This is a genomic window from Hymenobacter jejuensis (assembly GCF_006337165.1).
Lineage (GTDB): Bacteria > Bacteroidota > Bacteroidia > Cytophagales > Hymenobacteraceae > Hymenobacter > Hymenobacter jejuensis.
The window spans coordinates 2,707,516-2,822,858 of sequence record NZ_CP040896.1; the positions used below are offsets into that span (position 1 = coordinate 2,707,516).

The 115,343-nt window shown below is 55.5% G+C and carries 93 protein-coding genes, 1 tRNA gene and 2 riboswitches (2 of these 96 only partly in view); of the genes, 58 read left to right on the forward strand and 36 right to left on the reverse strand.

Annotated features, from left to right (window positions below):
- Together FHG12_RS11155 and FHG12_RS11160 are read right to left on the reverse strand one after the other, a co-directional pair.
- Positions 1-1,221, reverse strand: the 5' end (the start) of a protein-coding gene (locus tag FHG12_RS11155) for a DUF7948 domain-containing protein (protein WP_230471095.1). The gene continues 2,673 nt to the left of window position 1, outside the view; 1,221 of the gene's 3,894 nt are visible here — the first part of the coding sequence; the start codon lies at positions 1,219-1,221; its stop codon lies beyond the left edge, outside the window.
- A 70-nt stretch (positions 1,222-1,291) separates the two neighbouring features.
- Entirely contained in the window at positions 1,292-4,786 is a 3,495-nt protein-coding gene (locus FHG12_RS11160) for a DUF7948 domain-containing protein (RefSeq protein WP_139515800.1), read from the reverse strand.
- Positions 4,787-4,914: 128 nt separating this feature from the next.
- Here FHG12_RS11160 and FHG12_RS11165 point away from each other — a divergent pair, with 128 nt between their 5' ends.
- The 3 genes from FHG12_RS11165 (at position 4,915) to FHG12_RS11175 (ending at position 8,999) form a co-directional block, all read left to right on the forward strand.
- On the forward strand, positions 4,915-6,042 hold the full coding sequence (locus FHG12_RS11165) for an endonuclease/exonuclease/phosphatase family protein (RefSeq protein ID WP_139515801.1): 1,128 nt from the start codon (positions 4,915-4,917) through the stop codon (positions 6,040-6,042).
- Positions 6,043-6,316: 274 nt separating this feature from the next.
- Entirely contained in the window at positions 6,317-7,819 is a 1,503-nt protein-coding gene (gene cysS, locus FHG12_RS11170; protein ID WP_139515802.1) for a cysteine--tRNA ligase, read from the forward strand.
- A gap of 154 nt (positions 7,820-7,973) precedes the next feature.
- Complete coding sequence (locus tag FHG12_RS11175) at positions 7,974-8,999, forward strand: M28 family peptidase (protein ID WP_139515803.1); 1,026 nt, start codon at positions 7,974-7,976, stop codon at positions 8,997-8,999.
- Positions 9,000-9,082: 83 nt separating this feature from the next.
- On the opposite strand, the gene FHG12_RS11180 is transcribed toward FHG12_RS11175, so the two are convergent.
- The 5 genes from FHG12_RS11180 to FHG12_RS11200 all read right to left on the reverse strand — a co-directional run bounded on the left by FHG12_RS11180 (position 9,083) and on the right by FHG12_RS11200 (position 15,289).
- Entirely contained in the window at positions 9,083-9,976 is an 894-nt protein-coding gene (locus FHG12_RS11180) for a S66 peptidase family protein (protein ID WP_230471096.1), read from the reverse strand.
- A gap of 112 nt (positions 9,977-10,088) precedes the next feature.
- Positions 10,089-11,345: a homoserine dehydrogenase gene (locus FHG12_RS11185; protein ID WP_139515805.1), complete on the reverse strand. Its 1,257-nt coding sequence runs from the start codon at positions 11,343-11,345 to the stop codon at positions 10,089-10,091.
- Positions 11,346-11,408: 63 nt separating this feature from the next.
- Positions 11,409-12,440 (reverse strand): homoserine O-acetyltransferase MetX, encoded by a 1,032-nt coding sequence (gene metX, locus FHG12_RS11190; RefSeq protein ID WP_139515806.1) that lies wholly within the window; start codon positions 12,438-12,440, stop codon positions 11,409-11,411.
- Positions 12,441-12,701: 261 nt separating this feature from the next.
- The gene (locus tag FHG12_RS11195; protein ID WP_139515807.1) at positions 12,702-14,087 is read right to left on the reverse strand and encodes an O-acetylhomoserine aminocarboxypropyltransferase/cysteine synthase family protein; all 1,386 of its coding nucleotides are present in this window, start codon (positions 14,085-14,087) and stop codon (positions 12,702-12,704) included.
- A gap of 383 nt (positions 14,088-14,470) precedes the next feature.
- Positions 14,471-14,584: riboswitch (SAM riboswitch) on the reverse strand.
- 405 nt (positions 14,585-14,989) lie between these two features.
- Positions 14,990-15,289 (reverse strand): LysM peptidoglycan-binding domain-containing protein, encoded by a 300-nt coding sequence (locus FHG12_RS11200; RefSeq protein ID WP_139515808.1) that lies wholly within the window; start codon positions 15,287-15,289, stop codon positions 14,990-14,992.
- Positions 15,290-15,534: 245 nt separating this feature from the next.
- Between FHG12_RS11200 and FHG12_RS11205 the strand changes: the two genes are divergently transcribed.
- A complete protein-coding gene (locus tag FHG12_RS11205) occupies positions 15,535-15,948 on the forward strand; it encodes a copper resistance protein NlpE (RefSeq protein WP_139515809.1) in 414 nt (137 codons plus the stop codon).
- A gap of 127 nt (positions 15,949-16,075) precedes the next feature.
- On the opposite strand, the gene FHG12_RS11210 is transcribed toward FHG12_RS11205, so the two are convergent.
- Entirely contained in the window at positions 16,076-17,140 is a 1,065-nt protein-coding gene (locus FHG12_RS11210) for a lysylphosphatidylglycerol synthase transmembrane domain-containing protein (protein ID WP_139515810.1), read from the reverse strand.
- Positions 17,141-17,360: 220 nt separating this feature from the next.
- Here FHG12_RS11210 and dxs point away from each other — a divergent pair, with 220 nt between their 5' ends.
- The 3 genes from dxs to FHG12_RS11225 all read left to right on the forward strand — a co-directional run bounded on the left by dxs (position 17,361) and on the right by FHG12_RS11225 (position 20,918).
- On the forward strand, positions 17,361-19,301 hold the full coding sequence (dxs, locus tag FHG12_RS11215; protein ID WP_139515811.1) for a 1-deoxy-D-xylulose-5-phosphate synthase: 1,941 nt from the start codon (positions 17,361-17,363) through the stop codon (positions 19,299-19,301).
- 173 nt (positions 19,302-19,474) lie between these two features.
- Positions 19,475-20,230 carry an alpha/beta fold hydrolase gene (locus FHG12_RS11220; protein ID WP_139515812.1) on the forward strand — a complete coding sequence of 252 codons (756 nt, stop codon included), beginning with the start codon at positions 19,475-19,477 and terminating at the stop codon, positions 20,228-20,230.
- 400 nt (positions 20,231-20,630) lie between these two features.
- Entirely contained in the window at positions 20,631-20,918 is a 288-nt protein-coding gene (locus FHG12_RS11225) for a T9SS type A sorting domain-containing protein (RefSeq protein ID WP_165699375.1), read from the forward strand.
- Positions 20,919-21,016: 98 nt separating this feature from the next.
- Here the strand turns inward: FHG12_RS11225 and FHG12_RS11230 are convergent, their stop codons facing one another.
- The gene (locus tag FHG12_RS11230; RefSeq protein ID WP_139515814.1) at positions 21,017-22,033 is read right to left on the reverse strand and encodes an aspartate-semialdehyde dehydrogenase; all 1,017 of its coding nucleotides are present in this window, start codon (positions 22,031-22,033) and stop codon (positions 21,017-21,019) included.
- A 295-nt stretch (positions 22,034-22,328) separates the two neighbouring features.
- Here FHG12_RS11230 and FHG12_RS11235 point away from each other — a divergent pair, with 295 nt between their 5' ends.
- The 3 genes from FHG12_RS11235 (at position 22,329) to FHG12_RS11245 (ending at position 27,718) form a co-directional block, all read left to right on the forward strand.
- Positions 22,329-24,875, forward strand: a complete 2,547-nt coding sequence (locus tag FHG12_RS11235) for a lamin tail domain-containing protein (RefSeq protein ID WP_139515815.1) — start codon at positions 22,329-22,331, stop codon at positions 24,873-24,875.
- A 72-nt stretch (positions 24,876-24,947) separates the two neighbouring features.
- Complete coding sequence (locus FHG12_RS11240) at positions 24,948-26,432, forward strand: DUF1800 domain-containing protein (protein ID WP_139515816.1); 1,485 nt, start codon at positions 24,948-24,950, stop codon at positions 26,430-26,432.
- Between the two features lie 74 nt (positions 26,433-26,506).
- Positions 26,507-27,718 carry a DUF1501 domain-containing protein gene (locus FHG12_RS11245; RefSeq protein WP_139515817.1) on the forward strand — a complete coding sequence of 404 codons (1,212 nt, stop codon included), beginning with the start codon at positions 26,507-26,509 and terminating at the stop codon, positions 27,716-27,718.
- A 27-nt stretch (positions 27,719-27,745) separates the two neighbouring features.
- On the opposite strand, the gene FHG12_RS11250 is transcribed toward FHG12_RS11245, so the two are convergent.
- The 3 genes from FHG12_RS11250 to FHG12_RS11260 all read right to left on the reverse strand — a co-directional run bounded on the left by FHG12_RS11250 (position 27,746) and on the right by FHG12_RS11260 (position 32,607).
- Complete coding sequence (locus FHG12_RS11250; protein ID WP_139515818.1) at positions 27,746-28,609, reverse strand: transporter; 864 nt, start codon at positions 28,607-28,609, stop codon at positions 27,746-27,748.
- A 53-nt stretch (positions 28,610-28,662) separates the two neighbouring features.
- Complete coding sequence (locus FHG12_RS11255) at positions 28,663-31,098, reverse strand: TonB-dependent receptor (protein ID WP_230471097.1); 2,436 nt, start codon at positions 31,096-31,098, stop codon at positions 28,663-28,665.
- Between the two features lie 141 nt (positions 31,099-31,239).
- Entirely contained in the window at positions 31,240-32,607 is a 1,368-nt protein-coding gene (locus tag FHG12_RS11260) for an Nramp family divalent metal transporter (protein ID WP_139515820.1), read from the reverse strand.
- Positions 32,608-32,771: 164 nt separating this feature from the next.
- On the opposite strand from FHG12_RS11260, the gene FHG12_RS11265 reads away from it, so the two are divergent.
- The 4 genes from FHG12_RS11265 to FHG12_RS11280 all read left to right on the forward strand — a co-directional run bounded on the left by FHG12_RS11265 (position 32,772) and on the right by FHG12_RS11280 (position 35,841).
- Positions 32,772-33,773: a cation diffusion facilitator family transporter gene (locus FHG12_RS11265; protein WP_139515821.1), complete on the forward strand. Its 1,002-nt coding sequence runs from the start codon at positions 32,772-32,774 to the stop codon at positions 33,771-33,773.
- Between the two features lie 173 nt (positions 33,774-33,946).
- On the forward strand, positions 33,947-34,957 hold the full coding sequence (gene lgt / locus FHG12_RS11270; RefSeq protein ID WP_230471098.1) for a prolipoprotein diacylglyceryl transferase: 1,011 nt from the start codon (positions 33,947-33,949) through the stop codon (positions 34,955-34,957).
- A 62-nt stretch (positions 34,958-35,019) separates the two neighbouring features.
- Positions 35,020-35,595: an RNA polymerase sigma factor gene (locus tag FHG12_RS11275; RefSeq protein WP_139515822.1), complete on the forward strand. Its 576-nt coding sequence runs from the start codon at positions 35,020-35,022 to the stop codon at positions 35,593-35,595.
- Positions 35,596-35,601: 6 nt separating this feature from the next.
- Complete coding sequence (locus FHG12_RS11280; RefSeq protein WP_139515823.1) at positions 35,602-35,841, forward strand: hypothetical protein; 240 nt, start codon at positions 35,602-35,604, stop codon at positions 35,839-35,841.
- A 187-nt stretch (positions 35,842-36,028) separates the two neighbouring features.
- Here FHG12_RS11280 and FHG12_RS11285 read toward each other — a convergent pair whose 3' ends face one another.
- A complete protein-coding gene (locus FHG12_RS11285) occupies positions 36,029-37,429 on the reverse strand; it encodes a PQQ-dependent sugar dehydrogenase (protein WP_139515824.1) in 1,401 nt (466 codons plus the stop codon).
- 133 nt (positions 37,430-37,562) lie between these two features.
- Between FHG12_RS11285 and FHG12_RS11290 the strand changes: the two genes are divergently transcribed.
- The 4 genes from FHG12_RS11290 (at position 37,563) to FHG12_RS11305 (ending at position 42,961) form a co-directional block, all read left to right on the forward strand.
- Positions 37,563-39,239 carry an amidase gene (locus FHG12_RS11290; protein ID WP_139515825.1) on the forward strand — a complete coding sequence of 559 codons (1,677 nt, stop codon included), beginning with the start codon at positions 37,563-37,565 and terminating at the stop codon, positions 39,237-39,239.
- 2 nt (positions 39,240-39,241) lie between these two features.
- Positions 39,242-39,712, forward strand: coding sequence for a GNAT family N-acetyltransferase (locus tag FHG12_RS11295; protein WP_139515826.1), 471 nt, complete (start codon positions 39,242-39,244; stop codon positions 39,710-39,712).
- A 32-nt stretch (positions 39,713-39,744) separates the two neighbouring features.
- Positions 39,745-40,401, forward strand: coding sequence for an HD domain-containing protein (locus FHG12_RS11300; RefSeq protein ID WP_139515827.1), 657 nt, complete (start codon positions 39,745-39,747; stop codon positions 40,399-40,401).
- Positions 40,402-40,492: 91 nt separating this feature from the next.
- Complete coding sequence (locus FHG12_RS11305; RefSeq protein WP_139515828.1) at positions 40,493-42,961, forward strand: S9 family peptidase; 2,469 nt, start codon at positions 40,493-40,495, stop codon at positions 42,959-42,961.
- A 70-nt stretch (positions 42,962-43,031) separates the two neighbouring features.
- On the opposite strand, the gene FHG12_RS11310 is transcribed toward FHG12_RS11305, so the two are convergent.
- On the reverse strand, positions 43,032-44,306 hold the full coding sequence (locus FHG12_RS11310) for a hypothetical protein (RefSeq protein ID WP_139515829.1): 1,275 nt from the start codon (positions 44,304-44,306) through the stop codon (positions 43,032-43,034).
- A 264-nt stretch (positions 44,307-44,570) separates the two neighbouring features.
- Between FHG12_RS11310 and metK the strand changes: the two genes are divergently transcribed.
- The gene (metK, locus tag FHG12_RS11315) at positions 44,571-45,833 is read left to right on the forward strand and encodes a methionine adenosyltransferase (RefSeq protein ID WP_139515830.1); all 1,263 of its coding nucleotides are present in this window, start codon (positions 44,571-44,573) and stop codon (positions 45,831-45,833) included.
- An 86-nt stretch (positions 45,834-45,919) separates the two neighbouring features.
- Here the strand turns inward: metK and hpf are convergent, their stop codons facing one another.
- The 4 genes from hpf to FHG12_RS11335 form a co-directional block, all read right to left on the reverse strand.
- Complete coding sequence (gene hpf / locus FHG12_RS11320) at positions 45,920-46,219, reverse strand: ribosome hibernation-promoting factor, HPF/YfiA family (RefSeq protein ID WP_139517780.1); 300 nt, start codon at positions 46,217-46,219, stop codon at positions 45,920-45,922.
- A gap of 35 nt (positions 46,220-46,254) precedes the next feature.
- The gene (locus tag FHG12_RS11325; protein ID WP_139515831.1) at positions 46,255-47,142 is read right to left on the reverse strand and encodes a tyrosine-type recombinase/integrase; all 888 of its coding nucleotides are present in this window, start codon (positions 47,140-47,142) and stop codon (positions 46,255-46,257) included.
- A gap of 135 nt (positions 47,143-47,277) precedes the next feature.
- Positions 47,278-47,472, reverse strand: a complete 195-nt coding sequence (gene rpsU, locus FHG12_RS11330) for a 30S ribosomal protein S21 (protein ID WP_139515832.1) — start codon at positions 47,470-47,472, stop codon at positions 47,278-47,280.
- 87 nt (positions 47,473-47,559) lie between these two features.
- Positions 47,560-48,699: an acyl-CoA dehydrogenase family protein gene (locus FHG12_RS11335; protein ID WP_139515833.1), complete on the reverse strand. Its 1,140-nt coding sequence runs from the start codon at positions 48,697-48,699 to the stop codon at positions 47,560-47,562.
- A gap of 233 nt (positions 48,700-48,932) precedes the next feature.
- On the opposite strand from FHG12_RS11335, the gene FHG12_RS11340 reads away from it, so the two are divergent.
- The 10 genes from FHG12_RS11340 to FHG12_RS11385 all read left to right on the forward strand — a co-directional run bounded on the left by FHG12_RS11340 (position 48,933) and on the right by FHG12_RS11385 (position 61,401).
- Entirely contained in the window at positions 48,933-49,823 is an 891-nt protein-coding gene (locus FHG12_RS11340; RefSeq protein WP_139515834.1) for a polysaccharide biosynthesis/export family protein, read from the forward strand.
- A gap of 45 nt (positions 49,824-49,868) precedes the next feature.
- On the forward strand, positions 49,869-52,319 hold the full coding sequence (locus FHG12_RS11345; protein ID WP_139515835.1) for a GumC family protein: 2,451 nt from the start codon (positions 49,869-49,871) through the stop codon (positions 52,317-52,319).
- A gap of 18 nt (positions 52,320-52,337) precedes the next feature.
- Complete coding sequence (locus FHG12_RS11350; protein WP_139515836.1) at positions 52,338-53,105, forward strand: tyrosine-protein phosphatase; 768 nt, start codon at positions 52,338-52,340, stop codon at positions 53,103-53,105.
- A 22-nt stretch (positions 53,106-53,127) separates the two neighbouring features.
- Positions 53,128-54,147 carry an NAD-dependent epimerase/dehydratase family protein gene (locus FHG12_RS11355; RefSeq protein ID WP_139515837.1) on the forward strand — a complete coding sequence of 340 codons (1,020 nt, stop codon included), beginning with the start codon at positions 53,128-53,130 and terminating at the stop codon, positions 54,145-54,147.
- A gap of 88 nt (positions 54,148-54,235) precedes the next feature.
- Positions 54,236-55,633 carry a tetratricopeptide repeat protein gene (locus FHG12_RS11360; protein WP_139515838.1) on the forward strand — a complete coding sequence of 466 codons (1,398 nt, stop codon included), beginning with the start codon at positions 54,236-54,238 and terminating at the stop codon, positions 55,631-55,633.
- 164 nt (positions 55,634-55,797) lie between these two features.
- A complete protein-coding gene (locus FHG12_RS11365; protein WP_139515839.1) occupies positions 55,798-56,628 on the forward strand; it encodes a phosphosulfolactate synthase in 831 nt (276 codons plus the stop codon).
- 188 nt (positions 56,629-56,816) lie between these two features.
- Positions 56,817-57,887 (forward strand): bile acid:sodium symporter family protein, encoded by a 1,071-nt coding sequence (locus FHG12_RS11370; RefSeq protein WP_139515840.1) that lies wholly within the window; start codon positions 56,817-56,819, stop codon positions 57,885-57,887.
- A gap of 244 nt (positions 57,888-58,131) precedes the next feature.
- Positions 58,132-59,784 (forward strand): S8 family serine peptidase, encoded by a 1,653-nt coding sequence (locus FHG12_RS11375; protein WP_139515841.1) that lies wholly within the window; start codon positions 58,132-58,134, stop codon positions 59,782-59,784.
- Positions 59,785-59,889: 105 nt separating this feature from the next.
- A complete protein-coding gene (locus FHG12_RS11380; RefSeq protein WP_139515842.1) occupies positions 59,890-60,564 on the forward strand; it encodes a DedA family protein in 675 nt (224 codons plus the stop codon).
- A gap of 96 nt (positions 60,565-60,660) precedes the next feature.
- Complete coding sequence (locus tag FHG12_RS11385) at positions 60,661-61,401, forward strand: shikimate dehydrogenase family protein (RefSeq protein ID WP_139515843.1); 741 nt, start codon at positions 60,661-60,663, stop codon at positions 61,399-61,401.
- 83 nt (positions 61,402-61,484) lie between these two features.
- On the opposite strand, the gene FHG12_RS11390 is transcribed toward FHG12_RS11385, so the two are convergent.
- Together FHG12_RS11390 and wrbA are read right to left on the reverse strand one after the other, a co-directional pair.
- Positions 61,485-61,871 (reverse strand): hypothetical protein, encoded by a 387-nt coding sequence (locus FHG12_RS11390; protein WP_139515844.1) that lies wholly within the window; start codon positions 61,869-61,871, stop codon positions 61,485-61,487.
- Positions 61,872-62,085: 214 nt separating this feature from the next.
- Positions 62,086-62,697 carry an NAD(P)H:quinone oxidoreductase gene (gene wrbA / locus FHG12_RS11395; protein ID WP_139515845.1) on the reverse strand — a complete coding sequence of 204 codons (612 nt, stop codon included), beginning with the start codon at positions 62,695-62,697 and terminating at the stop codon, positions 62,086-62,088.
- 507 nt (positions 62,698-63,204) lie between these two features.
- Between wrbA and FHG12_RS11400 the strand changes: the two genes are divergently transcribed.
- The 4 genes from FHG12_RS11400 to uvrB all read left to right on the forward strand — a co-directional run bounded on the left by FHG12_RS11400 (position 63,205) and on the right by uvrB (position 67,945).
- Positions 63,205-63,789, forward strand: coding sequence for an RNA polymerase sigma factor (locus FHG12_RS11400; RefSeq protein ID WP_230471099.1), 585 nt, complete (start codon positions 63,205-63,207; stop codon positions 63,787-63,789).
- Entirely contained in the window at positions 63,770-65,386 is a 1,617-nt protein-coding gene (locus tag FHG12_RS11405; protein ID WP_139515847.1) for a hypothetical protein, read from the forward strand. The genes FHG12_RS11400 and FHG12_RS11405 overlap by 20 nt, the downstream gene beginning before the upstream one ends.
- 50 nt (positions 65,387-65,436) lie before the next feature.
- Positions 65,437-65,787 (forward strand): DUF6970 domain-containing protein, encoded by a 351-nt coding sequence (locus FHG12_RS11410; protein WP_230471100.1) that lies wholly within the window; start codon positions 65,437-65,439, stop codon positions 65,785-65,787.
- A gap of 124 nt (positions 65,788-65,911) precedes the next feature.
- Positions 65,912-67,945 (forward strand): excinuclease ABC subunit UvrB, encoded by a 2,034-nt coding sequence (gene uvrB, locus FHG12_RS11415; RefSeq protein ID WP_139515848.1) that lies wholly within the window; start codon positions 65,912-65,914, stop codon positions 67,943-67,945.
- Between the two features lie 688 nt (positions 67,946-68,633).
- On the opposite strand, the gene FHG12_RS11420 is transcribed toward uvrB, so the two are convergent.
- Positions 68,634-69,140: a DUF421 domain-containing protein gene (locus FHG12_RS11420; RefSeq protein WP_139515849.1), complete on the reverse strand. Its 507-nt coding sequence runs from the start codon at positions 69,138-69,140 to the stop codon at positions 68,634-68,636.
- 1,094 nt (positions 69,141-70,234) lie between these two features.
- Here FHG12_RS11420 and FHG12_RS11425 point away from each other — a divergent pair.
- On the forward strand, positions 70,235-70,942 hold the full coding sequence (locus FHG12_RS11425; protein WP_139515850.1) for a GAF domain-containing protein: 708 nt from the start codon (positions 70,235-70,237) through the stop codon (positions 70,940-70,942).
- 56 nt (positions 70,943-70,998) lie between these two features.
- On the opposite strand, the gene FHG12_RS11430 is transcribed toward FHG12_RS11425, so the two are convergent.
- Together FHG12_RS11430 and FHG12_RS11435 are read right to left on the reverse strand one after the other, a co-directional pair.
- Positions 70,999-71,415, reverse strand: a complete 417-nt coding sequence (locus FHG12_RS11430) for a hypothetical protein (RefSeq protein WP_139515851.1) — start codon at positions 71,413-71,415, stop codon at positions 70,999-71,001.
- A gap of 327 nt (positions 71,416-71,742) precedes the next feature.
- The gene (locus tag FHG12_RS11435; RefSeq protein WP_139515852.1) at positions 71,743-72,057 is read right to left on the reverse strand and encodes a DUF5700 domain-containing putative Zn-dependent protease; all 315 of its coding nucleotides are present in this window, start codon (positions 72,055-72,057) and stop codon (positions 71,743-71,745) included.
- A gap of 5 nt (positions 72,058-72,062) precedes the next feature.
- Between FHG12_RS11435 and FHG12_RS11440 the strand changes: the two genes are divergently transcribed.
- The 10 genes from FHG12_RS11440 to FHG12_RS11485 all read left to right on the forward strand — a co-directional run bounded on the left by FHG12_RS11440 (position 72,063) and on the right by FHG12_RS11485 (position 89,570).
- Positions 72,063-72,443 carry a RagB/SusD family nutrient uptake outer membrane protein gene (locus FHG12_RS11440; RefSeq protein ID WP_139515853.1) on the forward strand — a complete coding sequence of 127 codons (381 nt, stop codon included), beginning with the start codon at positions 72,063-72,065 and terminating at the stop codon, positions 72,441-72,443.
- Positions 72,444-72,811: 368 nt separating this feature from the next.
- Positions 72,812-75,709: an exo-beta-1,4-galactosidase gene (locus tag FHG12_RS11445; RefSeq protein WP_139515854.1), complete on the forward strand. Its 2,898-nt coding sequence runs from the start codon at positions 72,812-72,814 to the stop codon at positions 75,707-75,709.
- 202 nt (positions 75,710-75,911) lie between these two features.
- Positions 75,912-77,579: a glycoside hydrolase family 43 protein gene (locus FHG12_RS11450; RefSeq protein WP_139515855.1), complete on the forward strand. Its 1,668-nt coding sequence runs from the start codon at positions 75,912-75,914 to the stop codon at positions 77,577-77,579.
- Between the two features lie 36 nt (positions 77,580-77,615).
- Positions 77,616-79,547 (forward strand): glycoside hydrolase family 97 protein, encoded by a 1,932-nt coding sequence (locus FHG12_RS11455; protein ID WP_139515856.1) that lies wholly within the window; start codon positions 77,616-77,618, stop codon positions 79,545-79,547.
- 55 nt (positions 79,548-79,602) lie between these two features.
- Positions 79,603-80,898: a glycosyl hydrolase family 8 gene (locus tag FHG12_RS11460; protein ID WP_139515857.1), complete on the forward strand. Its 1,296-nt coding sequence runs from the start codon at positions 79,603-79,605 to the stop codon at positions 80,896-80,898.
- Positions 80,899-80,945: 47 nt separating this feature from the next.
- Positions 80,946-82,523 carry a glycoside hydrolase family 43 protein gene (locus tag FHG12_RS11465; protein WP_139515858.1) on the forward strand — a complete coding sequence of 526 codons (1,578 nt, stop codon included), beginning with the start codon at positions 80,946-80,948 and terminating at the stop codon, positions 82,521-82,523.
- 83 nt (positions 82,524-82,606) lie between these two features.
- Positions 82,607-83,953, forward strand: coding sequence for a family 43 glycosylhydrolase (locus FHG12_RS11470; protein WP_139515859.1), 1,347 nt, complete (start codon positions 82,607-82,609; stop codon positions 83,951-83,953).
- Between the two features lie 76 nt (positions 83,954-84,029).
- On the forward strand, positions 84,030-85,958 hold the full coding sequence (locus FHG12_RS11475; protein ID WP_139515860.1) for an alpha/beta hydrolase-fold protein: 1,929 nt from the start codon (positions 84,030-84,032) through the stop codon (positions 85,956-85,958).
- 116 nt (positions 85,959-86,074) lie between these two features.
- Entirely contained in the window at positions 86,075-88,564 is a 2,490-nt protein-coding gene (locus tag FHG12_RS11480; RefSeq protein ID WP_139515861.1) for a glycoside hydrolase family 95 protein, read from the forward strand.
- A gap of 46 nt (positions 88,565-88,610) precedes the next feature.
- Positions 88,611-89,570: a glycoside hydrolase family 43 protein gene (locus FHG12_RS11485; protein WP_139515862.1), complete on the forward strand. Its 960-nt coding sequence runs from the start codon at positions 88,611-88,613 to the stop codon at positions 89,568-89,570.
- 232 nt (positions 89,571-89,802) lie between these two features.
- Here FHG12_RS11485 and FHG12_RS11490 read toward each other — a convergent pair.
- Positions 89,803-89,875 (reverse strand) — tRNA-Gly (locus tag FHG12_RS11490).
- Positions 89,876-90,039: 164 nt separating this feature from the next.
- On the opposite strand from FHG12_RS11490, the gene FHG12_RS11495 reads away from it, so the two are divergent.
- The 3 genes from FHG12_RS11495 to FHG12_RS11505 all read left to right on the forward strand — a co-directional run bounded on the left by FHG12_RS11495 (position 90,040) and on the right by FHG12_RS11505 (position 92,347).
- Positions 90,040-90,267 carry a hypothetical protein gene (locus FHG12_RS11495; protein ID WP_139515863.1) on the forward strand — a complete coding sequence of 76 codons (228 nt, stop codon included), beginning with the start codon at positions 90,040-90,042 and terminating at the stop codon, positions 90,265-90,267.
- A 39-nt stretch (positions 90,268-90,306) separates the two neighbouring features.
- On the forward strand, positions 90,307-90,843 hold the full coding sequence (locus FHG12_RS11500; RefSeq protein ID WP_139515864.1) for a GNAT family N-acetyltransferase: 537 nt from the start codon (positions 90,307-90,309) through the stop codon (positions 90,841-90,843).
- A 184-nt stretch (positions 90,844-91,027) separates the two neighbouring features.
- On the forward strand, positions 91,028-92,347 hold the full coding sequence (locus FHG12_RS11505; protein ID WP_139515865.1) for an alpha/beta hydrolase family protein: 1,320 nt from the start codon (positions 91,028-91,030) through the stop codon (positions 92,345-92,347).
- Between the two features lie 71 nt (positions 92,348-92,418).
- Here FHG12_RS11505 and FHG12_RS11510 read toward each other — a convergent pair whose 3' ends face one another.
- The 4 genes from FHG12_RS11510 to FHG12_RS11525 form a co-directional block, all read right to left on the reverse strand.
- Positions 92,419-94,617 (reverse strand): B12-binding domain-containing radical SAM protein, encoded by a 2,199-nt coding sequence (locus tag FHG12_RS11510; protein WP_139515866.1) that lies wholly within the window; start codon positions 94,615-94,617, stop codon positions 92,419-92,421.
- Positions 94,618-94,723: 106 nt separating this feature from the next.
- Positions 94,724-96,169, reverse strand: coding sequence for a hypothetical protein (locus FHG12_RS11515; RefSeq protein WP_139515867.1), 1,446 nt, complete (start codon positions 96,167-96,169; stop codon positions 94,724-94,726).
- 110 nt (positions 96,170-96,279) lie between these two features.
- Positions 96,280-96,855: a helix-turn-helix domain-containing protein gene (locus FHG12_RS11520; protein WP_139515868.1), complete on the reverse strand. Its 576-nt coding sequence runs from the start codon at positions 96,853-96,855 to the stop codon at positions 96,280-96,282.
- A gap of 5 nt (positions 96,856-96,860) precedes the next feature.
- On the reverse strand, positions 96,861-97,202 hold the full coding sequence (locus FHG12_RS11525; protein ID WP_139515869.1) for a hypothetical protein: 342 nt from the start codon (positions 97,200-97,202) through the stop codon (positions 96,861-96,863).
- 273 nt (positions 97,203-97,475) lie between these two features.
- Between FHG12_RS11525 and FHG12_RS11530 the strand changes: the two genes are divergently transcribed.
- The gene (locus FHG12_RS11530) at positions 97,476-97,751 is read left to right on the forward strand and encodes a hypothetical protein (RefSeq protein WP_139515870.1); all 276 of its coding nucleotides are present in this window, start codon (positions 97,476-97,478) and stop codon (positions 97,749-97,751) included.
- 89 nt (positions 97,752-97,840) lie between these two features.
- On the opposite strand, the gene FHG12_RS11535 is transcribed toward FHG12_RS11530, so the two are convergent.
- The gene (locus FHG12_RS11535) at positions 97,841-98,929 is read right to left on the reverse strand and encodes a DUF5074 domain-containing protein (protein ID WP_139515871.1); all 1,089 of its coding nucleotides are present in this window, start codon (positions 98,927-98,929) and stop codon (positions 97,841-97,843) included.
- 35 nt (positions 98,930-98,964) lie between these two features.
- The gene (locus FHG12_RS11540) at positions 98,965-100,941 is read right to left on the reverse strand and encodes a TonB-dependent receptor plug domain-containing protein (protein WP_139515872.1); all 1,977 of its coding nucleotides are present in this window, start codon (positions 100,939-100,941) and stop codon (positions 98,965-98,967) included.
- Between the two features lie 146 nt (positions 100,942-101,087).
- Positions 101,088-101,310: riboswitch (cobalamin riboswitch) on the reverse strand.
- A gap of 151 nt (positions 101,311-101,461) precedes the next feature.
- Between FHG12_RS11540 and FHG12_RS11545 the strand changes: the two genes are divergently transcribed.
- Positions 101,462-102,061 carry a DNA-3-methyladenine glycosylase gene (locus tag FHG12_RS11545; RefSeq protein ID WP_139515873.1) on the forward strand — a complete coding sequence of 200 codons (600 nt, stop codon included), beginning with the start codon at positions 101,462-101,464 and terminating at the stop codon, positions 102,059-102,061.
- Between the two features lie 107 nt (positions 102,062-102,168).
- Here FHG12_RS11545 and FHG12_RS11550 read toward each other — a convergent pair whose 3' ends face one another.
- Together FHG12_RS11550 and FHG12_RS11555 are read right to left on the reverse strand one after the other, a co-directional pair.
- Positions 102,169-103,356, reverse strand: a complete 1,188-nt coding sequence (locus FHG12_RS11550; RefSeq protein ID WP_139515874.1) for a class I SAM-dependent methyltransferase — start codon at positions 103,354-103,356, stop codon at positions 102,169-102,171.
- A 28-nt stretch (positions 103,357-103,384) separates the two neighbouring features.
- Positions 103,385-103,933 (reverse strand): hypothetical protein, encoded by a 549-nt coding sequence (locus tag FHG12_RS11555; RefSeq protein WP_139515875.1) that lies wholly within the window; start codon positions 103,931-103,933, stop codon positions 103,385-103,387.
- A 310-nt stretch (positions 103,934-104,243) separates the two neighbouring features.
- Between FHG12_RS11555 and ahcY the strand changes: the two genes are divergently transcribed.
- Complete coding sequence (gene ahcY, locus FHG12_RS11560) at positions 104,244-105,554, forward strand: adenosylhomocysteinase (protein WP_139515876.1); 1,311 nt, start codon at positions 104,244-104,246, stop codon at positions 105,552-105,554.
- A gap of 64 nt (positions 105,555-105,618) precedes the next feature.
- Here the strand turns inward: ahcY and FHG12_RS11565 are convergent, their stop codons facing one another.
- The gene (locus FHG12_RS11565; protein WP_139515877.1) at positions 105,619-106,815 is read right to left on the reverse strand and encodes a YdbT family protein; all 1,197 of its coding nucleotides are present in this window, start codon (positions 106,813-106,815) and stop codon (positions 105,619-105,621) included.
- Positions 106,816-106,964: 149 nt separating this feature from the next.
- On the opposite strand from FHG12_RS11565, the gene FHG12_RS11570 reads away from it, so the two are divergent.
- From FHG12_RS11570 to nadD, 7 genes are all read left to right on the forward strand, one after another.
- Entirely contained in the window at positions 106,965-107,729 is a 765-nt protein-coding gene (locus FHG12_RS11570; RefSeq protein WP_139515878.1) for a glycosyltransferase family 2 protein, read from the forward strand.
- Positions 107,726-108,763, forward strand: a complete 1,038-nt coding sequence (locus tag FHG12_RS11575; RefSeq protein ID WP_139515879.1) for a glycosyltransferase family 9 protein — start codon at positions 107,726-107,728, stop codon at positions 108,761-108,763. The genes FHG12_RS11570 and FHG12_RS11575 overlap by 4 nt, the downstream gene beginning before the upstream one ends.
- 84 nt (positions 108,764-108,847) lie before the next feature.
- Positions 108,848-110,077: an O-antigen ligase family protein gene (locus tag FHG12_RS11580; RefSeq protein WP_165699377.1), complete on the forward strand. Its 1,230-nt coding sequence runs from the start codon at positions 108,848-108,850 to the stop codon at positions 110,075-110,077.
- Between the two features lie 77 nt (positions 110,078-110,154).
- On the forward strand, positions 110,155-110,799 hold the full coding sequence (locus FHG12_RS11585; protein WP_139515881.1) for a sigma-70 family RNA polymerase sigma factor: 645 nt from the start codon (positions 110,155-110,157) through the stop codon (positions 110,797-110,799).
- 28 nt (positions 110,800-110,827) lie between these two features.
- Positions 110,828-111,112, forward strand: coding sequence for a hypothetical protein (locus tag FHG12_RS11590; protein WP_139515882.1), 285 nt, complete (start codon positions 110,828-110,830; stop codon positions 111,110-111,112).
- A 9-nt stretch (positions 111,113-111,121) separates the two neighbouring features.
- Positions 111,122-111,706 carry a guanylate kinase gene (gmk, locus tag FHG12_RS11595; protein ID WP_139515883.1) on the forward strand — a complete coding sequence of 195 codons (585 nt, stop codon included), beginning with the start codon at positions 111,122-111,124 and terminating at the stop codon, positions 111,704-111,706.
- 8 nt (positions 111,707-111,714) lie between these two features.
- On the forward strand, positions 111,715-112,290 hold the full coding sequence (gene nadD, locus FHG12_RS11600; RefSeq protein WP_139517782.1) for a nicotinate (nicotinamide) nucleotide adenylyltransferase: 576 nt from the start codon (positions 111,715-111,717) through the stop codon (positions 112,288-112,290).
- A gap of 77 nt (positions 112,291-112,367) precedes the next feature.
- On the opposite strand, the gene frr is transcribed toward nadD, so the two are convergent.
- The 3 genes from frr to FHG12_RS11615 all read right to left on the reverse strand — a co-directional run bounded on the left by frr (position 112,368) and on the right by FHG12_RS11615 (position 114,407).
- Positions 112,368-112,931, reverse strand: coding sequence for a ribosome recycling factor (gene frr, locus FHG12_RS11605; protein ID WP_139515884.1), 564 nt, complete (start codon positions 112,929-112,931; stop codon positions 112,368-112,370).
- A 93-nt stretch (positions 112,932-113,024) separates the two neighbouring features.
- Positions 113,025-113,810, reverse strand: coding sequence for a UMP kinase (gene pyrH / locus FHG12_RS11610; protein ID WP_139515885.1), 786 nt, complete (start codon positions 113,808-113,810; stop codon positions 113,025-113,027).
- Between the two features lie 93 nt (positions 113,811-113,903).
- Positions 113,904-114,407 (reverse strand): biotin/lipoyl-containing protein, encoded by a 504-nt coding sequence (locus FHG12_RS11615; RefSeq protein ID WP_139515886.1) that lies wholly within the window; start codon positions 114,405-114,407, stop codon positions 113,904-113,906.
- Between the two features lie 99 nt (positions 114,408-114,506).
- On the opposite strand from FHG12_RS11615, the gene FHG12_RS11620 reads away from it, so the two are divergent.
- Positions 114,507-115,343 carry the beginning of a M1 family metallopeptidase gene (locus tag FHG12_RS11620; protein ID WP_139515887.1) on the forward strand. It continues 1,746 nt past the right edge of the window, so only the first 837 of its 2,583 coding nucleotides appear in the window; it begins with the start codon at positions 114,507-114,509; the stop codon falls past the right edge of the window.

Below are 115,343 nucleotides of genomic sequence, written 5' to 3' on the forward strand. Positions count from 1 at the left end.
GTCGTTGCCGCTGCCGCCCAAGAAGGTCGAGCCAATCAAGCTGGCACCGTTGGCGCTGAGGCGGGTAATAAACAAATCGGAGCCAGAAGGCAGGGTAGGCGAAGTGCTCGCGCCGTAAGGTTCGACGTAGCTGCCTCCGTTAAAACTCTGGTCGTAAGCGCCGCCCGTAACGGGAAAGTCGCGGGAGGAAGTAGTCCCGAGGACCAACAAATCACCCTGGTTGTTAACAATGAGACTATGAGGAAATTCTGTGCTAGATCCGCCCAGATACGTGGCCCAGACCCGGGCCGCTGATCCTGTGGCCGTCGTGTTGTATTTGATGATGCCAATGTCAACGGCACCGCCAAACGAGGTATCGTAGGCGCCCAAAGAAGTCGGGTATTGCGGACCGAACACGATGCCGCCAGAGTAGAGATTGCCCTGCGCATCGTAGGTTGCCGTGAAGCCCCAGTTATCGGATTTGGAGCCGGTGAAGGACGAAAAAACAATCGTCGGGTCGATGGTCAGGGGGCGCCGCCGGTCGTAGGCCCCGAGGCGAAAATGCACTGCCCGGCCCTCAACGATATAGCGACAGGCTACTGCCTGACGCTGGCCTGTAGCGTCGAGCTGCCACGCGTGTGGTACCAGTTCAGTAATGCTACCTACCGACGTATGAATCTCCAAGGCACCGTCGGGGCGGAGGGTGAGCGCATCGGCTCCTTCGTACTGAAGCTGCACCAAGTCGGGGTTGGCTTTGGCGGCCACGTCAAAATCATACTCAAGCTGCTGATTTTGATTTTCATACAAACGAGCATCGATGCCGGGCCACAACTCTTTGTAATGGAGTTGCCGATAGCTCGGTACGTTGCTTGCCCATTGCGCCGGGTCGTTGCCGCGAGCATAGTTGCGCACTTCAGCAGTTTGATCTAAGGGCGAAAGCGTAGCTTGCTCGGAGGTGCCTGCAAACCGTACCCGCAGCGCGTGCGCCTGCAACTTTTCGGTCGCTTGCCGCGCGGTCTCTTTTTCGGAAAAATGATGCTGTAGCGGATTGCCGGCAAACAGCGCGTAGGTAAAGCCCCCACTTTCGACAAACAGGCGGCCGTTGTTCAGATCAGCCGCGTAGCGAACCCGGTTGTCCCACTGCCCACGATTTTCAACAAACTCCAGCGTGCGCGAATCGTTCGAAGCCAGCGCCGCTTGGGATAATACCATACTACAGCAGCCCACGAGCAGGCAGCTCATACTTCTCCAAAAAGACATCGGGTAGAAATTGCGGAATAGATACAGCGTTACAAATAGCCCCGCAAAGTACTCAACGTTTTACCTCTACCCAACCTTTTACCCAGCGGCCTTCTGTGTCGCGCAGGTGGTAATAGTAGACGCCATCGGCCAAATTATCGCCGCGCCAGTCGTTGCGGTAGTCATCGGTTTCGTACACTTTCGCTCCCCAGCGCGAAAAAACTTTCAACGTGGCCGGCTGGCAGCTGAAAGTAGGCATGAACTGGTCGTTTTTGCCGTCGCCATTGGGCGTGATGATGTTGGGAACGAATACTGCCCCAACTTCGACGGGCGCAAACTGCGTGACCACCACGCAGCCCGCGTACCGCGCAGTAAGCTGGACTTTGTAGGTGCCCGGCTTGGTGAATTCGTGCGTCGGGGCGGCTTCGGTAGCGATCGGCGTGTTGTCGCCAAAATCCCAACTGTAGGTGCCGCCCATCAGGCTGGGCTGAAACTGAATCGTAAGCGGCGCTAACCCCGTGTATTGAGGTGCCGCCGTGCATTCGGGCACGTTGAGGCTAACGCTGGAGCTGGAAACCGGCGCCAGGGTAATCGTCTTGGTAGCCGACATATCGCAGCCGGTTTTGCCGTAGGTGTATTTCAAGCTGATGACAGCACCGCGGCCGTTGGTGTTGGGCGGCGTAAACAAGCCGTCGGCCGACACGCCCGTGCCGCTCCAAGTGCCGCCCGCCGGCGTGGCGCCCCGCAGCCGGAAGGCCTTGATCTGATCGGCGCACAAGGTAGAGTCCGGACCGGCCGCGACAACAGGCGGCGCGCTGACAATAATAGTGCGACTCACAGCGCCGCAGCCGAGCGTATCGGTGAGGGAGTAGGTGATCGTGTGTTGCCCGACGCCGGCTCGTGCCGGATCAAAAACATTTCCGGTAACCCCAGGTCCGCTGAAGGTTCCGCCAGGGCTGGGCGTGGCAGTTAGTGTAAGGGCTGCGCTATTCCGGCACACTTCAGGCGGCAGGGCAAATGTCATAACCGGCTCAGGCATAACTATATAGCGTACCGACCTGGTTGTGAGGCAAGTGCCCGTGGCCGCGGCCGTATAGGTAAGAATGCTCGAACCGACTTTCGCCACAGAGGGCGTAAACAGGTAACCGCCACCCGGCGCTGCCGTCACGCCAGGGCCTTGCCATACGCCACCCGCCGGAGTGCCGCCCAGCGTTACCGGCCCGGCGCTGAGGCAGATGTAGCGGCGCGGGCCGGGATCGGCGATGCGGGCCCCGAAGTCGAACTTGAAGGCGGCGTTGTTGCAGTTGGTGCTGCCGTTTCGGGTGGAGTAGGTATTCACGCCGGGCGGAAACGGAAAAGCCTGCCGGCCTTGGCAGCCGCCGCACACGGCATGATACACATAGCCCCGCTTGTCGAAGCGAGAGGTGCCGCCATCGACGTGCTCGTTTACACCCGAACCGCCCAGGAAAGTGGCGTATTCGAGGGTAGCGGCCCCCGGCGAAAGCTCGGCCAGGTAAAAATCCTCGCCGTCGGTGGTACGCTGCAGGCCGTCGGAGGTCGTTGCCAGCCCGTCGGTGGTGCCGTTGTAATAGGGGCCAATGGTATTAGGCCCGCCGCCCCAGCCGCACACATAAATGCGCTCGCAATCGTCTACCAGAAAGGCAGTTGGCGAAAAGCTGATGGCGCTTTCGCTGTTGGTACTGCGCACGCCAATGGTAGTGCCCAGCAACACGTTTTTTAGGTCGGCATCAAACTTCAGAATGTATTGTCCGCTGGTCCGGACGTTGTAAGTGCCTGCGGTAATGGGCATTACGCCTTTGCTTTGGCCCAGCAAGTACACATCGCCGTCGCCGTCGAGCTGAATAAAATACGCCTGGTCGGATTTGCTGGTGCCCACGTAGCTGGCTCTTATCAAGCCTTGGCCATCGGGGCGGATACGCGCCACGTAGCCGTCTACATCCCCCTGAGCCTTAGGCTGATAGCCATCAGTAGAGAAAGCAAAGTTGGTGCTGGTGGTGCCGCCACATACAAATACTTCCCCGTTGGCCGCCAATTGCAGCGAATACGTGGCATCGTATTGATTACCACCCAGATAGGTGCTCCAAGTCAATTGACTCAGATTCGGGGTGAGCTTGCACACTACGCCATCGGTAAGGCCACCCAACGTGCGCTGGAACCCATTGACTATGGGGAAGTTAGCAGAAGCCGTTGCCGAGGCAATATATACGTTGTTGTTAGCGTCGGTGAGGATGTCGCCGCGAAACTGATCGCCGTAGTTGCGCACCAGTGGGCTAGAGGTAGTGGCCGAAGCCTGCACCAGCCCGTCGTTGTTGCTGCCACCGAGGTAGGTAGAGCTCAGCAACTTTTGCCCATCGGAGCTAAGGCACGTAACTACTAAGTCGGAGCCGTTGGTGTAGGGGATACCGTTCAGAAAACTACCCGATACGGCGATGCCACCGCCAAATGCACTTTGGTACGCCGAGCTGGTAACGGGGTAATCGCGCGAGCTGGTGCTGCCTAGAATCAGGAGTTCGTTGCGTGCGTTCACCACCATGCTGTGGGGTGCATCCGCCTGATTGCCACCCAAATACGTCGCGTAAAGCCGGGAAGCCGCACCGTTTACGCTGGGGTTGTACTTGATGATGGCCATGTCGATGATGCCGTTGAATGACACATCGTAAGCGCCGGTGGTAGCCGGATAGCCAATGCCGAACACGATGCCGCCGGAGTAAAGATTGCCCTGCGCGTCGTAAGTCGCCGTGAAGCCCCAGTTGTCGGCTGTAGAACCAGTAAAAGACGAAAAGACGATCGTCGGGTCGATGACCAGCGGAAGCTTTTGATTGTAAGTGCCTAATTTAAAAGAGATTACATTTTTACTCAATACGAACTCACAAGGCACTGCTATGCGCCGCTCCCCGACCTGCTGCCAAGCCAGCGGCGCCTGTTCGGTAACCGTGCCCACCGAAGTCCGGATAACGAGCCGGCCGTTGTCGAGGCCGAGCTGGTCGGCGCCGGTGTAGCGCAGCCGAATGGCCGAAGGTTTGGCGCCCGCCGCTACCGTAAAGTCGTATTCCAGCTTCTCTTGGTTTTCATACAAGTGCACGCCGACGCCGGGGTACACGTCGCCGTACGTAACCTCGTGAAAACCCTGTGCGCCGTCGGCCCACTGCTTTGCGTCGGAGCCGCGGAAGTAGTTGCGCGTGCCGGGCGTGGCCTCCACACCCGTAAGCTTGGGTTTGGCGTTGGCGCCTTCGAAAGTCACGGAATAGGCATGTGCGCGCAGCTTGTCGGGCAGTGCGCTGCTGGTAGCGTTCGTATGGCTCTGCTCGTAGTGGGCGTGCAGCGCCTGCGGATCGACGAGCGCGAAGGTGAAGCCGGTGTTGGTCAGGAACAGCCGGCCGCTCGGCAATTCGGCCATGTAGCGGGCATGGGCGTCCCATTGGCCACGGTTTTCAACAAACTCCAGCGTGCGCGCTTCGGGCAGCGGCGTAGCTACCTTACCAGACGCGCCGAAAGCACCCGCCAACAACAATAAAAGACATAAAAAACGAAGGGTAGAGTATAGCATAAATAGAGGTTCTATCTTGTCGCAAACTACAATGAAAATAGGGTAATCTGACGGGGAACACCCACTCCGCAGGGCTTTCCCGTAGCTGGGCTACCTTTGTCAACCCTCATCCGGGTTTTTCTACTACCGTGCGTCGCTCCTTTGCATTCAAATTCACGCTGCTGATCCTCCTGTGGGTGCTGGCGGCCATCGCCTGCGTTCAGATTCCGGCCCATACCTTCTGGCCCGCTGCTTTTGGCGCGCTTACGCTGCCTATCGCGCTCGCCGTCAATGTGTTGCTGGTGGTGTATTGGCTGCTGCGCGACTGGCGGGTAGCCGCCCTGCCCATTGTGGTAGCCGTGCTGACGTGGCCGCATTTTCAGCGCGGCTTGGCTCTGCATCCGCTGCACACTAGCTCACCCACCGGCACGCCGGGGCAGCGCATACGAATGCTGAGCTCCAACGTGCGCATCTTCAACGTGTACCCGCAGCTGCGCGACAAGAACCTGCATTCGTCGAAGGCCATGATCGCGTGGCTGGCCGATAACCAAGCCGACATTCTGTGTTTGCAGGAGTTTTACAACGAGCCGATTCGGACGCAGGACGGAAGCGTATTCAACGCCGTGCGGCAAATTGGGGCGGACAAAGACCGGCACGTATTTCTGTCCAAAACGCTCACCAACAGCGTAGGCGCGGAGTTTGGGATGGCCATTTTTACGCGGTTTCCCATTTTGCAGCGCGGCACCATCAACTTCGGCCGCCTGACGCAGAACCACGCCATGTTCGTGGATCTGCTGCTGCCCTCCCGCGATACCATCCGCGTCTACAATGTGCATTTGCAGAGCATGAGTATGGACGAGCGCGACATCGTCGACAGCTATTCCAGCAAGGACGGTTTCAAGCGCAAGGCCCGCGGCCTGCTTGCGCGTTACAAGCGCGGCCTGGTGGCACGTAGCACGCAGGTCGATACGCTGGTGCAGCGCTTCGAGCGGTGCCGCTACCCGATGCTGCTCTGCGCCGATCTCAACGATGTGCCCTACAGTTACGCCTACGATCAGTTGGCCGACCATTTTCAGAACGCGTGGGCGACCGTCGGCAACGGCATCGGCAGCACTTACAACGGCGCCTTGCCCTTCGTGCGCATCGACAACCAATTTGCCAGCTCACAATGGGCCGTCGATGATTTCGAGATTCACCGTGAGATTCCGTTTTCTGACCACTTCCCGACTACGGGCGTCTATCAGTTAAATAAAACGCAGAGTGAAACTAGTAAGTAATTGATTATCAGTTATTTGTATTTAAATATATTTGTGCTAGCGCAATAAATTATAAACTACAGTATGAACCTTATGTACCATACACTTTGACTTTTGTGCCATACATACTTCACCTAGGACTTTGTTGTGGATAAAAACCCCGTTTAGAGGCGTTGAGAGGGCATTTGGTTATTTCTATTACTAAATGTAACGGCAGCCAACTAGGCACGTTCAACCCCAACCCACGTCATGATTTTGCGCCGGGTCACCCGTCAAATCTTCCTACTTTTGCCAGATGCAGCACTCGCTTTCGCTTTACAATACCCTTACTCGTCGCAAAGAAGCTTTCCAACCCTTGCATCCGCCTTTCGTGGGCGTTTATTTGTGTGGCCCAACCGTTTACAACGACGCGCATTTGGGCAATGCCCGCGGTCCCGTCGTGTTTGACGTGCTGGTGCGCTACCTGCGGTATCTCGGCTACACGGTGCGCTATGTGCGCAACATTACCGACGTTGGCCACCTCGAAAGCGACGCCGACGAAGGCGAGGACAAGATCTCTAAAATGGCGCGCGCCGCCCAGTTGGAGCCCATGCAAGTAGCTGAGTACTACGCCAATCGCTACCATCGCTACATGGAGGTCTTGGGTTGCGTACCGCCCGACATCGAGCCCCGCGCCAGTGGCCACATCACTGAGCAGATCGGCTTGATTCAGGAGATCTTGGACAATGGGTTTGCCTACGAAGTCAACGGGTCGGTGTATTTCGATGTGCCGCGCTACAACGAGCAGCACCGCTACGGCAAGCTTTCGAACCGCGTGACCGAAGAGCTGCTCGCCGGCACCCGCGACAACCTCGCCGGCCAAGACGAAAAGCACTCGCCCCTCGACTTTGCGCTCTGGAAAAAGGCCTCGCCGGTCCACCTGATGCACTGGCCATCGCCGTGGAGCGAGGGCTTTCCCGGCTGGCACCTCGAATGCTCGGCCATGAGCCGCAAGTACTTAGGCGCCGAGTTCGACATTCACGGCGGCGGTTTGGACCTGATGTTTCCGCACCACGAGTGCGAAATTGCCCAGAGCCAGGCCAGCCACTCGCACTCCGACGAAGCCCGCGTGTGGATGCACAACAACATGATCACGGTGAACGGGCAGAAGATGAGCAAGTCGCTGGGTAACTTCATTACCATCAATGAGTTATTCGACGGCTCCAACGCCACGCTCAGCCAAGCTTACTCGCCCATGACGGCGCGCTTTTTCCTGCTGCAAGCCCAATACCGCAGCCCCGTCGACGTGAGCGACGAGGCCCTGCAAGCAGCGCGCAAAGGCTATCGCAAGCTGATGAATGGCCTGCGGCTGCTCGAAAAACTGCGTTTGCCAGAAGGCGTTGAGAGACAGGCAGATACCTCAACAGCCGATGCAGAGTTGCGCAAGCTCATCAGCGACTGCTTCGCCGGTCTCAACGACGACCTGAACACGGCGCGTGCCATTGCCAGCTTGTTTAACCTGCTACGCAAGCTCAACGGTTACAATGCCAATCTGGCTTCGCTAGCGGCCGTAAGCGAAGCGGCTTTGCAAGAAGCGATGACTACGTATTCGACGCTGGTTACGGATATTCTGGGTCTTGTAGATGAGCCGCGTGCCAACGCCGAGCAATTACTGGGTCTGACGTTGCAGTTTTATCAGGAAGCCAAGACCGTAAAAGATTATGGCAAAGTCGATGAAATCAGGGCCGCGTTGAAAGAGCAAGGCATCGTAATCAAAGACACCAAAGCCGGCGTCGACTGGGCTTACAGCGAGGAATAGCTTACCGTGTAGAGTAAGCTACAGTATCGAAGGGCATGCGGAACAAAGTCGAAGCACCTTTTCTGGTTAGTAATTTCTCTTTTTGATCAGCACCACAACGAAGCGGGAGAGATGCTTCGACAAGCTCAGCCTAACGAGCGATTTTAAAACCTCTATGAACTCGAAAACCCTTTGGCTGGCACCTGTGCTGGCGGCGCTGGTATCGCTTGCGGGCTGTACGGACAACAAAACGAAATCGGTAGAAACCGAGGCTTCCGCAGAGGCGAAGGTGCCCGCAGCTCCTAGCTTCAGCGCCGATTCGGCGTTTGCGTTTACAGCCAAGCAGGTAGCTTTCGGGCCGCGCGTGCCCAACTCCAAGGCACACGTTGCCACCGGCGATTGGATTGTTAAGAAGTTTAGAAGCTACGGGCTGACGGTGCAAGAACAGCCTTTTGAGGCCATGGCGTTTGATGGTAAAATGCTGCGCTCGCGCAACATTGTGGCCCAGTTTCAGCCGAAAGCAACCCGCCGCGTAGCCGTATTCACGCACTGGGACACGCGTCCCTTCGCCGACAAAGACAAGCAGAAGAAAAACGCGCCCCTCGACGGGGCCAGCGACGGGGCCAGTGGTGTGGGCATTGCGCTCGAAATGGCGCGCGTGCTGGCCGCCCAGCCCGATAGCTTGGCTCCGAATGTGGGCATCGACTTCATCCTGTTCGACTCCGAGGATTACGGCTACGATTCCAGCACGCAGAGCGAGCTAAAGGATCAGCTCGGGGTGCAAGGCAAGGACAGTTGGTGCTTGGGCTCGCAGTATTGGGCCGAGCATTTGCTGCCGGCCAACTACAAGCCCAACTACGGTATTCTGCTCGACATGGTGGGTGCTAAAGACGCCAAATTCAGTCGGGAAGAGCAGTCGCGGCAATACGCGCGCGACGTAGTAGACAAGGTTTGGAACACGGCAGCGCGCATTGGCTACTCCGACTTTTTCCTGTTTCAGGATTCGCCCGGCATTACCGATGACCACGTGTATACCAACAAAGCTGGCGTGCGCACCATCGACATCATCGACCATTTGCCCGTTGGCGATGAGTACTTTCCGGCGTATCACCACACCACGCAGGACAATATGGCCATCATCGACCGCCGCACGCTGAAAGCTGTAGGGCAAACGGTTCTGCAAACCATCTATCAAGAGTAGCTGATTGATAATCAGTTGATTATATAAAAAGGCCTCGCTTGGATAAGCGAGGCCTTTTTCGTGATTAAGTTGCTGATACATTATTACAAGTACTCGACTTTCGTGCCTGCTTGGCTCACCGTCAACCGCGTTCGCCGCCCGCAGATTAAGGCCAGATTGTGCGGTTCGTGGCCTACTGGAAAGCCGTAGGCAACCGGAAAATTGTACTTGCGGGCATACGTGTCGATGATTTCGTAGGGCGTCTGGCCAAACGGGACGGCATTGTCCTGCGGATTGGTAAAGTGGCCCACGATCAGGCCGGCGAGTTGACGGAGTTTGCCGGTGCGTTCGAGGTGCACCATCATGCGGTCGATGCTGTAGAGGTATTCCTCGATGTCTTCCAAAAACAGAATGCGGCCGGCGTAAGAGCAGTCAGAGGCGGTGCCCGTAATGGTTTGGAGCAGGCTGAGGTTGCCGCCAAAAAGCTCGCCTTCGGCCGTGCCTAATTGGTTGAGTGGGTGCGCCGCAACCTCGTACGCTACCGATTCGCCAAACAAGGCCCGCCGCAAGCTTTCGAGCGCTTCTTCGCCGCCAGATTGGTGAAAAATAAAGGGCATCACCCCGTGAATGCTTTCGTGGCCCAGCTTCAGCAGATGGCAGTTGAGCACAGTGATGTCGCTGAACCCGGCAATCCATTTAGGGCTTGCGGCAAAACGCGAAAAGTCGATTGCGTCGATGATGCGGGTGGTGCCGTAACCGCCGCGGGCGCACAGAATTGCCCGGATTTCGGGCGCGTCTAGCATGCGCTGAAAATCGCGGGTGCGTAACTCATCCGAACCGCCAAACTGATGGTGCTCAGCCGATACGCTTTCCCCCAACACCACTTTCAAGCCCCAACCCTGGAGAATATCGACGGCGGCAGCAACTTCTTCGTGCGACACTTTGCGGGCCGTACAAACAATGGCAACGTGGTCGCCAGGGCGAAGCGAGGGGGGCATGGTAGGCATAAGAAACGACAGTAATGACGGCCGCAAACCTACGCAACAATCAGCCTTGGCGGGGCGCACAAAACCGTCAAAACACAAATATGTGTTAATCAACAAGTTGTGATTAAACGGTTAAGGCCGCCGTTTCTGAAATAGTGTTGGCCTTCGCCTGAAGCAGCCTGATCTTGCCGGTGCGCGCCACAAAGGTCCCGGAACGCCGCAACGCGTCGCGGTGACGGAGGAGCTGCGCCAAGGATACGTAACCAACTGCGTAGCCTTCGGCTGGGTTATCCTGTGATATCGTGCTGAATGTTAGTAGGTTACTGGCATCTTCATCGGGCCGACGTACATATACTTCCACTTCAAGATCGGTGGTGTACGTGGACTTTTCAGTAGTTGTGAGCTTGGCGTAGGAGTAGCGCAACCCCGCCCTTAGCGCCACCAAGTCGGCCAGCACAGCCGAGCCCGTTGGGTGCCCACCGGCCCCGCAACCGCTCAGAAACTGCGTGCCGGCGTACGTAGCTTCAAGAACAACGCCGTTGAACTCTCGCTCGACTGTGTAAAGCGGCGCTGTAGCCGCCACAAATTGCGGCGTTACAAATGCGGTTACGCGCCCGTCGGGCAGCTTTTGCAAGCTGGCCACCACCTTGATTTTCTGGCCCAAAGCAGCGGCGTAACGGATATCCTGCGCAGTAACGTTCTCAATGCCAAGGTTTAATACTTGTTCCGGCTCTAGGAGCAAGCCGTAGGCGTGCGCGGCCAAAATGGTGGCTTTGCTGCGCGGGTCGAATGCGGCCATGTCGAGCGTCGGGTCGGTTTCGGCGAAACCCAGTGCTTGCGCTTCAGCCAAGGCCGGCGTGTAGTCGGAGCCTTCTTCAGTCATGCGGCTGAGCACGTAATTCGAAGAGCCGTTGAAAATGCCGCTTACCGATTCGAGCGGTTCGTGGCTGAAATATGCATCCAGAGTCCGGACGATGGGAATGCTGCCGCACACTGCCGCCTCATACAGCAACGTACCGCCAAATTCGCGCTGCAATGCCACCAACTCCGTCAGATGGCGCGCCACCATCGCCTTGTTGGCCGTCACGATGCGGCGGCCTTGGCGCAGGGCCGTGCTTACCAGCCGAAACGCTTCGGTTGGGTCGTCGATGACCTCTACCAGAATGTCCAACTCAGGGTCCTGCAAGAGATCGTCGGCGTGAAAATCGAAACGATCGTGCGGAAGCGGCCGCGCCTTGGTTGGGTTTTTGACGGCAATGCGCCGGATGTGAGCGTTCAGTTCCGGCAGCTTTTCCAGGATATCGTATAAGCCCTGCCCGACGCAACCAAAGCCAATGAGACCAATTTGAAGAGGGCGGTCAGCAGATTTAGTAGTTGGCATAGATGAAGAAAGAGTAATCCGATTAAATTGTTAAATAATTTATAATCAATATGTTATAAACTGTCAATGGGCGAAGGTATGCGCGTAAAAGCGCTCCAGAAAATGCGTGATTTGGTCGGTTTCGATCAAGAAGCCGTCGTGGCCATACTGCGAATCCATTTCGGCATACACCGCACCCGGAATGTGGCGAGCCAGTAGCTGCTGCTCGCTGGGTGGAAAAAGCACATCCGACGTGATGCCCAGCACCAGCGTGCGGGCCCGAATCCGGCCCAGCGCCGCGGCAATGCCGCCCCGGCTGCGACCTACGTTGTGCGTGTCCATGGTTTTGGAGAGCGCAACGTAAGTATAGGCATTGAAGCGAGCCACAAGCTTGTCGCCCTGGTACTGCTGATACGAGCTGGCCCGAAAGCCATCGATAGTATCGTCCATCGTTTCGGCTTGGGTAAGCCCGTAGGCTTCGTAGCTGCGGTAGCTGAGGAGCGCAACGGCGCGCGCGGCGCGCAGTCCCTGCTGCCCACCGGTAGGTGTGTTTTGGTTATAAGTGCTATCTGCTTGAATAGCAAGTCGTTGGGCTTCGTTAAAAGCAATGCCCCAGGGCGAATGCTGGGCGTTGGTCGCTAGCACTACCAGGTTGCCAAAAAGGTCCGGTTGCTGAATCGCCCATTCCAGCGCCTGTTGGCCGCCGAGCGAGCCCCCGATCAGGGTATGAACTTTTCTAACTCCCAAATGCTGCCGCAACTGCTCGTGCGCCGTCACCATATCGCGAACGGTGAGCAGCGGAAACCGGCTGAAAAGCGCCTCGCCAGTCGCCGGATCGGGCGTTAGGGGGCCTGTAGAGCCGTAACATGAACCCAGAATATTGGCGCAAACAATAAAGTACTCGGCCGGATCAAAGTGACAATTCTCCCCAAACAACCCCGGCCACCACTCCAAAACGTTGGAGTTGGCGGTGAGCGCGTGGCATACCCACACCACATTGTCGTGGTTGGCATTGAGCGTGCCATACGTATGGTACGCCACCTGCACATGCGGCAGCGTGGCGCCACTTTCGAGCGCTAAAGGATGGGGTAAGGTGAAAAATTGACTATCGACCATAAAGTAGATGCGTGTTGCAGAAGCTCAAGGGATAAGCTTTGCAAGGATTTTCAATAGCCCGCGGGCTGAACCTGCTGGATCGGAGGCAGTCGGTCCCACCCAAAAAGATCCCTCGATCCGGTTCAGCCCGGGCTACTGAAGGATGGTCAAAACGGCTCCCTCTCTCACAAAAAACCGTTCTGCCATCCGCAATGCGGCAACTCCCGAAAGAAGGCGGCTACCGTTGCGACTCGTCGCCGCGGCCACCGCCCAACCTCTCATTTACACTTCCAGGGGTTGCGCATGTTCTTTTTCGGGCTGCAACAACGTGCTGCCCACTTCTTCCGCTTGCAGCGGCGCTTCATTGCGAACGGCTTCGAAGGCCTGCGCCAGATCGGCACGGATGTCTTCAAAATGCTCGATGCCAACCGACAGGCGCAGTTGCGTAGGCGCTACACCAGCGGCGCGCTGTTCGTCGTCGGAGAGTTGTTGGTGCGTGGTAGCCGACGGCTGAATAATGAGCGTCTTGGCGTCGCCCACGTTGGCTAAGTGGCTCACCAGCTTCAGGTTATCAATAAACTTGGTGGCCGTTTCCTTGCTGCCTTTGATGGTGAAGGTGAGCACGCCGCCGAAGCCGCGCTTTAAGTACTTCTGCGCCAAGGCGTTATAGGGGCTGCTCTTTAGGCCAGGATAGTTCACGCTCTCGACCTGCGGATGCTGCTCCAGCCAAGTGGCCACCCGAAGTGCATTTTCTACGGTGCGGTCGACGCGCAACGACAGGGTTTCGAGGCCTTGCAACAGCTGGAAGGAGTTGAAAGGGCTGATGGACGGCCCAAAGTCGCGCAAGCCTTCTACCCGCGCCCGGATGATGAAGGCAATGTTGCCAAACGGGCCGTTTTTGCCGAATACGTCATTGAAAACCAAGCCATGATAACCTTCGGAAGGCTCCGTAAACTGCGGAAATTTGCCGTTGCCGAAGTCGTATTTGCCGCCGTCCACGATCACGCCGCCGATGCTGGTACCGTGGCCGCCGATCCATTTGGTAGCCGACTCTACTACGATGTGCGCGCCGTGCTCCAGGGGGCGGAACAAGTAGCCGCCAGCGCCAAACGTATTGTCTACAACCAGCGGCAGGTCGTGCTTCTCGGCAATGGCGGCAATGCGCTCAAAATCAGGCACGCTGAAGCTGGGGTTGCCGATGGTTTCGAGGTAAATCGCCTTGGTTTTGTCGTCGATCAACTGCTCGAAATGATCGGGATTATCGCCGTCGGCAAAGCGAACCTCAATGCCCAAGCGCTTGAAAGCCACTTTGAACTGGTTGTAAGTGCCGCCGTAGAGGAACGACGAGCTAACAAAGTTGTCGCCGGCCTGGAGGATATTGTTAAGGGCAATGAACTGAGCAGCCTGACCCGAACTGGTTGCTAGCGCTGCTACGCCGCCTTCGAGGGCAGCTACACGCTGCTCAAACACGTCGGTGGTTGGGTTCATCAAACGGGTGTAGATGTTGCCGAACTCCTTAAGGGCGAAGAGGTTAGCGCCGTGTTCTGCGCTTTTGAAGACGTAGGAGGTTGTCTGATAAATCGGAACTGCGCGGGAGCCGGTAGTCGGATCGGGTTGTTGGCCGGCGTGTACTTGGAGGGTTTCGAAGTGCAGGTTTTGCGTAGACATAAAGAGGCTGTGATTAGGAAGTGTCAGAAGGAGAAAGATGCTGTAAATCAGGGCGTAAGCGACGGACGGCTTAGGCGAAGCTCCTCAAGAGCGCAAGGTTGCGCTGAGGCAGGAAAAACCCGTCGGAGAGCGTACCAAGACGCTGCAAGACGCAGTTTTGCGGTAAGTACAGAGGGGGAGGAAAGGAGGCTAGACTCGACTTAGCGAGTTAGCAACAACAGGTGCAACAGCGGCACATTCGCATTCGCATGACTACACCTTCGGCGCGGCTAAGAGCAGCGGCAACCGAAACACGAAAACCCATTGGCAAACCGGCGTGCAGAAACGCAGCCGTGGCGGATGGGTACGAGAGGGCGAAAGCGAAAGAGTTTTGCATGGCACTCAACTTATATTCCCCGTCGGCGGATGCCGGGCCGGGCAGGAATTGGCACCTTTCGCGCGGTCGAAGGTTGCCAGCGGGTCACGGAGCCTGATCTCTCGCCGCTTCTGTATAAATTTTGAAAACTACCCCGCCGCGAGCGGGGGAGTACCGGGTTGGTAGCTACAAATGTACAACTGGATTTGACATACGCAAATCCAGGGCAATATTTTTTGCGCGACCTAGTCGGCAGTTTATGAGCTACTTAGCTAAAAAAGAACAGAAGCACAGGAAAAATATTTTGCTTAATGACCCGAAAAACGGTTTCAGTAAGCCGCTGATTTGGCTTCCTAATCGCTGTTATTCTTCAAGTGTTACTAAGCAATTCTGCGTGGCTTCGTACTTCTTGCCCGAAACCTTTACACACATGGTGTCTTATAAAGAAGAATCAGTCTAAATAGGTAAAAATCAATAGCTTATATGCAAAAAGGCTGCCTCCAGTTGGAGGCAGCCTTTTTGCCTGGTTATGTAAGAGAATAAGAGCTTAGCTCTTAGGCAATGTAAGCACTTGGCCTACCTCGATGTGATCGGGATTGCTGCCGATAATACCTTTGTTGGCTTCGTAGATCTGGTGCCATTTGGCAGCATCGCCATAATGATTTTTGGCAATTTTCGACAGTGAGTCACCACTTACGACAGTGTACGTGTCGCCTTGCGTAGTAGCAGAGGCAGGTTGGGCGCTGTTGCCACCAAAGAAATCGGTGTTACCCGCATTCTGGTTGGGCTGATTAGCCGGTTGAGCAGGTTTTTCTTCGCCTTTATTCAGAAAATCAAACAGTCCCATAGTGTGTAAAGCTTTAGATTAGAGAGGAGAGAAAAACTTGGGCAGTGGGCAAGTGCACCATTGCCACGACATCAGGGGAGCTTACGCGTTTAGGATGAATAAGTTGTAGTTCCGGAAGCTCAAGAGTTGGGTGCTAACTCTTTTGGCGCGGCTGCCGTAAGAAGCGCTGTGTTTGATGCCGTGAGCTCCACCCAGCGGGCATCAACTAGCATATTGCTCACCTTCCTAACCCTTACAACGAACCCATGAAAACCTCCCTTTCTCCCTTCCGGTATTTGGCCAGCTTGCTGGTGTTGGTGGCTTTGCTGACCGCAAGCTGTAGCCAGGAAAATAAAGTTGGCGAAACCAACCTGCTTTACGGTACCGATAGCAAAGTCTGGAAAACCGATAAAGAAACCTCTGCCACCGGCGATAAAGTAGCGCAAACCAGCGCCGACAAGAAAACCGAGCTCCGCTTCTATGCCAACGGCAACTTCAACATGTCGTCGCCCACCCAAACAATGCAGGGTACTTACACCTTCGATCAAGCTGCTAAAAAGATCACGTTGACGCCTGCGGGTGGCCCCAATTCCCTGAGCTTTGACGTAGTTAATCTGACCAAAAATGAGATTACTCTCAAAGCCCCAGATGGCTCGCAGATGATGCTGGAAGCTGACTAACAGCATTGAAAATACAATTTCTAGCCATTAAAAAAAGCCCTTCTGCATAGTGCAGAAGGGCTTTTTTTAATGGCTAAGTGCTCTGAAAGGTGATTTGTAACTTATTTATAGTCAAAATAATTGTGAATTAGGGTGCTGGTTGCTTGACGAACACCCGTGAAATCCAGCGGGGCAGGAATATGGCCCCGAGCACGAGGTACATGTAATACGTCACGATGCGGTACAGGAGCACGATAAAGTTGGTCATCGTGGGCGTACCGATGAATTTGCCGAAGAACGTCGGGAAAGCCCCTTCGGCAATGCCCGCCCCGCCCGGTGTAATGGCGATCAACAGAATAACTTTGTAAGTAAGGTTGCGGCCAAAAATGAGCGCGAACTCGTTGGCGTTGACATTGACGAAAGCCGCGATGATACAGCCGATTACGGCATAGCGAGCCGTCCAGACAAAGGCTGTGGAGAGCGCCGCTCGAAGCCAGTAGCCCGCACCGTTGCCGCGGAGCTGCGCCGAAGCCCATACCATCTCGTTGCCGTGCTGGTACGCTTTGGCCCGCCAGCGCCGCAGCCCCCGAATTGAAAAGAAACGGACCAAGAAGCGCTTGACAGACAAGGGATTAATAAAAATCGCATAGAGCATCAGGCCGGCGTACAGCGTGACCGAAACGTAGCTCACCACAAACGCTACCCGCAACGTAGCCACCAACCCGCCTTGCAGTGCCTCGTGCGGATATAAGGCGTCGCCGGCTACCCACACCACCAGCGGTACCATGATGACATAATACAAATTGTCGAGCATGGCCGTTGCCATCACGTACGCCAATGATTTGCCGAGCGTAATGCCTTCTTTATTAAGCAGAAAGGGTGCTATGGCCGTGCCACCCACTGCCGAAGGCAGCACGCAGGACGCAAATTCCCAAATCATGATTACGTCCAAGCTAGCCCGCCAGCTCAGGGCCCGCTCTGACATGTGCCGGATCCGGTAGACATAGCCTAAGTCGCGGGCTAGCAGCACCACCAGCATAATGGCCAGCCAGTGCAATTTCGCATTGGCCAGCGGTGCCAGATCGCCGGGTTTATAACTGCGCCAAAACATAAAGCCCACCACGCTCAGGCCAATCAGGACGGGCAGCACGATGCGCGAAGGCCGGAGCTTATCGAGCAGCTGCTGTTCTTGACTGTTCTGCGTGAGCGGCATAGGCGAGGGGGTGAGGCGGAGCGTAAAAGTAGAGAATCTTGGGTGGCGGCGCTGTTAAATCCAGATTAAGAGGCCCTAACGATATGGCGATGGCAACAACCGGTAGCTTGGAAAAATCGTAACTTTGTCTGTTGTACGTAGCAGAATACTCAGGTTACAGCCTAACCTTTTAAAGCACGTGCCTGTTGCCTTGCTGAATTCTACTTTTGCCTTATAGAATATGATTGTCGAACCTGGTGAATTGCTGGCGGCTATAAACTCGCCCAACGACCTAAAAAAGCTCAGCCAAGATCAGCTGGTACAACTCAGCCAGGAGCTCCGGCAGTTCATTATCGACTCGGTTTCGATTTACGGAGGCCACTTTGGGGCCTCACTAGGGGTAGTAGAACTAACGGTGGCGCTGCACTACGTTTTCAACACTCCTGACGACCAGCTGGTGTGGGATGTAGGCCACCAGGCTTACGGCCACAAAATCCTGACCGGACGCCGCGACCAGTTCCCCACCAACCGTCGCTATGGCGGCATGTCGGGCTTTCCGAAGCGCAAAGAGAGTGAGTATGATGCCTTCGGCGTAGGCCACAGCAGCACTAGCATAGGCGCGGCTCTGGGTATGGCTGTTGCCTCTGATTACAAGAAAGAGTTTGACCGTCAGCACATTGCCGTAATCGGCGACGGTGCCATGACGGCCGGAATGGCTTTTGAGGCGCTCAACCACGCCGGCGTAACCAATACCAATCTGCTGGTTATCCTCAACGATAACTGCATGAGCATCGACCCCAATGTGGGGGCGCTCAAAGAATATCTAACCGATATTACTACGTCGCGCACCTACAACAAAGTGCGCGACGAGCTCTGGAATGTGCTGGGCAAGCTGAGCAAATTCGGCCCCAACCCCCAGCAGATTGCCCGCAAGGTAGAGCAAGCTATGAAAGCTACTTTGTTGAAACAGAGTAACTTATTTGAAGCCCTGAAATTCCGCTATTTCGGTCCGGTCGATGGGCACGACGTCGACCATTTGGTTACGATTCTGCGCGATCTCAAGAGCATTCCGGGCCCCAAGCTGCTGCACTGCGTTACGGTGAAAGGCAAAGGCTACGCCTTGGCCGAAAAAGACCAGACGCTGTGGCACGCGCCGGGCTTATTCGACAAAATCACGGGCGAGATTTACAAGAAAGTCCCGGACAAGCCCCAACCGCCCAAGTATCAGGATGTATTCGGGCATACGCTGGTAGAGTTGGCTGAGCAAAACGACAAGATCATGGGCGTGACGCCGGCGATGCCTTCGGGCTCGTCGCTGAACATCATGATGAAAGCCATGCCCGACCGCGCCTTCGACGTGGGCATTGCTGAGCAACACGCTGTTACCTTTTCGGCGGGCTTGGCCACGCAGGGGTTGGTGCCGTTCTGCAACATCTATTCATCGTTCATGCAACGGGCTTATGATCAGGTAGTTCACGATGTGGCGTTGCAAAATCTGCACGTCGTATTCTGCCTCGACCGGGCCGGTTTTGCCGGCGCCGACGGCCCTACGCACCACGGCTGCTACGATATTGCCTATATGCGCTGCATCCCGAACATGGTGGTTTCGGCCCCGATGAACGAGGAGGAGCTGCGCAACCTGATGTATACCGCCACGCTGCCCGAAAACGCCGGCCCCTTCAGCATCCGTTACCCGCGCGGCGAAGGTGTGATGCCGGAGTGGCGTAAGCCTCTCAAGAAACTTACCATCGGTACCGGCCGCGTAGTGCGCGATGGAGAAGGCGTGGCCATTCTGAGTATTGGGCACATTGGCAACTATGCGCAAAAGGCTGCTAATCAATTGGTTGCAGAAGGGCTAAACCCTGGCCACTACGACATGCGCTTCTGCAAACCGTTGGACGAGGAAATGCTCCATAATGTGCTGCGGCAGTACAAAGCCATCATAACCGTAGAAGACGGTTGCCTGCAAGGCGGCTTTGGCGCGGCCGTGCTGGAGTTTATGGCCGATCATGGGTACTCGCTGCCCGTGAAGCGCCTCGGCATCCCCGACCGCGTAGTAGAACACGGCTCTCAGGATGAGCTTTATAAGGAATGCGGCTTCGACGCGAATGGCATTGCTGAGGCAGTTCGCTCCTTAACTGCCAAAGCCACAGTGGCTTCAGTAGTAGAAGTGACTTTGTAGAACTACAATCCTTTCATCCAAAATTATTGTGAAGCCGAAGTAGCTACTGCTGCTTCGGCTTCGCTGCGTTTGCGAATTACTTGCAAGACGCTGGATCATAAGCCAAAAAATTGGCTTGAGTTATCGGGAGAAAGTACAAGTAAAGCGATCACCATTCGCCATATATCCATCATATGCCTCAACACCTCGCACTCGTTTTCCTGCACGGCTTTGCCGAAAGCCGCGAAGTCTGGGCGGAATTCGTTCAAGGCTTCCCCAAACAATACAAGCTGCTCCTATTTGACTTGTTAGGATTTGGTGATAACTATTTCAGCAACAACGATTTGTCAATGGAGGCGCAGGCAGAATATGTCGCCGAGCAACTTCACATAGCCGGCGTAGAAAAAGCCGTACTCATTGGGCACTCGATGGGCGGCTACGTGGCCTTGGCGTTTGCGGAAAAGTATCCGGCGCAGGTCGCGGGTCTCTGCCTATTCCATTCCTCTGCCCAAGCCGATACCGGCGAAAAGAAGGCCAACCGCGATAAAAACATCCATTTCGTTGAGCGCCACGGCGTCGAAAAGTTTATGGGTTCCTTTATCCGCCCGCTACTGGCCCCTGCCAACCGCGATCGGCTAGCCCATCGCGTTGCTTTCCTGGAAGATATCGCCAAGTCGGTGTCGAAGGAAACCATCGTCAACGGTACGCGCGCCATGCGCGACCGCCCCGATCGCATGCATGTGTTGCGTGAGGCGACGTTTCCGGTGCTGTTTATCGTGGGCAAAGAAGATGTAGCCGTATCGCTGGAAGCCTCGCTAGCGCAAGTCGCGCTGCCGCCTATTAGCACAGCCTTATTTCTGGCTGATGTAGGCCACATGGGGTACTTTGAGCAGCCAGATGAAACGCGGCGCGCTGTGCTGGAGCTAGCGAAAGCCAGTTGGGGTCTCTAATTCTTAACAACCCTTATGGGTCTGATTTTAGGGCGGCTTATGATGTAAGCAGCAATCAAAAAATTTGTATTATATAAATAATTGACTAAACGTTAATAATAAGGCAAAAAGTATTTTTTAGTGGATAAAATTTGCTTAAAATGGTGAAATAGAAGATGTTGATTGGAATGTATTTCAAACCTGTAAATTTGATTATTGTATAAAATAAAGTTGTTCGCACCGTACAAAAATCAGCATATGAAAAACCTTCCAAACCATCGGGCAGCGCCCCGGTGCTGGCACAACGTCCAATCGCACTAACTACTAGTTCTCGGATCTGTGCCTGACGGAAACCGTTGCCAACACTGTGTATTATCGTCTGCGTCAAGTAGATGCCTCAGGTGAAGCAGCATACTCTCCGGTGCGTACAGTACAGGTGCCGGCGGTAGCGCGAGCTTTCAAAGCGGATGTTTTCCCCAACCCTTACCAAGACGTCGTAACCGTGCGATTTACCCCCGCCGGTACCGGGGCAGTTACACTAACTGCGCACGATATGTTGGGTCATATTCTGTTTACCAAAACCATAGCAGTAGGCGAAGGCACGCAGGATATTCCATTGCCGCAAGCTACAGTGTTGCAGGCAGGCGTGTACTACCTAACAGTACAGCAAGGCAATCAGCAGCAAGTGCTGAAAATGAGCCACCAATAAGAGTTAAGCCTCGCGCCCACTAAAAAGGCCAGAACCGTAAATGGTTCTGGCCTTTTTAGTAGCTTATAAGGTAAAGCGGAGTAAGCAGGTAGAAGGTATTAGCTTACCGCTACTGCTTCTTTCAGCAATCCAAGCTTAATCATATGCTCCGCGATCTGTACGGCGTTGGTTGCAGCGCCTTTGCGCAGGTTATCGGCTACCACCCACATATTCAGCGTGTTGGCTTGCGATTCATCGCGGCGAAGACGGCCAACCAGCACGGCATCTTTGCCGTGGGCATCTTTGGGCATCGGGTACTGGTTGTTGGCCACGTCGTCGACAACTTCTACGCCATCGGTTTCGCGTAGCAGCCGGTATACGTCTTGTAGGTCAAAATCACGCTCAAACTCCACGTTTATTGCTTCCGAGTGGCCGCCCATCACGGGAATGCGAACGGCGGTAGCAGTTACTTTAATGGAGTCATCGCCCATGATTTTCTTGGTTTCCTTCACCATTTTCATCTCCTCCTTGGTGTAGCCATTGTCTTCGAACACGTCGATGTGAGGCAGCACGTTCAGGTCGATGGGGTGGGGATAGGCTTTCGGCGCAGCATCGGGCGTGCCAGCGCGCTCGGCCATGAGTTGGTCTACCGCTTTTTTGCCGGTACCGGTTACGCTTTGGTAAGTGCTTACCACAATGCGCTTTATCTTATACGCCTCGTGCAGCTTGTGCACTGCCAAGACCATTTGAATGGTCGAGCAGTTGGGATTAGCAATGATCTTGTCGTCCGGGGTCAGCTCTTTGGCATTGATCTCGGGCACCACCAGCTTCTTGGTGGGGTCCATGCGCCAAGCCGAGGAGTTGTCGATCACGACGGTGCCAACTTCGGCAAAGCGGGGCGCTTGCTCCTTCGAGACCGAGCCGCCAGCCGAAAAAATAGCCACGTCGGGCCGGGCGGCAATAGCCGCATCCATGCTCACGACCGGATACTTTTTGTCTTGAAAATCAATGAGTTGTCCTACCGATTTTTCGGAGGCAACGGGCAGAAGCTCTGTGACCGGGAAATTCCGCTCGGCCAGTACCTTCAACATTTCGCCCCCGACCAGGCCGGTGGCGCCTACTACAGCTACTTTCATGATTGGGGTGAATAAAAGAACAAGCCAACTGGCTCTAATCGTAAATATCGACAAAACCTGCTTATTCAGCAGGGAGTGATTTTTGGTGAGCGGGCAGCTTTCTGGCAATAATTATATTTATCTTGCTGCCCCTAAGCCTGCATTCGAGTCATTAGCTAGCTTTTACGCTTTAGGAGCAGGAGAATCTATTTTAGTGCTATTATATAAATAATTGATTGTGAATAAGTTGTGTATTTGCCTGATCTGGGCAGGGGTATGCATTTTGTGCTTTCCTGGTTTTGTAAGGGCTCAATTTGTGGAATCCTTTGCCGACGGTGATTTTGCCCAAAATCCTACTTGGACGGGTGATGTAACTAGTTTTCAGGTTAATGCGCTGAAGCAGCTACAAAGCAACGGTCCGGCCGTTACCGGCACGACGCTGCAACTGGCGACACCCAGCCAAGTAGCAACGGGCGCGACTTGGGAGTTCTATGCCAACCTGAAGCTGGCTACGTCGGGCAGCAACTATGCCGACGTATGGCTAACCGCTGATCGGGCCGAACTGAAAACGGCGGGCACCAAGGGCTACTTCGTGCGCTTGGGTGGCACAGCCGATGAAATAGCGCTCTTCCGCCAAGACGCCACGGGCAGCCCAGTCTATGTTATAAACGGGAAAGATGCTACCCTCACTTCGGCCAATAACAACGCCGTGCGAGTGCGAGTAACACGTTCAGTAGCAAACGAATGGACGCTGGAGCGGGACTTTACGGCCACCAGCCAGGGCTACGTGAGCGAAGGCACCGCTACGGATGCTACCTATCGGAGCAGCGCCTATTTTGGCATAAAGCTCGTGTATTCCGCGGCTAACAGCCGCAACTTTTACTTCGACGATTTTCGTGTTTCGGACACCACGCCGCCTGCTCTGATAGGTGCCAAAACGACCGCCAGCCGCCAGCTGGACGTGACTTTTTCGGAAGCCGTAGCAGAAGTGCAAAGTGCCGTGAATTACCGGCTTGCTTCCGGCGCAACCGCGCTCACCGCCCAGCGCGACGCCACCGATCCTGCCCTAGTGCACCTAACGTTCAGAGCCGATCTGCCGCTCGGAAACCTAGTGCTGGAAGTGCTGAATGCCACAGATTTGTTCGGAAATACCGCAACAGCACCGCTTTCAATAAGCTTTGTAAATCAGGGGTTTGCGGTGGCGCCTACCGTCAACCAAGTGTTGATTACCGAGATTATGGCCGACGAAACGCCCGTCGTTGGTCTGCCCGCCTCAGAATATTTAGAAATCCATAACCCGAGTGTTACCGCTTTGCTGGACTTGGCCGGCGTGCGGCTGCTTAAGCAGGGCAGCAGCACAGCCGCTGTGTTTCCGGCGGGCGCGGTGCTGTTGCCGGGCGAATACGCGGTAGTGTGTAGCAGCACCCGGACCAGCCAGTTTGCCGCGTATGGGAAGGTATTTGGGCTGAGCAACTTCCCAAGCTTAACCAACGCCGGTGATCAGGTGGTGTTGCGCGGGCGCGATGGGCGCACACTATTTGAGATCTCATACTCAGATACTTGGTACAAGGACAGCCGTAAGAAAGACGGCGGCTGGGCACTGGAAATGGTCGACGTAACGAATCCCTGCGCCGGTATCGCCAACTGGACGGCCAGCACTGATGCTAGCGGCGGTACGCCCGGCCGCCTCAACTCCGTGCACGCCACCAACCCCGATACTACGCCGCCTGCGCTGCTGCGCGCCGTAACGCTTTCTCCGACTTCGCTGCGGCTGTTTTTCGGTGAAAAGCTCGACAGCACAGCCATGCTTTTGCCGGCATTGTATTCGCTGTTGGGCTCCGCGAACACGGTAATCAAGGTAGTGCCGCAAGGGCCTGATTTTAGGATTGTTGATCTGACTCTGGCTACGGCTCTGCAAGTCAATCAACCCCAAACCGTAACCGTGCAGCACGCTACTGATTGCGTGGGCAATGCGACCGGTCCGGCGGCTTTTGCTACGTTTGCACTCCCCAGTGCTCCTGCCAGTAATGACATAGTAATCAATGAGATACTGTTTAACCCGCGCACGGGCGGCGTTGACTTTGTTGAGTTGCTGAATCGCTCGGGCAAGTACCTGGACGTGCAGGGATGGCAACTCATCAATGCCCGTACCGACAGCTCAGCCGACGCCCAGCCCGTGAGCGCAGCTTCCTATGTGCTGGCGCCGGGGCAGTTGGTGGTGCTCACCACGCGCCCCGATATCGTGATCAGTCACTACCCTACCAACGATCCGGCGGCTTTCCTGCTCATGCCGCACTTGCCTTCGCTGCCCGACGATGCCGCTGTGGTGGTACTCGCCGATGCCGCCGGCCGCACACTCGATCGGTATGCGTACGACAAGAAGCAGCATCTGGCCTTGCTCAACGATCTCAACGGTGTGTCGATCGAACGCATTCGCGCCGATGGGCCGAGTCAGCCAAGTAACTTTCATTCAGCAGCCAGCACAGTTGGGTATGCTACGCCGGGTCGGCAAAACTCACAGTATCAAGGTGATATAGCCGGGGATAAAGTCTTTCGGGTAGAGCCCGAAGTGTTCACTCCCGATGGAGATGGCCAGCAGGATTTTACCACGCTCAATTACCAACTGGACCAAGGCGGTTTTGCCGCTAGCGTAACCATTTACGATGCCCAGGGTCGCCTCACGCGCCGCCTCGTCCGCAACGAAACGCTGGCTACGAGCGGCTTTTTCCAATGGGATGGCCTCACCGATCGGGGCACGAAAGCGCCGATTGGCTACTACGTTCTGTTCGTTGAGCTCTTTCAGGCCAGCACTGGGCAGAAGCAGGAATACAAGAAAAATGTAGTTGTCGGCGCGCATTTTTAGGCGGCAACCGGCTTGAGCTATTAAACCCAGCCGGCCAAAACGCGTCCAAACAGCGAACCTTTGTAGCTCGCTATGACGACGACGCAACAGCATTTGCAGCATTTATACTGGCGAGCCGGTTTCGGTCCGTTGCCGGAGGAGGTAACAAAGATGGGCTCGATCAGGAAAGCAGTGCACGCGCTGTTCCGAGTCTCCGATAAAGTCGAGCCGCTCGATAGCCCGACCATGCACTTCGCCGAAGCAAAGGCCACAATGGCCGCTTCCGCGACTGTGCCAACGATGGATTCGCAGGTGGCCGGCATGCGGACTACGCCAGAAGCTTCGCTGATGCGGCGCGGCCTGACTCCTGAGCAGCGCAAGCTCGATAATGAGCAACGACGCGACGCTTTTTATGCCATGAACGTGGGCTGGCTTGACCGTATGGCCACGTCGCCGGCGCAGCTGCGCGAGAAAATGACCTTCTTCTGGCACGGCCACTTTGCCTGTCGGGTGCGGCAGCCGGAGGCCGCGTTGCAACTCAATAACACCATCCGGCGGCTGGCGTTGGGCAAGTTTGGTGATTTGCTGCTGGCCGTTTCGCAAGAACCGGCGATGCTGCAATTCCTTAATAATCAACAAAATAGAAAACAGCATCCCAACGAGAACTTCGCGCGGGAAGTGATGGAGTTGTTTACGATTGGGCGCGGGCACTACACCGAGCAAGATATAAAAGAGGCAGCCCGCGCCTTCACCGGCTGGTCGGACGACGAAAACCACCAGTTTGTGTTTCGGGCCCGGCAACACGATGATGGGCCCAAAACATTCATGGGCCGCACGGGCAATTGGGGCGGCGAAGATGTGCTCAAAACCCTTTTGGAGCAGCCCCAAACGGCCGAATTTATCACGACGAAGCTCTACCGCTTTTTCGTCAACGACGTGCCCAATCCGGCGCACATTCTGCCGCTGGCCAAGTCATTTTACCAGAGTCAGTACGACATCAGCTTGTTGTTGGAGCGCTTGTTTACGGCCGAATGGTTTTATGACGCTGCCAATATGGGCAACCGCATCAAGTCGCCGATTGAGCTGCTGGCTGGCATCAAGCGTACGTTTGGTTTGCAACTTGATGATAATAAGCTGTTTGTGACTTTTGAAAAAGCGTTGGGCCAAACCTTATTCGAGCCGCCCAACGTGGCCGGCTGGCCCGGCGGCCGCAGTTGGATTGATAGCTCGTCGTTGGCGATTCGGCTGCAATTGCCTCAGGTATTGTTTCGAAATGCCGAGTTTCGGATCGCCCTCAAGGAAGATGAAAACGATATTGCGCCCACGGTGCCGCGCGCGGAGCGCACTTTCCGCCAGCCCGTGAAAGCCCATGTTCGGCTGGCGCCGCTCACGCAGCTATTGGCTGGCACAGCGCCGGCCGAGCAGCCGGCTAAGCTGAGTGCTTTTCTGCTGCAAACGCCAATTCGGCCCGAAAATCTGGCTTTGATACAGCAACAGGCTGACCGTGCGCCGGCCGACGACCGCTTGCGCGCAGTGATTACCAGCCTGCTGGCTTTGCCGGAATATCAGCTGATGTAGAAACGCGTTGCGTGCCCTGACTTTCCTGTAATTCCTCAACTTGAGGCGGTAAGCCGCTTCTCATGTCGTTGGTTATGCCTACTTCCCGTCGCGATTTTCTGAAAACTTCGGTGCTGGCCAGCTCGCTGCTGTTCGTGCCTAAATTCCTGCATGCACTTGATCGTCAAGGGCTAACACGAATGCGCGACTCCAACGGGCGGCGCTTGGTGGTAGTGCAGCTGGGAGGGGGCAACGACGGCCTGAATACGATCATTCCGTACCGCAACGACCTGTATTACAACGCGCGCCCTACGCTCGGCATCAAGCCGCAGAGTGGCATTCTGACGCTGGAGAAAGATCTGGGTTTCAATCCGGCCATGACGCGCCTGAAAGCGCTCTACGACGAAGGGCACGTGGCTGTGCTCAACAGCGTGGGCTACCCCAACCCGGATCGCTCGCACTTTCGCTCAATGGATATCTGGCAAAGTGGCTCAGCATCAGATCAATATGTGGCTACCGGTTGGCTGGGGCGCTATCTGGATTCAAACTGCCCCGGCTGCGAACTCCCTTACAACGGCCTGGAAGTAGACGACACGCTGAGCTTGGCGATGAAGGGTAATGTGCGCAAAGGCTTAGCACTCAAAAACCCCGAGAAATTTCACCAAATAACTCAGAATCAGTTGATTGCTAAAATCAGTGGGGAGAAGGCCAATACGGGCGGTTCGGAGCTGGATTACCTCTACAAGACCCTGACCGAAACGGCCTCGTCGGCCGAATACTTGTACCAGACTTCCAAAGTATACAAATCCGGCGTGTCGTATCCCAACACGGAATTTGCGAAGAGCCTGAAAACCACCGCCGAACTGATCAACAGCGGCATCGAATCGCGGGTGTTTTACGTGTCGCTTTCGGGCTTCGACACGCACGTGCGCCAGCAGGAACAACAGGCGAAGCTATTGGGCAATCTGTCGGAGAGCCTCGGAGCTTTTGCCGAGGATCTGCAAAAAAGTGGCGAGTTTGAGAATACGCTCGTGCTGGTGTTTTCAGAGTTTGGCCGGCGTGTGTCGCAAAACGCCAGCAACGGCACCGACCACGGCACGGCCAACAACGTGCTGCTGCTGGGCGGCGGATTGCGGCAAAAAGGCGTGCTCAACGATGCGCCAGACCTGCAAAATCTCGACCAAGGCGACCTCAACTATCAGGTGGACTTCCGCAGCGTTTATGCCACCGTGCTCCGCGACTGGCTACGCGCCGACGATACAGTCATTCTGGGTCAGGAATTTGCGCGGCTCAGTGGTTTAGTGTAATTATATAATTAACTGATTATAAATTAGTTATATTCTGAAGCTTAGGCCTAAGAAATACTCGCGGTCGATTTCGCGGGTAAGGGCAAGGTGAGCGCCGCCGTCGAGAATTACGTTGTCGCTGATGTTGAACTGCGGGCCCAAGTTGACGGACGCCTGCCACGACGATTGGCGTGTATCCCACTGCCCCACGATTTCGACGAAGCTGGAAAACTTCTTCGAAAACTCGTAGTCGATGGCCGAGCTGGGGGAGACGCGCACGAAGCGCTCCCCAGCTTCTGAGTCGTAGCGCAGGTCGTTTTCCAACTGCACCTGCAGGTTGAGCTTCTTACTAAAATCGTAGCTGTAGGGTATAATAAGCCCGTATTCTGCCTTTTCGTTGCCGACGTTGCGCCCAGCCGGCAGGCGCACGTAGCCGACTACCGCCAGCGCGCCGGGCTTGCCGTGCTCGCCCAGGATGCTGCGCTTCAGCCGCAACGTGACGTCGCCGAAACCTTGGTTGCGTTCGGGTTCCTGTTGTTCGTCCCATTGTTTTTCCCACGAATACGAGTCGATACCGACCTGAAAATCCATGCGCTGGGTAAGGCCCAGCTTGATCAGCGCGTGGTTGACGTTGAAATCGCGCTCGCGGTGCTGCTTGTCCCGGCTGTTAATCAGCCGAAACAAGTCCGTCTCCAGCTGAAAATGCCCGGCATCGACGGTATAAGGGCTTTCGGTAACGCCCGGCCGGTCGGGGCGCAGCTCCTGCAACGAGTCGCGCGGCACGGGCCGGAAAAGCGTGTAAAACTTGCCTTTGGCCGGAGTCGAGCCTAATTCCTGCGCCTGGCTGCTTTGGGGCAAACCCATGAGCATGAGTACGAGCAAGAGCAACAGCGGAGTACAACGTGCTTTCATAGCGGGGAGAGGGGAGAGGTGGTGCCGCCTCTTACGCGCCCCGCCCAATTCTGTTAGAAGGGCACAATCACTTTCAGGCTGAAATTGCGGCCCGGATTATAAATCCCGCGCCGACCTGAGGCAGAAACCGCATAGTATTCGAAGTATTTCAGCCGGTTTAGGTGCGACTGATAAGCGATGTCCAATATGTTGTCCAATTGGATAAATAATTGACATACAGACACTTGCTGTCGATTTGTAAAGGTAGTGCCTGCGCCGGCATTCAGCAGCACATAACCTGGGGTGCGGGTTTCGGTGTTATCGACGGCGTAAAAGTGATTTTGGGCCGCATAGTACTCAGCACCGGCCCGGAAATACATTTTGTCGAGGCCTTTGGCGGGCTGCGCGAGCGTAATGCGCACCTCTGAGCGCGTGTGCAGCGGCGGAATCAGGGGCAGGTATTTGGCGGCGCGCCCGTTGGTTTCGAGCAAGTGGTGGTCTTTGTTGAGGCCATTCACCAGGGCAAGGCTGTTTTCAAACGCCAGCCACCGCGTGCTTTGCGGATGCAGATTGATCGTGGCTTCCAGACCATACAGCCGCGCCGCCGACTGTTTGTACTGGTACGTCGTGTTGCCCGGCACAATCACTACTGGCTGGCCGTCAGCATCATAGAGCTTGGCTTGGTAGATGTAATTGCGAATGTGATTGTTGAACAGCTCCAGACTGGCATCTAGGTTGGGCCGGTAAGTGGTCAGGCCCAGGTCTTCCTGAAGGCTGAACTCGGGGGTAAAACCACGATTGCCGAGGTACACAATATGCGCACCCGGGTCGAGGCCGTTGGAGCCGACCTCAGTAATGTTGGGCGCCCGGTAGCCACGCGCGATGTTGGCCTTCAGCAGCAGTTGCTCCGAAAAATTATAGGTAGCGCCTAGGCTGGCCGAAGCCCCGCGGTACAACTTCCGAAAAGCCGGAAACTGCGGTGCGAGGTCGATGCTGGGCCCGACGCGCTGGGCGAACCCCGTAGCCGGGTTCGGGCCGACGAAGAACGCGTCCCAGCGCAACGTGCGGGCATCGTAGCGCAGCCCGCCCGACAAATCGAGCTTGCCGAACGCTCTTTTGAGGAAGACGTAGCCGCCGGCATCGAACAGGGCGTAGCTCGGAATCGGGAAATCGGTGGCGTCGCGGGTGCGGTTGCGCTGGTACATGCCGTTGGCACCCAGCGTCGTTTCGAGGCCCTGCCAACTGGGCAAGCTGTAGCGTAAGTCGTAGTTGAAAGTCGTAAGTGCCACATAAAGACCGGCTTGCTGTGGGGCGGTGGGGTGGTTGAACTCGCGCCGCACGTTTTGCTGAGCGCCCAGCAAAGCCGTCAATTCCTGCTGGCCGAGCCGTACTTGGCTGCGCGTAAAGAGTCGATAATGCTGGATGCGTTGGTGCAGCGCGCCAATGGAATAAGAGCGTAAACCGTCCTCCGTGACCACGGGCCGCTGGGTGAGGTTATCGCGATCTAGCTCGAAAATCTGCTTGGTGAAGCGGCGCGAAAGCGAATCGCGGCTGCCATCCGGTATTTCCTGGCGGTTGTCGTAAAGTGTTGTATACCAATGCGAAAACCACCTGTCTTTCGTAATGCCCGCCATACCCGAAAGCATCAGCTCGCGAAATGCTGTGCCGTACACACGCCCATCAACGCGGTTTTGGTAGTTGGCCGCAGTCTTCTGAGAAGCCCGAAAAGCATATTGCCAGTCGCGTTTGCGGTACGAAAGTCCAGCCGACGTGCCTACCATACCGTTGTTGGAATGATATTCGGCCACGGCATCGCCTACTACTGCGCCTTCCGGGCCGTTGGGCGTAGCCGGCAGCAGGTTGATCACTCCCGCCACGGCATCGGAGCCATAAATCAGGCTAGCGGGCCCTTTTACCACTTCCACCCGGTCGATGTCGTACTGATCCACTTCCAGTCCGTGCTCGTCGCCCCATTGCTGACCTTCCTGCCGTAGGCCGTTGTAGAGCGTTAGTACACGGTTGTAGCCAAGGCCCCGGATGAAGGGCTTCGAAATATTCGGCCCCGTCGTGACGGCGCTCAGGCCGGGCACACCCTTCACGGCTGCATCTACGATGTTGCTGTTGCTGTTCAGGTTCATTTGCCGCTTGCTGAGTACAGCAATTGGCACGGGGCTTTTCCGAACCTCGGTGCTGCGCGATACGCCCGTAACGACCACTTCCTTGAGCCTGGAAGTAGTAGGTTGAAGCTTCACGTTCGCCTCTGCGGTTTGCCCATCGGCAACTGTCAGGGAGAGCCGACTGGTTTCGTAACCCAGAAATGAAAATACCAACTCGTGCGAACCAGCCGGAATGCCGGCCAAAGCGAATTCACCGTTGCGGGCCGTCGTGACGCCCAATGTGCTGCCCGGCACCACTACCGTCACAAATTCCAGCGGCTGCCCCGCAGCTGTTACCCGGCCCTTAATTGCACCAGTTTGGGCAACTGCCTCTAGTTGGCTGATTATCAGCATGAACGCAGTCAAGAAAAAGAAATAGACCGTTTGCATTGCTGAATTGGATTTTAAGTTGGGTTTAAAATAATATTTAGACTCATCTAAATATTACAGCAAAAAAGAAGCGCAATAGCCAAGATGGCTACTGCGCTCAGCTACTTAACCCGTAAAAGTTTTAAGCAGCAAATAGGCGTTCAGCAGGATAATGATGCCCGACACAATCCAGGCCAATACCTGCACGACGGGCTTGTTGGCAAACACGCCCATTTTGGCCTTGCTGCCCGTAAAAACCACCAAGGGTACCACAGCAAAGCTAAGTTGCAGTGAGAGAATGACTTGACTTAGCACCAGGAGTTCGCCCGTGCCTTTTTCGCCGTACAACAACGTCACGATAAAAGCCGGGATCACGGCAATGCTGCGCGTAATCAGGCGGCGCATCCACGGCTTGAGTTTCAAGTCCAGAAAGCCTTCCATCACAATCTGGCCGGCTAGGGTACCCGTGAGAGTGGAGTTTTGGCCCGAGGCCAACAAGGCAACGGCAAACACAGCGCCCGCCGCCCCGGCCCCCAACACCGGCGCCAGCAGCTTGTGCGCAACGCTGATATCCGCCACGTCGTGGTAGCCGTTGCGATTGAAGGCGGCTGCGGCCAGAATCAGAATAGCAGCATTGACAAAAAAGGCCAGAAACAGCGCCACCGTCGAGTCGATGGTGGCGAATTTGATGGCCATGCGCCGGCCGGCTTCGGTTTGCTCGATGGCACGCGTCTGCACGATGCTGGAGTGCAGGTATAGGTTGTGCGGCATCACGGTAGCGCCCAAAATGCCGATGGCAATGTAGAGCATTCCCGGATTTGTGACTACTGCGGGTTGCGGAACCAATCCTTTCGCAATGCCCAGATAATCAGGGTGCGACACAATGATCTCGTATAGAAAGCAGCCAAAAATGATCACAATAAAGCCGGCGACAATGCTTTCCAGCACCCGAAACCCCTTGCTTTGAAATAACAGCACCACCAGCACATCCAAGATGGTAAGCACGACGCCCCACGTAAGCGGCAGCCCAAACAGCAGGTTCAGGGCGATAGCCGATCCGATGACTTCGGCCAGGTCACAGGCCGCGATGGCTACTTCGCAGAGCACCCACAGCGTCATGGCTACAGGCTTGGAGTAATGGTCGCGGCAGGCCTGGGCCAGGTCGCGGCCCGTGACAATGCCGAGCTTGGCCGCCAGATGCTGCAAGAGCATGGCAAACAAGTTGGAAATCAGAATAACCGAAAGCAGCGTATAGCCAAAACGGGCGCCACCGGCAATATCCGTCGCCCAGTTGCCGGGGTCCATGTACCCGACGGCCACCATCAGACCCGGTCCCCAAAAAGCCATCAGCTTGCGCCAAAAGGAGGCATCTGCCGCCGGCACCTTAATACTGGCATACACCTCCGACAGCGAATTGGCGCGGCGAGCATGACGCCAACCCGCCTTCGACTCAGCAACGGGGACAGCAGGTGGAGTTTGTATAGCTGGAGGCATTGACTCAGAAGTATTGGAAGCCACTAAGTTCGCAAATTTAGATGAGCCTAAAATATTTTTTAAGCTACTTTAAATACAGGATTTTGACAAAAAAGTTTCGATTTCGGGACGATTCAGTTTTTTACCGGATTTTTGTCGGCCCGTTTGGGGTTTAGTCCTCCACTATGTCATTGAACAAAACCAAAAACCGGCTTGGCCTTCTCTCATTGGTCGTAAGCGCCGTGCTGGTCGCCATTAAGTTTTACGCCTACTACCTGACCAAGTCGCAGGCCGTGCTCACCGATGCGTTGGAGTCGATTATCAACGTGTTTACCAGTGGGTTTGCGTTGTACAGCCTGTACTTGGCCGGGCTGCCCAAGGATGAAAATCACCCCTACGGCCACGGCAAAATCGAGTATCTGTCGGTAGGGTTTGAGGGCGCTCTGATTCTGATTGCGGGCGTGTATATATTTTACAGCGCCACCGTGGCGCTGCTGCATCCGCACCCTGTCGCTCGCCCCGATTCGGGCATTGCCTTGCTTGGCGCGACCGCACTTATAAATCTGGGCGTGGGCTTCGTGCTGGTAAAATCGGGCAAAAAGCTCAGCTCGGTGGCACTGGTAGGCGATGGACAGCACTTGTACCTCGATGCCGTGAGCACTTTGGTGTCGTGCGTGGCACTGGTATTGGTGGCTGCTACGGGCAACGTGCTGTTCGACTCCGGTGCGGCCTTGCTGTTGGGCTTGTTTATTGTGGTAAACGGATTTCGCATGGTGCGCCGCTCGGTATCGGGGCTCATGGACGAATCGGACGTGGACATTGTGGATCAGGTGATTGCCGAATTGCAGCGCTACCGCCAGCCGTCTTGGATTGATGTGCACAACCTGCGCGTGCTGCGGTACGGCGCCAATCTGCACATCGATTGCCACATCCAGATGCCTTATTACTTCAGTCTCGAAGAAACGCACAACGAACTGAACAAGATCGAAGATCTGATCAAGCAGCGCTTTGATGTAGAGGTCGAAATGTTCGTGCACGCCGACCCGTGCACGTTTGCAGCCTGTTCGCTCTGCCACATGACCGAGTGCCCCGTTCGCCAGCACGCCTTCCGTCACGAAATCACCTGGACACTGAGCAACGCCGTGAAAAACGAACGTCATCATCTCGGCGAACCGGTTGAGGGGTAGTTAGATAGCTTGTTTTCTCTTTTTCAACTCCCGTCACAACGGGTGGAGATGGCACGAAAAATAAAAGGGGAAGGCCACCGCAAGTTTCTGCGGCGACTGGGGCCTAAGCAGTAGCAGCGCCTTTCCTGGTGCAAATGCTTCTCTCGGGCGTAGCCCATTCCTACTTCTTGCCCATGACTTCCCTGCTTGCTTACGTGGTTTGGAACCCCGACCCCATCCTTGCCCAGATTGGCCCACTCACGCTCCGCTGGTACGGGCTGCTGTTCATGTCGGGTTTTGTGGTGGGCACCCCAATATTCCAGCACATTTTCCGGTGCGAGAACGTGTCGCCGCGGTGGGTGGAGGTCTTGACCCTCTACGTGCTGGTGGGTACCGTGGTGGGCGCGCGCCTGGGCCACATCTTCTTTTATGAACCCGACATCCTGCTGAAAGACCCGCTGGAAGTGTTTAAAGTCTGGCACGGCGGGCTGGCTTCGCACGGGGCGACCCTGAGCATTCCGCTGGCCTGCTGGCTGTTTGCTCGCCGCCACCAGTTCGATACCCTCTGGGTGCTCGACCGCATCGTACTAGTGGTCGGTATTGGCGGGGCGTGCATCCGGCTGGGCAATTTCATGAACTCCGAAATTGGGGGCTATCCCACCACCGTGCCGTGGGCCGTGGTGTTTCCGCGCGACACCGAGCACCTGCTGCCCGCCACCCGCCCGCTGCCCGCCGGGGCCGTGCTGGTGGCCCTCCCCGTACGCCAGCCAACGGGCGAAATAAGCCACTGGATATTGCCCGCCGCGGCCATCGGCCCCGACGCGCTGATGGCTGTTCCGCGTCACCCCACGCAACTCTACGAGTCGCTATATTGCGTGCTGCTGGTGTCGCTCCTCTACTATCTCTGGAACCGCACGAAAGCGCGCACCCCGCGCGGGCTACTGCTCGGCCTGTTTCTGGTGCTGTTGTTCACCCAGCGCTTCCTGGGCGAATTCCTTAAGGAAGCCCAAGTGGATTTCGAGAAAGACCACCTGCTCAACCAAGGCCAATTGCTCAGCGTGCTGCCGATATTAGTGGGCCTGTGGCTGCTATGGCGCGTCGGCAAAGACCCGAAAAATCCGTACGGCCACGCCCCCCGCGATTTGGACGAACCCTTGCCAACTGAGCGGGTAGTTGCTTCTTTACCAGTTGGAAGCAACAAGTAGCGGCTCCATTGATTTGCTTTGCACGAAAACGGCTATCCCATGGTCCTTCAGTCAATTTGCGTGTGAGTTGTTCCCCCACCGACGCCGAGCTAGTGGCCCAGCTTCAGGCGGGTAATGCGACAGCTTTTCGCACGCTCGTCGAACGGTACCAAGCACCCGTATACCGTACGGCTCTGAGCCTGCTGCGCTCCCCCGAAGAGGCCGAAGACGTAGCCCAGGAGGTGTTTGTGGAAGTCTATCAAACCATTGCCCGGTTTCGGAGCGAGGCCGCCCTCAGCACCTGGCTCTACCGCCTGGCTACCTCTCAAGCGTTGAAACAGCGGCGAAAGGCCCGGACTAAAAAGCGCTTTGCCTTCCTGACCACCTTGCTGGGGACCCACCACGAAGTGCTGCACGAGCAGCCCGATTATCGGCACCCTTTGGCGCTGCTGGAAGGCCAGCAGCAACAGCAGCAACTCCTTGATGCCATCGCGCGCCTCCCGGAAAGCCAACAAGTGGCCTTTACCCTGCGCCACGAGCAGGAGTTAAGCTACGAAGAAATTGCCGCTGTGCTGGACACCAGCCGGCCGGCCGTCGAGTCTCTGCTGTTTCGTGCGCGGCAAAGCTTGCGCAAGTTTCTCCATCCTCATCTCGCCTAACCCGCCATGTCCGACCAGTGGAACCTTCCCGAAGACGACGAAGCCTGGACCACGCTGCTGCGCTCGCTGCCGCAAGGCCAGTTAGAACCTCGCCCCTTTTTTTTTGCCCGGCTCCAGGCCCGCTTGGCCACCCAACCACCGCTACTCGCCTTGCCCACGTGGCTGCGTCGCTCGGTTTACGCCTTTTCCTTGGCCGCTTTGGTGCTGGCCTTGAACGCAGACACGGCGCTGTCTGCCATGCCCTAACGGCTCCCGCCGCCTAAGTCGGGGGAACTCATCAGGAATTCGCGTTGCCCACGGTCAAGAGTGCTTAGCTGTAAATTCGCCCGTTTGGAAGAAGAACCCGCGCTAGAGCAGCGCTTCTTTCGGCGGTGAGGAGATCTCTCGTGTCTCAGGATGATACTATTTATTTAAATACTTGATTATAAGATACTTACTGAATTACCACTCGCTGCGAGTATTGACGTTGGCCGTCGCGTAAGCGGAAAGCATAAACGCCTGACTGTAAATCATTTGTTGGAATGCTGAGCTCGGTTTGGCCTTTGGGCCAAGGGAGCGTGCGCACCACCCGACCCAGCGCGTCGCTTAGCTCCGCAGTGCCGCTGCTGGCAGATGGGGAAGGAAGGCGCACAAAAACCGTTTGCCGCGCCGGATTGGGCCATATCTGAAACGCAGTGGCTTTGGCTGCAACCGTGGGTAATGCCACGTAAGACCGGTTTTCCAAGACAAGAATGCGGTCGTCGGTAGCGGCTGGGGTGCCGCGGCCGTCGCGGTTGCTGGTGCTCACGTACACGCGCCCCTGCGGCGACACGCAAATGGCCCGTAAACGGCCAAAGGTGTTCAAGAAATCAGTGGCAGCGCCAACTGCGCTGCCATTGGTAGTAAGAGGCAACTGCACTAGTTTAGAGGCTTTTAGCGCTACTGCCAGCAAGTTGTTGCGCCACTCCGGAATCGCTGGCGAATCGTAATACGCAAGGCCTGCGACCGCTATAGTCGGGCCCCAGCTATAGAGCGGCGCGCGTACGTTGTTGGCCGTACAGAAAGCCTGTTCCTCCGGCAAGTTGCAGTTGCCTTCCACCGTCGGCCAGCCATAATTGCGGTTCGGCTCGATAAGGTTGAGTTCATCTTCGGCATCCTGGCCGTGTTCGGTGCTGTAGATCAGGCCGTTGCCAGCCCTGACAAGCCCTTGCGGATTGCGGTGGCCGTAGGAGTAAGTGGGGCTGCCGGCGATAGGGTTGTTAGCCGGAATGCTGCCGTCGAGGTTTAAGCGCAACACTTTGCCATTCAAAGAGTTGACGTTCTGGGCTTCGGGCCGTAGCTGGGCGTCGCCGGTAGTCATCAGAATGGTACGGTCGGGAAGGATGAGAAGCCGCGAGCCGCTGTGCGTGGTCGTGGCCGTGATGTTGCCGAGCAACACCTGCGGATTGCTCAGCGAACCCGTGCCCGCCGCCGAATACGTGTAACGCACCAGCTTTTCCTTGTAGCCGTTGTCGTTGTAATTATACACGATGTACAGGTAGGGCGAAGTCGCAAAGTCGGGGTGCAGCGCCATTCCGAGCAGGCCACCTTCGCTGCTAGTGGCCACGTCGGGCACGGTTAGCAGCGGAATCACCTCGCCGGATGTAGGATTGACGCGGCTGATGCGTCCGCCGCGCTCGGTCATCCAGATGAAGTTATCGGGGCCCCAAACCAGTTCCCAAGGTACTGCCAGGTTGCCGGCCAGGGTAGAAACGGTAATAGTAGTAGCTCCTACAGGAAAGGTAGTGGTCTGAGCCTGAACAGGTAGCGCTAGGATAGAGGCGACTAAAAACAAAAAGGCGGCGAAACATTTCATAGGTAAATCGCTGATAGTGAACGGAAAGGTTAGCTTAAGAAACTAACGCAAGAATCCGCTTTCCGGATGGGCTTGGATACAACCTTGTGCGGGTTAGATTTGCTATTCTTCGTTTTGCTTTCCCACGCTGCTCATGAAAAAATTGTTACCCTTGCTTGGGGTCGGTGCCATCTGCTTCGGGGCAGGCGCTTTGGTACCCCGCCCCGCCGACGTACCAGCCATTACGATACCTATGGTGCGTGCCGCACAAGAGCTTATCGGACTGAGTTTTACGGATGCTCAGATCGATTCGGCGCAACGCAACCTCACCCAGTATCGGCAGAGCTACGAGGCCTTGAGCAAGCTGAACATGCCTAACAGCGTGGCGCCGGCCGAAGTATTCAATCCACAGCCACTACGCCTGCGCCAGTCGTTGGCCGGCGCCCCAACCGTCAGCGCCGGCAAGCTGCCCGACGCGCCCAAAGTAAAGCTGCCCGCTAACCGCGATGACTTGGCGTTCTTCACGGTGCGGCAACTGGGCGAATTGCTGCGCACCAAGCAGATTTCTTCAGAAGAACTGACGCAGTTTTTTATCGCGAGGCTGAAGAAGTATGATCCTAAGCTGCTGTGCGTAATTACCGTGACCGAGGACTTGGCATTGCAGCAAGCCCGGCAGGCCGACCAAGAAATAAAGGCTGGCAAATACCGCGGGCCCCTGCACGGGATTCCGTTCGGTGTCAAGGATTTATTCAGCGCCAAAGGCTACAAAACTACCTGGGGTGCAACGCCTTACAAAGACCAGATCCTCGACGAAGACGCTGCCGTTGTGGAGCGTTTGCGCAATGCCGGCGGCGTGTTGGTGGCCAAGCTCACGCTAGGCGCGCTGGCACAGGGCGACGTATGGTTTGGCGGCAAAACCAAAACTCCCTGGGACATCACGCGGGGCAGCAGCGGCTCGTCGGCGGGCTCGGCGTCGGCCGTGGCGGCGGGCTTGTTGCCGTATGCCATTGGTACTGAAACACTTGGATCGATCGTGAGCCCGAGCACGGCGTGTGGCGTAACGGGCTTACGGCCTACGTACGGTCGCATTAGCCGGGCGGGTGCCATGGCTTTGAGTTGGACGATGGACAAAGCCGGCCCTATCACGCGCTCGGCTCAAGATTGCGCCATTGTGTTTGCTGCCTTGGCTGGCCCCGACGCGCGCGACCCAGCCACCATGCAGGCCCCGACGCCTTTCAAATACGCTTTCGATACCAACATCAAAAAGCTGCGTGTTGGCTACCTCAAGTCCGCTTTTGAAGCCAATTACCCCACCAAAGCCAACGACCAAGCGACGCTGGACATGCTTCGTAAGCTGGGCGTAGAGTTGGTGCCGCTGGAGCTGCCCACGCTGCCTGCCTCCGCCATGCGCCTGTGTCTCACGGTGGAAGGCGCGGCGGCATTTGATGAACTCACCCGCTCTGGCCGCGATGCGCTGCTCGTTGGGCAGAACCGCAACGACTGGCCCAATACGTTTCGCTCCTCGCGCTTCATCCCGGCCGTTGAGTACATCCAGTCGCAACGAGCCCGAACGCTGCTCATCGAGCAAATGGACGAGAAACTGCGCAACCTCGACCTGTACATCGCGCCGTCGTTCAGTGCTAGTCTAACCATCACCAACCTCACCGGGCATCCGGCGGTGGCGGTTCCTAATGGCCTCACTGACAAAGGCTTGCCCACGACCATTACCTTCACCGGCCAGCTTTACGAAGAAGGCAAGTTGTTGGCTCTGGTGAAAGCTTATCAGGATGCTACGGACTTCGACGAAAAGCACCCGCCGCTGAACTTCTGAGTATGCCTGTTCCTTATACCTGTGTGCACCCCGATGGTGGGTTTGTAGTCGATACCAGCCGTGAGCGGCTGGACGTGCCCGTCATCCATCGGTATTTGGCCCAAGAATCATACTGGGCCCAGAACATCCCACTCGAAACCGTGGAGCGAGCGCTTGATAATTCGCTCAACTTTGGTTTGTATACTGCTGATGATCAATTAGTTGGATTTAGTAGAATTGTGACCGATCGTGCGACCTTTGCGTGGCTTTGCGACGTATTTGTACTGCCGGAATTTCGCGGCCAAGGTCTGTCGAAATGGTTGATGGAGTGCGTGTGGGCGCACCCTGAGTTGCAGGGAATCCGACGCCGGATGCTGGCCACCCTCGATGCCCACGGCCTGTACATGCAGTTTGGTTTCATGCCGCTGGCAAATCCCGAACGGTATCTGGAAGCCCGGCTGCCTAACCCTTATGGGGTACCGACTGCGAATTAATACATTGATAGTCTACTTTTTATATAATTTCTGTGATCGCTACTACTACCACCCTTCCTGCCCGCTGGAGCCGCCTTACCACGCCGTTGGTGAGCGACGTGGCCGTTCGGCAGGCCATGCTTCGGCAGCTAACAGAAGCGTACGACTCATCGAGCCGCCACTACCATACATTTACGCATATCCGCAACGTGCTTGATGACTTGGAGCGCCACGCTGCTCAGCTCCAAGATCCGGTAGTGGTACAGTTGGCCGTGTGGTTTCACGATGCCTTGTACAACCCCATGCGCGACGATAACGAAGCTCGGAGTGCCAGCATGGCTCAGGAGTTTCTGGCGCATACCAACCTGGCCGCCGCCCGCCGCGAGCGGGTGAGCTACCTCATTGAGCGCACCAAAGACCATACGGCCCCTCAGCCTGCCGCCGATACCGATCTGCACCTGCTGCTGGACGCCGACCTGGGAATCTTGGGCGTTTCGGAGGCTGATTACTGGCAATATGCCCGCCAGGTGCGGCAGGAATACCGGCTGGTTCCCGATTTTATGTACCGCCGCGGCCGTCGCAAAGTGCTCGAAAAGCTGTTGGCCGCGCCGATTATTTATCATACCGCCGATTTCCGGAATAAACTGGAAGTACCAGCTCGTCGCAACCTCAAAGCCGAATTGCGCGCTTGGGAGCAGGGTGGGATTTAGCTACCAAGGCTACCAGGCATGTAGTTGGTTGCATGTGCCAGTCCTTGCCAGAAGCTGTGTACTTTGCACCTCTCGTACATTTTCTTCTCTGATGCGCCTTACTTCTATTGCCTGGTTGTGGCCTTGGTTGCTGCCTGCCGCCGTCGTTGCTCAATCTCAGCCAACGCCTGCTCCCACCTCCCTTGCCCCGCTGACGGTGGAGAAAATCATGCGCGATCCGGCGCAGTGGATAGGTACTTCGCCTTCCAACGTGTCGTGGGGCGAAGATGGTAAGCACATCTATTTCAACTGGAACCCCGAAAAAGCCCGCCGCGATTCGTTGTATTCGGCCACGCCCGACGGCAAAACCATTCGCAAAGTAAGTCTGCGCGAGCAACGCGCCTTGCCGGCAAACAACGGCGCATACGATCGGAAATACGCTCGAAAGGTTTACGAAAAGGAGGGCGATATCTACCTGCTGGAGCTGAAATCCAACAAAATCCGGCGCGTGACCAACACCGCCGAGCGCGAGTTTGCACCGGCGTTTGCCCTGCAAGACCAGCTTATTAGCTACACGCGCGGCGGCAACCTCTTTACTTGGGACCCGGCTACTGGCGAAACCGTGCAGCGCACCGATTTCCGCAAGGGCTCAAAGCCCGGCAACGGACAGTCGGGCGAGAAAGCAGACAAATTCCTGCGTGATCAGCAACTATCTCTCTTTCAAATAATTAAGAAAAAAGATCAGGATCAAAAAGATCGGTCGCGGGCGCAGAAGGCCTTGGCGCGCTTGCGGCCCAAGGCAATATACATAGGTGGCCAAAGCGCAGATAATCTGCAACTTAGCCCCGATGGTCGGTATGTAACTTACACATTGGTGCAGGAGGCCAGCGGCGATCGGGTGGCCGTAGTGCCCAACTTCGTGACTTCTTCGGGCTTCACGGAGGAAATTCAGGCTCGCACTAAAGTTGGCTCTCCACAGGCCACTTATCAGTTGGGTCTGTATGATATCGGGCGCGATACCACCTTCATGGTGGGCTATACGGGCCTTAAAGGGCTAGATGAGCAACCGGCGTATCGTAAAGAGTATCAGGTTAAAAGCAAGCCGCAAACTGCCACTGACACAAGCAAAACGGCCGCTAAGAAACCAGAAAAAGCCGGCGAGCTGCGCCGGCTGGCCCCATTTGGGCCGTTCTGGTCGGACAACGGGCAGCGGGCCTTTCTGGTGTTGCGCTCGGCTGATAACAAAGACCGCTGGCTGGTTTCCCTCGATCCGGCAACGCAGAAGCTCACTTTGCTCGACCGCCAGCGCGACGAAGCCTGGATCAACGGTCCTGGTATTGGCTATGAAGCAGGTAACGTTGGGTGGATGCCTGATAATCAACGCATTTGGTTTCAAAGCGAGGAAAGCGGCTATTCGCACCTCTACACCGTCGATGTGGCCAACGGCCAAAAGAAAGCCCTGACCAGCGGCAAATTTGAAATCCAGAGAGCCCAGCTCAGCCGCGACAAAAAGACGTGGTACCTCACGGCCAACAAAACGCATCCGGGCGAGCAGCACTTCTACAGCATGCCTGCCAACGGCGGGCCCCTGACGCAAATCACGACGCTGCCAGGAGCCAGCGAAGTCACGCTGTCGCCCGACGAGAAAACGCTGGCCGTGCGCTATAGCTACAGCACCAAGCCGTGGGAACTATACGTCATGCCCAACAAAGCCGGGGCCAAAGCCAAACAGATCACTAGCTCGCTCACCAGTGAGTTCAAAAGCTATGCGTGGCGCGAACCGGAAGTTATCAGTTTTAAAGCTCGCGACGGCGCCGACGTGTACGCTCGCTTGTACCGGCCCGCTACGCCGCAGGCGCAAGGCCCAGCGGTGATTTTTGTGCATGGCGCGGGCTATTTGCAGAACGCCCACAAATGGTGGAGCCAGTATTTTCGCGAATACATGTTCAACAACTTGCTGGTGGAGCACGGCTACACGGTCCTTGATATTGATTACCGTGGCTCGTCGGGTTATGGGCGTGAGGTGCGCACGGGCATCTACCGCTACATGGGCGGCAAAGACCTGAATGATCATGTAGATGGAGCAAAACTGCTCGTTGAAAAGTACGGTGTCAGTCCCCAACGCATTGGTCTTTACGGTGGTAGCTACGGCGGCTTTATCACGCTGATGGCAATGTTTACCCAGCCCGACGTATTCAAAGCCGGTGCTGCGCTACGCTCCGTCACCGATTGGGCGCACTACAACCACGACTACACCGACAACATCCTCAACGAGCCTTATAATGACAGCATCGCTTATTTGCGCTCTTCGCCCATCTACCACGCCGAAGGTCTGAAAGGTGCCTTGCTGATGTGCCACGGCATGGTCGATACCAATGTGCATTTTCAGGATATTGTACGCCTGACGCAGCGCCTGATCGAGTTACACAAGGAAAACTGGGAGCTGGCCGTGTATCCTGTGGAAAACCACGGATTCGAAGAGCCCAGCTCCTGGACCGACGAATACAAACGCATCCTGAAGCTGTTTGAAACGAATTTGAAACCGGGCGCCAGTGGCTCAGCCAGCGGCACAGGGCAATAGTTTGCGCCAAAGCTAGGAGATTGTAATAATATCTTTATAAGTATTTGATTATCAAATACTTATAAAGATATTATTTTGCTTCTTTCTTAGTATCAGCATTAGCATTCAGGCGGTAGCTCAGGGCCATGCTGAGGCTCCAAAAGTTGATGGGGTACTGGTCGTAGTAGATTTTTTCATACACACGACCGTTGAGAGTTACGGCCAGCCGGTCGCGGTTGAGGCCAACTTCTACATAAGGTAATACAGTACCCACGAATCCGCCTATAAAGGTGCTTTGGTTGGCTTCATAACTATGTGATAACAAGGATTTTATATTCCAAAAACTGTTTACCTCATAGCCGCTGCCTACCAAAACCTGATAGTACCGTCCGATAGGCAGATAGCCACGCAGCCCACCTTGCAAATAGACGTGGGTGCCATGCCATTCAAACCTGTTGTAAGAACCGGCAGAAGCAAACGCAACAGGTTTTGGGCGGCCAAAGCCCGAAACCAAGAATGCGCTGTGTAATGCCAACCGCCTTCCTGCATTCACCACGTCGAGGTAACCTCCTCCCAGTAAGTGCATGCGGCCGTCGGCGTTGAGCCCCGCAAGCGCACCTCCGTTTGATCCACCAAAACGAACGGAGTTGTAACGCCCACCCATTACTGCCCCCATGCGGATGACTGATGCCGTACGGTGGAGCTTGTCGGTAATAATTTCTTGTCCGGCCTGCCGCTCAGCTGAGCATTGCGTGTTATAAGCCTGGACTACAAGTTTTAAACCGGCGGCCGTAAAAGGAGCTTTCTCCGATGCTTTGACAGCGGCTTCGCAATCGCCAAAATATAGCAGTAATTGGCTTTTATAATTGTTGCCATCGGCAATGTACGTGCTTCCACCTCGTGAAGCTAGGTAGTGGCGCTCAGCCATTTCTAAGTAGGGCTGGCCTGGACGCTGCACAAAAAAATGCTTCGTTTGATCCAGCGACACACCCAATAACGAAGCGGGACCTTCGATCAGCACATCAGCCAAAAGCGAATCGGGAAGCTGGCGCCGGGGCTGCACTACTGTAAGATGCTCAAGCCGGGTTTCAGCGTATCGGTCGACAGGCAACAGAACACGGCGCAAGAGCCGGCCAGTAGACAAGCACACACTGCTTAGTTTTTGCGCGGGGTAAGATATCACGTGGTCCGTTGCGGTGGCCCGGAAACGTACCGCAGAAGGTGGATCTTCCCAGAAAGCATTTTCTACTTCACCCCGTAATGTATCACCGTGGCTTAAAACAATATACCCCGATTCAAATACCTGACAATGAGCGAGTTGGCTGTGACAAAGGAACAATAAGCAAATTAGCAATGTCTTGTGCATAGAATATAATTTATTCGTTGCAAAACTAATAAAATAGCTTTATTTAGCTGTGTTTAATATAAAATTATTTAGTCTCTGGGTTGCACTTTCTTTAGCTTTTACGGTGTAATCTTTAGAACCGGTATTCGGCCCTTAGCTTTGGACAGATTGTGAGCCAAGCTAAATTAATACCGCCTAATTAATAGGCGAAAAGCGTAGCTTTGCGGTCCGCAGTGTGCTCAAGCGCCTCAGCGGCTAGGCTTTATTTCACCGATAACGAACCAAATGCCTTATCTCTTCACTTCCGAATCTGTATCGGAAGGCCATCCCGATAAAGTAGCCGATCAAATTTCTGACGCCATTCTCGACGAGTTTCTGCGTTTGGATCCGGAAGCCAAAGTAGCTTGCGAAACCATGGTTACCACTGGTTTAGTAGTAGTGGCCGGCGAAGTAAAATCGAAAGCGTACGTCGATGTGCAAACCATCGCTCGCAACGTGATTCGCCGCATTGGCTATACCAAAGCCGAATATAAGTTTGAAGCCGAATCATGCGGTATTCTGTCGGCCCTGCACGAGCAGTCACCGGATATCAACCAAGGCGTTGAACGCCAAAGCCCTGAGGATCAAGGGGCTGGTGATCAGGGCATGATGTTCGGCTACGCCACTCGCGAGACCGAGAATTATATGCCATTGGCGCTGGATTTGTCGCACCGCCTGTTACGTGAGCTTTCGGCTATCCGTAAGGAAGGCCAAAGCATGACGTATTTGCGGCCAGATGCGAAATCGCAGGTGACGATTCGCTACACCGACGATAACAAGCCCGAAGCCATTGATACCATCGTGGTAAGTACCCAGCACGATGATTTCGACGGTTCGGAAGAAGCCATGCTGCAGCGCATTTCCGATGATATCAAAACCATCCTGATTCCTCGGGTGAAAGCCGGTCTTGGGCAGGAAGTATTGAAGTTATTTAACGATCAGATTACTTACCACATCAACCCAACCGGGAAGTTTGTAATCGGTGGCCCGCACGGTGACTCTGGCCTCACGGGCCGGAAGATCATTGTGGATACTTACGGTGGCAAAGGAGCCCACGGCGGCGGTGCTTTCTCGGGTAAAGACTCGTCGAAAGTCGACCGTTCGGCCGCGTATGCTGCCCGCCACATCGCTAAAAATTTGGTAGCGGCCGGCGTTGCTGACCAAGTGCTTGTGCAGGTCGCTTACGCTATCGGTGTTGCGAAGCCTGTAGGGCTTTACGTGACCACCTACGGCACCACCAAAGCAAAAGGTGCTGACGGAGAACTGCTTACAGACGGTGCAATTGCTGAAAAGGTAAACGCGCTGTTCGATATGCGCCCTTATGCCATCGTGAAGCGCTTCGGTTTACAGAACCCCATCTTCGGCGAAACGGCCGCCTACGGCCACATGGGACGCCAGCCAGGTACAAAAGAAGTACAATCCACTAACGGCGGTTCCAACACCTACGAAACCTTCACTTGGGAGAAGCTCGATTATGTTGACCAGATCAAAGCAGAGTTTGCCTTGTAACGTCAGCAAGTAGTTACCCATAAAAAGAGCGGCTACCCAACTGGGTAGCCGCTCTTTTTATGGGTAACTACTTGGTAATAATACAGTTAGTGGCTTACGGATTTCTCTTTGTATTTCGTGATCTGGCGGCGCAGACCGTCGGTAGCAGCATCGGTGGCGGCTTCGAAGGAAGCCGCGTCTTCTTGCGTAAAGAGGGTAGTGCCCGGGACGAAGAGTTTCACTTCGACCGTTTTGTTGGCTACACCGTCTTTGTTGTTCAGCTTCAGGATAACCTCAGCTTCCGTAACGCGGTCATAGAAGGTCTCAAGTTTGTCGAGGCGCTTCTGGATGAAATCGAGCAGTTTTTGGTCGGCGTCAAAATGCACCGAATGCATCTGTACTTTCATCATTCGTAGGGTTTTGGTAAAAAGAAAGAAATAAACTAAGCCTTGGGGTGGGCCTTTTCAAATACAGCTTTGAGCTTGTCTATTGACAAATGCGTGTAGACCTGAGTAGCAGCTAGGTTGGCGTGCCCCAATAACTCCTTAATTGCATTGAGATCAGCCCCTTTGCTCAGTAAATGAGTAGCAAAAGAGTGCCGCAGTACGTGCGGATGCTGCTGCGAAGAAGCAGTTGTAATCTGGCTCAAATAGTGCTTCACGGTACGGTACACGAACTTTTCGTAAAGAGGTTCTAGCTTATCCGTAACGAGGAGCGCCCGGCAGACGTTGTCTCCTGAGCCAAATTCTAGACGCTTCCGCGCTATATAGCGTTCGAGCACTATTAGGAGGTTGGGATTGAGTGGTACAACTCGTTGTTTGTTGCCTTTGCCGGTTACGCGCACTGATCGCCCAGCTAAGCTTATGTCATCGTGTTGAATGCCAATAAGTTCTGAAAGGCGAATTCCCGTTCCATAGAGCAACTCTAGGATCAGTTGATCGCGTACGCCCGCGAACGTGTCCGGGAACTGAAAGGAATTGAGCAAGCCGTTGAGAGAATTCTCCGGTACAAAGTCAGGAAGTTTTTTTGCGGCTTTGGGCGACTTGATCCGGAGCATCGGGTTGCGCTGAATGACTCCCGTACTCAGTAAAAATTTAAAATAGGAGCGCAAGCAGGCGATCTTGCGGTTGACCGTGCGTGGGTCGTGCTGCTGTTGCATTAGCTCAACTATCCAGGAGCGTATCAGGGTATGGTCAGCTTGTGCAGGCTCCTCTAGCTCAAAAGTTATTTTGAGGTAGCTCATAAACTGCCGAAGATCAGTTTGATAGGAGAGGAGAGTGTGAGGACTGTACCTGCGCTCAAACCGGAGGTAGTCAAAAAATAATTCCATACGCTGGGCGCCGGCCGCTGAGGCCGAATACCTAATGTATGGAATTAAACTGAAAAGTAAGAACGCGAAAAAACCGGCTGATTTGCCTATTGAGGCGAATCAGCCGGTTTTTCAGCAATGGCCGAAAACTACTGCTTAGTAGTTTTCAGTAGCGTACATCGTTTGCTTGTAGATCGCCTTTTCTTTCTGCTTACGCGAGGTAACAGAAGGCTTCTGGAAGAACGTGCGGCGACGCAGCTCTTTCAGCACACCGGTGCGCTCAAACTTCTTCTTGAACCGCTTCAGCGCGCGGTCAACCGACTCGTTCTCCTTAATTTGGACGATGATCATATGCTAAGTGGAATTGAAAACTTTCTTTTGAGGGTTGCAAAGGTAACAGGCTCTTTCTTACTACGCAAGTCCTTATGAAGTTGCCCGTTACTTCAGCAAGTTACGAGCAATAACGAGCTTTTGTATTTCGGAGGTGCCTTCGCCGATGGTGCAAAGCTTGGCGTCTCGGTAAAATTTCTCAGCAGGGTAATCTTTTGTATAGCCGTAGCCCCCAAATATTTGCACGCCTTCATTGGCCGCCCGCACCGCTACTTCCGAAGCATACAGTTTGGCCATCGCTGATTCTTGCGTAACATTCAGGCCCCGGTCTTTCATGTCAGCAGCTCGATAAGTGAGCAGGGAAGCGGCTTCAATTTCGGTAGCCATATCAGCTAACTTGAAAGAGATGCCCTGAAAGTTGGAGATCGGCTGGTTGAACTGGTGCCGCTCCTTTGAGTATTGCACTGCGGCTTCATAAGCTCCTTTGGCAATTCCCAGCGACAAAGCCGCAATAGAGATTCGACCGCCGTCCAACACCTTCATGGATTGGATAAAGCCGTCGCCGACTTTTCCTAGGATATTTTCTTTGGGCACGCGGCAGTCGGTGAAAATAAGCTCGGTGGTTTCCGATGCCCGCATCCCCAGTTTATCAGCTTTCAGGCCGTGAGTAAAACCTTCGGTGGGTTTCTCAATCACAAAGGCGGTCATGCCGTGCGAATCACCGACTTCACCAGTCCGCGCAATGACTACGGCAATCTGACTGCTTTTGCCGTGCGTAATAAAATTCTTAGCTCCGTTAAGTACATAATAGTCGCCGTCTTCTACAGCCACCGTGCGCATGTTGCCGGCATCTGAACCGGTATTAGGTTCCGTGAGGCCCCAAGCGCCTATCCATTCGGCAGAAGCCAGCTTCGGCAGCCATTTGTGTTTCTGTTCTTCGGAGCCAAACTGCAGAATATGGCCCGTGCAGAGCGAATTATGCGCAGCCATAGACAAGCCGATGCTCCCATCTATTTTGGCCAGTTCAGAAATCGCAGTTACATATTCGGTGTAGCCAAACCCCGAGCCGCCATATTCTTGAGGAACCAAAACACCCATTAGGCCTAACTCGCCTAGTTGGTGGAAGATATGGATAGGAAACTCTTGGCTTTCATCCCACTTCATCATGTTGGGTTTGATGTGAGTAGCGCCAAAGTCGCGTACCATTTGGGCAATCATTGTTTGGTTCTCGGTAGCTACCAATTCCATGGGTGGGGGTAATTTGGGTGGGTGGTAAGGGTATAACCGGATGAGTCCGGTTTTGGGTTCGCGAAGGTACCATTTTGATTATACCGAAGCCAGCCGCGACACCGCCTCTGTTGGCCCGTATTTTGAAAGGGCGCGCTAATTCGGTTACTTTGAAGGTTTTTCAGGGTAAATCTGCTCTTGGAATGGGACGGGCCCTGGTACTTCACAACTAAATAATCGGCTTCTCAGCCTGCATGCAACAACCTGATTTTCGCCGCCTCCTGCGCTTCTGGCTGCTGTGCCTGCCTGCGATCGTATTATTAGCTTCCTGCACAGCATCCCGTGTCCGGCAGCAGAATACTATGTTCCGAACGGATGGGGGCGTTGCTGATACAGCCCGGCTCCGTACAGCGGTCAATCGCTTGGAGCGCAACTATGTCATCCAACCGAACGACTACCTCGACGTTAGGGTATTCACGAACAAAGGTGAGCGCATCTTGGACCCGAATGGGGAACTTCAGTTTGGCGCCCCCGCCGGGTTGGGCACGGGCACTGCTAAACCAAGCGGACAACAAGGTTCCGCAAGCAGTGGTGCGCAGTTTCTCGTTCAAAACGACGGGATTGTGAAACTACCTATGGTGGATTACGTGAAAATATCTGGGCTGACCCTCCTGCAGGCGGACAGCCTTCTACAGATTAAATACAGCGAATTCTACAGGGACGTGTTCGTGATCACACGCGTTTCCAACAACCGCATTATTGTACTAGGAGCAGTAGCGGGCGCATCGGGTCAGGTTATTCCATTGGTCAATGACAATATGAACCTGCTTGAAGTGCTAGCCTTGGCAGGAGGTATCGAAGGCGGGGCGGTGGTCGGTACGGGTGGGCGCATCGGTCGCGCCGACAATATCCGGCTTATAAGGGGGGACCTTAAGAACCCGCAGGTTCAGGTAATTAATCTTACCACGTTCGAGGGCATGCGCAGAGCCAACCTGCAAGTGGAACCCAACGATATAATATATGTTGAGCCTATACGCCGGCCTTTCTTCGAGGCCCTAAGCGATGTTGCTCCTTTGTTTGGGATAGTTAGCGGCCTTACCGGTCTGGTTTCAACTATTTTGTTTGTAGCTATTAATCTTAAATAGTAGGCGCTAACTATTCTATTTTACTAGTCAACCCCAGAGTAGTCCATGGCCTTAAAAGAAGAAGCTGAACTCGAAGAGTTAATTCGAAATTCTGGCGGAGTAGATGCAGAAGCTGCCGACGAAGACAGCGAAGGCTTTGATATAACCACGTTGCTTACGGTAGCTCGCAAGAGCCTGCCTTGGATTGTGTTGCTGATCGCCTTGGGGCTTACGGGTTCTTGGCTTTTCCTGCGCTACACGAAACCCGTTTATAAGTCGTCGTCACTATTAAAGATTGATGAAAGGACAGAAGCTGGAGCTTTAGGATTAGGAGCCTTAGGCCAGGGTGATGGTCGGCAAAATATAAATAAACTTTCTGGTGAAGTTGAATTAATTAAATCTAATATTATTTATCGTCGGCTCAAAGAATCGTTGGCGCTTGATGTAAATTATTATGCAGAAGGCGCAGTTCTGGAAAGTGAACTGTACGGCAACTCTCCTTTTAAGGTAGAATATAACATCAAGAATGGAGTATTTTATAATACCCCAATAAACATACAATTTGTTGATAATAAGCACTTTAAGATATCTTATAATTTTCAAGGGCAGGAAGTAAATCGCGAACATTCGGTTGGTCAGACGATTTCAACCCCGGATATGGTATTGGCTATTACAACTACCCCGGCTTTTAATGATCAGGCAATCAATAAAAAATATTATTTCATTATTAATGATGAAGGAACGCTCAACTCGTATTTCGAGAAAAATATAAGTGTAGATATCATAAACCCCAACGCTAATACGATTCAAATATCTTTTCAGGATTTTAATCCGCTTAAGGCGCGTGATGTCGTTAATAAGATTGATAGCGTTTATTTAGAAGAAAAGCTTGCGCAAAAGCAACAGGCTACTGCTCAGACGTTAGAATTCCTAGACAAAACTTTAACAGAAAATAAGAATAAATTAGAGGCGGCCGAAAATAATTTGCAAGGGTTTGTCCGGCGCAATAAAACGTACGATGTTCGTTCGGATGTATCAACGGTTATTGCCAAGCTGGCCCAGCTAGAAGAAGACCGACGTAAACTGGATGAGAAATCGAGGCTGCTGGAAGAAGTTTCCCGTTTAGTTGAGCAAGAGCGCTTAACGACCAGCGAGGACTTAACCGTTGAGAAAAGCATTCCGGGTTTGGCCTTGCTCGAAGACCCAGGCCTGACCGAACAGTTGACGGAGCTCAACAACCAGCAATACAATTTGCAACGCCTGCTGCGTTCTTATAAAGAAACGACGGAGGCCGTGAAGCAGCAGGAATCCATGCTGGTGTTTATCAAGCAGAACATCCGGCGCTCATTGCAGCAAAGCCGCATTTTGCTACAGCGTCAGATTACTAAGATGCAGCAGCGATATGCCGAACTCAACGCTAAGCTACAGGCTTTGCCAGAGAAGGAAACCGAGTTGGCACGCCTTCGTCGTCCAATGGAATTGTATGAGAAGTACAATTTAATGCTTTTGGACAAAAGGACCGAGTTCAACATCTCCAAAGCAGGTACAACGGCAGATTTTCAAATTCTTTCGCCGGCCAGCTATCCTTACTTGCCGATTTCGCCCATCAAGCTGATGGTTTATGCTATTGGTTTGGCCAGTGGCATTGTGTTAGGGCTGGGCTTGATTGCCGTTCGCTTCCTTATGCACAATACCGTAACCAATGTGCGGGAGTTGGAAAGAGCAACTTCGGCCTCTGTGTTGGGCGTTGTGCCAACTTACGACAAGGAGAAAATGACTGTTTCGAAGCTGGTTGTAGATAAGAACCCTAAGTCAGCAATTTCTGAATCCATTCGCTCTATTCGTACTAATCTTGATTTTATCAGCTCTTCCAAAAAGAAAAGATTAATCTCGATTACCTCTACAATTTCAGGCGAAGGCAAAACTTTTGTCACAGTAAATCTGGGTGGAATTATTGCTTTGTCGGAGCAGCGCGTCGTGATTCTGGACTTGGACATGCGCAAACCAAAAGTGAATTTGGCTTTTGGAACAGAAAACCTGAAAGGCGTAAGCACTATTTTAATAGAAAGGCATTCGGTTGAAGAATGCATTCAGCATACACCAATTCCTACGCTTGACTTCATTTCTGCTGGGCCAACTCCGCCAAATCCTTCGGAATTAATTTTAAGTCCGAAATTTGACGCCATGCTGGCTGAACTGTATCAAACGTATGACGTGGTCATTATTGATACACCGCCCGTTGGTCTTGTGACGGATGGTATATTAATTATGCGCAAAGCTGATATTCCACTTTATATTGTTCGGGCTGATTATTCAAAAAAATCATTTCTGAAAAATATAAACAAGCTTATCCGCGCTAATAATTTTACCCGGATGTGCACCATTCTAAATGATGCGCGGGCCACGGGTATGTACGGATATGGCTACGGCTACGGCTATGGTTACGGGCAGGGCTATTACGAGGAAAGCAAACCGGATGAAGGTTTCTTTACTCGCCTACGCAAACGCTTCTCATAGCTTATTAGAAGTCGTTTTATGGCGTCTTTCTTCCAGAAATTTTTTGGCTCTGCGGCCGCGCATCCGGTTGACGACGTTTCCTTGGCGACTTTGGTGGCGGATATGCATTCCCACCTGCTTCCTGGGCTAGATGACGGTGCCGAGACAATAGAGCAATCGCTTGATTTGCTGCGGGCGTTGCAATCCTTAGGTTTCCGCAAGCTCATTATGACGCCCCATATCATGGGCGATTTCTACAAAAATACCCCCGATGGTATCAGATTGGCACTCAATAAGTTGCAAAGTGCAGCTGCTGTCAATGACCTCGGCGAGATGGAGTTGGAATGCGCGGCCGAATATTACTTGGACGAATGGTTTGGCCGGAAATTACACGCCGGAGAAGATCTGCTGAGCTTTGGTGGCGCTAAGAAGTACGTGTTGTTTGAGACCTCGTACATCAACGAGCCCTTCAACTTCAACGAAGTAGTGTTTCAATTGCAATCTTCTGGTTATCAGCCAGTTCTGGCGCATCCCGAGCGCTATACTTATTTTCACGGCCGGTTTTCGGATTTGGAGAGAGTGCGGGAAAATGGCGTACTGCTACAGCTTAACCTCAATTCCTTGGCGGGCTACTATTCGCCTAGTGCAAAGCGGGTGGCTGAGAAGATGGTTGATGCAGGTATGGTCGACTTGGTTGGAACCGATACCCACAATCTGAAACATACCGAGACACTACGCACCAAAACCCTGCAAAGCGAGTACCTGCGTAAGGTGCTGGCGTTGCCTCTGCTGAATAGTTCGCTCTAACGTGTGAGCGTTACCTTTGCGCATGATCTTCGTCACCGGTGGTAGCGGCCTAGTAGGCAGTTTTCTTATTCCAGCCCTGATAGCGCGTGGCCATCAGGTGCGTGCCCTCTATCGGAAGACGATTCCACAGCTAGAGAATACCGGTGAGATAGAGTGGCTGGAAGGCGACATTCGCGATACTGGCCTGTTGCGGACTGCCTTGCAAAACGTCACGCATGTGTTTCACTGCGCCGGGCTCGTTTCGTACGCGCCGCAGGATGAAGAAGCGCTTCAGCAGGTAAATGTTGAAGGAACAGCCACGATTGTCGACGCTTGCCTAGAACATCCCGGTGTTCGTCTTTGCCACGTTTCATCAGTGGCTGCTTTGGGTGGAGCTCAGACGCCAGAAAGTGTTGCCGGTCAGAAGGTTAAAGTGCTGGATGAGAATGCTAAATGGGACTTGGGTGCCGAGCACCCAGCCTATGCCACTTCCAAGTACTTGGGTGAGTTGGAAGTTTGGCGTGGCATTTCGGAAGGTCTGTCCGCAGTTATGGTCAATCCGTCGGTGATTTTAGGCCCTGCCGATTGGGATCGCAGCAGCACCCGTTTGTTTCGCTACGCTTATAACGAACACGCCTTTTATACGCCCGGATTCGTCAATGCTGTGGATGTGCGCGACGTGGTGGATGCAATGCTCCGGCTGACTTTCGATACTGCCATTTCCGGAGAGCGGTTTATTCTTAGCGCCGAAGCCATCTCGTTGCGGGAATTACTGGGGCAGGCCGCCGCTTGCTTTGGTAAAAAGCCGCCCAAAACGTCCGTACCGAATTGGGCGGCCGAGATTATCTGGCGGCTTGAGCACGCTCGCGCCATGTTGACCGGTGCGCGGCCCCTCATCACAAAAGACACGGCCCGGGCCGGCCGCCGAGCCGTAGAATACCGAGCCGATAAGGTGCAGCAAGCAATTGATTTTCGGTTCCGGCCGCTCAGCGAAACAATCAAATGGTGTTGCGCTCATTTGCGAACGAACCCTGCGGCCTCCGGTGCGGTTGTTGTATCTTAGGCCTGTTGCCTCTTCTTAGAGCAAAGCCATAATTAAATTCGCGTAACCTGTCTTTTTGGCGGTTTGCGTAGCTTGTATCAGAATGAGAATGAACGAAAATTTTGAGGATCGGGATGAAGTACTGGACACGGTGCGCCGCTTTGAGCGCATGGTGGCCCATAACGAGCCCGTCTTTTTTGATTTGGCCGATTTTGAAAACATTATTGACCATTATACTAGTAACACCTTGTACGACAAGGCTTTGCAGGCATGCGAAGCTGCCATTGCCCAATACCCTTTCTCTACCGAATTATTAATTGATCGCTCGCAGGTGCTGGCCATGAAGGGCGAGTACATCGCGGCGGCCCAGCAGATTGAAGACGTCGCGCAACTAGACCCCGACAACCCCGACGTGGCCGTAACCCGTGGCATCATTGCCACGCAAAAAGGTCAGTTTTCGGAAGCAGTAGCCTTCTTTCAGCAAGCCGTGGAGCGCGCGCCCGACCGCGACGACATTTACTTTAATCTGGGGTTGGCTTACCAAAGCTGGCAGAAGTTCAAGAGCGCCGCTAAGTATTATAAGCAAAGCTTGCGCCTGAACCCCGACAACGACATTGCGGTGCAGGAACTCCTGTACTGCTTGGAGGTGTCGGAGCGGTTGGAGAAAAACCTCGATTTTTTCCGTCATTTCACCGATCAGGACCCGTATTCGGCGCTGGCTTGGTACAATCTGGGCCAAGCTTATTACCGGGCGGGCAAGTACGACGAGGCCGTCGTCGCTTTCGAGTACGCCATCCTGATTGATGCCAAGTTCTATGATGCGCACGGCTTTCTGGCCAGCACCTACGTCAGCCAACTCAAGTACCGGGAAGGCATCGAGGAGTTTAAGCTGAGCTACGCCGAGGGTGAGCCAACTGCGGAAGCACTGTGCAACATCGGGGAATGCCACGAGAAGCTAGCCGAGTGGGACCAAGCCCGGCGCAATTACCAGCGCGCCATCGATTTGGAGCCGGACATGGACGAGGCGTGGTTTGGCATCGGCATTGTGCTGAATGCGCAGGAGCGATGGTTTGAGGCCATTCATTTCTTCCGCAAGGCCGTGTCTTTGTACGAAGAAAGCGTGGAATACTGGCTTGCGCTGGCTGCTGCCGAATACCAGGTGGGCAACGTCGTGAGCGCCATTGAGGCGTACGAACGTGCCTCGCAGGTTGCCCCCGACAGCAAAGATGCCTGGCTCAACTGGAGCATTATCCTGTACGAACAGGGCAATTTTGAGGGCGCCATCGACTTGATGCGCAATGCCGTCGAAATTCAGCCAGGCGAAGCGGAACTGCATTATCGTCTGTGCGCGTATTTGCTGGCTGCGGGCCGCTACCGCGAAGCGTATCAATACCTCGAGAACGCGCTGGTGCTGGACTTCGACAAGCATCGGTTGCTGTTCGAGTTCTTTCCCGAACTAGAGTCGCAACGTGCGCTCACCCGCCTGATCGAACAATACCGAAAGTAAAAGCCGAGTGCTTCGCAACAGAGGGTCTTGGCAACTGGGTTTTCATGCCAGTTGCCGAGGCCCTTTTCCTTTTTCGGAGCAGTTATAGAATTCGGGCGTACTTTTGGCCCCGTCAATTCATTTTCGCAGGTGCACCCCGTTCTTGCGATCATAAAATTCCAACGATGAACTACAACCTGACGCAACTACCCGAACGCACCAGCAAACCCCGTGAACAAGGCTTTACGATGGTAATGGACAAGGGCCTCAGCATCCGGGAAGTCGAAGACTTTCTGGAAGTCGGCGCTCCTTACACGGACATTGTGAAGCTCGGCTGGGCTACTTCTTATGTAGTACCCAACCTGAAGCGAAAGCTGGAAGTGTACAAGGAGGCAGGCATTCCGGTGTATTTTGGGGGCACGCTGTTTGAAGCATTCATCATCCGCAACCAATTCGATGACTACCGCCGCCTGCTTTCCGAGTATGGGATGGAGTATGCAGAAGTGTCGGACGGGTCGTTGGAGCTTGACCACGATCGCAAGCTCGACTACATCCGGCTGCTGGCCAAGGATGTGCAGGTGCTGTCGGAAGTAGGTTCGAAAGACGCTGAGAAAATCATTCCGCCCTACAAGTGGATTTCGCAGATGCAGACCGAGTTGGAAGCCGGCGCCGTGAAGGTGATCGGTGAGGCCCGCGAGGCCGGCAACGTAGGCCTGTTTCGGAGCACCGGCGAGGTACGTTCGGGCTTGGTAGAAGAGATTTTGACCAAGATTCCTTTCGAGAAAATCATTTGGGAAGCCCCGCAAAAGGCTCAGCAAGTGTGGTTTATCAAAATGTTGGGCGCCAACGTAAACCTGGGCAACATTGCCCCGAACGAGATCGTGTCGCTCGAAACCATTCGCTTAGGCTTGCGCGGCGATACATTCACGCACTTCCTCGACATGGACAACGTCGATCCGATGTTTAAGCCCGAAGTAAAAACCGGCCGGCCTGGCACTTCTATGCCACGCGGATAAATACTTGATTATCAATATTTTGTGTATAAACAAAAGCGGCCGGCAACGCAAGTTTTCGGTCGCTTTTGCTTTGGCTGACACACCGCATCGCTACTGACTCGAATAGAGGGCAGCCGGAAGCCAGATTCAACCCAATCGCCGTCTGCGGGGTATGGTAAATATCCTGCGCCTCTGAATTGTTACTGCTCATGCCTGAAGTAAAATCTCAAGTTGATCCATCGGACGCAAGTCCTTTCACCCGCGTCCGGCAGCTGGCCCAACGTGCCGGGCTCGACGGCTTCTTGTTGGCGCTGCTTGGCGCTATTTTGTTGGCGTATCTGTGGCCGCACTTCGGCAGCGACGACGGGCCCTTGCCGCTCAACCAAATCGCCAATTACGGCGTCTCGATCATCTTTTTTTTCTACGGTCTGCGTCTGAGTCCTGAGAAGCTAAAAGCGGGTCTGTCGAACTGGCGGCTGCATTTGGTCGTCCAGACGACGACATTTCTGGTGTTTCCGCTGCTGCTGATTGCGGCCCGGCCCTTCTTCGATACCGGCAACCAGAAGCTGCTGTGGCTGGGCGGCTTTTATCTGGCGGCGCTGCCTTCCACTGTGTCTTCTTCGGTCGTGATGGTGTCGATTGCGGGCGGAAACCTGCCGGCAGCCATCTTCAACGCCAGCATTTCCAGCCTGTTAGGTGTTTTTGTTACGCCCATCTGGATGGCCCTATATCTGCCTAACGGAGGCCACAACTCCAGCCTGTGGGGTACGATTGGCAACTTGGCCCTGCAAGTGTTGCTACCCGTAGTGGTAGGCGTATTGCTGCATCGGTGGCTATCGGCGTGGGCCAAGCGCTACGACAAGCAGACGCGCTACCTTGATCAGTCCATCATCCTGCTGATCGTTTACACTTCGTTTTGCGAATCCTTTTACCGTGGCATTTTCCAAGGGTACCAACTGACCAGTATTCTGCTGCTGGGTGTGCTGCTGCTCGCTTTGTTTTTCGGGGTATACGCCTGGATTTTGTTGGTAAGTAAGGTGTTAGGTTTTGAAAAAGGCGACACCATTACGGCGCTTTTCTGCGGTTCCAAGAAGTCGTTGGTGCAAGGGACGGTGATGTCGAAGGTATTGTTTCCCGACGCCCGCCTTGCCGGCATTGTGCTCCTGCCGCTGATGATGTATCACGCGCTCCAAATCCTGATTGCCAGCATCATTGCGCAAGCCATAGGCCGCCGTGCTGCGCCGGAAGTGCCTGTTCCCGAGCCTGTTGCAGGCACGTAGCTGGGCGGCTGGCGCTTGCAAGCAGTAAAACCGTGCGGCACGTAAACGCAAAGCGCTAACTGTTTGCCTCTCAATTGCTTATATAAAATGCCTTCTCGGCTTGAGCGGGCTCTGCTTATGTAAGCAAGGCCCGCTTTTTTATGCTCGCCTAGTGGGAAAATAGATGGTTTTTAACAGCCGAGTATTTGCATTTTATACTGCTCAAAACAGCTTCAATTAGCTATCTTGCTGTACTATTCCGCTTATGCCTACTGCCTTTATGAAGCAACTCTACGCATTGTTATCTCTCTGTTTATTATCGACCACCTCGCTGGCCCAGACGGTGCCCGAAGCCCCCCGCTTATTGGTTCGGTTGAAAGAAAACACCAAGCCTGCGTACAGGCAAACTGTTGATTATAAAGGCATTGTAACTCTAGGAATACAGGCTGTTGATGCCCTGAATGTTGTCTATAAGTGTCAGTCTATCAGTAGGTTAGCGCAAGGCAATGGCCCTGGGGTCTATAGCCTCACGCTGCCTGCTGGCACCAGCGTCGAGCAGGCGGTGCAGGCGTACCGGGCCTCAGGGCAGTTTGAATACGTCGAGCCGGATCAGCAGGGCAGCGGCGGCGGGGTGCAGGCCGTTACGCCTTCCGATCAGCTCTACAATCGGCAGTGGGGGCTGAAAAACAACGGCTCTTTCTCGCTTAGCACAGCCAAAGCCGGGGCCGACATCAAGATGGAAGACGCTTGGGCCATTCAGCGAGGCGATTCGACGGTTGTGGTGGCCATCATCGACACCGGCTGCAAGCTCGATCATCCGGAGTTTGCGGGGCGCATCTGGAAAAACCGCAAAGAAATTCCGAACAACGGCCTCGACGACGACCGCAACGGCTACGTCGACGATGTGCAGGGGTGGAATTTCGTTTCGGCTTCCAACAACCCCACCGACGACTACGGCCACGGCACCAACGTCACCGGCATCCTCGGCGCTACGGGCAACAACGCCATCGGCTACGCCGGCGTCGACTGGAATTGCAAGTTGATGATTTGTAAAGGGTTAGATGATAAGAACAACGGCTATTATTCGTGGTGGATAAGTGCCATCTACTACGCCGTGGACAACGGCGCCCGCGTCATCAATATGTCGTTGGGTGGCGTTTCCAACTCGCAGGCCATGCAGGACGCCGTGAATTATGCCTACGCCCACAATGTAACCGTGGTCGCGTGCATGATGAACACCAACACCAGTTCGCCCTACTACCCAGCGGCACTCGATCATGTGCTGGCCGTCGGCTCGACCAATCCGGATGACACCCGCACGGCGCCTTTTTTCTGGGACAGCAGCAGCGGCAGCAATTACGGCAAGCACATTTCGGTGGTGGCTCCCGGCAATTATGTCTACGGGTTGAATCACCTGAATAACACCAGCTACAACACCTATTGGGGCGGTACTTCGCAGGCTACGCCGCACGTTGCGGGACTGGTTTCCTTGCTATTGGCGCAAAACAAAACCCGTACGCCGGCCCAGCTCAAGGCCCTGATTGAGCAAACGGCCGACGACCGCGTGGGTGCAGCTGCGCAAGATGTAACCGGCTGGGATCAGTATTACGGCTACGGGCGCATCAACGCGGCCCGAGCCTTGAGCTACGCCGTAGTGACGGCCGCTACTTCCCGGCGCGATGCTGGCGAGCTGAAGCTTTACCCTAACCCCGCCCACCAGACGCTCACCATTCAGGTTGGCGAAGCACAACAGTTTCGGCGCGAGTATAGCCTCACCAACGCCACGGGCCAAACCGTTTTGCGGGGCCAGCTTGCGGGGCCGGAAACAACCATCCCGCTGCCGCTGGCGCCCGGCCTATACCAACTCCTGCTTCCAACGGAGGCCGGAGTGCTGGTCCGCAAACTTATTGTGTATTAACCAGCGCCGTTACCGACCTACTCGTCAGCTACTTCGTGTGCGCAGGCCGCCTTTCTTCTCGGCTTTAGTGCTTTCTTTGTAGCCCAATCTCTACTCAACCTGCTTATGGCGCTTATTCAACAATTTTTTGATTTGGTGTTGCACCTCGACAAAACGCTCATCAACGTGGTGCAGGAGTATGGAGGCTGGACGTATCTGATTCTGTTTCTGATTGTTTTTACCGAAACGGGCGTAGTGATTTTTCCGTTTCTGCCCGGCGATTCGCTGTTGTTTGTGGCCGGCACGCTCGCAGCGCAGCCAGTTGCACCCGGCTCTGAGCAGACGCTGCTGCACCTAACCTACCTGATTCCGCTGCTGTTCTTCGCCGCTTTCCTCGGCGACAACCTCAACTATTTCATCGGCGACTATTTGGGGCCACGGGTGTTTCGTGAAGATTTTAAGCTCTTGAAACGCAAATACTTAGAGCAGACCCAGGCTTTCTACGCCAAGCACGGCGGCAAAACCATCATCATGGCGCGCTTCATCCCGATTGTACGGACTTTTGCGCCTTTCGTGGCTGGCGTAGGCACCATGAAATACGCGTATTTTATCAGCTACAGCGTCGGGGGGGCTTTGTTGTGGGTGATTTCGTTGGTAATGGCGGGCTACCTGTTTGGCAATATTCCGGTGGTGAAAAACAACTTCACCATCGTGATTTATGCCATCATCCTGATTTCGGTGATGCCGCCGATCTTCCAGTTTCTGAAACAAAAATTCAGCGGGCGGCCCTCGCAGGCGTAACCACTCGCCAGTATGTTTTGATAAAAACCGCCCCGAAATTATTGTTCGGGGCGGTTTTTTTGTTTTTTCGGGATCGTTATCTATTCGCTCGTTTGTATGCGCCAATTCGGTCTTATCGGCAAATCGCTTCGTCACTCATTTTCGCAGACCTATTTCACCCAGAAATTTCATAACCTCGACATCACCGATTGCCGCTACGATCTCTTCGAGATTCCATCGATCAGCGAATTGCCCGATTTAGTGCGCGCCAACCCCGATCTGGTCGGACTCAATGTCACGATTCCGTACAAAGAGCAGGTCTGGCCCTACCTCGACGAAGTATCGCCAACGGCCGCCCGCATTGGGGCAGTCAACACCATCGAGTTTGCCGAGGATGGGCGTCTGATTGGCCACAACACAGATTATCTGGGCTTCCGGGAGTCGCTGCGCAGCTTTTATCCGCATACGGGCGAGCAGGCCGGAGCATTGGTGCTGGGCACCGGTGGCTCTTCCAAAGCCGTAGAGGCCGCGCTACGCGAGTTGGACATTCGGTATTTACTTGTTTCGCGCAGTCCGCTCAACTTGGCCCTCACCTACGAGGAGCTTTCACTGGAAATTATAAAAGCCCATAGCTTAATTATAAATACCACACCCTTAGGTACTTACCCTAATGTGGCCGAGTGTCCGCCCATTCCCTACGAGTTTCTTACGCCCCAGCACTACCTCTTCGACCTGATTTATAACCCGCGCGAAACCCTGTTTCTGGACAAGGGTCGCGAAGCCGGTGCTCAAATCAAGAATGGCTTCGAGATGCTGGGTTTTCAGGCAGAGGCAGCCTGGGAAATCTGGAATAGATAAAGCATCCCGCCGCGCCTGTGCCTCAGGTGCTGTATGCAACTATTTGCTATACAAGTAGTTGTGATTTGATTTTCTTGGCGCTACTACTTGCGATTGTAGGTGCCCGGCACAAGGCGGTTGCGGGCCGGGCAATCGTCGTTTTGGGTGGAAAGTGTAAGCGTGTAAGAGTCGGCGGCAAAAATGTAGAAGCCTTTTTGGGAGGCATCGCAGGCTTTGGCTTGGCCAGTTGCCGATAAGTCGCTTAGCATAAGCATGTTGCCTCGAACGCTGTAGGTGCCCGAAATCGAAGCTTTGCCATCGGCCATCGACATGGTGTAGCTTCGGTCGGCGCGAAACTCCCATACGGCGTTGGGGTCCTTGCTCCATTTGCCTACCAAAGCTGCGTTGGTTCCTTGCTTTTCGGGTGGCGCGAAGTTGGTCAGCAGGCCGAAGCAGGTTAGCAAGAGAAGACGGAGTAAAGTGTTCTTCATGGCGCGCAAACCGCAGTTGAGATAATGCTGTATTCGGTTTAATAAATATAATCAATTTCCGAAGCCATTGTGCGCGCTTAGTGGCAGTAATTATGCACAGGGCGGAAGCGGCTCTGCTGATTCAGCGATGGCATAAAAAAGTCATCGCTGGCCACCCCACTAAGGTAACCAGCGATGACTTATGATATTTTATAAATATCTGATTGTTAATTACTTATGAAGCAAGTTTCTTGGCTATCTGGGCGGTGTGGCGACCTTGGTAGCGGGCACCTTCTAGCTCGTTGGCACTAGGCTGGCGCTCACCTTGGCCGCCGGCCACGGTGCTGGCACCGTAGGGCGTGCCACCGGTCACTTCTTCGTGGCCCATCTGGCCCTGCCAAGCGTAGGGTAAGCCCACAATTACGAAGCCATGGTGCAGCAATTCGGTATGGAAGCTGCGGATGGTGGTTTCCTGGCCGCCGTGCTGCGTGGCCGTGCTCACGAATACGCCGCCCACTTTGCCCACCAAGGCGCCCTTGGCCCACAGGCCGCCGGTGCTGTCTAGGTAGGCCTGCATCTGGCCGCACAGGTTACCATAGCGGGTCGGCGTGCCGAAGATAATGGCATCGTATTCCGTCAATTCATTCGGCGTAGCCACCGGGATATGCGAAAATGCCTGCTGCGCCTGCGTAGCGCCGATCTGGTCGAGGATGGATTGGGGCAGCGTTTCGGGCACCCGCTTGATGACTACTTCGTTGCCTTCCACTTCGCGGGCACCCTCGGCCATGGCTTCGGCCATTTTGTATATGTGACCATAAGTAGAGTAAAACAAGACAAGCGTTTTCATGGGCCTTGGACTTTAGAACTGGAGTAATAGCTGAAGATCAGCCGGAAATATCTATTCCTGTCTTACCGCAAACAGTTGAGCTAGGTTGCGGAGAGAGCCCGCACAAAGCGCTGAAGGAGTGACTGGGAACAAGTACCTTGGTTCGTATTTTGTTGCTTGTCGGCTACGGGTTTGTGAAAAAATTACGCAAAAGCGCATCGCCCATGCAACCGCTAGCGCCCCTGCTAAACTCTAGTGGGTAGAAGACCCGCCAGCGACGGTGCCTTTGTATATACTTAGTTACTTCTATCGGTCACTTATGCGGCAATCGTACCTCCAGGGCAACTGCTTTCGCCCCCGGATCTGCACCTTCGCACTGCTTACCACCGACCGCGCAGGTCGGCAAAAGCGATGAGTGCGTTGTCACCGGCTTTTGGCGGAGCCAGTGGGCTGCGCAGATTGCTGGGCGGCGAAAAATCTGCTTCGCCTACGGCGTCTACCTCTGCTATATATCCAAGCCCTGCTGCCGTGCGCCAGCTTACTCCGCCTTCTCAGCTCAGCGAAGCCGAGCTGATTGACGGTTGCCTTGCCGGCAGCCGCTTGATGCAAAAGCACCTCTACGACCGGTTTTCTGCCCGCATGATGGCCGTGTGTTTGCGCTACGCGCAGACGACTTTCGAGGCCGAAGACGTGTTGCAAGAGGGCTTCATTACGGTGTTCAACAACCTGCGCAACTTCCGCCGCGAGTGCCCGCTGGAGTTCTGGATTCGTCGCATCATGGTGAACGCCGCCCTCCGCCAACATCGTCGCAACGCGCCGCTGGTGGCCGTCAGCGACGGCGGCGATTACCCCGAAGATCTGGCGGGCGAGGAATTTACGCTGGCCAACTACGGCTTCGAAGAACTCCTCGGCCTGATTCAGGAGTTGGCGCCGCGCTACCGCATGGTGTTCAACCTGTTTGCCATCGAAGGCTACGGCCACAAAGAAATAGGGGAGATGCTCGGCATCTCAGAAGGAACCAGCAAATCGCAGTATTCCCGCGCCCGCGTCATTTTAAAGTCAAAAGTAGAGCGTCTCGACGCTCACCGCACCAATGGGACTTTCCGCAAATAACAATACACCCGACCCCCAGTCGACCGGCGACCTGGAGCATCTGTTTCGGCAGAAGTTCGCGGATGCCGAAGTGGCGCCGCGCTTCCAGCTCTGGGAGCAGCTCGACCACGAACTGCTGGTTCGCCAGAACGAAACGTATCGCCGCCGTCTGTTGCTGCACCGCTGGCTGGCAGCCGCCTGCGTGTTGTTTATGCTAAGCGTTGGCGGCTGGTTTGGCTTGCGTTCCGGTAGGTCGCTGGCACCGCAAGGCGAGTTGGCAAGCCAACGCACCGCGCCTGAGGCCACAACGGCTGCCGGTATCCTTGGAGCCAAAACGGATGCGGCAACTGCTCATGTGGCTGACCGCGCTCCGGCCGGTGCTTCCTATGCCGTTTCTGCCCCGGAATCGGGCACCCAAACGGATTCGGATGCTGCTAATGCTTTGGCTGTGCAAGCTGGCAGCCCAGCCGGGACTACTTTCTTGAGCCCCGCGATGGGAGAAGAAACTAATATTTTGCAAGCATTTGATAGTCAATCGTTTGTATCAGGCCGTAAAGCGCGTGCTGTTGGCGGCAATTCTGCCTCTACGTCGGCGTTTGCTTCCGATGCGGCATCGGTAAACGGAAACGGGGCTTCGCTGCTGGCGCGCCAAGTGAACGCGCTGCTGTCGGATTTTGCTACTGCTTCGGTTGCTTTCCTGCGCCCCGACACGCTCAAACCCGCTTTGCAGACCACGCCTCCGGCTGTAGCCAAATCGGCAACGGATTGGGCTAGTGTTGAAGAAGAGGAAAAACCCCGCAGCAAAACTGGCCGGTGGCGCGTTGGAGGTTCGTATGGTGCTGCGTCTTACAACCCCAACATCAACTTCTCGGGCGGCGCGGTGGCCAGCTCCAACCTTTCGTATTCGGCCGCTCCAACTGTTGCTGCCGACTACCGAAACGCCTCCAACCTGTACGAAGCGGGTGCTCAGGAGTACCGCCGAAACCTGCGGCCTGGTCCGGCCCAGCGGGCAACGCTATCGGTGAGCTACGCGCTTAATAAGCGCTGGGTGCTCCTGACGGGCATGGAAGCCGCCCGGCAGGAGGCTTCGTCCAAAACATCGTACGCCTTTGCCAACAATACCACGGCCGCTTTTGCTGGAAAGAGTGCTACCGTTAGCAACCAAGCAGCGGTGCCGTATATGGCTTATAGTCAAGTATCTATGCCTTACGGGCAGCAGCGCACCACGCGTTATCGCTACCAGACGGCTAGCGTACCGATGGCTGTTCGCTACGGTTCGCCCAAAACCGGCATCTCGTTGTACGCCAAAGTGGGTGCCGTGGTCGGGGTATTGCTGAGCAGCCGCACGGAGGTAGAAGGCGCTCCCAGCCTCACCCGCGAAGACACGTTCAAGTCCTCCGATTCGCCCTACCGGAAAGTGTTGGCGGCGGTGCGCGGCGGCGCCGGCATGCAGTACCGCCCGGCCGATGCTACCTGGACGTTGGCCGTCGGCCCCAGCGCCGAAAGCGGCCTGAATTCACTCAATGCCAACCCCATGCACGCTTCGCGGCCCTATTCCGTAGGTATGGAAGCCAGTGTAGAATTTGGCAACACCAAAGCGGCTCCGATAGCTCGGTAAACGCGTTACGGTAAAATGTTGTTAGATAAGTAGTTACTAGCTGCAAACACATGAAGCGCTTTCTGACTTTCCTGCTCCTGACCAGCACTCTGATGGCTTTTCAGTGCGACGACGATAACGCCAAACCGTGCCCTGGCGACGCGGTAGAGCGTAAAATCGAAGAATTGAAGGCCAAGCCCAAGCAAAATCCCGCGGCCGAAGTGTACGAGTACACCTACAAAGGGCAGAAAGTATATCTTATCTCCAGCGACTGCTGCGACCAGTATAACCTGCTTTATGACCAGTGTATGACCACTATTTGCGCGCCCAGCGGCGGCTTTTCGGGCGCGGGCGATGGCCGTTGCGCCGATTTTTACGACAAAGCCACCGACAAACGCCTCGTCTGGCGCGACAATCGCTGACGAATTCAGCTTTGCTAGCGAAAAACCTTGCGGCCGCGGTCGGAAGGTTTTTCTTTTTTGAGGAAACCCAAACTGCCTTGGCAGGGTTATCCTAGGCTGCCATTTCTGCCTTATATTTCCCTGGATGGAATATCAACTGACTTCTGAATTTAAGCCAACCGGCGACCAACCCAAGGCCATTGCCCAACTTGTGCAAGGCGTGGAAAGCGGCGAACCGGCGCAAGTATTGCTGGGTGCTACGGGTACTGGTAAGACCTTCACGATGGCCAACGTCATCGCCCAAACTGGCAAACCTGCTCTCGTGCTATGCCACAACAAAACCCTGGCTGCTCAGCTGTACGGCGAGTTTAAGGCGTTTTTCCCCAATAATGCCGTCGAGTATTACATCAGTTACTACGATTACTACCAGCCGGAAGCCTACATCGCCAGCACCGACGTGTTTATCGAGAAGGATTTGGCCATCAACGAGGAGATTGAGAAGCTGCGCCTGCACTGCACTTCTACCTTGCTCAGCGGTCGGCGCGACGTAATTGTAGTGGCCTCAGTATCATGTATTTATGGTATTGGTAACCCCGAGGAGTTCAGCAAGAACGTGATCTTTTTGGCGCCGGGCCTGCGGTATTCGCGCAACAACCTTCTCTACCAGTTCGTCCAGATTCTGTATTCGCGGACGGAAGTTGAGTTTACGCGCGGCACGTTCCGGGTGAAAGGCGACACCGTGGACGTATTTCCGGCCTACGCCGACTTTGCCTACCGCATCTTCTTCTACGGCGACGAAATCGAGGCCATTCACCGCATCGAGCCGCAGAGTGGCAAGAAGCTGAGCGAAGAGAAAAGCATTTCGCTGTACCCCGCCAACTTGTTTGTGACGGGCAAAGACACACTGAATCAGGCGATTAAGGAGATTCAGTTTGACATGATGGCGCAGCACGCCTACTTCGAGAAAGAAGGCCGCGATTCGGAAGCCAAGCGCATCATGGAGCGCACCGAGTTTGACCTCGAAATGATTCGGGAACTGGGGTACTGCTCCGGCATCGAGAACTACTCACGCTACTTCGACGGTCGTGAGCCGGGCGGACGTCCTTTCTGTCTGCTCGATTACTTCCCCAACGATTACCTGATGGTCATCGACGAGAGCCACGTAACCGTACCGCAGGTGCGCGCCATGTGGGGCGGCGACCGCAGCCGCAAAACCGCGCTCGTCGAATACGGCTTCCGCTTGCCCTCGGCAATGGACAACCGGCCCTTAACTTTCAACGAGTTCGAGAGCATGTTCCGGCAAGCCGTGTTTGTTTCGGCAACGCCCTCTGACTACGAGTTGACCCGTGCCGCAGGTGTGGTGGTGGAGCAGATTATCCGTCCGACGGGCCTATTGGACCCCGAAATTGACATTCGGCCGAGCAGCAACCAAATCGACGACTTGCTCGACGAGGTGGACAACCGCGTGAAAATGGGCGACCGCGTGCTCGTTACTACCCTGACCAAGCGCATGGCCGAAGAGCTCCAGAAATACATGGAGCGCTTGGGTATCAAGTCGTCGTATGTACACTCCGACGTAAAATCGCTGGACCGCGTGGAGATCCTGCGGCAGCTTCGCCTAGGGGTAATCGACGTGTTGATTGGGGTAAACTTGCTGCGGGAAGGTCTTGATTTGCCGGAAGTTAGCTTAGTGGCTATTCTCGATGCCGATAAAGAAGGCTTCCTGCGCGACCAACGCAGCCTGATCCAGACGATGGGCCGCGCGGCGCGTAACGATCACGGCAAAGTTATCATGTACGCCGACCGCATGACTGGCTCTATGCAGCGGGCCATCGACGAAACCAACCGTCGGCGTGCTGTGCAAATGGCTTATAATGAGGAGAATGGCATCACGCCGCAAACCGTTCGAAAATCGCACGACGAGATTCGGAGCCAGACTTCGCTGTCGGATATGCGCCGCATTGAACCCGTGGCTTATGCTGGCCCCGATTCGGATACGCTGACGCTGGCCGCCGAGCCCGTAATCGCAATGATGACGCGCGTCGACCTCGAAAAGCTCATCAAGCAAACCGAAAAGCAAATGGAGGCCGCCGCCAAGGACCTCGACTTTCTGCAAGCTGCCAAATACCGCGACGAGCTGGCCCAGCTCCGGCAGATGCTGAAGACGAAGCGCGAGTAGAAATCGGCACGGAAGAGGAAAAGCGGCCGGCTCGGCCGGGCTGGAGAATCTCTCCGGCTCGTGTCGAGCCGGCCGCTTTTCCTTCCACCGCAACTTGCTCTTCTTATGTCTGCTCTGGTACTCTTGTTGTCGCTTTGCCGAGCCTTTACGAGTCTTGTTTTAAATAGGAATTGCTACGGCGTCGGCACTGGCTCAGGCGCAGCACCGACGACGCTTTTGGAGGTGCCACATGCCGTGGCACTCACACCCCCTTTCAAGCTTGGTCTCAGCGCCACATCTACGTCTACTACTTTGGCTCCCGCGTTAGGGAAATTGTATCCTTGTCGTCGCACCATTGTGGCGCTGGAAGACGTACAGTCGAGCACTGGGCCTTCTCAACTTTCATTTGCGCCAGCTCGGCAGGGCAACTCGAAGCTAGAGTTTAAGAGAGTTCACTAAAAAAGAGCGCTTAACGCAAACTGAGCAACTCGACGGCGGCGCCACCCGGATGATGGTGCTGGACGATTTGGTTAGCGATGATTGATAACTTGTTGAAATACAATGTATTGCCTAGCCTGTGTCGATGAAGCAAGTCACAGAATCCAGCAATGCCTTCGACGATCCTGCACGGCCTGTTACGACGAACATTATATCTTCTTATACGCTCATTCGCACGCGCTATCTGCTGCGGAAGGCGCAGTAACACGAGTTATTCCTTCTTCTTCACTACGGTTATCTTGCCGTTGCGCTCCAGTTGCACGATGTCCGTTTCACTGATCGAGTCGACGTTGGCAGCTTCGCGAAGTCCTTCGTGGAGGTCTCGGTCAGTGATGTTAGCCCGGCGCAGGTTGTCAGTCAGTAGCTTACCGTCCTGGGCCAGTTTCTTCGGCGCACCCTTGATGACTTTACCAACTGCATTGCTGTAGAACGACGCGATGGCCAGCAGCCGGTGTAGCACCACCAATACCATGCTGGCCAACAACGTAGACCCAAACGGCGAGGCCGCTACAATAGCCCGGCTCAGCACTGCCCCCAAAATAATCTTGAGTACCATGTCGAATGCCGTGCCGCTGCCAAAGGTGCGCATGCCCGCGAAGCGTAATAGTGCCAAGCCCACAGCAAACACAACCACGGCCCGTACACACATCTGGGTCGTTGTGATGGTGTGCGCATCAGCTTGTAAACCAAGAAGTTGATCTAACCAAGCAGGAGCCATATCGGAGGTGCGGTAATTTGTTTTTCAGATTTATGCTGTAGATGCTGACGTTATCGTGGGCAGGAAATGAGTGGGCGCCGTACCCATCCAGAGCAGAAGTTAACAATTTGGTAATACTGCTTCATACCCCGGATATCATTTGGAAGTTGCTATAGTCGAGGTTCGCAGGGGCTATGGGTTGGCTTTGCTCAAAGGCACAGAGGCTTGGTTGCTTCTGTAAAAATTGCGTCCGATCATCCCTGAACAAACCGCTCGCAACTCCAAGAATTGACCTTTCGGAACATGGCTTTTGCTGATTTAAGCATAAACTATACAATATTGTACTTTCAAAAGAGAACATGACTTTCTGACGAATATTTGATTAGCAATAGATTATATTGGAATTGTGCTGATTGATCGGTACTTTAAACTTCCTTAAGGCTAACCGGAACGTCATGCAACAGCTTCTTACCCTTCCTCTCGGCCAAACTTCACACAAAGGGCCCCATCTAACGACGCTACTGCTCGTATCCATTTTTTTTCTCGTTTTTTCGCCCTTCATTCTGGCTTTTGTGCTGGTGCTGAGCGGCATACGGCTGGTGCAAAGCTGTTGCGCCCTTTGGTTTCATCCGGCGCACAAGGGGCAGCTGGAAGCTTCGTAACTTGTTTTTGTAACGAATTGATATTCAAAACTTTGCATTAATGAAGCCTTGTTGGCTTTGCTGTTGTCCGCTATAGGCACCGGGCGGGCAAGATTGTGTTTGCTGGCTCTCTGATAATAGCGTAGCAGATGAGGCCAAAACGCCCGAGCCAGACCATCAGCACAGGCGCTGATGATAAACCTACTTGCGCCCGTAGCAAGCTAGACCAGAAAGGCGATTAAAATTCCTATAGCTCAGCCATGTGCGGACAGGCGTCCATCGAAATAGCCTGCTGGCTATATGGCTATGCTTGCTGTTGTTGAGAAAGCTTACTAACACTGTATAAAAATGAAGCTTGAAAAAATATAACTTTATACTGAATACAAGCCAGAACAGATACATGATCAAGGCATTCACGATATAACCAATAGTATTTTCGCTATTTTGCTATGCTATATCCGTTATCAATTTTATATGTCGACTATTCCTTCCTTCTTGATTCCATCAAGCGAGGCCGAACGGCTTCATTCCATCCGCGATCATGATTTAATCCATTCGCTGCGCGAACCGGTTTTCAACGAGTTTGTCGCTCTGACGGCGCGCATCTTTAGCCTCCCGGTTTCTCTGATTGCCCTCGTTGAGGAAACCGACGTCTATTACCCTGCCAACTACGGCATGCCAGGCCACAACGGCCAGCCTCGTGAAGAAGCACTTTGTGCCAGCGCTATTCTGCACGAAACTCCGGTGGTATACACGGACTTGACTTCTGAACAAGATCCCCTGATTACGGTGCAAGCCGCTCAGGCCGCCCGAAACAACAAATTTCAGTTTTACGCAGCAGCACCCTTGTGCATGCCCAACCAGCACCGCATCGGTACCCTGTGCATCATCGATCGCCATCCGCGGGTTTTCAGCGACGGCGAACGGCACTTACTCGAAAACTTAGCTGCTTTGGTCAGCCAAACGCTGGTCGTGCGCCATGCCTGCCTCCGTCAGCCGCGATCAGGAGCCGCACGTTGGAATGACCTGCACACGCAATTGCAGGAAGAGGTACAGGCTCTGACGGCTCTGGTACGCTACATGTTTACGCGGCACGGCACCCAAATTCCGGTGCCCGCCGATATCCTCACCCAAGTCGGCCGTCGCCTCCACGACTTGCAGGAAATCCTGGATCAGTCTTAAGACAGTTGCGGTTGTCTGCTGGCTTATGTTAAAAAGCAAAAGACTACTATCCGGCCTCAAGACCGCCGAACCAAGTGCATAAGCGAAATAGTATAGCCTGTGCCTTGTGTGGAAGCGCGTTTATCTTGCAGAACGAGATCGGTCTGGGTTAAGGTGACGATGGTCCGTATGAAAGGGATCGTCAGCGAGGGATCTGTCGGCCGAAGCGTTAGCGCGTCGCCTTCGCGGGTGTAATTGTAAGTAATGACAAAGGGAGTGACAGTCAGCGTAGTAGTCGTGAACTTGTAGAGGTCTGAATTGGGCACTGCTACCAGTCCGCTTTGGGAAAGCAGAATGCCATCCGCCGTGTACTGATTTGTTTCGGTGAAAGTGGCGAGCCAAGTACCTTCTAAAGTAGGGGCCGGCGTTGGGCTATGCTTCTGACAAGCTGATGTAAGCAGGTACAACCATAAAAAGAGGGTAATTCTAATCATAAGCAATTGATTATAAATTAATTAGCTATTGCAGGAAACGTGTGATAAGAGCTACTGAATTTGGCGCTTCAAAGACTAGAAGCTCAAATATATTGCTACCGGCTTAAGTCTACACCCGACCTACTGGAATCCAAAAAAGAAGGAGTTCGGGCGCAACTGTCCAGCGTCCGATTGTTGCCGGCGCGCCGGCGCTTTTGAAAGGTCAGCGCCGAGTAAATAAGTAACGCTCCGTAGCCGGCGAAAAGTGAGCCGTATTCTCGGGGTGCCGACGGTAGAGGGCGACGTATGCCCGAAAGAATGCCTCGGGTGACCGTAACGGTCCAAGGCCTAGGCCATTTGGTAGCCGACGAAGTAAAAGCGAGCGTAGTTGTTGCCCTGAAAGCCCAAGCGGTGGGCCCCGGACCAATCTAGCCGCCCGGCTACTAAGTCTGCGAGCACCCGGTCGAAGAGAGCAAAGTTCTCGGCGATGCGGGCTGGCTCCGCGTTGCGCTGATAGCGGTCGCGCCACCTAGTCAGGTAGGGCCGCTCGCCCGGGGCTTGGAGCGCGTCGGCGGCGTAGTTGGCAGTGCCTTCGCGCCGCGCGCCGCTGCCGCGCCTGGCAAAACAGCGACGACGGCAACGGTTGCATCTCGGACTTTGCAACTACGGTGTTTGAAAACTACGGGGCGTTCTACAACGGGTATGTACAAAACTTCGTGAGCCGGGGCGCGGGCAATGGCTATCTGGCCCGGGCAATTATGTACCAGCCCGGTACGGTCAATGGCAACAACCATATGTGGCAGGAGGTATACGATCTGACCAGTCCCGTTATCACTTCGGGGAAGTATAGCTTGTTGCCCAACTACGCCCAGATCCACCAGACGATTGGCGAAAACAGCAGCGAATCCATCTTTGAGATTCAGTTTGCTACCTCCAATGATGGCTATGGCCCCATCATGACGGGCACGACAAACAACATTTTTCAAAACAACCGCAAAATCTTTGGGTACGGCTTCAACAACCCCACCCAGAACCTAGTAAATGAATAATTCCTGATGCTTTCGTTGCCGCTCTGGGTAGCCTGGCAATCTTGAATTGTTTGATGCAAACGCCCCGCTTTATTAGCTGTAAAGCGGGGCGTTTTGCTAATTAACGGGCAAGAAAAGCAAGGCTATGAGTACAAGAAACAATTACGTTGGCACCCCCTGGCGCGTCCGCAGCCTGGTAGCAGTCAGGTCAGGCAAGTCATTGATGGTGAAGAGTTTATCTTGTGTGAGGATGCGCCCATTTAATTGGAGAACGGGTGCCGAACCGGTTTGTCAGACAGTGAACAGGCAAGTGATTTATGCAGCGTAGCAGCCATTCCGCGTTGCGCTCACGGAGTGAAAACTACCGGGTAGCCTTGCGTTTCCCACTTATGCGCCTTGTTGCCAAGCTTGGTTTCTTCTTCTGGTTTGGCGTTTTATCGGGGCCGCTGCAGGCCGCCGACGTGCTGCCGCTGGCAGGCGAGTGGCACTGCCGGCTCGACCCCGAGGATGCGGGAATTACGGCCCGCTGGTTTGCCACTAGCCTGCCCCAAACCGTGCGCTTGCCGGGGTCGCTGGCCGAGAATGGCTTGGGCGACCCGGTCTCGTTGCGAACCAAGTGGACGGCCACCATCTACGACAGTTCGTGGTTCTACAATCCGCGCATGGCCAAGTACCGTCGGGCCGACAACTTCAAGATTCCATTCTGGCTCACCCCCAACACATACTACGTCGGGCCGGCCTGGTACCAGAAAACAGTCGACATTCCCGCCGCCTGGCGCGGGCGGCGGCTTCTGCTGTTCCTGGAGCGTGCCCACTACGCTACCCGCGTGTGGGTGGACAACGCCGAGGTGGGGCAGCAGGTGTCGCTGGTGGCTCCGCACCTGTACGAACTGACCAAGGTCTTGTCACCAGGCCCGCACACGCTCACCGTGCGCGTCGATAACCGCCTGGAAACCTTGAACGTAGGTCCCGACTCGCACAGCGTATCCGACCACATCCAAGGCAACTGGAACGGGCTGATTGGCCGGTTGGAGCTGCAGGCCGGGCCGCCGGTCTTCTTGCAGAGCGTGCAGGTGTACCCGGATGTAGCCCACCGCGCGGCGCGGGTGAAGCTAGTAGTGCAAAACACCACTGCCAAGTCGCTCCGGAGTATCGTGCAGCTCGCCGCGCAGGCGTACAACAGCGCCACGGCTCACCAAGTAGCTCCAATGCAGACAGCTTTCGTAGCCAAGACCGGCGAAACAAGCCTAGAACTCACGCTGCCCATGGGTGAGGCGGTACAGCTGTGGGACGAGTTTCACCCAGCTCTTTACCGGCTCACCGCCGCGCTCCGGCCGAAAAAAAGTACAGCCGACGAGCAGCAGGTTTCTTTCGGAATGCGCGAAATCAAGGCCGTGGGCAACCGGTTGGTGGTCAATGGCCGGCCCATATTCCTGCGCGGCGACTTGCACAACGGCGAGTTCCCGCTGACGGGCTATCCGGCCATGGACGTGCCCGCTTGGACGCGGGTGCTGCAAGTGCTGAAAAATTACGGTTTCAACCACGTCCGCTTTCATTCGTGGTGCCCACCCGAAGCGGCATTCACTGCGGCTGACCAGCTGGGGTTTTATCTGCAGCCCGAGGGGCCGAGCTGGCCTAACCACGGCACCTCCCTGGGCGACGGACGCCCCGTCGACCAGTTTATCTACGACGAGACCACGCGCATGGCCACGGCCTACGGCAATCATGCTTCGTACTGCATGCTGTCGGCGGGCAACGAGCCGGCTGGCCGTAACCAGGCCAAGTACCTGGCTGACTTCATAAAGTTCTGGAAGTCAAGTGATTCGCGTCGCATTTATACGGGGGCATCCGTGGCCATGAGTTGGCCCTTAGTCCCCGAAAACGAATACATGATTAAGTCGGGGGCGCGGGGGCTGCCCTGGGCCAAAGACCGTCCCAACAGCACCTTCGACTACCGCGCCGCTATTGAGAAGTTCCCGATGCCCTACGTTACCCATGAGATGGGCCAATGGTGCGTGTTCCCCGATTTCAAGGAAATAAGCCAGTACACCGGCGTCTACAAAGCTCGCAATCTGGAGCTGTTCCGCGAAGACCTCGCCGACCGCGGTATGGGCGACCAGGCCGAGGCGTTTTTGCAGGCATCGGGCAAGCTGCAGCTGTTATGCTATAAAAGCGAAATTGAGGCGACCCTGCGCACGCCGGGCTTAGCGGGGTTTCAACTGCTTGGGCTTCAAGATTTTCCGGGGCAGGGCACAGCGCTGGTTGGCGTGCTCAACCCGTTCTTCCGGGAGAAAGGCTACGCGACGGCGGCGCAGTACCGGCGCTTCTGCCAGCCCACGGTGCCGCTGGCCCGGTTGCCTAAGTTTGTATTTACCAGCGACGAAACGTTTGAGGCGGCCACCGAACTCTACCACTACGGCCCTGAAGATTTGCCCCAAACCACCTTCACCTGGACAGTGAAGGCGCCCGATGGCTCCTTCGTAGCCCAAGGTCAATTCGTGCCGGCTGCCGTGCCCACGGGCACCAACACGCCGCTGGGCACCGTGCGCTTGCCGCTGGGCCGCATCACGAAAGCCACCCAGCTGACGCTGGAAATTGCCGCCCCCGGTACCGCCATTGCCAATGACTGGAACTTCTGGGTGTACCCGGCCCGGCTGCCGGCGCTCCTTCCAAGCGAGGTGTACTGTTGCACCCGCCTCGACGCCAAAGCCCAGCAAGTGCTGGCCCGAGGCGGCCGGGTGCTGCTCAATGCTGCGGGTCAGGTGGTGAAGGGCAAGGAGGTAGCGATGAGCTTCACGCCCGTGTTCTGGAACACGTCGTGGTTTAAGATGCGCCCGCCCCATGTTACCGGTTTTGTGGTCGACCCAACGCACCCCGCCCTGGCGGACTTCCCCACGGAGGCGCACAGCGACTTGCAGTGGTGGGAAATCGTCAACCAAGCCCAGGTGATGCACTTGGAAGACTTCCCTGCGGGCTTTCGGCCCATTGTGCAGCCCATTGACACTTGGTTTTTGAACCGCCGCCTCGCCCTGGTGCTGGAGGCTAGGGTAGGCCCTGGTCGCCTGCTTGTGTCCAGCGCCAACCTCGCCCCAACAGACGATGCCCAGCGCCCGGCGGCCCGTCAGCTATACTACAGCCTGCTGCGCTACGCGCAGTCGGCACGCTTCAACCCGGCAGCAGCCGTTGACCTGCAAGTGGTGAAAGACCTGTTCGAAACGCCCTCGCGGGAGCAGTTCAGCACCTTCACCAAAGGCAGTCCCGACGAACTAAAACCGCAGCATAAATAACTCACGAGGTGCCTAATCGCTTGGAACTGAAAAGCTTCCGTTTTCCGCCGCACCAAAACGCTAGCACACCAAAAGTATCAAGTGATTGATTATTAGGTATTTACGAATTAACTCTTTTCTTGCTTACCCAGTCTTGGGTAGCACAAGCCACTTCTTTGAAAAAATTACAGAATCTTACAGCCCCACCAGCCTCCTCCTGCACATGAGACCATTCCGCTTCCTGGTAATTTTCTTGCTACAATGTTTTGTAGTACGCGCACAATCGATTGAGTTAGTCAATCCGATTCTAACGGGCTTCTACCCAGACCCTAGCATTGTTAAGGTCGGAGCGGACTACTACCTGGTGAATTCCACCTTTTCTTACTTTCCGGGCATTCCGGTCATGCACAGCAAAGACCTGAAAAACTGGAAGCAAATCGGCAACGTCATCAGCCGGCCCTCGCAGATGAACTTCCTAGGCGACCGCATGACCCGCGGCTTGTTTGCCCCAGCCATTGAGCATCACAACGGCACTTTCTACGTCACGTGCACACTCATCGACCACAAAGGCAACTTCGTGGTAACGGCCAAAAACCCCGCGGGCCCGTGGAGCGACCCGATTTTCTTGCCGGAAGTAAAAGGCATCGACCCCTCGCTGTATTTTGAGGGCAACAAGGCCTACGTCATCTACAACAGCGACCCGCCCGACAACAAGCCGCTCTACGATGGCCACCGCTCCATCAAGATCATCGAACTGAATCCGCAAACGATGCAGACCGTGGGCGAGGCCAAGATCGTGGTGAACGGGGGAGTAGACCTGAGCAAAAAACCCGTCTGGATCGAGGGGCCGCACCTGATGAAGCGAGGCGACTGGTACTACCTCTACGCGGCCGAAGGCGGCACCTCGGTCAACCACACCGAAGTGGTGTTCCGCAGCAAGGCGCCCTTGGGGCCGTTTGTGCCCTACGAGAAAAACCCCATTCTTTCGCAGCGCGAGTTGCCTAAAGACCGCCAAGACCCCATTACCTCGGCCGGGCACGCGCAGTTTGTAGAAGGGCCCGATGGTAAGACCTACGCCATTTTTCTGGCTGTGCGGCCCTACGAGGGCAACTACTACAATACCGGGCGTGAAACCTTCATTGTGCCCGTGGTGTGGAAAGATGAGTGGCCCATCACGGATCCCGGAGCCAACGGCGTGCAGTACCGCTACAAGGCCAACTACGCCGAGGTAAAGCAGCCCGGCGCCCGGCCGCAGAGCGGCAACTTCAGCTACACGCTCACTTTTGAGAAGCAGCTAGACCCCGCGCTGCTCTTCATGCGCACGGTCGACAGCGCCAACTTCTCCTTGAGCAAAGCCAACGGCCTCACCATGAAGCTGAAGCCGGAAACGTGCGCGGAGCTCGGCAACCCTGCCTTCGTTGGCAAGCGCCAGCAGCATATGTATGGCAGCGCTGAAACGGAGCTGGCCTTTTCGGCCAAGGCAGAAAACGAAACCGCGGGCCTGGTGGTGTTTCAAGACGAAAAGCACTTCTACTACCTCTGCAAGTCAGTGGAAAAAGGGAAGCCTGTGCTACAGCTGTGGAAGAGCACGCCCGAGCCCAAGAACCTGGAACTGTTGGCCAAAGCGCCGCTAAAAGCGGCGGCCGCCAAGGTGCGGCTGCGCATCAATGCCGACGGCGACACGTACAGCTTCCACTTTTCGGAGGATGGCAAAACCTATGCTTTGTTGAAAGACAAAGTAGACGCGCGTTTTCTGAGCACGCAGACCGCGGGCGGGTTTATCGGGTGCATGTTCGGGCTGTACGGCACGTCGGCGGGGCAGCCAACCACCAACACCGCTTCCTTCAAGTGGCTCAAATACGAGGGGCACGACCCCATGTACAAGCAATAACACGCGGCCTGCACCGCTTCCTTTCTTTTGCCTGCTATGCGCTTACTTCCACTGCTTTGCCTCTTGGCGTTACCGCTCGCCGCAGCCCAAGCGGCCGCCCAGCCCATCCGCATCAGCAGCCCCGACGGGGCCGTGTTGGTGACGGTTGCCGTAACGGCCCAGGGCCAGCCTACCTACGCCGTGCACTACCGCCAGGCCGAGCTTCTGCGGCCCTCGAAGCTGGGCCTGCAACTCGCTAGTGCCGACCTTACCCAAGGCCTGAAGCTGACGAAAGCCGACAAGCAAACGGCCGTGGCCGACGACTACCAGCTGGCCACCGACAAACGAGCGAATTGCCACTACCGGGCCAACCGGCGCGTGCTGCATTTTGCGGGGAAGGCCGGGGCGCCGCAGCTCAGCGTGGTGTTTCAGGTGTCGAACGACGGGGTAGCCTTTCAGTACGTGCTCGAAGGCTCAAGCCTGGATGTGCAACGCATTGCTAATGAGGCTACTACGTTTCACCTGCCGGCAAGCGCCAAGGGATGGCTGCACCCGCACGCCAAAGCCCAGACCGGATTTGCCAACACGCAGCCTTCCTACGAGGAGTATTACCAGCGTGGCATAGCCGCTGGCACGCCCTCCACGCTCGGGCAGGGCTGGTCGTTCCCGGCTTTGTTCGAGGTAAACGGGCACTGGGTGCTGCTCACCGAGGCCGGCATAGGCCGCAGCTACTGCGGCAGCCACCTGGCCCACGCCGCGCCCGACGTCGAGTACAGCGTGGCCTTTCCGCAACCCCCCGAAAAAACCACGCCCGAGGCAGCCCTGCTGCCCGAAAGCCACCTGCCGTGGCGCACGCCCTGGCGCGTGCTGGTAGTGGGCAACTCGCTGGCACCCATTGTCGAATCGACGCTGACGACCGACGTGAGCCCCCCGGCCCAGACGTCGGCCCTGCCCGACGCGCCCGGTAAGGCGTCGTGGTCGTGGGTGCTGCTCGGCGACCAGAACACCACCTACGACGTGCAGCGCCGCTTCATCGACTATGCCGCCAGCATGGGCTGGCACTATTGCCTGGTCGATGCCTTATGGGACAAGCAGATCGGCTACGACAAAATGCAGGAGCTGGCCCAGTACGCGCGTTCCAAAAACGTGGGCCTGCTGGTGTGGTACAACTCAAACGGCCACTGGAACGAGGCCCCGCAAACCCCAACCAACGTGCTTTTTGAGCCCGAAAGCCGGCGCAAGGAATTTGCCCGCCTCAAGCAAATGGGCGTGGCGGGCGTGAAAATCGACTTTTTCGGGGGCGACGGGCAGTCGTTTATGAATTACTACCAAGACTTGCTGACCGATGCTGCCCAGGCAGGCTTGCTCGTCAACTTCCACGGTGCAACCCTGCCTAGGGGCTGGAACCGCACTTACCCCAACCTGATGACGATGGAAGCCGTGCGCGGCTTCGAGTTTCTGACCTTCGACCAGGCCAACACCGATCAGGAGGCCACCCACTGCGCTACCCTGCCCTTCACCCGCAACGCCGTGGGACCCATGGACTTTACGCCCATGGCCTTTTCGGAAATTCGGGGCAAGCAGCGCCGCACTTCCAATGCCTTTGAGCTGGCGCTGTCGGTGCTGTTTCAGTCGGGCATTCAGCACTACGCGGAGGTGCCCGAGGGCATGGCCGCACAGCCCGCCTACGTGCAGGAGTTCGTGAAGAAGCTGCCGCCGCGCTGGGCCGACGTGAAGCTTATGGACGGCTACCCCGGCCAGTACGCGGTGCTGGCCCGCCAGACGCCGGGTGGCGCGTGGTACGTGGCTGGCATCAACGCCACCGACTCGCCCAAAACCATTCAGGTTGACCTCGGCAAGCTGGGCCTGCAAGGCGGTACGCTCATCACTGACGGGGCCACCAACCGCAGTTTTAGCACGCGGCCCGTCGCGGGCCGCACCGTCAGCGTGACGCTGCCCGCGCAGGGCGGCTTCGTGGTGCAGCCTTAAGTCCCGGCTGGCAAAACTCTGACTAAGCAGGCCGCTCGTTTCCAATGACCATACTATGAATACATTCTTCACCTTTGTTTACCGCGGTCGGGTTGGCCTGCTGCTCCTCGGCCTGCTGTATGCCGGCTTGGGCTGCGTGGACGCCCAGCGCGCGCCCAAGTCGGCTGCCACCAGCCAGAAAGGAGCTTTCTACACGGGCAAGTACCCCAACCTGCTGCGGAAGGCCGGCTACTCCCAAACCGCCATCGACCAGAAAATATCTCAGACCTACCAGGCGCTGTTTGAAGGGCCCAACCGAATTTACTTCGAGGTAGGCGACTCGATGGCCTACGTATCGGACTTGAAAAACCACGACGCCCGCACCGAAGGCCTGTCGTACGGGATGATGGTGGCGGTGCAGCTCAACAAAAAAGCGGTGTTTGACCGTATTTGGCGCTGGTCGAAGAAGTATTTGCAGCACCAGGAAGGACCCCTGGCGGGTTATTTCGCCTGGAGCGTCAACCCGGCCACGCTGAAGCGAAATTCTGAGGGCCCTGCCTCCGATGGAGAACTGCATTTCGTTACTAGTCTGCTATTTGCGTCCAACCGTTGGGGCAACAACACTGGCATCAATTACTACCAGGAAGCCCGCCGGATTCTGGATGCCATGTGGAAGAAGGACGGCACCGGCGACGTATTCAACCTGATAAACACCCAACACAAGCAGATATCCTTCGTGCCGGTGGGCGACATGTACAACTGGACGGACCCGTCGTACCACGTGCCGGCGTTTCTGGAAGTGTGGGCTGCCTACGCCAAAGACGGCCACGAGCCATTTTACAAAGCGTGCGCCGATACGTCGCGGGCCTTTTTGCACCGCGCGTGCAGCGCCGCCACCGGCCTCAACTACGACTACACCGAGTTTAGCGGGAAGCCCCACGCGACCAAGTGGGCGCCGCCGGCTTTTCGCTACGATTCGTGGCGGGTGCCCATGAACATTGCCATGGACTACGTGTGGTTTGGCCAGGACAAAGCTTGGCAGCAGCAGTATGCACGGCGTTTGCAGGGGTTTCTGCGCGGCAAGGGCCTGAACACGTTCGAAGACCAGTTTAACGTCGATGGCTCGCGGCCCGACTTCATACTGCCGGCGGGCAACGTCAAGAAGCTACGGCACTCGCTGGGGCTGGTCGCCACCAGTGCCTCGGCCTCGCTCATGGGGCAAGACCCCAAGCTGGACTTTGTGCACGCGCTCTGGGACGCCAAGCTGGCGCCCTACGAAGATGCTTACTTCGACCCATACTACGACGGCCTGTTGTACCTGTTCAGCTTGCTGCACTTAAGCGGCAAGTACCAGGCGATCAAGCCCGGGTAACCCTAATTCCCTTTCAATCAGACACTTGTTTGCCCAAGCCTTCTTCTATGAAGCGATATATTTTACTTGTTGGAATCCTCCTTGCGTCGGCCGTTGCTTCTTCGCTGCTGGCGCAGGGGAAGCAGGCGCAAAACCCCATCATTTTTGCCGACGTGCCGGACATGTCGATGATTCGGGTGGGGGGCACTTACTACATGAGCAGCACGACCATGCACATGAGCCCGGGCGTACCCATCATGAAGTCTAATGACTTGGTTAACTGGTACTTAGTGAATTATGCCTACGACACGCTGGCGAGCCTGGATGAGCTGACGCTCACCAATGGAAAAAGCACCTACGGCCGCGGCTCGTGGGCAAGTAGCCTGCGGTTTCACCAGGGCACGTATTACGTCACGACGTTCGCTCAGACGACCGGCAAGACCTACGTTTATTCCACCAAAAACATTGAGAAAGGCCCTTGGAAAGTTTCTTCGTTTAAGCCCAGCTACCACGACCATTCCTTGTTTTTCGACGACGATGGCCGGGTGTACTTGGTGTATGGCGCGGGCAAGCTGCGGCTGATTGAGCTCACGGCGGATGCCTCCGGCGTGAAGCCCGGCGCCACGGAGCAGGTGCTAATTGAAAACGCCAGCGCCCCGGCCGGCCCTAACCTCGGCCTGCCCGCGGAAGGCTCGCAATTATTCAAAATCAAGGGCCGCTACTACCTCTTTAACATTACGTGGCCAAAGGGCGGCATGCGCACCGTGGTGGTACACCGGGCCGACAAGCTCACGGGGCCTTACGAAGGCCGGCTGGCGCTGCAAGACCTCGGGGTCGCGCAGGGCGGCCTCATCGACACACCCGGCGGGCAGTGGTATTCTTACCTGTTCCGCGATTACGGGGCAGTGGGCCGCATTCCGTACTTGGTGCCCGTAACCTGGGCTGATGGCTGGCCGGTGCTGGGCGCAGCCGGCAAGGTGCCCCAAACGCTGGCGCTGCCTCCTAGCAAGGGTCTGATTCCCGGCCTGGTGGCGTCCGATGAGTTTGGGCGGCGCAAGGGCGAGCCCGCCCTGCCGCTGGTGTGGCAGTGGAACCACAACCCCGAAAACGCCCTCTGGTCGCTCACCGACCGCCCCGGCTACCTGCGCCTGAAAACCGGCCGCGTGGATACAACCTTCCTGCTGGCCAGAAACACGCTCACTCAGCGCACCATCGGCCCGACCTGCACCGGGACCACGGCCCTGGATGTGTCGCACCTGAAAGACGGCGATTTTGCCGGCCTGGCTCTCTTGCAAAAGCGGTACGGCCTGGTGGGGGTAGACTATCGCAACGGCGCTAAATCCATTGTTATGGTGAGCGCGGAATCGGAAAAGCCGGTGGAGCTGCAACGCCTGCCCCTGACGCAGTCTACCGTCTACTTCAAGGCCGAATGCGACTTTACGGAGCGCAAAGACGTGGCGACCTTCTTTTATAGCCTTGACGGCAAAGCGTGGAAAGCCATCGGTGCCCCGCTCAAAATGGCATACACGCTGCCGCATTTTATGGGCTACCGGTTTGGGCTGTTTGCTTACGCCACCAAAAACCCCGGCGGCTACGCCGATTTCGATTATTTCCGGATTGCAGACACGACAGCCGGGCCCAAGTAAGAGAATGCTCGAAATACTCTTTAATCGGCAAGCTCAGCATGACGCTCTTTTTGACTCCAAACCTATCCGAAACTCCTGACCCGATGCCGAATTGTAGACTGTCATCTATCCTGAGCGTGCTGGCCTGCCTGTTGGGAGTTGCCGCCCAGGCGCAGAACCCGTTGATTACCAATCAGTTCACGGCCGACCCATCGGCGCGCGTGTTCAACGACCGGGTGTACGTGTACCCGTCGCACGATATTCGGGCCACTCCCGGGCATGGGCGCGTCGGCTGGTTTGTGATGGAGGATTACCACGTGTTTTCCTCCGCCAACCTCACGGACTGGACCGACCACGGCGTGATTGTAACCCAGAACAAAGTGCCCTGGGTGAAGCCCGACAGCTACAGCATGTGGGCCCCCGACTGTATGTACCGCAACGGCAAGTACTACTTCTACTTCCCGACTACCCCCCGGGATACGACCATTAGCAAGGGCTTTACAGTGGGGGTAGCCGTGTCCGATAAACCCACCGGCCCGTTTGTGCCGCAGCCGCTGCCCATCAAGGGGGTGCGCGGCATCGACCCCAACGTGTTTATCGACAAGGACGGCCAAGCGTATCTGTATTGGTCGCAGGGCAACATTTACGGGGCCAAGCTCAAGGAAAACATGCTGGAGCTCGCCTCCGAGCCCCAGGCGCTGGGCGAGTTGCCGACCCAGGGGTTGAAAGAAGGCCCCTACCTGTTTGAGCGCAACGGCACGTACTACCTGACTTATCCGCATGTGGCCAGCAAAACCGAGCGCCTCGAATATGCCACCAGCACCAGCCCGCTCGGGCCGTTTACCGTCAAGGGCGTTATCATGGACGAGTCGCCTACCGGCTGCTGGACGAATCACCATTCTATTCTGGCGTTCAAGAACCAATGGTACCTGTTTTACCACCACAACGACTTGTCGCCTAGCTTCGACAAAAACCGGTCTATCCGAATGGACAGCCTGTTTTTCGAGCCCACGGGCGCCATCCGGAAGGTCGTGCCGACCCTGCGCGGCGTGGGCCTGACCGACGCTAAGCAGAAAATCCAACTCGACCGCTACAGCCGCCTGAGCAGCAGCGGCGCGTCCATCGCCTTCCTGGATACCGCCAGCAAGTTCCAGGGCTGGAAAACCGTGTTTACGGGCAGCCAAGGCTGGGTCCAATACAACGGGGTGGCCTTCGGCAAACAGGCGCTGAAGACGGTGAGGCTGCGCGCGCAGGCGGCGGCCGGCGCCACGCTGCAGCTGCGGGCCGACGGAGCTGCCGGCCCGGTGCTGGCCCAGGTCACTGTGCCGAAGGGCAGCCAGTGGCAGGAGGTGAAAGCGCCCTTGACCGCCTTCAAGCCTGGCACGCACGCGCTGGTTGTTTCCTCTAAAACGAACGCGCCCGTTGCCATCGACTGGGTCCGGTTCGAGTAAGCGGCAAAGAAGCCGATCGCTTGCAAACGTTTGATTTTAAGAGACTTAGATAAGTACGCAAAGCTTTTTCCGAGTTATGAGAAACGTATTTCCTGTCGTTCTGGGCGTAATCGTGCTGAGCGTAAGCAGCGCTTTCGCCCAAAAAACAGCGATGGAGGCCCCCAAGGGCTTCGACCAGCCTACCGCGGGTATTGCTACAGGGCGAATCGACAGCCTCAGCTACCCCTCGAAAACGGTGGGCACGGTGCGCAAGGCGCTGGTGTACACGCCGCCGGGGTATTCAAAGAAGAAAAAGTACCCGGTGCTCTACCTGCTGCACGGCATTGGGGGCGACGAAAAGGAATGGCTCAAGGGAGGACGTCCGCAGGTGATTCTGGATAATCTGTACGCGGCGGGCAAGCTCAAGCCGATGCTGGTGGTGATGCCCAACGGCCGGGCCATGAAAGACGACCGGCCCATTGGCAATATCTACGGTCCGGATAAGGTGGCCGCTTTTGCCAACTTCGAAAAAGACCTGCTGACCGACCTGATCCCCTACATCGAAAAGCACTACCCAACCCTCACCAACCGCGAGAACCGGGCCATTGCAGGGCTGTCGATGGGAGGGGGGCAGTCGCTGAATTTCGGTCTGGGCAACCTGGATAGATTTGCCTGGGTAGGAGGCTTTTCGTCGGCCCCCAACACCAAAATGCCCGAGCAGCTGGTGCCCGACCCCGCGAAAGCCAAAAAGCAGCTCAAGCTCCTCTGGATTTCGTGCGGCGACGCCGACGGCCTGCTGCCCATCAGCCAGCGCACGCACGATTATCTCTACGAGCACCGCGTGCCTCACGTGTACTACCTCGAAGCGGGTGGGCACGACTTTAAAGTCTGGAAAAATGGGCTGTACATGTTCTCGCAGCTTCTGTTCAAGCCCGTGGATGTGGCGGCGCTGCCGACATACACCGTGCTGGGCGCGCCGGCCGCCACCAACGTGCGCAACGCCAAATACCCCCAGATCTTGCCCGATAACCGCGCCGTGTTTCGTCTGAAAGCCCCGGGTGTGCAGCACGTGCAGCTGGACCTAGGCCACAAATACGACATGGTGAAAGACAGCAGCGGCACTTGGACGGTGACAACTGACACGCTGAGCCGGGGCCTGCACTACTATTCGTTACTACTCGACGGCCTGCCCGTGGCCGACCCCGCCAGCGACACTTTTTACGGGATGGGGCGCATGGCCAGCGGCATCGAGGTTCCCGGCCGCGGGACTGGCTTTTACGCCTTGAGAGACGTGCCCCACGGCGAAGTGCGGGTGAGGCGGTTTTACTCGAAGGTGACCAACTCGTGGCGGCAATTCTATGTGTACACGCCGCCGGGCTACGAGGTCAACACCGCCGTCAAGTACCCGGTGCTGTACCTGCTGCACGGCGGTGGCGAAGACGAAACCGGCTGGGCCAAGCAAGGCAAAACCGACTTGATTCTGGACAACCTGCTTGCCGAGAAAAAGGCCAAGCCTATGCTCGTGGTGATGCTGGACGGCAACATGGGCGGCCCCGGCGGCTTAGCCGGTTTTGGCGAGAACACGCTGAAGCGTTTTGAAGACGAACTAAAGCAAACCGTGCTGCCGGTCGTGGAAAGCAACTACCGGGTAGCTCCGGGGGCCAATAACCGGGCGCTGGCGGGCTTATCGCTAGGTGGACTGCAAACGCTCTATGCCGGCCTGCGCAACACCGACATGTTCCAGTATCTGGGCGTATTCAGCTCGGGCTTTTTTGCCAACAACCCCCAGCTGTCCGACCCTCAGTATGCCTTTATGAAAGCCAATGCCAGCGCCATCAACACCAACCTAAAGCAGCTGTGGCTCTCGATGGGTGGGCCAGAAGACATTGCTTACGCCAACAACAAGGTGATGCGGGCCAAGATGGATGAGCTGGGTATCAAGTACGTGTACAGCGAGTACCCCGGCGGCCACACGTGGCCCGTCTGGCGGCACGATCTGTACCTGTTTGCCCAAGGCCTGTTTTAGGCTCCCCGCGGCGCTTGCCGCCGCGCAGGGTCGTCAAACGCGGCAGTGCCTGGTCCACTGGCTTGAACTATAACGTTGTGTTTATTAGATAGATATCACACCTATGTCTCTCACGTATGAAGCAACTTCCTTGGCCAGCTAAAACCACTTTACTGCTGCTTTGGTGGGCCGCCGCCCTTGGAGCCGCGGCAGCCAAACCGGTGCCTACCCCCTTGCGCCTGTGGTACACGCAGCCGGCCGCCAACTGGAACGAGGCCCTGCCCCTCGGCAACGGCCGCTTGGGGGCCATGGTGTTTGGCGCGCCCCAGCGCGAGCGACTCCAGTTGAACGAGGAAACTATTTGGGCCGGCGGGCCCAACAACAACGTGAAGCCCGACGCGTTGCCGGTGGTGCGGCAGTTGCGCGAGCAGCTGCTGGCCGGGCAGCTGGTGGAGGCGCAAGCGCTTGCGCAGGCCCAAATGCAGCCCGCCGGCAACAGCGGCATGCCCTACCAAACGGCGTCGAATGTGTACCTCGACTTTCCGGGCCACGAGGGCGCCACCCACTACCAGCGCGACCTCGACATTGGCCGAGCCGTGGCTTCGGTCAGCTACCAAGTAGGGCGAGTGCGCTATCGCCGTGAGGTATTCAGCTCCCTGCCCGACCAAGTGGTGGTTGTGCGCCTCACAGCCAGCAAACCAGGCCAAATCAGCTGCCAGCTGAGCGAGGAAAGCCTGCTGCCGTTCACCCGGCACGCCGAAAAAGATCAGCTGGTGCTGGATGGCCACGGCAGCGCCCACGAAGGCCAAGAAGGGCAGATCCGCTTCCAAACGCGCCTGAAGGCCGTCGTCGAGGGCGGCACCGTGCAAACCACCGACGCCGGCATCCGCATTCAGCGCGCTAACAGCGCCACGCTCTACCTTTCCATCGGCACCAATTTTAACAACTACCACGACGTGAGCGGCGATGCAGCCGCGCGGGCCTCGGCCTATCTTGCCGCTGCCGTGCGCAAGCCCTACAAGCAGGCGCTCGCCGACCACGTAGCTGCTTACCAGCGCTACTTCAACCGCGTGACCCTGAACCTGGGCGTGACGCCCGCCGTGCAGCTTCCTACCCTCCAGCGCCTCGCCGACTTTGCCCAAGGCCACGACCCGGCTTTGGCGGCCCTGTATTTTCAGTACGGCCGCTACCTGCTCATCAGCTCTTCGCAGCCGGGTGGGCAGCCGGCCAACCTGCAAGGCATCTGGAACGACCAGCTCAAGGGGCCCTGGGACAGCAAGTACACAGTGAACATCAACACCGAAATGAACTACTGGCCGGCCGAAGTCACGAACCTGACGGAGCTGCACGAGCCCTTGTTCAGCCTGATACAGGACCTGAGCGTGACCGGGCGGCAGAGCGCCCGCCAAATGTACGGGGCCCGCGGCTGGATGCTACACCACAACACCGACATCTGGCGCATTACGGGGCAGGTTGACCCGCCGCAGTACGGCCTTTGGCCCATGGGCGGAGCCTGGCTTTCGCAGCACCTCTGGGATCACTACCAATTTACCGGCGACCAGCAGTTTCTGCGCACCTACTACCCCGTGCTGAAGGGTGCGGCCACCTACTACGTCGATGCCTTGCAGGAAGAGCCCACCCACCACTGGTTGGTAGTGGCGCCCTCGGTGTCACCCGAAAACACGTATTCGTTGCAAGGCAAGCAAATTGCTCTGGTGGCCGGCACCACCATGGACAATCAACTGGTGTTCGACCTATTCTCGAAAACCATCCGGGCCGCCGAGCTGCTTCAGCTCGACCAGCCTTTCGCCGACACGCTGCGCACCCTGCGCGAGCGGCTGCCGCCCATGCAGATTGGCCAGTACGGGCAGGTGCAGGAGTGGCTGCAGGACGTGGACAACCCCCGCGATACGCACCGTCACATTTCCCACCTCTACGGGCTGTACCCCAGTGGGCAGCTGTCGCCCTACCGCACGCCCGCCCTGTTTGAAGCCGCCCGCGTGACGCTCACCCAGCGCGGTGACGTGTCCACGGGGTGGTCGATGGGCTGGAAGGTGAACTTCTGGGCGCGCATGCAGGACGGCAACCACGCCTACAAGCTGCTCACTGAGCAGCTGCGGCTCCGGGCCAGCGAGCCCGGCGGTGTGAGCGAGGGCGGGGGCACGTATCCCAATCTGCTCGATGCGCACCCCCCGTTTCAGATTGACGGCAACTTTGGCTGTACGGCGGGTCTGGCCGAGCTATTCGTGCAGAGCTACGACGGCACCCTGGACCTGCTCCCCGCCTTGCCCGACGCTTGGCCCACGGGCGAGGTGACGGGCCTCGTAGCCCGCGGGGGCTACGTTGTGGACCTGGCCTGGGATAAGGGACGCCTCACGCGAGCGCGCATCACTTCGCGGCTAGGAGGCAACTGCCGCGTGCGGGTGCACCGCCCCATAGCAGCTACGGGCGGCTTGAAGCTGCAGGCTGCCCAGGGCCCTAACTCCAACCCATTTTACCAGACTTTCCCAGTCAAGCCGCCGCTGGTATCCGCCAAAACCACGCCGCGGCAGCCCGCTCTGGCGCCGTCGTTTGTGTACGATTTTCCCACCCAAGCCGGCCAAGCCTATTCGCTGCGAGCCCGCTAGCCTTGCTTCCCATTTTTTGCTTTGCTTCTGCTTACCACGTAGCTCCATGAAAAGTACCTTGCTCGTCGTCGCCCTGCTGGCCTTGGTGGCCTACCTGCCCGTGCGGGCGCAAAACCCGATCATCCGAGATGTATTTACGGCCGACCCGGCGCCGCTGGTGTACCGCGACACACTATTTCTATACACCGGCCACGACACGGCTTCGGTGCAGGAAACCAACTACAAGATGCCCGACTGGCGCATCTACTCCACCACCGACATGGTGCACTGGAAGTCCTACGGCAAATGCCTTTCGCCCAAAACCTTTGCCTGGGCCACCGGCGATGCGTACGCGGCACAGTGCGTCTACCACAACGGCAAGTTCTACTGGTTTGTGTCTACGTTTCATAAAAAAGACGACCACAGCCAGGGTGGCGCGGCCATTGGCGTAGCCGTGTCGGACCGCCCTACGGGGCCGTTCCGGGATGCCATTGGCAAGGCCTTGATTGTCAATGAGATGACTAAAGACAAGCCGCACGCCTGGGACGATATCGACCCCACCGTTTTCATCGACCATGACAAGCAAGCCTACCTGTACTGGGGTAACGGCAGCTGCAAGTGGGTGAAGCTCAAGGACAACCTGATCGAGCTGGCCAGCCCCATCACCACCTTTACGCCCAAAAACTACATCGAAGGGCCCTGGGTGTACAAGCGCAAAAAGCTGTACTACCTCGTGTATGCCAGCGTCGGCACCAAGCCCGAAATGATAGAGTATTGCACGGCCCCCAGCGCCACCGGGCCCTGGACGTACCGGGGCATCATTCAGGAAAACGTGCCCAATAGCTTCACGACCCACCCCGGCATCATCGACTACAAGGGCAAGAGCTACTTTTTCTACCACAACGGCGCCCTGCCCACCGGCGGCAGCTACCGGCGCTCCATCTGCGTGGATGACTTGCACTACAACCCGGACGGTACCATCCAGAAAATAGTGCAGACCACTAACGGGGTAGTACCAGCTAAGTAACGCATATCACTTCCCAAGGCCTAGTTGCAGATATAGGACTCCTGCTGGCAACAATACTTCCGCCTAAACCTTACTTGCTCAAGATTGATAATTCAAATCAACAGGATACACTTATAAAGCAACCACATTAAGGATCAAACCTGCAGTAGGCAGGTTTGATCCTTAATGTGGTTGTATAAACCAAAAACAAATCGGCCACCCAGCATTGCTGTTAAGTGGCCGATTTTAAATGAGCGAGAAACGAGGTTCGAACTCGCGACCCTCAGCTTGGGAAGCTGATGCTCTACCAACTGAGCTACTCTCGCGAAATGCTTGGTAAGACAAAAATACACGGCTTAAATCAATTTGCAACTGGCGCGCGTATCGCATGCGGTCGGCTTCGGCATCGGGCCGTCAGATTTTCGTACTAAGTTTGGTACGTCAAGCGGCCCCGGCCGCTGTTGTTTTCCAATCAGTAAGCGCGCTTCCCATGGCTACACCTCCTTACAGTCGCAATCGCGGCATTTTATACTTGGCGGCAGGCTTGTTGCTGCTCATCGTGCAGGGGCTGCGCATCCCACAGTATTACACCGACTGGGAAACCGGTGCGCTGGATACACCACGTTTCGTGCTGAGCCTGGTTTTTATCGTATTTGCCTTGTACATGCTGCGGGCCGGCTGGCAAATGTTGCGGCACAAAGATGATCTGATTGATTAAATAATCATTTGATTATCAATAGTATACAAAGCATCTGTAATGTCTTCGCCACTCCGTATCTCGGTGCCCAAACGCAGTGCTGCCACTGCGGCCGTGTTGGCAAACTTGGGTCGCCAAACCTTTCACGAAACCTTTATCGCCGACAACAACCCCGAAGACATGGCTGCTTACCTAGCCGAGAATTTTGGGGAAGAACAGCAACTCGCCGAACTTCAGAATCCCGATACGCTGTTTTTGCTGGTTCAGATGCAGCAGCAACCCATCGGCTACGCCAAGTTGCGCTTCAACTCTCCTTTGGGCCTGGAACCAGGGAAGAAGCCCGACAATCGCCTGGAAATTGAGCGATTGTATGTGTTGCAGGACTGGATCGGGACGGGCTTGGGCGCCACTCTGATGCGCCGCATTCTGGACGAGGCACGCGCCAAGGGCTGCCGCTCGGTGGTGCTTGGTGTGTGGGAGCGCAACGTGCGCGCCATCGAGTTCTATAAGCGCTTTGGCTTTCGGCAAATCGGCAGTCACGAATTCCGGCTAGGCAACGATATACAGACCGATCTTATTCTTCGTAAGGGTCTGTAAATCAATATATTGTATTTATAGATAATTATAGGATTCTGCCCTTGCCGCAGCGCCTGCCGCAGACGTGGCGCCGGCTCGCTACCTTTGCCTATTGTCCATCAACCCGCTTCTTGTGAGAAAAGACAGGCTCGCTTGTACGCTTTCCTCGTTCCGGCCAGCGGCTGGGCTCCTTTGGTTACCAATATTGGCATTGCTCGCTGCCAGCGGCTGTACCCCCGATCGGCCCAAGCTGCCGCTGCCCACCGGGCACTACGAAGGCACGCTCACCTACCAAGGCACGGAGGCGCGGGTCGCGTTGGACATGCGCGAACCGACGCCGGATCACTTGCAGGCCGATTTTCGTTTTTTGGAAATGGGCCTGAGCTTTCCGGCTCAGAATCTGCGCTTTAACGCGCCGCTGCTGCACTTCGAGCAGCGACCCGGCCAGAAACAAGGCAACATGGTGGTGGAAGCCGTGCAGGAAGGCGATTTCTGGCGTGGCAATTTCAAAATCGATACGCTGAAAGCCGACCTGTTGCTGGTGCGCCGTGGCAAAGCCGATCCGCGCCCATACCGCGAGCAGCCCGTGCGCTTTCGCAGCGGCAACCTGACGCTGCGGGGTACCCTGTTGCTGCCCAACGACACTTCCTTTCAGCATGCGGCCGTGGTGCTGCTGCATGGTAGCAGTACGCCCCACCAGCGCGACCTGTATTCGTATGCCGATTTGCTGGCTCGCCGCGGGTTCGCGGCCCTCGTTTATGATCGTCGTGACGCCGCTCTGCCAGCTGGTCAGTTGCCCGAATACAGCCAAGAAGATTTGGCTACCGATGCTTTGGCCGCTGTGCAAGCCCTTAAAAAACAACCCGATATCGATTCTACTCATGTTGGCCTGTGGGGCATCAGTCAAGGCGCGCATGTTGCAGCCATTGCCGCCTCTCGTCCGGGCCGGTCAGTGGCTTTTGTAGTCGCTTTATCGGGGCCGGGCGTACCCTATGCCGACGTTGAGCGTTTTCAAAATGCCAGCCGGTTGCGCGAACATGACGTGTCGGCCAAGGATATGAAGCAGGCTGCGAAAGCATTCGACCAGTTGGTGCGCTTCGTGCACGGCGGTGGCGAAAGTGATACCACGCAGCTGCACGAAACGCTCACTGAAGCTTGGCAACAGCCGTGGGCCCAGTACACCACACTGCCCCGGCGGGTACCGACTCCTGCCGAAATCAAAACGCAGCTGCGGTGGCGCCAACTCGACCTAGACCCCAGAGCAGCCTGGCAGCAAGTCAAAGTGCCGGCACTATTGGTTTACGGCAGCGCCGACGAGCGTTTCGATGCCAGTGAAAGCGCCCGCCGGCTGCGAAACGTAGTCGGCTACAAGCAGGGCTCGACAGTAAAAGTATACTCAGGCGCAAACCACGAGCTGATGTTGCCCGGCGGCTTAACCAAAGAAGACAAATGGGAGTGGCCCCGCCCCGCGCCCGGCTTCGTGGACGATATGCTGGGTTGGATGCGTGCCCGCACAGCTCAGTAACGATGAAGACATAATTTATTGATAATCAATAAATTATGTTTCTGGCATGATCGGCCCTCTGGAAATCGGCTCTACAGAATCAGCAAGCCTTTTTCGCGGAGCAACAGCCACACCGGCGACGTCAAAAAAGCCTCGAACGACATGCCCGCGGCGCTCACAGGAAAGGAGGCCGCTGCTTCTTTCAACAACAGCTTGGTTTCGTAATCGTGGGCAAGTTTGGTAAGCAATTCCAGCAGCCATTGCCCGATGGCGTCCGATGTTTTCACCTCAAAATCTTCGGCTTGTTCATAGAATGTGAGCGTGGCGCGTGCTCCTTTTTTGCCTTCCGTAATCTCTAAATCGGGGGCATTGCCAAGCCAAAATAAGCGTAGGTTTTGCTTGGCACTGTCGGGCTTACTTTCGGTTTGCAGGGCTTGTTGAATAAGCTGGCGCGGTACCGTGGGGCGCGGCACCCGGAAATCAAACCAGAATTGCAGCGGCTCGTTGAGGGCTACTCCGTGCATGTAGTTGTACAAGGCCTTCGCCAAACCCGGACCAAATTGCTCGTGATCGGTACCGGTGGGGTCGTCGTGCCAGAGGTCGTTCCACGCAAAATCGCCCGGCTCCGGGCCGATGGCGGCTACTTTGTATTTCGCGGGGTTCTTGCCTACCGGGCTGTGCGCCGTCATGGAGAAGCGGTGCCAATAACCCGATTGCACAATGCCTGCCGCCAAGAGCTGCCGCACAACTTCTAGAGAATCAACGGTTTCCTGCGTAGTTTGAGTCGGGAAGCCGTACATGAGGTAAGCGTGCACCATGATACCTGCCTGCGTGAAGCCATCGGTTACGCGCGCAACTTGGGCAATCGTGACGCCCTTTTCCATCAAGGTCAACAGGCGATCTGAGGCAACTTCCAACCCGCCCGACACCGCAATGCACCCAGACGCGGCCAGCAAGCGGCACAGATCAGGCGAAAAAGTCTTCTCGAAGCGAATATTGCCCCACCACGTAATGTTGACGCGGCGGCGCAGCAACTCCACGGCCAAGTCGCGTAAGGCGAGGGGTGGGGCCGCTTCGTCGACGAAGTGAAAGCCGGTTTGCCCCGTCTGCCGCACAATTTGCTCGATGCGGTCGACAAGTAAAGTCGCCGGCGCCGTTTCGTAGCGCGAGATGTAGTCGAGGGTTACGTCGCAGAACGAGCACCGCTTCCAATAGCAGCCATGGGCTACTGTTAGCTTGTTCCAGCGCCCATCGCTCCAGAGGCGGTGCATGGGGTTAAGTACCTCAATTACTGATAGATACTCGGTGAGCGGGAGGTCGCTGTAGTCGGGAGTTCCTACCTCGGGGTGCGGAATATCGGCATCGCGGCAGGCGTTGAGGTACTGCACTTGCCCTTGGGCATCGCGCAGGAAGGTGCGCTGCAAATCCTCCTGCGCGCGCTGTCCTTGCAGGTGCTCCAGCAACCGGAGCCACGGCCCTTCGCCATCGTCAAGGGTCAGATAATCAATGTAGTCGAAGAAGCGAGGCTCGCGAATTTGGCGCAGCTCAGTATTGGGGTAGCCACCGCCCATGAGTGTTTTTACCTGCGGACGCTGCTGCTTTACCCGGCCAGCCAAGCGCAAGGCCCCGTATAGGTTGCCCGGAAATGGGACCGTAAAGCCCACAACGTCGGGCTCGGTACGGGCTACCAGTTCGTCGAGTAGCTCCAACAGCATCTCGTCCAGTAAGTTAGGCGCAGCTTGCAGGGCTTCGTACAACGGCTCGAAGCTTGTAGCCGACATGGCTAGCTTTTCGGCGTAGCGGCTGAAGCCAAACTGTGGCCCAACGGTTTCCTTGATCAGGTCGCCGAGGTCTTCGAGGTACAGCGTGGCCAAATGGCGGGCCTGGTCGGTGAGGCCCATCGTGCCGAAAGCGCTTTCCAGGTCGGCCACGTTGTCGAAACGGGCGGCTTCGGGCAAAAAGCGGCTGTGGCAAATGCGCGGCGCAAGCGTGTTATCCTTGTTTTGTAGGAATTTTATAACTGGCTCAATAGTAGCTAGATAGCTTTTCTGCAACCGCAGCATCCGGCGGGAGTTGTCGCTCAGGGAATATGCTCCCTGTTCGATTTCGGCAAAGACGCGCTGTAACCCGGCTTTTGAAAACAGCTTCAATACCAGCTCCAAGCCCAAGTCGGCTTGCGTTACGGAGTAACCGCGTCCGCCCAAAAAGCCCTTCAGGTATGCCGTGGCCGGATACGGCGTGTTGAGTTGCGTAAGCGGGGGCGTAATGAGCAGGATATGAGGAGATTTCACGACGGCATAACAAAGCAGAAGGCAAAGATACTCCCGTCGGGAAGGATTAACCGGAATTTAGCATTGCGCGGCGCTAGGTGTACTGCTGAAGCTGGTAGTTGGGCCTCTACATCTTCATCTTGCCCATGCTCATAAACGGCGCATTCAGGCGCAGGTAAACTTCCGCAGACACCGGAGTTTTTCCGTAATAGCTACGTATTTGATTGTCAGGACGATACACTGAGCCTTGGGCGCCTATGTGCAGTTCGGGGCCGTTCTGGCCGAGCTGGGCAAGGCGGTAGTTGGCCCCCAGTGTAAGAGCGTGAATGTTGTAGGTGGGCTCCGTTTGGTCGTGCGGGATGGCTAGCTCTTCGGCGTCCTTCTGAACAAATTCGTAGCGGCCGTAAAAGGTCGGTCGGCCAAGCGTAAGGTTGGTTTCGGCCAAAACCGAGTGTTCCTTCCCGTGATCGGATTTATTAAGGCCCCAGATGAGCGACGAAGCCACGAAATGGTAAGCGCCCCACGTGCGGCTGTGCAACACGGCGGCGGTGGTGCGCGTCACGTCTTCATCGGGGCGTAGCTGCTCTGGGCTTTTTACGTAAGCACGACCAACTTCCAACGACAACTCTTCGGACGGGTTCCACAGCAGGCGACTGGCCCATGAGTTGGCACGCGGCCGATCGAAGTTGTAACGATGCTCGTCGGGCTCGCGGCCGGTGAAATTGGAGCCTTCCAGCTTAAACTGCTTGTAGCGCACCCCAAACGTGGCTACGCCAAACGTGATGTGCGTGGCATCTACCCAGTGGTGCCCAAGCGGAGCATCGGGGTTAGGCATGGCCGAAAGTCGGTGCATAAACGCTGTAGGCCCAACAGCGGGCTCACCCGGATACCCTAAATACAGGCTCAAATCCAGGTCTTTGCTGAGGGCGTGCGTGTAGCCAATGCTTAGGGCCGAAAACAGATCGTGCGGGTGTTGCCGGTCGACGAGCGGCTTCCCTTTGTAGGCTTCGCCCGATTGGAACAGCAGCGGGTAGCCGTTCGCGCCTTCGGTAAGCGGGTCGAGCGAGATCATGGCGGTCAGGTTGAGCAAACCGCGTTGCCCGACGTTGCGCTGGGCCATGGTCATAAACCAGTTGGGTGCGTCGAAGGTGCGGCCGCCGCGCTGGCCGTTTTCCCGGCCGATGTTCTGGTTGGTGTAGCGCCCAAAAACGGCGCCGTGATACATGAGCATCCAAGGGCCTTTGTGCTGCATCCACATGTACATGGGCGTTGCATCGGGTTGCCACGCCGTGCCGGAACCGTTGCGCGACATGGGCAGATTGCGCGAGTAAGCGTGCGACATGTTCATGTCGCCGTGGTCGCTATGCTGCATGGTTGTGTCGCCGGACATATCCATTGTACTCATGTCCATGCCCGGCATGTGTTGGTGCTGGGCTGGCTGCGCAGCATGCACAGTGTCGGTGGGAGACGTGGCCGGCTGCTTCGGCATCTGGTACATTTCGTGTTGCGCCCATGCGGGCAGCGAAACACTAATCAGCAGCAAAAAGGCAAGTAGAAGAACTGAAAGCCGCATAAAACAGAATTGGGGTATTCGAAAGGAAATTACCCTTCAAATACCCCAATCGGTAGCAACTAGTTATACAGAATTCTACTGCATAACGTGTAAGCTTTTGTGCGACGTACCTAGCTCGCGAGTTTATCCAACGACAGGCGCTTGGGCATCATATCACGGCGGAACTCGCTTACCGAGCGGCCGGTGACTTGCCGAAATTGGTTGGAAAGGTGCTGACCGCTGCTGTAACGCATTTGGTCGGCTATCTCGCTAAGCGTCAGTTCGCCGTAGCTCAACATCTCCTTAACGCGCTCGATTTTGAGGCGAATGAGGTATTTCTCAATGGTAAGATTGGCAGTGCGCGAAAATACCTTGCTCAGGTGCGAGTACGTCGCCGCAAACCGATCGGTGAGGAAGGCCGAGGTGGTAAGGGGCATGCGCGCCGTGCGCAGGTGCTCCAAGTATTCGGCCAGCGCGCCTTTAATCTGTTCGGTGAGCTGTTCGCCCCGGCCCATGAGCAGGTCGAAACCAGCTTCGCGCAACATAGGAGCCACCGCGGCCGGATCGGCGGGGGTGGTGCGGTCGAGCTGCGCTTGGCCTAGCGTAACTTGTGTAGGGCGATACCCAGCTTGCTCTAGCAGATGGTGTACAGCCTCTATGCAGCGGGGGCACACCATGTTTTTGATATGTAGCAGTGTCGTTTTCACAAGATTTATTTTTGTTCCAACCTAGAAGTAGTGCGAGTGTTTTTGCGAGCGGTAGGAGGTGCCGCCGTACGCGGCCGCCGAAGCGGCTTAGCCGGAGCTTCTACCCAACCTTTCCCAAACCAACTGCCTGATGCCCAGGTAACAAAGGGCACCACGCCTAAAAAAGTGACTGCCAATAGCCAGAAAAATACGAAAAACGCCCAGAACAGCCTCGAAAAAAAGTGGTCCTGAACACCAAACAGATACGCGATCAGCACCAAGGCCAGCAAAAACCCAGTGCCTGCCAAAATAGCCGTGTGCCGCAGCAAAGGCCGGTAAGAAGCAGGAAGGGCGTTTAGCAGGCTCATATACGGAAAGCGAACAACAAATATAAGACTTCCTCTACTCTCGCAATCGGCGGTAGCTCAGGGGCTAAGGTAGCGAATGTCTAATATAGCACTTTTCAACTGATGATGGTTGACCACCCGACGGCAGTTGATTTGGTGCGGAAAAGCCGGGAACGTAGCTCCTGCCAAATTAGGTTCCTGGACTTTGTCGTATTCGATAAAAACCACGTCGTCTGGCAGCCGTACCACGTACTATACCCGTATGATCCTTCTCCCTGCAAAACGCCCTTCCTCATGAAAACTCCTCTTTTACCCCGGCTGATGGCACTCGCGATAGCAGTGACTAGCCTTTCTGTATCTTCTTGTAGCACAGGCACTTCCGAAGGAAGCGCCAACGTAGAACGCGGCCACGACAAAGAATTTGTCAACAACAACACGCAACAGACGCGCGGCAACGATTCGAATACCAACGGCAAAGCTGCGGACACGACCAAAGTAAAAACCGGTCAGCAAGTATACGACCAGACTACGGAGCGGAAAGATCGCAACGGCGATGGCCTAGCCGATTAAGCATTGACTCGGCTAAAACACAAAAAGCCCTCCCATTATTGTGGGAGGGCTTTTTGTGTTTTGAGTGGATTGTGATAACCAGTTGACTTTTAATAGAATATAAATCCGTTGGGAAGCAGATTGACGTTGAAAGAGTCAATAGCTGTGCCGTTGGCCTGGTAGCGAATAAACTTGCCGGCGGCGGTGTAAGGCGCCACCGAGCCGTAAATGGTGTTGTCCTGCGGGTCGATGCCGAGGCCGTAGAAGCTGCGCCGTATGAGAGGGGTAGCGGGTAAGGCTGCGTCCGTGGTGCTCATGCGGTATACGCCGCCTTTGTAGCTATAGTAGAGTTGGTCGGCGGCGCCGTTCAGGTGCAGCCCGCTTGGGCTGCCGGCAAATGGCAGCACCGTCGGCGCAGTTGGGGCGGCGGGTGAGAATTTGATCAGGTTGCCGGGCGTTGAGGAAATGACCGCGTACGGTGCCGAAGTCTGGTACCGCGTGATGCCGGTGCACAGTACCCAGATGTTGCCTGCTTTGTCCTGCACCAAGTCGCTGGGACCATCTTGCACGCTGATGGCGCTCTCCACGGCGTCGGTAGCGGGGTTGATAACGCTCAGGGTATTTTCGTCGGAGTTGCTTACATACACTTTGCCGTTGGCCAGCAGGAGGTGCTCCGGCTGCCGCCCCACGGCTATGGTTTTGGTGATGGTATTGGTGCGCAGATCAAGCACGGCAACGCGCCCCTGCTCACCGCGTTTCACCCATTCGCTCACGTAAGCCTTGTCAGCGCTGACTGCTACGGCGTAGCGTGGCTGCTCCAGCCCGGTCACCGTCGCCACCGATTGAAACGTCGTCAGATTCACGACTTCCAACTTCTTGCTGTTGTTGGCCACGATGTAGCCGCGGTTGCCCACCACCAACATCGACTGCGCCACGTCGCCCAGCTCGCGTTGGTTGACGGTGTTGAAAATGTGGTTGTCGACGACAGTGCGGGACGTTTTGCTGAACAGGCTTACCTCGGCATTGGGCGTACCGAAGGCGCCTTCGTTGAGCACGAATACATTGCTGCCATCTTTGGTCAGATTATAAAGCGGCGCTGCGGCTTCGTCGGTATCGTTGCAGCTGAAAACTGTGAATGCGCCAACGCCAACCAAGAGGGCGCGCGTCAGAAAAGAGGGGAAGTGGTGAGTGCGGAACATAACGCTAGAAAAGAGGAAAGGAGATAAAGGAAAGGTTAGTGCCAGGCCACGCGCACGCTCAGTAAGCCCCAGCAAGGTGGCATAGCCCGGAATTCGTAGTTCTGGTAAGTGCGGTTGGTTAGGTTGTAGCCTTGGGCCAACGCCGTCAGCGACCACGTGGGGGCCACATGCAGCGTGCGCCCTATGGTGGCGTTCAGCAGTACATAGGAGGGCAAGGTCGTTGCAGTGCTATAGGTGCGGCGCTCGCCCGTAAATGTCAGTGACGTAGTGAGTTGCCAGCCCCGCCACGTATGGTCGGTGGTGAAGGCTGCGGAATGCATGGGCACGTAAGCCAGCTGCTGCCCCATCGGGTTGGGGTCGTCGGCGTAGCCCCGCACCTTCTCCGACTGCGTAAGCGCATAGCTGGCCCGCGCCAACAGAGCATAAGCGCCCGGATGCCACTTGGCCTGCGTGCTGGCTTCTAGGCCTTGCGCCCGCACCTTGCGCACGTTATGCGGCGTGCTGCCGCCCGTGATCGGGTCGCTGAGCCATTCCACCCAATTGTCGACCAGCTGCCGATAAGCTGTAAGCTCGGAGTGCAGTGCAAGCTGCGGCGTTAGCGACACCTCATGGCGCAGCCCCCCCTCATAGCCCATGCCGTCTTCCGGAAGAATATTAGGGTTGCCAGTCGGCCAGTAGCGCTCGTTGAGCGTCGGCGCCCGGTAACTGCGTGAGGTGCTAGCCTTTATTGTAAATAATTGATTATAAATGTGATATATATTCCATTCGGCGCCTGCTGTTGGGGCCAGCGGCGGCCGACGATTGGGCACCATCGTTTGGCGCAGATTGAGCGTCAGGCGTACTTCTGGGCGCGGGTCGTAGCGGAATAGTGCGTAACCCGAATACCGATTTTCCGTCTTCCGGCCGTGGTAGCCATCTACCTGCGCTGCAAAGTGTTGGGCTTCTATGCCCAACCGTAGATTGGCTTTGGCAGCGAAGTTGAGCGTGTGATCGGCCTGCAACTGAGTGGTTTGGACGCGCGAATTGCTGACCAGCCCGATCTGCTGGTAGTTGAGCACATCGTCGAACCAAGCCACGCGCACGCCCGTTTCGTGGCGGCTCGCTACATGCCGATAGCCCGCCAGCAGCCGTCGGCTCTGGTCATGCTCGCGTGCTTGATTGTTGCTGGAACCAATGGCAGGCTGAATCTGGCGGTTGGCGTCGGTGAGCCAAGCCGCGGCCGTGAGTTCGCTAGCTTGGCCTAAGCGCAGCGTAATGTCCTGGGCAAAGCTGCCTTGGCGAATGGCCGCACTTTGCTGGCGGTGGCGCACCAACCCCCTGAACTCACGGGCATAGTATGGAAAATCGTTTTGCGCTTCCCGGTAAGTAGCCGATGTGCGCACCGCAATTTTCTGATTGCTGAAGCTGCCCTCCAAGCTGCCCGCGCCCAGGCCAAAGCTGCCAGCATCAAGCTGCACACTAGCCCGTGGCCCGGCGCCCCACACAACCGGCGACGACAGCAACACGGTCCCGCCAATGGCGGCCGTTCCGTATGCGGCGCTGGCCGGTCCGTGCTGAACTTCCACGCGGGTGTTGCCGCTCACGGGCAACAGCGAAAAATCGGTCTGGCCAAGCGTCGGCAGGCCGATGTTGAAGCCATTCCAGAGTACGGCTGTGTGCTGCGCCGAAGTGCCCCGAAATGAAATAGAAGATAGCTGCCCCGGGCCGTAGTTCTTGATGTACAGCGGCGTGCGTGCGGCCAATACATCGGTAAGGGTGCCCGAACGATATTGAGCAAGCGTGGCAGAGTCAATGCTGGTTACGCGGCTGCCCACGGCAAAGCGGCTGAGGGGCACAGCCTGCACCCGAACGGCAGGCAGCACGTGCTCGCCGGCCAAGCCTACTGAATCGGGCGCAATCGGATCGGCGTGCTGCGCCTGTGCGGGGCAGACTCCCGTCAGGCACAGGAATGTGCCAAGCGCACCTAGCAGCTTCACCGATGCTAACCGACCGAATCCACGCGTATTAATCATCCGAACCAAATTTTCAATCGGTGAAAATTCAGTTCAGAACCCCGCTCAGGTCCGAAAACCCTGCGAAGCCGAGGCCGAAAACAGGAAAACCGACGGCCAGGCCGCCAACTGCATTCATTCTCCGCCTTTCACCCGAAAGCGCTGAACATAAGGGAAATGCATAGGCAGGTCTCCTGGCTCGCTTCAGATGGGCCGCCTTCCCATTTCTCCGGTTTTCCAAGCGAAAACCATCAACGAAACAGTGGCAGCGGAATGGCCCACCTACTCTTAAAGCTTACAGTTGCGGGGACAGCTCCCGATTCACACGGGATTCCCTTTTCAGCCTCGCCCCACAATCGGGGTCTGGCCACCTATACAGCCGCAAAGGTAAGCAGCAAATTTGGGTTGCTAGTCAACTGCGGAATTTGCAGGCCATAGTTACCCAAAAGCACCAGTTTACGTTTGTGCTTTTCACGTGCATGCGATGGCCGCCGTGTTATCTGCCGTCCTAACCTGAACTTCCCACCCCGATTTTTGCCAAGTGAAGCTTACCAGCGAATTCTACCAGCGCCCCGATGTAGTACAGATCGCACGTGACCTATTAGGTAAGTATCTGTATACCAATATAAATGGTGTGCTTACGGGCGGGCGCATCGTAGAAACGGAGGCCTACGCCCATCTCAACGACCAAGCTTGTCATTCGCATTTGGGGCGCTACACGGCGCGTACCAGCATCATGTACGAGGCCGGCGGAGTAGCTTACGCCTACCTTATTTACGGACGCTACACGCTGTTCAACATCATTACCAACAAAGCCGGCAAAGCCGATGCCGTCCTGATTCGGGGCCTCGAACCCACGGAAGGCATCCCGGAAATGCTGCTTCGGCGGGGACTGACCAGCGTTTCGTCGAAGCTAACTGCCGGGCCGGGGTTGCTGACGCAGGCCCTGGGAATTACTACCAAACACTACGGCACCGATCTGACCGGCAACCTGATCTGGCTGGAAGACCACGGAGAATCGGTACCAGAAGAAATGGTCCGCACCAGTCCGCGCGTCGGCATTGATTATGCTGGTCTTGATGCCGCCCTGCCTTGGCGCTTTCGCGAATTAGGTAGCAAATGGACAAGCCCTGCTAAATAGCATTGTTATAACTGCTTGATTATAAATAGGTCACGAAAAAGGCCTCTGCGATCAACAGAGGCCTTCAGGCTATTTTACAAAGCCCCGAAACCGGATGGAAGCGTAGCTTAAAGCTTTTCGCAAACCAGCACCATCAGGCGGCCGCGCAGGTCGGTGGTGGCAAAAAGGTACGTTTCGCCGCCTTCCCGAATGCCAGTGCGCTGCCGAAACTCCGCGACCGTATCCGGAAAGTTGCGCGTCGTGACGTGCGCCCGAGCGGCAGGCCCCAAATGGGCTTTTAGGGCGTCGCCGTCGTAGCGCTCGGTCGCAATAATGCGGAAGATGCGGCCCGGAAAATCAGTTCGCAAAATGTCACTAGTATATAAGTGACTGTTTTGCTGAAGCTTAAGAAACTCGAACGCTGTGCCAATGCTGCGAAAGCCACCCGCTTTCAGGATGGCCACATTGGGCTCATATAAATATTGCTGCGGTTCGGCATAGCGAGCAATAGCGCGGGTTTCGCGCGCACGGTTCAGGCGGAACTCCTGTTGGTCGCCGTTGCGCAATAGATTCACAGCAAAGCGTTCAGGATCTACGGCCGGCTCGGGGCCAAGTTCGTAGAGCACCTCTTTGCACTCGTTGTCAACCGCCACTACCCACAAGCGCCGCACGTGTTTTAGCTCCAGAATAGCCTGCTCAATGTCAAGCATCGGCGAGGTCTTGAGCAGGATGCGCTGACTTTTGTGCAGGAGCAAAGGCATTAGGCGTACCACATCGGGCTCACAGTCTCGGAGCTTGTAAATCTTGCGGTCGGCGTTGCTGCGGCGGGCTGGGTCGAGGTATAGCCAATCAAACTTTTCGTCCGAGCTTTTCAGAAAAGCCAGCGCGTCGGCAGCGTGGCAGGTTACATTCCCAATGCCCAACTGGGCTAAGTTGTACTGCACTACCGCGACCAGTTTGGGGTCGCGCTCAACATAATGAACTTCGGGGATACGGCTGGCAAAAAAACTCGAATCCACCCCAAACCCTCCGGTTAAGTCAGCCAAGCGCTGTCCATCCACCAAATCAGCTTTGAAAGTTGCCGTGCGGGCCGAGGACGCCTGCTCAACGGACAGTGCCGGTGGAAAGATCAGGTCAGGGTTATCGGCCCAAGCGGGCAGCTTGACGCGTGCCTTTTGCCGGGCCTGAATCTGGCGTACTAACTCGGGTACCGGCAAGCTCGGGTACCGGCGAGCTTGCAGCGCCAGTTGGGCGGGGTCGTCGTGCAGGTGTTCGGCAACGTATTGCCGGGCCGCTGCAGGAAGCGGATATTCCATGAAGTATCCCTACGAGAAAAAGGGAAATTTAGCGCAAACTCCAGCGCAAAGCTAGTTGAGGCTGGCCCGTGGAAGCAGCCCCTAACCCAACACCTGTCGGAGCCAAGCGCTGCAACATAGCCCGGCGTGCCGAGGGCAGATTACCGTTGTGCGCTTGCACGGCCCGCTGCATATGCTGGTTGGTATTGCGGGTAATAAATACGTTCGAAAGCAAGCTTACGGCAGCTATGCCGATGGCGGCTTTCTGGGTATTGTTAAAATATTGCTGCTTGTCGCCAGCCAATACTTGCTGGCCGTACAAGGCCACTGAGCTTACAAACAAAGCACGCTCGCCTAAGTACATCCATTTCTGCCGGCGGTAGTGGTTCAGGTTAGCAATTGCCTCCTGATCATCGGCCAGGTAAGGCCGTAGCCGCTGACCGAAAAATCCCGCATTCTGATAATCAGAGCCAGATCCGGTGGTGAAGAAGAAGTTGTTCTGCACGCCGTTCTGGCCCCGGTCCTGGTCTTCCGGACTCAGCCGAATTACTACAGACTGACGAAGGGGTTGCTGTGCTTGCGCGACAAAAGCTGCCAAAAAAAACAGGCAAATAAGACCAAGAGTGCGTTGAAAACGCAATGCAATAGGAGAGATGAGATCGGGCATAAGTACAAAAGTAACATCCTGCCCGACAGTACAATGCGTACTGTCGAAACAAACTTTACAAGGCTCCTTAACAACGCAACAGAGCTATGCGTTCTCTTTGTCGTTTAAATAGCCTTTAGTGCTTGCTTAAGACGCTCGCTTAAGACAAAATATTGCCCATGAGGGCTTTAGCAGGATATCAGGAAATAATCGCTAACAAATTGGTTACCTTTGCGGTTGAATCGCAAACATTCTGTGTATCATGGTTGAGACGACCTACGTTCCCTACAAAGTAAAAGACATCGCGCTGGCCGAATGGGGCCGCAAAGAAATTCGTTTGGCGGAGGCTGAGATGCCCGGCCTAATGGCTCTGCGTGAAGAGTTTGGCCCTTCGCAGCCACTCAAAGGCGCTCGTATTGCAGGTTGCCTGCACATGACGATTCAAACCGCTGTTCTGATTGAGACGCTCATTGCTTTGGGCGCCGACGTTACGTGGTCATCGTGCAACATCTTCTCGACTCAGGATCACGCCGCTGCGGCCATCGCGGCTGCGGGCATTCCGGTATATGCCTGGAAGGGAATGAACGAGGAAGAGTTTAACTGGTGCATCGAGCAAACGCTGTATTTCGGCGAAGATCGTCAGCCACTGAACATGATTCTGGATGACGGCGGCGACCTGACCAACATGGTGCTGAACAACTTCCCGGAATTGGCCGCTGGCATCAAAGGCATTTCGGAGGAAACTACGACCGGCGTACTGCGCTTGCTTGACCGAGTAAAGAATGGCACGCTGCCCATGCCTGCTTTCAACATCAACGACTCGGTGACGAAGTCGAAGTTTGACAACAAATACGGTTGCAAAGAGTCGGCTGTAGACGCTATCCGTCGTGCTACCGATGTGATGATGGCTGGCAAAATTGCTGTGGTAGCCGGTTACGGTGACGTAGGGAAAGGCACCGCAGCTTCGCTGCGTGGCGCTGGCGCTCGCGTGATTGTGACAGAAATAGACCCTATTTGCGCTCTGCAGGCTGCCATGGACGGTTACGCAGTCAAAAAGATGTCGAATGCTATCAAGGAAGCTGACATTGTAGTAACGGCTACCGGCAACTGCGATATCATCACCGAAGAGCACTTCCGTGCGCTGAAAGACAAAGCCATCGTTTGCAACATCGGCCACTTCGACGATGAAATAGACATGGCTTGGCTCAATGGTAACTACGGCCACACCAAAGATACCGTTAAACCACAGGTAGACCTGTATAACATTGACGGCAAAGAAGTTATCATTTTGGCTGAGGGCCGTTTGGTAAACTTGGGCTGCGCCACTGGCCACCCTTCGTTCGTAATGTCGAACTCGTTCACGAACCAGACGCTAGCGCAGCTAGAGCTGTGGCAGCACGCCGACCAGTACGAAAACAAGGTATATACCTTGCCTAAGCACCTCGACGAAAAGGTTGCGCGTTTGCACCTCGCCAAAATTGGCGTTGAGCTCGACGAGTTGAAGTCGAAGCAGGCCTCTTACATCGGCGTAGACGTGCAAGGCCCATTCAAATCGGATTTGTACCGCTACTAAGACTGAATAGCACACGCACAAAAAAGCCTTCCCTGTTGTCAAGGAAGGCTTTTTTGTGCGTGTGCTATTCCAAAACCATGAACCAGGGAATATGCAGCTGTCCTGACCCAGCGTGGATCTGTATGGTATCGCTGGGTTGTACTTCGTCATAGTAATCGTGCGAAACCGTTACATCTTCGGCAGTTGAGCGCGGCCCCCATGGGCTGACGTGCAGATAGTAAGTGGTGTGTTTACCAGACGTACGATGCTTGCTTAGCACCTGAGCCTCGTAGCGAGTGCCCTCACCTTCGTCGAAAACGCAGTTGTAAATTGTAGTGGCAGCAAAGCCGTAAAGCGCCGAATAAATGACTATGGAAAACAGCAGGCCTGTGCGCGAATCGTTGTGCCAGATAAACTCGCGGCTACCAGCAAACAAAGCCAAAGCAGCTCCCGCTGCTATAGTTGCTGCCTGGGGCCATAAGGGAGCATAGTCCAAAATCTCAAAGTCCAAAAGGGCGCGTAGCAACAGGGAAGAACTTGGTCCCAGAATCGCAATAGCCAAAGAGGGGTAAGCGCTGTTCCTTTTCTCATCGAGCCGGATCACTCCTTGATGAAGCCAAAGAGCTATCGTCGCTAGCAGTGGCAACACTAGCCCAATTGCTATGGCCCATTTGTAGGGCTGCGGGTACACTAGCAGCCAACCCGCCACCGCGCCGCCAGCTATATTCAAACATTTGGCCGTGCGGAGCGCGTTTGCTAACCTTGCTTCCCGTTCTTCGGGGGTTCTCCCCAGATCGTCGTTTTCTAGAAGCTTGGCCGTATCTTGTTCTTTTTCAAGCACGTCCAAATCAGGATAACGGTTTGAAAGCCAATTTTGTAGCTCCTGATAGTTTTCACTAGTATACCCAATCCTGATCTTTGGATCAGCGGAACTCAGCGGCAGAATGTGTGTATAGTTCTGGTCAATGCGGTACCCTTTGATACGGGCTAGTGACAACTCTTTGCGCCGCAAAATGCCTTCATAAATCAGCTTGTCAGTGGTAATAATATGTTTAGCCTTAATGGTTTCGAGCAATCCGTAAACTAGGAAACCCGCAAAACCTAGCATCAGAGCCGACAATCCAATTTGGAACCCTAGCTGCGCGTCGTTTTTGCCCCACATTATGATTGGCACAGCCAGAAACAACAGAATGAGGGGCGGAACAAAAATGTAAATGAAGAGACGCCACCCTTTGGCAGTGCCATACTCTTGCCGGCTTTCCGGCTCTTGAACAGTAAGCATGAATTAGTAAAGTTTAGGAATAGGCGAAAAGCAAATACATGGCTTGAGGAGAATTCTTAAGACAGCATATAACAGGTGCAGCTTACGCTAAAGTAGCTCGATTGCGGAAGTAGGCAATAAGCTGCACTCAAATTCAGATATTTGCCCGCATGCCCGTTTCCCTGTCGGTCGTCATCATCACCTACAATGAAGAACGCAACATCGGCCGCTGCCTCGACGCACTCGGCGATGTGGCCGATGAGGTAGTGGTGGTCGACTCCTATTCCAGCGACCAGACCGTGGCCATTTGCCACAGTTACAACGTGCGCGTGGTGCAGCATGCTTTCGAAGGCTATGTGCAGCAGAAAAATTTCGCTACTGCCCAAGCGCAACACGACTATGTACTGCAGCTCGACGCCGACGAAGTCCTAACCGAAGAGTTGCGCCAGTCGATCCGGGAGGTGAAGCAGAACTGGCAGGCGGCAGGTTATTCTTTGGCTCGACTCACCAACTATTGTGGTACCTGGGTGCGCCACGGCGGCTGGTACCCCGACCGGAAGCTGCGCCTCTACGATCGCCGTTTGGGCCGATGGGAAGGCCTCCTGTTGCATGAAAAATACCAACTATTTGATAATCAATTAGTTACTAACTTACATGGCGATTTGCTTCATTACTCTTATGATTCGGTGGAGCAGCACGTCAATCAACTAAACCGCTTCACAAGCATCTCGGCGGAAGAATGGGCCTTGCGCGGCAAGCGCCGCGTGACGGTTTTTCACTTGCTATTGAAGCCGCTCTGGAAATTTGTGCACGGGTACATTCTGCGGTTGGGTTTCTTGGATGGGTTTGCGGGGTTCTGTATTGCCAGCATCTCGGCGTGGGGCGTCTTTCTGAAATTTGCCAAACTGCGCACCAAATCGCGGCTCCTTGCATGAAGACTTTTTTGGTAAGCCGCACCGATGCCATTGGCGATGTCGTCCTGACGCTCCCAGTTTGCGGAGAGCTTAAGCGACTATTTCCCGGTTGCCGGGTGGTGCTGGTGGGCCGCACCTATACCCAAGCTGTGGCCGAAGCCTGTCCGTGGGTAGATGCGTTTCTGAATTACGATAGCCTTTTGCAACTGTCTGATAAAGAGCAGGTCGCAGCTATAGTTCAACAGCAGGCTACAGCTATCTTGCATGTTTTCCCCAACAAAAAGCTGGCGCAGTTGGCCCAAAAAGCCAAGATTCCGGTGCGCATTGCCACGCGCAATCGCTGGTTTCACTGGCTTACCTGCAACCGATTGGTAAGCCTGAGCCGACGGCATTCGCCCCTGCACGAGGCGCAGCTAAACTTGAAGCTGCTTCAGCCGCTTGGGCTGCCAGCGGAAATGCCTTTGGCACAAGTAGCCGAACTGGTTCGGCTGCAACCAACAGAGCCGCTGGCTCCTCAGTGGCAACAGGTGCTTGCCAATCGTACGGAAAGTCAGCTCAACGTGATTCTGCATCCGCGCTCCAGGGGCAGCGCCCGCGAATGGGGCCTAAACCACTTTGGGGCCTTGGCTAAGCTCTTGTACCAAGCCGGACATCGGGTGTTCGTGACGGGTACCGCAGCTGAAGGCGAGGAGTTGCGCCCGTGGTTAGCGGAGTACGCCGCCGTACTGGCCGGCGACCTTACCGGACTTCTGACGCTGCCGCAGCTTCTGGCTTTTATCCATGCTGCCGATGGGCTGGTAGCTGCTAGTACCGGGCCATTGCACTTGGCGGCTGCCCTCGGCCGCCACGCATTGGGCATTTACCCACCCATGCGCCCGACGCACCCAGGGCGGTGGGCCCCGCTGGGCCCGTATGCCGAATATCTGGTATTCGATCGTCCCGATTGCTCCGACTGCCGTGAGCAGCCCGCCGCGTGCACTTGCATCAAGGCCATTTCGCCTGTGCAAGCACTGGAAAGAATCTTAGCTTGGCAACAACTGCCGGTAGAGCCGTAGGTTATTTTTGAAGTTTTTGACTATCCTTTGCCATCTATGAGAGCATTCTTGGCAAACCGATGGCAACAGATATACCGGCAAGGGGTGCTTTCACAGCATTTGCTGCTGCTTGCCTGCGTGGCAGGTGTAGCAGGATTGCTAGCGTCGCGGGCGTTGGTAGCCCTAAGCCCTGTTGTGGGCGTGCTGGCAGTGCTTGCCAATCCGCGTATGCGCCGCGAGTTGCCCCAGTGGCTACACAATGGTGCTGCCGGCCGAATGGCGCTGCTTTATATACTGCTATTAATAAGTGCTTTATACACTGACAATTGGCCTGAATGGCGGCATCAGGTCTTTCGGCAGCTGCCGTTTATTGGGGTGCCGCTGGCGTTTTGTTTGGCAGTGCCCTTGACGAATCGGCAACGGTTTAGGGTAGGCTGTAGCTTTGTTTTGGGCGTTGGGATGGTGGCCGCGGCCACTTTGCTAGACTACATTGTGCATCCGCCCACCGACCAGCACTTTTACATGGTGGGCAAAAGTCAGCCCGCGATCACCGGGATTTTTCACATTCACTTCGGGATCATGCTGGTGCTGTCGGCCTTTTTTGGTTTGCTGCTCGGCCGTAGCAAGTATGCCCCGCAGCTGCTGCGCTTGGTGCTATGGCTGGCTGCGGCCATAAGCGTCGTCACGCTGCATGTGCTAGCGTATCGCACGGGACTGATGCTGTTTTATATCACATTGTTTGTCAATGCGTTGCGTATTCTGTTTGCGCGGCGGTTTACCTTGGGTATACTGGCGTTAGGGTTGTTTGTCGCGGTGCCTTTCGCTTCTTATCGCCTCCTGCCGTCGGTGCGCGACCGGGCTATTGCTACGCGCTACGACATCGAACACTTCTACAACGGCGAGGACATCAACAACTTTTCTCTCTCCAAACGCTTGGCCGCGTGGCATACGGCCCGCGCCGTAGCGCGCCAGCACCTGTTGGTGGGTGTGGGACCAGCCGATGCACAAGATGCCATGATGGCGCAGTACCGCCGGCACAGTTATGGCCTATTGCCCCCCAATTGGGTCATGATTCATAATCAGTACTTGCACTACTTGGTAGCAAGCGGATTACCAGGGCTTTTTGTGTGGCTGCTGGTATTGCTTGGGCCGTTGACGCAACCCACACAGCGGCGTAACCCGTACGTGTACCATTTCTTGCTTATTCTGGGGGCCGGCATGCTTGTCGACTCGTTGCTGGAAATGCAGATTGGCTTCAATCTCTTCGTATTTCTGTACGGGTTTCTCGTAGTAGCCACGGAGCGTTCCGGCTACTCCACCGTAAACCTTCCGTAAGCAACTTGGTATATTCAGTACATTTGTTTAAAGGCTGCGCATTTTTTTTAATCTTCAGCCGAAATATTTAAGCGTCCATGAGCGACTCTCCCGAACGAGTTCCGAAGTTGAGCAAAGAAGAGAAAGACCGGCGGTTCCAAGCCGAACTGATGCCTGTACTGGACTCTTTGTACAACTTTGCCTATCGCCTGACCCTTGACGAGGACGATGCCAACGACCTCGTGCAGGAGACCTATTTGAAAGCCTATCGGTTCTTTGAGTACTTCGAACCGGGAACCAACGCGAAAGCGTGGCTGTTCCGCATCCTGAAAAACTCGTTCATTAACGACTTCCGAAAGAAGAGTAAACAACCCGCCAAGGTCGACTACAGCGAAATTGAAGGGTACTACAATTCGGAGGACGTTGAGTCTGACGCCGACGCGGGTGGCACCTCGTCGGACATGCGGCAGCAATCGGTGCGCGACCTCATCGGCGACGAGGTGGCCAGCGCGCTCAATTCGCTGCCAGTGGATTTTCGCACGGTCATTATCCTCTGCGACCTAGAAGGGTTCACCTATGAGGAAATGGCAAAAGTGCTGGACATCCCTATCGGAACGGTGCGATCACGTTTGCACCGGGCTCGCAATTTCCTGAAGGAAAAATTAGACAAGTACGCTAAATCGATGGGCTACGGCGGCGATACCGACGACGAAGACCCATCAGACGACGATAACGACCAATAAATAACCTCTTACCAACTCGGGCACTGTTATGAAACCTACATCTACTACAACCAACCAGCAGGCGGTCGATACAAACGGCCCCGACTGTGAACGCGTGAATACAATTCTCGATCAAATTATCGTAGGTCAGGACCCAACCTTGGAAGACGAGGAATACTTCGTCAACCATGCCGAGGACTGCTCGCCTTGCTTCGATAGCCTTGATAAGCAGCGGGTTTTCGTTGATTTCATCAATCAACGGATCGGGCGCAAAGGCGCTCCAGAATCGCTGTCTCAAAATATCCTTGCACGAGTTCAGACAGAAATGGCCTAATTTTACCCCATGCAGGGTAAAATTATCGTTTTTTCGGCTCCTTCCGGCGCCGGTAAGACTACTATAGTCCACCGGCTGCTGGAAAGGATTCCAGAGCTAAGTTTTTCAATTTCAGCTTGTACGCGCGACAAGCGCGGCCGCACGGAAGCCAACGGCAAAGACTACTACTTCATTTCCATCGAAGAATTTCAGGAGAAAATTCGCCACGATGAGTTCGTGGAATGGGAAGAGGTGTACGCTGGCAACTTCTATGGTACTCTAAAATCTGAGATTGAGCGCATCTGGGAAAGCGGAAAACACGCCATTTTGGATGTTGATGTGAAGGGCGGTCTGAGCATTAAGGAGTTTTACAAGGACCGGGCTTTAGCCGTTTTTGTAAAACCACCTTCCTTGGAAGTGCTTGAAAGCCGCCTGCGTGCCCGCGCCACCGACTCCGACGCCAGCATCTCCGGGCGCCTGTACAAGGCCAAGTTCGAGCTGACATTCGAAGATCGGTTCGACACCATCCTTGTCAACGACGATCTGGACCACGCCACCGCGCAGGCTGAAAAGCTGGTGCGCGACTTTATTACCGGCGAATCGGCGATTCTGTGAGTGCTGGTCTGAAAGTGGGGCTGTTGTTCGGCTCATTCAATCCTATTCATACCGGCCATCTCATACTGGCCAATTTTATGGCCACGCACACCGATTTGGATGCGGTATGGCTGGTTGTTTCCCCGCAAAGTCCGTTTAAGATCGGGCAGGAGATGTTACCCGAGGAAGAGCGTCTGGCACTGGTGCAGTTGGCCATTCGTGGCAATAACAGGCTAGAAGCTCTGGACATCGAGTTCCGAATGCCCAAACCAAGCTACACCATCGATACGCTTGACGCGTTGCGCCGCCGTTATTCCGAACATCAGTTTGTATTGTTGATGGGTGAGGACAACCTGCCTGGCCTAACGCGTTGGAAAGAAGCCGAACGTATTTTGGCCGATTATGCAGTATATGTATACCCGCGGCCAGGTGTGGACATTACCACCGTCGAAACCCGGGCTAACACATGGGTGGTCGATGCCCCGCTGCTTGATATTTCTGCCACTTTCATTCGGGAATGTGTGCAAAAAGGTAAATCTATCCGCTATTTAGTGCCCGACGCAGTAGAGGCGCGTATTCTAAGCCAAGGTTATTGGCGTACATAACATCGTTACAAATCAAAAGCCCTTCCAAGTTAAACTTGGAAGGGCTTTTGATTTGTATATAAACTATTGATTATCAATCAGATAGTCATGATTTCGCTTTCTTTCTTGCTCATCAGATCGTCGATCTTGCTGATGTAGCTGTCCGTAGCTTTTTGCACCTTGGCTTCGGCGTCTTTTACGGCGTCTTCGGCGGCACCTTCTTTCAGAAGCTTGCGCAACGCATCGTTGACGTCTTTGCGAATGCCACGGATGCGGACTTTACCGCTTTCCGACTCGTTTTTGACTTGCTTTACTAGATCGCGCCGGCGCTCCTCGGTCATGGGCGGAATATTCAGGCGTACACCTTCAGCGTCGGACTGTGGGTTTAGGCCCAAGTCACTGTTCTTGATGGCTTTAACTACTTCCGCAATGATGTTCTTCTCCCAAGGCTTGATGAACAGCGTGCGGGCGTCGGGAGTCGAAACGTTCGCTACTTGGCTGATAGGAGTAGGAGTGCCATAATAGTCTACCCGAAGGGAGTCGAGCATCGCCGGGGAAGCTTTGCCTGCCCGGATGCGGCTCAGTTCTAAGCTAGTGTGTTGCAGGGATTTACCCATCGACTCTTCGGCTTCGCTCAGGTAAAACTGGATTTCTTCGTCCATTTTTGAAAGGTTGAATTATAAAAGCAAATGTTGACAGGAGTGTATCAGTATGGTAATCAGGGTATTGATATTAACTGACTTGTAGCCAAGAGGTTAGGCTTGCTCTGGTGCAGGCGTTACGGCTGGGGTTAAGCCGCCGTGTTTAGGGTCGAGCGAGTGCGAGGCAGTGCCATTCATGGTAACCAGAGTACCTACCGTTTCGCCATCGATCAGGCGCTGTAGGTTGCCCGTCTTATTCATGTCGAACACAATAATGGGCAAATTATTCTCTTTGCACAGCGTAAATGCCGTCATATCCATCACGTTGAGGTTTTTCTCCATCACCTCATCGAATGTGATCTGTGGGTAACGCACTGCCGAAGGATCCTTCTCCGGATCGGCGGTATAAATGCCATCGACCCGAGTGCCCTTCAGCACTACATCAGCTTCAATCTCAATAGCCCGCAGCGAGGCCGCCGAGTCGGTAGTGAAGTAAGGCGACCCGATCCCGGCGCCGAAAATCACCACACGGCCCTTTTCCAAGTGCCGCAGCGCGCGCCGCCGAATGTAAGGTTCGCAGACGCGCTGAATGGTAACGCCCGAAAGCAGCCGCGTCTGAACGCCTAGCTTTTCAAGAGCGCTTTGTAAGGCCATCGAGTTGATAACGGTGGCCAGCATACCCATATAATCGCCTTGCACCCGGTCAAGGCCAAAGGCTTCTGCTTGTACGCCACGGAATATGTTGCCGCCGCCGATCACAACGGCGATCTGTGTGCCAGTAGCCGCTACGGCCTTGATTTCTTCGGCATATTGCATGAGCCGAACGGCATCGATGCCGTATTGCTGTTGGCCCATTAAGGCTTCGCCACTCAGTTTCAGCAGGATTCGGGTGTACTTCAAAACAAAGTTGGTTTAGGCGTGAAACACTTACGAAACAGACTTATTTGTAAGTGATTGATTATTAAATACTTATAAAGTATCTCAGGTGAAAAGCTAGCTGAACTGCACCAGCACTTGGCCTTTGTTGACGTTGTCGCGGAGCCCGACCTTAATAGCTGCTACTACGCCGTCGCTGGGAGCCTTCAAAATATTCTCCATTTTCATTGCCTCCAGCACTAGCAACGGATCACCCTTCTGTACCTCTTGTCCGGCTTGTACGCGAATATCTACGATCAGGCCCGGCATTGGGGCTTTCAACTCATTGACTTTATGCGCCGTTGCGTTGCTCATGCCTAGTTTGTCCAGCAGCAAGTCGAAGCGATCTTTCGCCTCAATTTCCACCACGCGGCCATTGAGTTTTAGCGATAGGGTTTTCGCTGCGTAGTCGGCACTGATTAGCTCAGCAGAATACGACCGCCCCTCATAAAGAATGTGGTAATGCCCATCGGCCACGGCAACTATATCCCAAGCAAAAGGTTGTCCATTAACGGTAATTGGGGCCTTGGCATTGTATTCTACTTCCCACGTTTGATCGGGGCCGGTGCGAACTTGTAGCATGTAAAAGGAAGGCGGGGTAGGGCGGAAAAGGGCTTAAAGATAGCCCAAATCTGAAATAATTTCGGAACTTGAGGCCACTTTCCCTTATTGTTCTCTCGCATGAAATATTCGGTCCTCGGCATTCTTAGCCTGGTCCTTACGTGTCATTTAGCGGCTCCCGCCCAAGCCGTTAAGTCCGGAAAAAAAACACCGGATAAGCCCGCCCATAAGAAAACGCTTACTGCCACTCTTCCGGTTTCTGAGCCTGCCAGTGCGGCCGTCATAGTGCCTTCGTGGCTGCCACCCACTGCGCCAACACAGCCAAGCGCAACCATTGTAACTGATTTGCTGGATACCAAGCTCGACGTTCGTTTCGACTGGGCTAAGCAGTGGCTTTTCGGGACGGCTACTATCACGGCTCGCCCGCATTTCTACCCACAGAATCAGTTGGTGCTGGATGCCCGGGGCTTTGACGTGAAAAGCGTTCGCGTCCTGACCGGCAACAAAGAGAAAAACCTGACCTATACTTACGACAAGCGCAAGCTGTCCATTACACTCGATCGGCAGTACACCCGCACTGAGCCGTACCAATTGCGCATCACCTACATAGCTAAGCCGAACGAGCTTCAGACGGGCGGAAGCGCGGCCATCACTTCTGATAAGGGTCTGTATTTCATCAATCCGCTGGGAACGGATAAGAAAAAACCGAAGCAACTCTGGACGCAAGGCGAGACTGAAGCTAACTCCGCTTGGTTTCCGACTATTGACAAGCCCAATCAGCGCATGACGCAGGAGATTGCCATGACGGTCGATGCGCAATTCAAAACGCTGTCAAACGGCTTGCTGATCTCATCTAAAAAGAACTCCGACGGTACGCGTACCGATATCTGGAAACAAACGCTGCCGGCCGCACCCTACCTGACCATGATGGCAGTAGGAGATTTTGCCGTGATCAGC

Coding starts and splice junctions, on each gene's coding strand:
- FHG12_RS11565 (WP_139515877.1), bottom strand. CDS start 106,815: ATGCTTACTGTTCAAGAGCCGGAAAGCCGGCAAGAGTATGGCACTGCC.
- FHG12_RS11355 (WP_139515837.1), top strand. CDS start 53,128: ATGATCTTCGTCACCGGTGGTAGCGGCCTAGTAGGCAGTTTTCTTATT.
- FHG12_RS11340 (WP_139515834.1), top strand. CDS start 48,933: ATGCAACAACCTGATTTTCGCCGCCTCCTGCGCTTCTGGCTGCTGTGC.
- FHG12_RS11255 (WP_230471097.1), bottom strand. CDS start 31,098: ATGCTGATAATCAGCCAACTAGAGGCAGTTGCCCAAACTGGTGCAATT.
- FHG12_RS11500 (WP_139515864.1), top strand. CDS start 90,307: ATGTCTTCGCCACTCCGTATCTCGGTGCCCAAACGCAGTGCTGCCACT.
- lgt (WP_230471098.1), top strand. CDS start 33,947: ATGACTTCCCTGCTTGCTTACGTGGTTTGGAACCCCGACCCCATCCTT.
- FHG12_RS11250 (WP_139515818.1), bottom strand. CDS start 28,609: ATGAAAGCACGTTGTACTCCGCTGTTGCTCTTGCTCGTACTCATGCTC.
- ahcY (WP_139515876.1), top strand. CDS start 104,244: ATGGTTGAGACGACCTACGTTCCCTACAAAGTAAAAGACATCGCGCTG.
- FHG12_RS11160 (WP_139515800.1), bottom strand. CDS start 4,786: ATGCTATACTCTACCCTTCGTTTTTTATGTCTTTTATTGTTGTTGGCG.
- FHG12_RS11260 (WP_139515820.1), bottom strand. CDS start 32,607: ATGCCTCCAGCTATACAAACTCCACCTGCTGTCCCCGTTGCTGAGTCG.
- metK (WP_139515830.1), top strand. CDS start 44,571: ATGCCTTATCTCTTCACTTCCGAATCTGTATCGGAAGGCCATCCCGAT.
- FHG12_RS11540 (WP_139515872.1), bottom strand. CDS start 100,941: ATGATTAATACGCGTGGATTCGGTCGGTTAGCATCGGTGAAGCTGCTA.
- FHG12_RS11420 (WP_139515849.1), bottom strand. CDS start 69,140: ATGGCTCCTGCTTGGTTAGATCAACTTCTTGGTTTACAAGCTGATGCG.
- FHG12_RS11295 (WP_139515826.1), top strand. CDS start 39,242: ATGCCTGTTCCTTATACCTGTGTGCACCCCGATGGTGGGTTTGTAGTC.
- FHG12_RS11480 (WP_139515861.1), top strand. CDS start 86,075: ATGAAGCAACTTCCTTGGCCAGCTAAAACCACTTTACTGCTGCTTTGG.
- wrbA (WP_139515845.1), bottom strand. CDS start 62,697: ATGAAAACGCTTGTCTTGTTTTACTCTACTTATGGTCACATATACAAA.
- FHG12_RS11475 (WP_139515860.1), top strand. CDS start 84,030: ATGAGAAACGTATTTCCTGTCGTTCTGGGCGTAATCGTGCTGAGCGTA.
- FHG12_RS11430 (WP_139515851.1), bottom strand. CDS start 71,415: ATGATTAGAATTACCCTCTTTTTATGGTTGTACCTGCTTACATCAGCT.
- FHG12_RS11210 (WP_139515810.1), bottom strand. CDS start 17,140: ATGCCGCTCACGCAGAACAGTCAAGAACAGCAGCTGCTCGATAAGCTC.
- FHG12_RS11230 (WP_139515814.1), bottom strand. CDS start 22,033: ATGAAAGTAGCTGTAGTAGGCGCCACCGGCCTGGTCGGGGGCGAAATG.
- FHG12_RS11200 (WP_139515808.1), bottom strand. CDS start 15,289: ATGGGACTGTTTGATTTTCTGAATAAAGGCGAAGAAAAACCTGCTCAA.
- FHG12_RS11485 (WP_139515862.1), top strand. CDS start 88,611: ATGAAAAGTACCTTGCTCGTCGTCGCCCTGCTGGCCTTGGTGGCCTAC.
- FHG12_RS11370 (WP_139515840.1), top strand. CDS start 56,817: ATGCCTGAAGTAAAATCTCAAGTTGATCCATCGGACGCAAGTCCTTTC.
- FHG12_RS11615 (WP_139515886.1), bottom strand. CDS start 114,407: ATGCTACAAGTTCGCACCGGCCCCGATCAAACGTGGGAAGTAGAATAC.
- FHG12_RS11405 (WP_139515847.1), top strand. CDS start 63,770: ATGGGACTTTCCGCAAATAACAATACACCCGACCCCCAGTCGACCGGC.
- FHG12_RS11410 (WP_230471100.1), top strand. CDS start 65,437: ATGAAGCGCTTTCTGACTTTCCTGCTCCTGACCAGCACTCTGATGGCT.
- uvrB (WP_139515848.1), top strand. CDS start 65,912: ATGGAATATCAACTGACTTCTGAATTTAAGCCAACCGGCGACCAACCC.
- FHG12_RS11535 (WP_139515871.1), bottom strand. CDS start 98,929: ATGTTCCGCACTCACCACTTCCCCTCTTTTCTGACGCGCGCCCTCTTG.
- FHG12_RS11515 (WP_139515867.1), bottom strand. CDS start 96,169: ATGCGGCTTTCAGTTCTTCTACTTGCCTTTTTGCTGCTGATTAGTGTT.
- dxs (WP_139515811.1), top strand. CDS start 17,361: ATGATTGTCGAACCTGGTGAATTGCTGGCGGCTATAAACTCGCCCAAC.
- FHG12_RS11465 (WP_139515858.1), top strand. CDS start 80,946: ATGAAGCGATATATTTTACTTGTTGGAATCCTCCTTGCGTCGGCCGTT.
- FHG12_RS11530 (WP_139515870.1), top strand. CDS start 97,476: ATGAAAACTCCTCTTTTACCCCGGCTGATGGCACTCGCGATAGCAGTG.
- FHG12_RS11245 (WP_139515817.1), top strand. CDS start 26,507: ATGCCTACTTCCCGTCGCGATTTTCTGAAAACTTCGGTGCTGGCCAGC.
- FHG12_RS11205 (WP_139515809.1), top strand. CDS start 15,535: ATGAAAACCTCCCTTTCTCCCTTCCGGTATTTGGCCAGCTTGCTGGTG.
- FHG12_RS11470 (WP_139515859.1), top strand. CDS start 82,607: ATGCCGAATTGTAGACTGTCATCTATCCTGAGCGTGCTGGCCTGCCTG.
- hpf (WP_139517780.1), bottom strand. CDS start 46,219: ATGAAAGTACAGATGCATTCGGTGCATTTTGACGCCGACCAAAAACTG.
- FHG12_RS11220 (WP_139515812.1), top strand. CDS start 19,475: ATGCCTCAACACCTCGCACTCGTTTTCCTGCACGGCTTTGCCGAAAGC.
- FHG12_RS11350 (WP_139515836.1), top strand. CDS start 52,338: ATGGCGTCTTTCTTCCAGAAATTTTTTGGCTCTGCGGCCGCGCATCCG.
- gmk (WP_139515883.1), top strand. CDS start 111,122: ATGCAGGGTAAAATTATCGTTTTTTCGGCTCCTTCCGGCGCCGGTAAG.
- FHG12_RS11305 (WP_139515828.1), top strand. CDS start 40,493: ATGCGCCTTACTTCTATTGCCTGGTTGTGGCCTTGGTTGCTGCCTGCC.
- FHG12_RS11590 (WP_139515882.1), top strand. CDS start 110,828: ATGAAACCTACATCTACTACAACCAACCAGCAGGCGGTCGATACAAAC.
- FHG12_RS11585 (WP_139515881.1), top strand. CDS start 110,155: ATGAGCGACTCTCCCGAACGAGTTCCGAAGTTGAGCAAAGAAGAGAAA.
- FHG12_RS11360 (WP_139515838.1), top strand. CDS start 54,236: ATGAACGAAAATTTTGAGGATCGGGATGAAGTACTGGACACGGTGCGC.
- FHG12_RS11285 (WP_139515824.1), bottom strand. CDS start 37,429: ATGAAATGTTTCGCCGCCTTTTTGTTTTTAGTCGCCTCTATCCTAGCG.
- FHG12_RS11575 (WP_139515879.1), top strand. CDS start 107,726: ATGAAGACTTTTTTGGTAAGCCGCACCGATGCCATTGGCGATGTCGTC.
- FHG12_RS11550 (WP_139515874.1), bottom strand. CDS start 103,356: ATGGAATATCCGCTTCCTGCAGCGGCCCGGCAATACGTTGCCGAACAC.
- metX (WP_139515806.1), bottom strand. CDS start 12,440: ATGGTCGATAGTCAATTTTTCACCTTACCCCATCCTTTAGCGCTCGAA.
- FHG12_RS11185 (WP_139515805.1), bottom strand. CDS start 11,345: ATGCCAACTACTAAATCTGCTGACCGCCCTCTTCAAATTGGTCTCATT.
- FHG12_RS11525 (WP_139515869.1), bottom strand. CDS start 97,202: ATGAGCCTGCTAAACGCCCTTCCTGCTTCTTACCGGCCTTTGCTGCGG.
- FHG12_RS11445 (WP_139515854.1), top strand. CDS start 72,812: ATGCGCCTTGTTGCCAAGCTTGGTTTCTTCTTCTGGTTTGGCGTTTTA.
- FHG12_RS11265 (WP_139515821.1), top strand. CDS start 32,772: ATGTCATTGAACAAAACCAAAAACCGGCTTGGCCTTCTCTCATTGGTC.
- frr (WP_139515884.1), bottom strand. CDS start 112,931: ATGGACGAAGAAATCCAGTTTTACCTGAGCGAAGCCGAAGAGTCGATG.
- FHG12_RS11345 (WP_139515835.1), top strand. CDS start 49,869: ATGGCCTTAAAAGAAGAAGCTGAACTCGAAGAGTTAATTCGAAATTCT.
- FHG12_RS11390 (WP_139515844.1), bottom strand. CDS start 61,871: ATGAAGAACACTTTACTCCGTCTTCTCTTGCTAACCTGCTTCGGCCTG.
- FHG12_RS11335 (WP_139515833.1), bottom strand. CDS start 48,699: ATGGAATTGGTAGCTACCGAGAACCAAACAATGATTGCCCAAATGGTA.
- FHG12_RS11495 (WP_139515863.1), top strand. CDS start 90,040: ATGGCTACACCTCCTTACAGTCGCAATCGCGGCATTTTATACTTGGCG.
- FHG12_RS11280 (WP_139515823.1), top strand. CDS start 35,602: ATGTCCGACCAGTGGAACCTTCCCGAAGACGACGAAGCCTGGACCACG.
- cysS (WP_139515802.1), top strand. CDS start 6,317: ATGCAGCACTCGCTTTCGCTTTACAATACCCTTACTCGTCGCAAAGAA.
- FHG12_RS11240 (WP_139515816.1), top strand. CDS start 24,948: ATGACGACGACGCAACAGCATTTGCAGCATTTATACTGGCGAGCCGGT.
- FHG12_RS11290 (WP_139515825.1), top strand. CDS start 37,563: ATGAAAAAATTGTTACCCTTGCTTGGGGTCGGTGCCATCTGCTTCGGG.
- FHG12_RS11460 (WP_139515857.1), top strand. CDS start 79,603: ATGAATACATTCTTCACCTTTGTTTACCGCGGTCGGGTTGGCCTGCTG.
- FHG12_RS11570 (WP_139515878.1), top strand. CDS start 106,965: ATGCCCGTTTCCCTGTCGGTCGTCATCATCACCTACAATGAAGAACGC.
- FHG12_RS11325 (WP_139515831.1), bottom strand. CDS start 47,142: ATGGAATTATTTTTTGACTACCTCCGGTTTGAGCGCAGGTACAGTCCT.
- FHG12_RS11310 (WP_139515829.1), bottom strand. CDS start 44,306: ATGCACAAGACATTGCTAATTTGCTTATTGTTCCTTTGTCACAGCCAA.
- FHG12_RS11375 (WP_139515841.1), top strand. CDS start 58,132: ATGCCTACTGCCTTTATGAAGCAACTCTACGCATTGTTATCTCTCTGT.
- FHG12_RS11365 (WP_139515839.1), top strand. CDS start 55,798: ATGAACTACAACCTGACGCAACTACCCGAACGCACCAGCAAACCCCGT.
- FHG12_RS11175 (WP_139515803.1), top strand. CDS start 7,974: ATGAACTCGAAAACCCTTTGGCTGGCACCTGTGCTGGCGGCGCTGGTA.
- rpsU (WP_139515832.1), bottom strand. CDS start 47,472: ATGATCATCGTCCAAATTAAGGAGAACGAGTCGGTTGACCGCGCGCTG.
- FHG12_RS11180 (WP_230471096.1), bottom strand. CDS start 9,976: ATGCCCCCCTCGCTTCGCCCTGGCGACCACGTTGCCATTGTTTGTACG.
- FHG12_RS11195 (WP_139515807.1), bottom strand. CDS start 14,087: ATGTCTACGCAAAACCTGCACTTCGAAACCCTCCAAGTACACGCCGGC.
- FHG12_RS11385 (WP_139515843.1), top strand. CDS start 60,661: ATGCGCCAATTCGGTCTTATCGGCAAATCGCTTCGTCACTCATTTTCG.
- FHG12_RS11380 (WP_139515842.1), top strand. CDS start 59,890: ATGGCGCTTATTCAACAATTTTTTGATTTGGTGTTGCACCTCGACAAA.
- FHG12_RS11425 (WP_139515850.1), top strand. CDS start 70,235: ATGTCGACTATTCCTTCCTTCTTGATTCCATCAAGCGAGGCCGAACGG.
- FHG12_RS11455 (WP_139515856.1), top strand. CDS start 77,616: ATGCGCTTACTTCCACTGCTTTGCCTCTTGGCGTTACCGCTCGCCGCA.
- FHG12_RS11450 (WP_139515855.1), top strand. CDS start 75,912: ATGAGACCATTCCGCTTCCTGGTAATTTTCTTGCTACAATGTTTTGTA.